Below are 81724 nucleotides of genomic sequence, written 5' to 3' on the forward strand. Positions count from 1 at the left end.
TGTTAAAGAGCAGTGCCGCTTCGCTTTTCGCAGCGGCGCGGGGTGTGCATATTACGCTTTCCCGCTTCAGAGTCAAGCGTTTATTTTCGCTTTTCTCTGCTGACCCGGCGGCGTGTGTGCCGTTGTTCCGTGTCAGTGGAGGCGCATTATAGGGAGTTATTCCGACGTGACAAGCATAAAATACAAAAAACTTTTCGTTCGCTCACTTTTCAAACTTAACGCTTATTTATGTCGCGAATCGCCCGTTAAATGTGCGATTTCCCGCGCAAAACTGGCCACCTGCGACCAGTCGGTATAAACCACTTCTTTACGCGTATCGGTTTCACCCCCGGTCATCTTCATAATCAGGCGGATCATAAAGCGGTCATACCAGCGGTAGCGAGGGTAGCGCAGCGCGCCGGCAAAGACGGCGCACAGGTCTGGCTGCCACGGCGAGCTGAGTAAAAACTTGCGCGTGTAGCTGTTGGTCTGCGGCGTACGCTTCTCGGCTTTACGTGCGACAAGATTGACCGAGTAAAAGGCACCGGGCAATTTGTTGAGCACCGCCGTGTGCTTCTTCACAAAGCGATCCAGCGCCGGATGGAAATGCCCGTAACGAATTGACGCGCCAATTACCACGCGCTCGTACTCCTGCCAGGCTATCTGCTCCGCACGGTTCAGGTTCACCACATCAGAGTAAATACCCAGCTCTTTTAATTCCGACGCCAGATAAGCGGCAATCTCACGCGTTTGTCCGTCTCGCGTAGAGAAAAGAATCAATGTTTTCATCAATGGCTCCTTACTCGCGCCAGAATGTAGGGGTGAACAGCACCAGCAGCGTAAAGACCTCAAGACGACCAAACAGCATATTGGCGATGAGGATCCATTTCGCGACCGGGTTCATGCTGGCAAAGTTATCCGCCACAACGCCCAGACCGGGCCCGAGGTTATTCAATGTTGCTACGACGGACGCAAAGGCGGAGAAATCATCCACCCCCGTCGCAATAATCGCCAGCATACTGACGATAAAGACCAGCGCATACGCCGAGAAGAACCCCCACACCGCTTCGAGGATACGTTCCGGCAGCGCGCGGTTCCCCAGCTTAATGCTGTAAACCGCGTTCGGGTGGACCAGGCGCTTCAGCTCACGGTTGCCCTGCTTAAACAGCAGCAGAATACGAATTACCTTCAGGCCGCCGCCCGTAGAACCCGCACAGCCCCCGATAAATGCCGAGCATAACAGCAGCACCGGCAGGAACAGCGGCCAGCGCGCGATACTGTCCGTGGTAAACCCGGCGGTCGTCGCCATTGATACCACCTGGAAGAACGCCTGATTTAGCGTGGTCAGCGCGGAGTTGTAGACATCATGGAACCACAGCACCAGGGTACAGATGATTACCAGCGTAAGCTGGACGCCAATAAACATACGGAACTCCGGGTCACGCCAGTACACCTTCAGGCTGCGCCCGCTCAGTAAAGAGAAGTGCAGACCGTAGTTACAGCCTGAAATCAGCAGGAAAATGGCAATAATGGTGTTAATCGTTGGACTGTCGAAGTAGCCGACGCTGGCATCGTGGGTGGAGAACCCGCCGATAGCGATCGTCGCAAAGCTGTGTCCGATGGCGTCGAAAGCGGGCATCCCGGCAAACCATAGCGCCAGCGCACAGGCCACCGTCAGTAATACATAGATAAGCCAGAGGGTTTTCGCCGTCTCGGCAATACGCGGGCGCATTTTGTTATCTTTCAGCGGCCCAGGCATTTCGGCGCGATAAAGCTGCATGCCGCCAACGCCCAGAATAGGAAGAATAGCCACTGCCAGGACGATGATCCCCATCCCCCCGAACCACTGCAGCATCTGACGATAAAAGAGAATGGCGTGCGGGAGTGAATCCAGCCCCACCAGCGTCGTCGCCCCGGTGGTTGTTAAACCGGAGAACGATTCAAAAAAGGCATCCGTAATGCTCAGGTTAGGCTGTTCAGAGAAGATAAAGGGCAGCGAACCGACGCTCCCCAGCACCGTCCAGAACAGGACCACAATAAGAAATCCTTCGCGAGATTTCAGTTCACCTTTCTGACGACGGTTTGGCCACCACAGCAGCGAGCCGATCGCCAGCGCGACAAAGAAGGTCTGGGTAAATGCCCGCCCCGCGCCGTCCCGGTAGATAAGCGCCACCAGTCCTGGGAGAATCATCGTCCCGGAAAAAAGTATGACCAGCAGTCCAACGATTCGGGTTATGGCACGAAAATGCATCTCTGCCGCTTCCTTTGGTATTCAAAAAAGTGAGGTGGGGATTATTCTTCAATCGGCAGCAATTGCAACGAACCACGACTAAAATCAGCCAGTTTTGCTGAAAAAGCAGCCAGCTCCCCCTGAGGAAGCGCCACGCGTAATTGCACCATTGCCTGATATTCACTGTGCGCGATGACGCCGTTAAACTGTTTGAGCAGCGTTTCAATGCCCGATAGCTGAGCGTAATCGCACAACAAAGTATATTCGGTGAGCGGCGTTTTGCGGATAGTTGTGAGCATATTCAGTGCCTGCTGAACTCCGCCGCCATAGGCTTTTACCAGCCCACCCGTGCCTAACAGGATGCCGCCGTAGTAGCGCACCACCACGGCGGTAATTTCACCCACGCCGCTGCCCATCAGCTGCGAAAGCATGGGTTTACCGGCCGTGCCCGCCGGTTCACCGTCGTCGGAAAACCCCAGCTGTTGTGAATCATCCGGCGGCCCAGCCACCCACGCCACACAGTGGTGACGCGCGTCAGGATGTTCAGCCCGAACGGATTCGACAAACGCCTTTGCCGCCTCTACGCCGTCGGTATGCGCCAGCAGCGTAATAAAGCGGCTTTTCTTGATTTCCTCAACAAAGGTGACCGGTTCAACCGGTATCAGCCAGCTTTCCATCAGGCCAGCTTCAGGTCTCGCGTCATATTCTCGATACCGTTTTCGTGAATCACCACGTTATCCTCAATACGAATACCGCCAAACGGCTTCAGCGCCTCAATTTTTTCCCAGTTGAAGTGCTTGCTAAACCGGCCTTCACGCCACGGCGCCAGCAGGGATTCGATAAAGTAGATCCCCGGTTCAATCGTCAACACCATACGCGGCTCCAGAATACGGGTGCAGCGCAGGTAAGGATATTTAGACGGTGCCGCCAGGTGCGTGCCGGTGTCATCCTGCATAAAGCCCGCAACGTCGTGAACCTGCAGGCCCAGCGGATGGCCGATACCGTGCGGCATGAATGGCCCGGTCAGATCGTTCTCGACCATCGCTTCTTCGCTCATGTCTTTCACAATCTGATGTTTACGCAGCAGTTTTGCGATGCGCTGATGGAACTGGATGTGGTAATCCACATAGCTGGTGCCCGCCTTCATGGTGGCAATCAGCGCCAGCTGTTCATCGTTTACGTCTTTAATCAGCTGCGCGAAATCGGTATCCGCATTCGCCGCCCAGGTACGGGTCAGGTCGGCCGCGTAACCGTTGTACTCGGCGCCTGCGTCAAGCAGGAAGCTGCGCATCTCCGACGGAACATGGTGATCCAGTTTGGTGTAATGAAGCACAGACGCGTGCTCGTTCAGCGCGACGATATTGCTGTACGGCACGTCGGTATCACGGTGGCCCGTCGCGGTCAGATAGGCCTGATTGATGTCGAACTCGCTCATCCCCGACTGGAACGCTTCGTGCGCGGCACGGTGGCCATTCACCGCCGTTTTTTGCGCTTCACGCATGCAGTAAAGTTCGTAGTCGGTTTTATAGGCGCGGTAATAGTGCAGGTAATCCAGCACGCCTTTCGGATTGAGTTTGTCTGCCGGAATATCCAGACCCAGCGCGCGCTCCGGAACAGGGCCAATGTAGCCGATGTTGCCTCGTGCGGCAGGCAGCTGGCTACCAATACCGTCCGCTTTCGGCAGTGCAATCACATCAATCTCTTCCGTCCAGAAAGAGGTCGGCAGCGGTTCTACGTTGTGCCAGTAATCGACCGGCAGGTAGAACCACAGTTTCGGCTTGTTCACGCCGTCTACCAGCAGCCAGCAATTTGGAACCTGAGTCACCGGCACCCAGGCTTTGAACTGCGGGTTCACCTTAAACGGATAAGCGTGGTCATCCAGAAAGGTATTCATCAGCTCGCCGGAGTGGATCAGCAGCGCATCCAGCTTGAAGCGGGCCAGTACATCGCGGGTACGTTCCTGTAGGGTAACGATATGATTTTTATAAAGCGAAGCCAGTGAGTCCATCATTCTTCCTTTCGTTTTTTTGACCTCAAGTCATCGCATCTTAGCACACCTCACTCCGGCTGCGTGATTTCCACCGACCGTGATCAATGCAGCATTTTCTTAATGAGTAATTTGCATTTTATTAACATAAATCCCACACTCCGATTCATCTGGTATGACCAGATCCAATTGCTGGATTCAGGAGACTGACATGCTCTACAAAGGCGACACCCTGTACCTCAACTGGCTGGAAGATGGCATTGCCGAACTGGTGTTCGATGCCCCCGGCTCAGTGAACAAGCTTGATACCGCGACGGTGGCCAGTCTTGGCCAGGCGCTGGATGTTCTTGAAAAACAACCTGAATTAAAAGGGCTGCTGCTGCGTTCGAACAAAGCGGCCTTTATTGTCGGTGCCGATATCACCGAGTTTCTTTCGCTGTTCCTGGTCCCGGAAGAACAGCTGAGCCAGTGGCTGCACTTTGCCAACAGCGTCTTTAATCGTCTGGAAGATCTGCCTGTCCCGACCATTTCCGCCGTTAACGGCTACGCGCTGGGCGGCGGCTGCGAATGCGTACTCGCGACCGACTACCGTCTGGCGACGCCGGACCTGCGCATCGGCCTGCCGGAAACCAAGCTGGGCATCATGCCGGGCTTTGGCGGCTCCGTGCGTATGCCGCGCATGCTGGGTGCCGACAGCGCCCTTGAGATCATTGCCGCAGGTAAAGATGTCGGCGCAGAACAGGCTCAGAAAATCGGCCTGGTCGACGGCGTCGTGAAGCCAGAGAAACTGGTTGAAGGTGCACTCGCCATTCTGCGTCAGGCCATTAACGGCGATCTCGACTGGAAAGCCAAACGCCAGCCGAAGCTGGAACCGTTAAAACTCAGCAAGATTGAAGCCACCATGAGCTTCACCATCGCCAAAGGCATGGTGATGCAGACGGCGGGTAAACACTACCCGGCACCGATCACGGCGGTGAAAACCATTGAAGCAGCTGCTCGTCTCGGACGCGATGAAGCGCTGAAGCTCGAAAATCAGAGCTTTGTCCCTCTGGCGCACACCAATGAAGCTCGCGCGCTGGTCGGTATCTTCCTCAACGATCAGTTCGTGAAGGGTAAAGCCAGGCAGCTGACCAAAAACGTTGAGACGCCAAAACATGCGGCGGTACTCGGCGCGGGCATTATGGGTGGCGGCATCGCTTACCAGTCGGCCTGGAAAGGCGTGCCGGTGGTGATGAAAGACATCAGCGAGAAATCCCTGACGCTGGGCATGACCGAAGCGGCCAAGCTCCTGAATAAACAGCTGGAGCGCGGAAAAATTGACGGGCTGAAGCTTGCAGGTGTGATCTCCACCATTCAGCCCGTGCTGGAATACAGCGGTTTCGACCGCGTGGACGTCGTCGTTGAAGCGGTTGTTGAGAACCCGAAAGTCAAAAAAGCGGTGCTGGCAGAAACGGAAGACAAAGTTCGTCCTGAGACCGTGCTGGCTTCAAACACCTCCACCATTCCAATCAGCGAACTGGCGAGCGTGCTGAAGCGTCCGGAAAACTTCTGTGGGATGCACTTCTTCAACCCGGTACACCGTATGCCGCTGGTCGAAGTGATCCGCGGGGAAAAAACCTCTGACGAAACCATCGCTAAAGTGGTGGCATGGGCCAGCAAGATGGGCAAAACGCCGATCGTTGTTAACGACTGCCCGGGCTTCTTCGTCAACCGCGTGCTGTTCCCTTACTTCGCCGGCTTCAGCCAGCTGCTGCGCGACGGTGCGGACTTCCGCAAAATCGACAAAGTGATGGAAAAACAGTTCGGCTGGCCGATGGGCCCGGCGTATCTGCTGGACGTGGTCGGCATTGATACCGCTCACCACGCTCAGGCGGTGATGGCGGCAGGCTTCCCGCAGCGCATGCAGAAAGATTATCGCGACGCCATTGACGCTCTGTTCGACGCTAACCGCTTCGGTCAGAAAAACGGCCTGGGCTTCTGGCGCTATAAAGAAGACAGCAAAGGCAAACCGAAGAAAGAAGAAGATGCCGTGGTGGATGGTCTGCTGGCCGACGTTAGCCAGCCAAAACGCGACTTCACCGACGATGAGATCATCGCCCGCATGATGATTCCGATGATCAACGAAGTGGTGCGTTGCCTCGAAGAAGGTATCATCGCCAGCCCGGCAGAAGCCGACATGGCGCTGGTATACGGCCTGGGCTTCCCTCCGTTCCACGGCGGCGCGTTCCGCTGGCTGGACACGCTCGGCAGCGCCCGCTATCTCGATATGGCTCAGCAGTATCAGCACCTCGGCCCGCTTTATGAGGTGCCGGAAGGGCTGCGTAACAAAGCGCGCCATAACGAACCCTACTATCCAGCAGTTGAGCCAGCCCGTCCGGTTGGCGAGCTGAAAACGGCTTAAGGAGTCACAATGGAAAAGGTTGTCATTGTTGATGCGATTCGCACCCCGATGGGCCGTTCAAAAGGCGGTGCATTCCGTAACGTGCGTGCGGAGGACCTCTCCGCACATCTGATGCGTAGCCTGCTGGCGCGTAACCCGGGGCTGGATCCTGCTGCGCTGGACGATATCTACTGGGGCTGCGTGCAGCAGACCCTGGAGCAAGGTTTCAACATCGCCCGTAACGCGTCGCTGCTGGCGGAGATCCCGCATTCGGTTCCGGCCGTCACCGTGAACCGCCTGTGCGGTTCGTCAATGCAGGCGCTGCACGACGCGGCACGCATGATCATGACCGGTGATGCGCAGGCCTGCCTGGTGGGCGGGGTCGAGCACATGGGCCACGTGCCGATGAGCCACGGGGTCGATTTTCATCCTGGCATGAGCCGTAACGTGGCGAAAGCCGCGGGGATGATGGGCCTGACCGCCGAGATGCTCTCTCGTCTGCACGGCATTAGCCGTGAAATGCAGGATGCCTTTGCCGCGCGCTCTCACGCTCGCGCATGGGCGGCAACGCAGTCCGGTGCCTTTAAGAATGAGATCATCCCGACCGGCGGCCACGACGCAGACGGCGTACTGAAGCAGTTCAGCTACGACGAAGTCATCCGCCCGGAAACCACCGTAGAAGCGCTTTCTACCCTGCGCCCTGCGTTTGATCCGGTCACCGGTACGGTTACGGCAGGGACCTCGTCGGCGTTGTCCGACGGTGCCGCGGCGATGCTGGTAATGAGCGAAAGTCGCGCCCGCGAGCTGGGCTTAACCCCTCGCGCTCGGGTACGTTCGATGGCGGTCGTGGGCTGCGATCCTTCCATCATGGGTTACGGCCCGGTTCCGGCCTCGAAGCTGGCGCTGAAAAAAGCGGGATTAACCGCCAGCGACATCGACCTGTTTGAAATGAACGAAGCGTTCGCCGCGCAGATCCTGCCGTGCATTAAAGATCTGGGGCTGATGGAGCAGATCGACGAGAAGATTAACCTCAACGGCGGCGCGATCGCCCTCGGACACCCGCTGGGCTGCTCCGGGGCGCGTATCAGCACGACGCTGATTAACCTGATGGAACGCAAAGATGCCCAGTTTGGTCTGGCAACGATGTGTATCGGGCTGGGTCAAGGTATCGCGACGGTGTTTGAGAGAGTGTAAATCAGGAAAAGTATCTCAAAGCCAATGGCGTCAGAACAAGGCGGCAAGCGATCGAATCCCGATGAGCTTACTCAAGTAAGTGATTCGGGTGAACGAGCGCAGCCAACGCAGTTATGGCGTCATTGGCGAAGAGAAAGAGTTTAGTTGCCGTTCTTCCCGCCTGTCAGGGGCGGGTTTTTTATTTAAATGAAGGCAAACGCATCGCCAAACAGGCGGTCTTCACGCGCGTCACGTTCGTTGCAGAACAGGTCGCGGGCAATTTTCGCCATCTCAAAACGGCCAGCAATGTAGATATCGTGCCCTGCCAGCGTGCCGTGATCCTGCAGCACCGCTGTCAGCACCGTCCCGCTACGACCACGCCAGCCCTCTTCCGGCTGCTCAACCACCGGCTCAATGCGCAGGTTAGGATGGGTTACGCTCAGCGCTTCCAGCTCAGACAGGTCGTACAGATGTTTCTCTTCGCGGCCACCCCAGTAAATGGTGATGTCACGGTCCGGGTTACGCGCCAGTGCGGTCAACAGAATAGAGCGCACATAAGAGAAGCCCGTACCGCCAGCAATCAGGATCAGCGGACGGTCTTCGTCATCGCGCAGCCACGCATCGCCGTGCGGAATATCCACCACGATTTCACGTTCCTTCAGGATCCGATCCATCACCGCCATCGCATACAGGTTAAGCTCTGACGCACCAATATGAAGCTCAATAAATTCCTGCTCCGCTGGCGTTGAGGCCATAGAGAAAGGACGCTTATCACGCTCATCCATCACGACCATCAGGTACTGACCCGCGCGGAAAGAGAATGGCGCTTCAGGCACTAAACGGACGCGATATACGGTGTCGGTGATGGCATCTACCGAGGTCACTTTACAGCTTAAGGTTGTCATTCGCTCTCTCTGTCGGGAAGTCTATAGGGCTTAACGGTTAGCTCAGGGTTTACCGTTATTCATTATGGCCAGCTCGTCCCAGATCGCGTCAATTCGCGCGGTCACTGCAGGATCTTTTTTGATCGGGCGACCCCATTCACGGTCGGTTTCGCCAGGCCATTTATTTGTGGCATCCAGTCCCATCTTTGAGCCAAGACCGGAAACCGGCGAGGCAAAATCCAGGTAATCTATCGGCGTGTTTTCGACTAACACCGTATCGCGCGCCGGGTCCATTCGCGTGGTAATGGCCCAGATTACGTCATTCCAGTCGCGGGCGTTAACGTCATCATCGCAGACAATAACAAATTTGGTATACATAAACTGGCGCAGGAAAGACCATACGCCCATCATCACGCGTTTAGCGTGACCAGGATACTGCTTCTTCATCGTGACCACCGCCATGCGATACGAGCATCCTTCAGGCGGCAGATAAAAATCAACAATTTCCGGGAACTGCTTTTGCAGGATCGGCACAAACACTTCATTCAGCGCCACGCCCAGCACCGCCGGTTCATCCGGTGGACGTCCGGTATACGTGGAGTGATAAATCGCATCTTCACGCTGCGTAATGTGCGTCACGGTAAACACCGGGAAGTTATCCACTTCGTTGTAATAGCCGGTGTGGTCGCCGTAAGGGCCTTCTGGCGCCATTTCACCCTGCTCAAGGTAACCTTCCAGCACAATTTCCGCACTGGCCGGAACTTCAAGATCGTTAGAGATACACTTCACGACTTCGGTTTTCGTTCCGCGCAGCAGGCCTGCAAACGCATATTCAGAGAGCGTATCCGGCACGGGCGTGACGGCTCCCAGAATGGTGGCCGGATCGGCGCCTAAGGCGACAGACACCGGGAAACGCTCCCCCGGATGCGCAGCGCACCACTCCTGGAAATCCAGCGCGCCGCCGCGATGCGACAGCCAGCGCATGATGAGTTTATTCTTGCCAATCAACTGCTGGCGGTAAATACCGAGATTTTGCCGCTCTTTGTGCGGGCCGCGCGTAACGGTCAGCCCCCAGGTGATCAGCGGAGCGGCATCTTCAGGCCAGCACTGCATGATAGGGATTTTGGTCAGATCAACCGCATCGCCTTCCAGCACTTTCTGCTGGCACGGCGCGCCGCGCAGGCGTTTGGTAGGCATGTTCAGCACCTGCTTAAACTGCGGCAGCTTGTCGAACAGATCGCGAAAGCCCTTCGGGGGCTCCGGCTCTTTCAGAAACGCCAGCAGTTTACCGACTTCACGCAGCGCAGAGACGTCTTCCTGCCCCATTCCCAGTGCAACACGACGCGGTGTACCAAACAGGTTGCACAGCACCGGCATGGAGTAACCTTTCGGATTTTCAAACAGTAATGCAGGGCCACCGGCACGCAGGGTGCGGTCAGCAATTTCTGTCATTTCCAGATAAGGATCGACAGGAAGTGTAATACGTTTGAGTTCACCCTGCTTTTCCAGCAGCGTCAGGAAGTCGCGGAGATCGTGGTATTTCATGCAGTTAATCATGGCCTCTCTGTAAGCGCTTCATTATACGGCGTAAGCCTGCTTGATGCTGTAATTTTGTTAAATAAGCGTGAACTTATGCGTTCTGTTCCATTTTCCCCCATTATAATCAACTTAGCGATCCCGCCAGGGTTTTGATATGCTTGCGCCCCGAACTAAGGGAAAGAGTGATTATGCAGGCCTGGTATTTACTGTATTGCAAACGCGGGCAACTTCAGCGCGCGCAGGAACATCTTGAACGTCAGTCTGTCAATTGCCTGACACCCGTGATCACGCTTGAAAAAATGCAGCGCGGGAAGCGCACAACCGTCAGTGAGCCGTTGTTCCCGAACTACCTGTTCGTGGAGTTCGACCCGGAAGTCATCCACACCACCACCATCAGCGCAACGCGCGGCGTCAGCCACTTCGTTCGTTTTGGTGCCCACCCGGCAACGGTTCCGTCGACGGTCATTCATCAGCTGTCGGTTTATCAGCAGCCTGAAGGGATCACCGACCCCGAAACTCCTTACTCGGGCGATAGCGTCGTGATTACCGAAGGCGCTTTCGAAGGCCTGCAGGCGATTTTTGCCGAGCCGGACGGGGAAGCGCGCTCTATGCTGTTGCTCAATCTTCTGAACAAGCAGGTGCTGCAGAGCGTTAAAAACACCGACTTCCGCAAGCTTTAAACGTTTATCCCGAACAGATTACGCACGTTGTCATCCGTCTGCGCCGAAAGCCAGTGCGGATCCTCTCCGCGCCACTTCGCGACGCTCTCAACAATGTGCCCCAGATACGCGGGCTCATTTCGCCGCGATGCCGGTTTGGGTTTCATATCGCGCGGTAGCAGATAAGGTGCATCGGTTTCGAGGAGCAGCCGGTCAGCCGAGATTACCGGCAATAGCTCACGAAGTTCAAGCCCGCGACGCTCATCGCACACCCAGCCGGTAATACCCAGATAAAGCCCTCGCTCCAGGCAATCCAGCGCTTCCTGCCGTGAACCGGTAAAGCAGTGGAGTACCGCACCGGGCAGTTTCTCCAGCCACGGATCCAGAAGTGCCAGGAAACGCTCATGCGCGTCGCGGCAGTGCATAAACACGGGCATTCCCAGCTCTGCCGCCAGCGCAAGCTGGGCAGTGAATGCTTTTTCCTGCTCTTCAGGCGTGGAAAAGTTACGGTTGAAATCGAGGCCGCATTCGCCAATCGCTACCACTTCTGGTGTCTTCGCCAGCCTGCGTAGGGTTTCCCCGCTTTCCGGGGTCCACTGGCTGCTGTCGTGAGGATGCACGCCAGCGGTAGACCAACAGCGTTCGTAGCGTTGCGCCAGCTGCTGCGCCTGCTCGCTCTCATGCAGGTTGGTACCTGTCAGCAGCAGCCCTTTCACCCCGGCGGCAAACGCACGCGCAATCACCTCATCACGATCTTTCGCAAACTGCGAGCTGGTCAGATTGAGTCCGATATCAAACATGCAAATCCCCATATAACAACCGCCCTGACGGGCGGCTGGTTTTACTCTTCAGTGGTCTTGTCGGACGTATCGTCTTCGTCATCCGCTCGACGTCCTTTACCCACGTAGAAACGCGAGAAGAAAACGCCGACCTCAAACAGACAGTACATCGGTATGGCCAGCAGCGTCTGCGAGAACACATCCGGCGGTGTCAGAAGCATGCCGACAACAAATGCGCCCACAAGGATATACGGACGCTTCTTACGCAGGTCATCCGGGGTCGTTACTCCTAACCAGCAGAGCAGCACAATCGCCACCGGTACTTCGAATGCCACGCCAAACGCCATAAACAGTGCCATCACAAAGCTGAGGTAGCTGGCGATATCCGTCGACACCTGGACCCCTTCCGGCGCGGTATGCGTCAGGAAGCCGAAGGCCAGTGGGAAGACAACGAAATAGGCAAACGCCATGCCGATATAGAACAGCAGCGAGCTGGACACCAGCAGCGGGATCACCAGCTTGCGTTCATGCTTATACAGCGCTGGCGCCACAAACGCCCACACCTGGTAAAGAATGACCGGTGCAGAGGCAATCAACGACACCCAGAAGGTCAGCTTGATGGGGGTAAAGAATGGAGAAGCAACGTCTGTTGCAATCATCGTTGCGCCCAGCGGCATCTGCTTGATCAGCGGTGCAGAGACCACCTGATAGATATCGTTGGCAAAATAGACCAGGCACAGGAATATGAGTAAAACCGCAATAATGCAGTTTAACAGGCGCTTACGCAGCTCAATGAGGTGCGTAATCAGCGGTTGAGTATCATCTACTGCCATGTTTACGCTTTATCACTCGACGAGGGGGATGATTCGGAAACGGACGCAGCGGGCTTCACTTCCGCCGCTTTTGCCACCGGCTCTTCCGGCTGCGCCTGTTTTTTCAATTCGGTTTCCTGCGGCGTCTGTTCTGGTGCGGCAGCCTGATGTTCAGCACTGGCAGGCGTTACGCCCTCGCGCTGCTCCTCGCTGCCCTTAACCACCGGGTTATGAATGGTGTTCGCTTCATCGCTCGCTTTTTCAGGATCGTTAACGCTATAGGAGCGCTTCATCGATTCCGCCGCTTCGCGCAGCTCATCCATTGACGCTTTCAGTTCCGGCGTCAGGTTATCCATGCTCGCCTTCTCGACCTTTTTCAGGCTTTCCTGAAATTCCTGCAGCTTAAGCTCCTGCGCCAGCTCATTCTGAACGGTCGATGCCAGCGATCTCAGCGCACGAACCCAGCCCGCAACGGTTTTCACTGCCACCGGCAGACGCTGCGGCCCCAGCACAATCAGGCCAATCACAAAGACCAGCAGGAGCTCACTAAAACCAATGTCGAACACGACTTACACCTGCTCTTTATCGTGGCGTTTAGCGTCTTCCTTTTTGGCTTCTTCTTGCTTGTCGGCGATGGATTTAGCAGTAAAGTCAGCGTCCTGGCTGGTTTTATCCTGCTTGCTCTCATCATCGCTCATCGCTTTCTTGAAGCCTTTGATAGACGCGCCCAGATCGGAACCAATAGAACCGAGCTTTTTGGTGCCAAACAGCAGCACGACGATGACGGCAATAATGACTAATTGCCAGATACTGATACCACCCATACATGTTCCTCAGGGATAGATGATTAATGAGTCAGGTCGCATTATACGTATGCGACCCGTCGATAGCGACGCACGCTCAGCGCGTTTTTCGCCAGCCTGCTAGCCAGACTACCACTCCGCCAGCCATCAGCCAGGCTGGCATCATCTGCCAGTCCGGACGATTGATCAGCAGCAGCGTACCGCTCAGCAGCAGCGTTGCGCCAATCCCAAAGAGATAGCGTGACTGCCCCTGGCGAACGCGGCTGGACTGAAGTTCGCGGGCGATTTTATCCATGCTGTGCTGAAGGTTCTTGCTCTGACGCAAACTGTCATAAACCAGTTCAGGAATTTCAGGCATTTTTTCTATCCAGAACGGACCTTTCTCTTTCAGCGAGCGCACCAGCGCCGGAATGCCAACCTGATCCTTAATCCAGGATTCAAGGAAAGGTTTCGCGGTCTTCCACAAGTCTAACTGAGGATAGAGCTGTCGGCCTACACCCTCAACGTAAAGTAATGTTTTCTGAAGTAAAACTAGCTGTGGCTGAACTTCCATATTAAAACGGCGAGCCGTGTTGAACAGGTTTAACAGCACGTGCCCAAAGGAAATTTCCGCCAGCGGTTTTTCAAAAATAGGTTCACAAACGGTCCGGATCGCGAACTCGAACTCTTCTACGTTGGTATCCGGCGGCACCCAGCCGGAATCGACGTGCAGCTCGGCCACCTTACGGTAGTCGCGGTTGAAGAACGCGATGAAGTTCTCAGCCAGATACCGTTTATCTTCCTTGTTCAGCGAACCCACAATTCCGCAGTCGATACCGATATATTTCGGATCCTCAGGATGCTCGTAGCTCACGAAGATATTGCCCGGGTGCATGTCCGCATGGAAAAAGCTGTCGCGGAACACCTGGGTAAAGAAGACCTGTACGCCACGTTCAGCCAGGAGCTTCATGTTCGTTCCCTGTTTCTCCAGGGCGACCACATCAGAAACCGGAATACCGTAGATACGCTCCATCACCATCATGTTCTGGCTGCAGTAGTCAGAATAGACTTCAGGTACATAGAGCATCGGGCTGTTTTCAAAGTTGCGACGCAGCTGAATGGCGTTTGCCGATTCGCGCAGCAGGTTAAGCTCATCAATCAGCGTTTTTTCATATTCCCGCACCACTTCCAGTGGACGAAGACGACGCCCGTCCGGCAGCAGGCGTGGCACCCAGCGCGCCAGACGATAAATCAGCTTCATGTCCGCTTTGATGACTGGCAGGATATCCGGACGAATGACCTTAATAACGACTTCTTTGCCGTTTTCTTTCAGACGCGCGGTGTGCACCTGCGCAATAGAGGCCGATGCAAGTGGGTTAATGTCGAAATCGTCAAACCAGGTCTCGACGGGTATATTTCCCATAGCCTCTTCAATTTGCTTTTTCGCGCGCGCGCCGTCAAACGGTGCGACGCGATCCTGCAGCATCGCGAGCTCATCGGCAATCAGAGGCGGGAAGAGATCGCGGCGGGTCGACAGCATCTGCCCGAATTTAATCCAAACCGGACCGAGCTCCTGCAGCGCCAGGCGCAGACGCTCACCCAGCGGTTGACCTTTATGGCGATTAGGCATCCAGAAGAGCATCCGCCGCCAGATACGAAGCGGCAGCGTGATACGCATTTTGGGGATAAGCTCGTCGAGCCCGTAGCTCAAAAAGGTGCGAATAATAAAATAGAGGCGCCGAATTTCACCAGGCGTCATTTGCCCTCCAGTTTTTCCAGCCGTTTGGTTAACGCATCAACCGCACGTTCAACAGCAGCGGTCTCTTCCGCAAACCATGCAACTTCCAGTGGCCCGGGCGCCATTCGCCACTCCTCAGTCAGCACTTCCGCCGCATAGCGTTGCTGGCGCTGGAGGCTTTTACGCGCAAAGGAGGCGCCGCCATGAAGAACTTTCCCGATGCCTTCGGCGGCAATGTCGCCGATAAAAGGCGCGAGCAGCTCCGCCGGATCGAACTCCGCCAGATCGGTGAGCGCAACGAAGTTCTGCACGACCTGAATGTCGCCCTCCACTTCCAGCTCACCGCTGCGGATAAGCGCCGTTAATTGCTGGCGATCGCGCAGTTTTGGCAGCACGCTCATGTGCGTGATGACCGAGCAGTCAGCTTCACCTTCCCACTCCCCCAGTACGTCAAGCTGGCGTTCGCTGAATACCAGCACAAGCGGCGTCGATAACTCTTTTAAAACAATGCGCAATACCTTCCCGTTTAGCCGCTGACGCGCAGCTTTCAGCGCCGGAGCGCGATACAGAAAAGCGTTCAGTACATTCTCGACGCCTGCGGAGACTAAGGGTTTAAAGGGCACGGGACACCTCCACTCAGAATTTGTAACCGCGATGCAGCGCGACGACACCCGCCGTCAGGTTGAAATATTCAACGTTCTCAAATTCCGCGTCCTGCATCATGGCTTTTAATGTGTCCTGATCCGGGTGCATACGGATAGACTCCGCCAGATAGCGGTAGCTTTCAGCATCGTTAGCCACCAGCTCGCCAATACGCGGCAGCACGTGGAAGGAATAGGCGTCGTAGGCTTTGCTCAGCGGCTCAATGATCGGTTTAGAGAACTCGAGCACCAGCAGACGTCCACCCGGCTTCAGCACGCGGTACATAGAGCGCAGCGCTTTTTCTTTATCAGTCACGTTACGCAGACCGAAAGAGATCGTGATGCAATCAAAGGTATTGTCCGGGAACGGCAGCGCTTCGGCATTTGCCTGCACATACTCCACATTCCCCACCACGCCGATGTTACGCAGCTTTTCGCGTCCCATTTTCAGCATGGAGTCATTAATATCGGCGAGAACAACGCGACCGGTTTCGCCCACCAGACGGGAGAATTTCGCGGTTAAATCGCCCGTACCACCGGCTAAATCCAGCACCGTTTGTCCACGGCGTACGCCGCTACAGTCAATGGTGAAGCGCTTCCACAAGCGATGAATGCCGAACGACATCAGGTCATTCATCACATCGTACTTCGCCGCCACGGAATGAAATACGTGGGCCACCATGTCAGCTTTCTGCGCTTTGGCGACAGTCTGAAAACCAAAGTGCGTTGTGTCTTGTGAATCGTCAGCCATCTCAGAGCCTGCTTATCAGTAAAATGTTCGTGAAGTGTAACAGATTGGGCGCGTTTGCCCTACGTTTCAACCACCGCGAAAGAAACGCGCTGGAGTCTCGTCTGGTGATAAATCCGCCGCTAACGTATTGTCTTCACTGTTTGTATTTTGTCCGTCTGCATCTTCTCGCAGGCGAAACTCGTCGTCCTGGGCGGTGGCCTGTTCGACCAATTCCGGATTAATCTCGCGTTTAACCTCAACCCCCAGGCTGCGGAATGATTCGGCCTGTGCCAGCAGATTGCCGCGTCCGGAGGCGAGTTTTTTCATCGCCTGGCGGTAGTTATCCTGCGCACGATCCAGGCTCTGCCCGACTGAAGACATGTCGTCCACGAAGAGGCGCATTTTGTCGTAAAGCTTGCTGGCACGATCGGCAATCTGCTGAGCGTTGCGGCTCTGGTGCTCATAGCGCCACAGGTTCGCAATAGTGCGTAACGCTACCAGCAGCGTGGTGGGGCTGACCAGCATAATGTTATTTTTGAGCGCTTCGGTGATAAGTTCAGGCTGTCTGTCGAGTGCCAGCAGAAATGCGGGTTCTACAGGGATGAACATCAGGACATAGTCCAGCGAGCGCAGCCCCGGCAGCTGCTGGTAGTCTTTTCTGCCAAGCAGACGAATGTGGTTACGCACGGAGGCAATGTGTTCCTGCAGCGCAGACTCGCGCGTGTAGTCATCGTCCGCATTAAAGTAACGCTCATACGCCACCAGCGTCATTTTGGCGTCAATGACCACATCTTTACCCTGCGGCAGCCGCACAATCACATCCGGCTGCATGCGCGAGCGGGCATCGTTTTCAATACTCACCTGCGTTTCGTATTCATACCCCTCCCGCAGACCAGAGGCCTCCAGCACGCGGGTCAGCACCACTTCTCCCCAGTTGCCCTGGGTTTTGTTATCCCCTTTCAGCGCGCGGGTCAGGTTGACCGCTTCCTGCGCCATTTGCGCATTCAGCTGCTGGAGATTGCGAATCTCATGCGCCAGCGTGTGCCGCTCGCGGGCCTCCTGACCAAAGCTGTCCTGCACCTGACGGCGAAAACCGTCCAGCTGTTCGCGCAGCGGCGTCAGCAGGCTGTTGAGGCTCTGGCGGTTCTGTTCGTCAACGCGGCGGTTGCTGTGCTCAAAAATTCGGTTGGCGAGATTCTCAAACTGTTCGCTGAGGCGCTGCTCGCTGTTGATCATCTGGCGGATTTTGTCTTCCGCATGCAGCTGGGTGGATTCAAGGCGGGTAGTGACTTCGCGGAGATCGGCCTCCAGCGAGGTGTTGATATCTCGCAGGTTGCGCAGCTCGTTGTTGAGCAACTCGCACTCCTCTCGCCAGTGGTCACTCAGCGCAAGCTGCTGCTTTGCCGCGCTTAATTCAGCGACTATCTCTTCGCGCTCGGCCAGCTGGTCGGCCTTCTGCTGTGCATGCTGATAGCTGGAAATGAGCCAGCCTATCGCCACGCCCGCCACCGCAATCACCGCATAAATCAGGACTGAGATATCCACAATGCCCCCTGCATCAACGTATTACCCGCACAAAATAGAATTGTGCTGTATAAACGTCCAGTTTGAAAGGGTTTTCCTGCGAGGCGCTACGCAAAAAATAAAGGCCGAACGCGTCGGCCTTTGATTTCAGAAGAGAGGATTAGATCAGGCGACGCGCTGCTTCCACCACGATTTTCACTGCATGACTTTCGGTCTGCTTCATGGTTTCTGCGTTCGGGATCTCCTGCTGGGTGCGGTTGACGATAACGCCCGCCACCATACCGGCACGCAGACCCTGGCTTGCGCACATGGTCAGCAGCGTTGCGGATTCCATTTCGTAGTTCATTACGCCCATGGACTGCCACTCTTCCATTGAGCCTTTGAAACGGCTTACCACGCGGCCTGAGAAAGTATCGTAACGCTCCTGGCCCGGGTAGAAGGTGTCGGAAGAGGCTGTGACGCCCACGTGGGTAGTTGCGCCCACGGATTTCGCGGCTTCAACCAGCGCGGTGGTGCATTCGAAATCAGCCACTGCCGGGAATTCCATCGGTGCAAAATGCAGGCTTGCGCCGTCCAGACGAACGGACGCGGTCGTGACCAGCACGTCACCGACGTTGATGTGCGGCTGGATAGCGCCGGTGGTGCCGATACGCAGGAAAGTACGAATGCCCAGCTGTGCCAGCTCTTCAACAGCAATAGACGTAGACGGACCACCGATACCGGTAGAGCACACGATCACCGCTTTGCCATCCAGCTCTGCGCGCCAGGTGGTGAACTCACGATGGGCAGCCAGCTTGACCGGCTTATCCATCAGCGCGGCGATCTTTTCCACACGCTCAGGATCGCCAGGGACGATAGCGAGCGTAGCCCCTTGTAAATCGTTTTTGGTGAGGCCGAGATGAAAAACATCAGACTTAGACATAGGTGACTCCTCTGTGGGTCGGTTAGTCAGAAGAAGTAAAACGGTACTTTACAGAAGCAGTAAGCATATTTTCGTGACACACCTCACCATGAATGAAAATGATTACATTGAATTTCCATAAAAAGGTGATTCAAATCACATTAACAAGTTATATCGCCAGGTGCTGCACAAAAGATAGACCGTTTAAGGCACTGTGAGTTGTTAACCTGGTGTCTATATTTACCTTTGCGCTAACTCATTGGTACGGAGAATGCCATGACTGAAAAAACCGGTTTTGCACCTGCTGCGGCCCCACATGCTTCAACCATCGTGTCGACGCCAGAAGCGGCAATTACCGCGGGTGAGACCTCCATTCCCTCGCAGGGGGAGAATATGCCTGCTTATCACGCACGGCCAAAATCGGCAGAGGGCCCGCTGCCCATCGTGATTGTGATTCAGGAGATATTTGGTGTTCACGAACACATTCGCGACCTCTGCCGCCGGCTGGCGCTGGAAGGGTATCTGGCCGTTGCCCCAGAGCTCTACTTCCGTCAGGGCGATCCGAACGACTACAGCGATATTCCCACACTGCTCAGCAACCTGGTCAGCAAAGTCCCGGACGCGCAGGTGCTGGCCGATCTCGACCACGTCGCCAGCTGGGCGGCGCGCAACGGCGGCGATCCGCATCGTCTTCTGGTCACCGGTTTCTGCTGGGGCGGACGCATTAGCTGGCTGTATGCCGCACATAACCCGCAGCTCAAAGCCGCTGTCGCCTGGTACGGCAAACTGGTGGGTGAAAAAACGCTGAACTCACCGAAACATCCCGTCGATATCGCCACCGATTTAAATGCCCCCGTGTTAGGGCTTTACGGCGGTCAGGACACCGGTATTTCGCTGGATTCGGTAGAGACCATGCGCCATGCGCTCCGCGCGGCAAATGCGAAGGCGGAGATTGTGGTGTACCCGGATGCCGGGCACGCGTTTAATGCGGATTATCGTCCGAGCTATCACGCAGAATCAGCCAAAGATGGCTGGCAGAGAATGCTGGCGTGGTTTAGCCAGTACGGCGGTAAGAAAGCGTAATAAAAAAGCCCGGTGGCGGCTATGCCTTACCGGGCCTACGCATCATCAAGCCTGACGCAGGTTCTGCGCCGCCTTCACCATGTTCGCCAGCGCCGCGCGCGTCTCCGGCCAGCCGCGGGTTTTCAGTCCGCAGTCCGGGTTCACCCACAGGCGCTCTGCCGGAATGCGCTGGGCCGCTTTTTTCAGCAGGGCTTCAATCCACTCCACGCTCGGCACGTTCGGGGAGTGAATGTCGTACACGCCCGGCCCGATTTCATTCGGGTAGTCGAACTCTTCAAACGACTCCAGCAGCTCCATGTCTGAACGCGAGGTCTCGATGGTGATCACGTCGGCGTCCAGCGCGGCAATCGAATCCATGATGTCGTTAAATTCGCAGTAACACATGTGGGTGTGGATCTGGGTGTCATCCTTCGCCACCGCAGCGTTGATGCGGAACGCCTCCACGCCCCACTGCAGATAGGCATCCCAGTCGCTGCGGCGCAGCGGCAGGCCTTCGCGCAGAGCGGGCTCGTCAATCTGGATAATGCCAATGCCTGCCGCTTCCAGATCCGCCACCTCATCACGCAGCGCCAGGGCAATCTGTTTGGCGATGGTTTCACGAGTCACGTCTTCACGCGGGAACGACCAGCAGAGAATGGTCACCGGACCGGTCAGCATCCCTTTCACCGGCTTGTCGGTCAGGGACTGCGCGTATTTCGCCCACTCCACGGTGATCGCTTCCGGACGGCTGACGTCACCAATAACCACCGGCGGCTTCACGCAGCGGGAGCCGTAGCTCTGCACCCAGCCGTTCTGGGTAAAGACGAAGCCGTCCAGGTGCTCACCGAAGTATTCCACCATGTCGTTACGCTCGGCTTCACCGTGCACCAGCACGTCCAGCCCCAGGCGTTCCTGCTCGATAATCGCCTGCTTGATGTGTTCCGCGATGCCGGTGCGGTAGTGATTCGCATCCAGATTGCCCTTTTTGAAGTCCAGACGCAGGCCACGTATTTCGGTGGTTTGCGGGAATGAACCGATGGTCGTGGTCGGCCACGCGGGCAGGTTGAAGCGGGCGCGCTGCGCCTCAGCGCGCACCTCGTAAGGGCTCTGGCGCTGGCTGTCCCGAGCGGTGATAGCTGCCAGACGTTTTTCCACCGCCGGGTTGTGCACGCGCGCCGAGTGACGACGCGCCTGGATCGGTGCGCTCCATTCGCTAATCGCCGCCGTGTCGCCGCTGTTCAGCGCATCGCGCAGCAGCGTCAGCTCTTCACATTTTTGCAGGGCGAAGGCAAACCAGCTTTTCACCTCGGCATCCAGGCGAGTCTCCACTCTAAGATCGATCGGGCTGTGCAGCAGGGAACAGGAAGAGGCCACCCACAGCTCACGTTTGCCGACAATGTCCTTAATCTGAGCATATTTCTCCGTCAGATCGGCGCGCCAGACGTTACGACCGTTAATCAGACCGGCGGAGAGCAGCCAGTCTGCGGGCAGGCGCTTGTGCAGCTCCGCCACATCATCTTTACCGTGTACACAGTCAACGTGCAGACCCTGCACCGGCAGCGCGGAAATGGTGCTCAGGTTAGGCGTCACGCCTTCAAAATAGGTCGTCAGCAGGAGTTTTACCTGACCAGTGAGCGTGTCATACGCCGGTTTGAAGGCATCAAGCCAGGCCTGGGGCAGTTCGAGCACCAGCGCTGGCTCGTCGATTTGCACCCACTGAATGCCGCGCTTGCCCAGCTCAATCAGCACCTGTTTATAGACCGGCAGAATATCCTTCAGCAGGCTGAGTCGGTCAAACGGCTCGCCCTTTACTTTGCCCAGCCACAGGTACGTTACCGGCCCAAGCAGCACCGGCTTCACCTGGTGGCCCAGCGCCAGCGCTTCATCCACTTCGTCCAGAAGCTGCGTCCAGGTCAGCCTGAACTGCTGGCCTTTGACAAACTCCGGCACCATATAGTGATAGTTGGTGTTAAACCACTTGGTCATTTCCGCCGCTGCCGCTGGCTCCCCCGTTGGCGCGCGGCCACGGCCGATGCGGAACAGAGTATCGATATCTACCGATCCATCTTTGTTCTGATGACGAGCCGGCACGTTGCCAAGCAGCAGGCTTGTCGTCAGAACATGGTCGTACCAGGCGAAATCGCCCACCGGCAGCAGGTCAATGCCCGCCTGTTTTTGCTGATCCCAGTGGCGGGCGCGCAGCTCGCGCCCCACCGCCAGCAGTTCTTCACGGGTGGCGTTACCCGCCCAGTAGCTTTCTTGCGCTTTTTTCAGCTCGCGACGCAGGCCAACGCGAGGGAAACCGAGAGTGTGATTGCGGATTGTCATGGTATACCCCTTGTAGAAATTCGTTATTTAGACGTCCAGATGTTTACACTTCTATAATTGGCAGGTACTGTATATTACTCAAGCGCAATATGTTCATGGCGAAGTGAAGGACTTTCATGATCGAGATTAAACACCTGAAAACGCTACAAGCGTTGCGGAACTGCGGTTCGCTCGCGGCGGCTGCGGCCACGCTGCACCAGACCCAGTCCGCCCTTTCTCACCAGTTCAGCGATCTGGAACAACGCCTCGGCTTCCGTCTTTTTGTGCGCAAGAGCCAGCCGCTACGCTTTACGCCGCAGGGTGAAATTCTTCTTCAGCTGGCGAATCAGGTGCTGCCGCAGATCGCCAGCGCGCTGCAGGCGTGTAACGAGCCGCAGCAGACCAGGCTGCGTATCGCCATCGAGTGCCACAGCTGTATTCAGTGGCTGACCCCCGCGCTTGAGAACTTCCGCCAGAAGTGGCCGCAGGTAGAGATGGACTTCAAATCCGGCGTGACGTTCGACCCGCAGCCGTCGCTGCAGCAGGGCGAGCTGGATCTGGTCATGACCTCTGACATCCTGCCGCGCAGCGGCCTGCACTATTCGCCGATGTTTGATTATGAAGTACGCCTGGTGCTGGCGCCGGACCACCCGCTAGCCGCCAAAACGCGCATCACGCCGGAAGACCTGGCGACAGAAACGCTGCTGATTTATCCGGTCCAGCGCAGCCGCCTGGATATCTGGCGCCACTTCCTGCAGCCTGCGGGCATTAGCCCGCAGCTGAAAAGCGTGGATAACACGCTGCTGCTGATTCAGATGGTGGCGGCCAGAATGGGTATCGCGGCGCTGCCGCACTGGGTGGTGGAGAGTTTTGAACGCCAGGGTCTGGTGGTGACCAAAACCCTGGGTGAAGGACTGTGGAGCCGACTGTACGCCGCCGTGCGCGATGGCGAGCAGCGTCAGCCGATTACGGAGGCGTTTATTCGCTCAGCGCGGAACCACGCGTGCGACCATCTTCCGTTTGTGCGGAGCGCGGAGCGACCCATCGGCGATGGACCCACAGCGAAGCCAGGATCACCGCTCCCCCAATAAGGAAGCTCGGCCAGTGCGGCTGTTGCTGCCAGATAGCGAGGTTGACCAGCAGCCCTGCCGGGACATGCACGTTGTTCATGATCCCCAGCGTACCGGCGTCTACCTGCGTAGCGCCGTAGTTCCACATGAAGTATCCCAACCCTGACGCCACTACGCCCAGCCAGACCAGAACACCCCACTGCACGGTGGTGGTCGGCAGTTTTTGCGGGTTACCGAGCATAAACCACGCCGCCACCGCGACAATCGCGGCGCCCATATAGAACCACGCAAACGCGTTATGCTGCGGCATCGGACGGGTTTCCATCAGGCGTTTGTAGCCCACCATACCGATGGCAAAACTGATGTTGGCGAGCTGGACGAACATCAGCCCGGTCCAGAAGTGATCGCTGACTTTGTCATAGCGAATAATCGCCGCGCCGATCACCGCCAGCGCCGCGCTCAGCAGGTATCCCCAGCGCAGACGGCGTCTGCTGAGCAGGTCGTAAATCAGCGTAATATAGAGCGGCGTCAGAACGGTAAAGAGCAGGAATTCGGAGACGGACAGGTAGATGTAGGCCCGGAAGCTGAACAGATACATGATGCCGAGCTGCATCGCCCCTACCAGCATATAAAGCACAATCGTTTTCAGCGATTGCCCGCGCGTGCGTAGAAACGGCAGGAAAACCAGCGCCGCCAGCCCCACGCGCATCAGCACCGAGAAGTAGCTGTCGACCGAACCGGCAAGGTATTCGCCAATCAGGCTAAAGGAGAAGGCCCACAGGATAGTGGTGATAATGAGTAGCGCCACAATGCTTGTCTCTCAGAAAGAAGGACAGGCATTGTAGCGAACTCTTCAGTTGACAACTGAGCAATAAACAACCAAATGAAGATTATTCAAGGAACAGTTTGCGCAGATACTTCGGTACCGCGTTGTCAGCGTTAGAACCAATCACTTCCAGCTCAGGGTGCAGATCTTTCAGACGCTGGTGCGCGTTTTCCATGATGCAACCCTTGCCTGCCATAGAAAGCATCTCGGCGTCGTTCATGCCGTCACCGAAGGCGATACAGTCTTTCAGCCCGAAGCCCAGACGTTTCGCTACCGCTTCCAGCGCGTGACCTTTGGAGACGCCACCCGCCATCACTTCAAGACAGGTCAGGGTCGAGAAGCTCACGTTGACGCGATCGCCCCAGCGAGCGTTGATCGCCTGTTCCAGCGGGAGCAGCTCTTCGTGGCTGTCGCAGGTGAAGAACACCTTGCTGATCCCTTCCGGCTCCAGCAGGCCCGGCTCGTAAAGGGAGTAGTTAAACACCGCTTCCTTGAAGAAACGCATTTCATCCGGGCGGTGGCGGTTCATAAACCAGTCGTCGTCGCGGTAAACGTTCGTGACGATAGCCGGGTTGTTATGCACCACGCCAAACAGATCGGCGGCGATATCGCGATCCAGATTGTGGGTAAAGATCAGGTTGCCGTCGGTATCATGCACGCGCGCACCGTTGGAGGTGATCATGTACGATTTGATCTCAAGATTATCGCGGATCTGCCCCACGTCCACGTGGTGGCGGCCGGTGGCGAACACAAAGTTCACGCCACGGGCAGTCAGGAGTTTTAAGGTCTCTTTCGCGTAAGGCGACAGGGTGTGGTCGGGGGAAAGCAGCGTGCCATCTAAATCAGATGCAACAACCTGATACATAGGGATTTCAACCTCTGGTGGAAAACAAGAATCAATTATGCCTGTTGAAAAATTCAACAATGGCGTTGAGCGCGACTGAGCGCATAGCGTCCTTTTCAAAAAGGATCTCATGGAACGCGCCGTTAATGACCAGCGGTTTACCCCCTTCACAAGGGTGACCGGCAGCAGCGCGCAGTTCACAATAGCGGTCATGCATGCGGTTATCCACCACACGCTCTTCTTCCGCCTGAATCAGAAGCGTCGGCGTGTCATCATTGCCTACGCCCGCCAGCACCTGCTCACCGGCCATAATACCCTCCCGCACCCAGTGCCAGGTCGGGCCGCCGACGCGCAAGCGCGGTTCATCGGCATAAAAGCGCAGGTTGCGGCGATAACGCTGCCGGCTGTGGGTTAAGACGTTGATGGCGAACGGCAGCGCGCGCCAGCGTCCTGTGCCTATGGCGTAACCTTCACGAATGCGCTGATGGCCCTCAGCCCAGTCGAGAAGATGACGCACCATCCAGTCAGGAAAACGGATGACGATACCGTACATCGGCGCGGTGAGCGCAATAGCGTCGCACTGGTGCGCGTAACGCTGCAAAAACAGCGTCGAAATGGCGCCGCCCATCGAGTGCGCAAGGATATACCGTTTGCGCCAGGGACCGGGCTGTACGTCCTGCTGCCAGAACGCGGCAAAATCGTCGACGTAATCGCTGAAGCGATCGACGTGCCCACGGTGCGTGTCCGGTAGCATACGTCCGGACAGCCCCTGCCCACGATGGTCGATGATCAGGACATCGAACCCCATATGGACCAGGTCATAGGCCAGCTCGGCGTATTTAACGTAGCTTTCAATACGCCCAGGGCAGACCACAATCACCCGGTCATTTTTTTCATTTCGGAAACGAACGAAACGCACCGGGATGCCCCCGACGCCCGTAAACTCATCTTCCTCACGCTGCCGCCAGAAATCGGTCAGCGGCCCCATAGAGAAAGCAGCAAAAGCGTTTTCTCGTGTTTCCCAGTCCTTTTTCTGCTGAAACATTGGGTTTCCACTCACGTAATCCAGGGAATATCGTTTTTTTCGTCACCGGTCACAAAATGACTCAATAATAGCGTATTGTGGCATAAAAATAGACGGTTCGGGAGTTTCAAATGACCTTCGAATGGTGGTTCGCCTACCTGCTGACATCCATTATCCTCAGCCTTTCTCCGGGTTCGGGTGCTATTAACACCATGACTACCTCCATCAACCACGGCTACCGCGGTGCGGCGGCGTCGATTGCCGGTTTGCAGACCGGGCTGGGCATTCATATTGTGCTGGTCGGGATCGGTCTGGGAACCCTGTTCTCCCGCTCCGTGCTGGCCTTTGAGGTGCTGAAATGGGCCGGGGCAGCGTATCTCATTTGGCTCGGCATCCAGCAGTGGCGCGCGGCAGGCTCCATCAACCTCAATACGCTCGCTCAGACGCAAAACCGCGGCCATCTGTTTAAGCGCGCGGTGTTCGTCAACCTGACCAACCCGAAGAGCATCGTTTTCCTTGCCGCGCTGTTCCCACAGTTTATCGTGCCGCACCAGCCGCAGGTGATGCAGTACGTGGTGCTGGGCGCGACCACCATTATCGTCGATATCATCGTGATGATTGGTTACGCGACGCTGGCGCAGCGAATTGCGGCGTGGATTAAAGGGCCTAAGCAGATGAAGGCCCTGAATAAAGTCTTTGGCTCACTGTTTATGCTGGTTGGCGCGCTGCTTGCGTCAGCGCGTCATGCTTAGCGAGAAATGATGAGATGAATGCCGAAGCCGGCGAACAGTGCGCCGGCGAAGCCGTCAATCCACTTCGCGATACGCTGGTAGCCGCGGCGCATCGCCGGTAAGGCGAACAGGCTGGCTACGATGGTAAACCAGGCAAAGGTTTCAACGACGATCAGCAGGAAGATGCCCCAGCGTGCGCCCGCACCGACGCTATCGCCAACAAACAGCGAGAACACCGATCCGAAATAGATAATCGCTTTTGGGTTCGCCAGATTAGTCAGCAGCCCTTTTACAAAGCTGCGGCCGCCCGTTGCCAGCTCCACTTTTGGCTCTTCCGGTTTTTTCTCTTCTTTCTTCAGCGCCCCGCGCAGCATCTGGTAGCCCATCCAGCACAGGTAAAGCCCGCCGCCGACCATAATGATGTTATGCAGCCAGGCCATCTTCGCCAGGATAAGGTTCAGACCGAGCAGCGCAACGGCCGCCCAGACCATAACGCCCATGGTGATACCGAGCACGCCCATCATCGCCTCCTTGCGGGAGCGGCTGACGGCCGTTTGTGATACGAAGAAAAAGTCCGGGCCGGGGCTCATCAGCGCAACGATGTGCACTAACGCCACGGTGAGAAATAGCATTAACATAATTCGCTCGCGGGGAAATAATTCAGTGAGTCATCATCCTGGCACTTTTTTGCCCGGCTGACTACTCTTCATCATCACCATCGGCGTGAGAGCGGATGAGCGCCATAAACTCTTTACCGAAGCGCTCCAGCTTGCGTGTTCCCACGCCGTTGACGCTGAGCATCTCGCTGGCGCTGAGCGGCATCTGCTCGGCCATCTCAATCAGCGTCGCGTCGTTGAACACCACGTAAGGCGGGATGTTTTCTTCGTCGGCGATGGCTTTACGCAGCTTGCGCAGTTTGGCGAACAGCTTGCGGTCGTAGTTGCCGCCGTAGGATTTCTGCATCACGCGTGGCTTCAGGGCGATGACGCGCGGCACGGCGAGCTTGAGTTCAACGTCACCGCGCAGGACCGGACGCGCCGCCTCGGTCAGCTGCAGGGCGGAATGCTGGGCAATGTTCTGCGTGGCAAAGCCGAGGTGAATGAGCTGGCGAATGATACTCACCCAGTGCTCGTGGCTCTGCTCCTTGCCAATACCGTAGACCGGCAGCTTGTCATGCCCCATATCGCGGATACGCTGGTTATTCGCGCCGCGCAGCACTTCCACCACGTAGCCCATCCCGAAGCGTTGATTCACACGGTAAATGGTCGAGAGCGCCTTACGCGCGTCCATCAGGCCATCGTACTGCTTTGGCGGATCGAGGCAGATATCGCAGTTGCCGCACGGCTCCTGTCGCCCTTCACCAAAGTAGTTGAGCAGAACCAGACGACGGCAGGTTTGCGCTTCGGCAAACGCCCCCATCGCGTTGAGCTTGTGGCGCTCGATATCCTGCAGCTGCCCCTGTGGCTTCTCTTCCAGACAGCGGCGCAGCCACGCCATATCGGCCGGATCGTAAAACAGCATCGCTTCCGCAGGCAGGCCGTCACGCCCGGCACGGCCGGTTTCCTGATAGTAGGATTCGATATTGCGCGGGATGTCGAAATGCACCACAAAGCGCACGTTTGGCTTGTTGATCCCCATCCCGAACGCCACCGTCGCCACCACAATTTGCAGGTCATCACGCTGGAATTTCTCCTGCACGTCGGCGCGGATGTGGTTCTCTAATCCGGCGTGATACGCGGCGGCGCTAAAGCCGCGGTTTTGCAGACGCGCGGCGGTGTCTTCCACCTTCGCACGACTGTTGCAGTAGATGATACCAGACTTGCCGCGCTGCTCCTGCACGTAGCGCAGAAGCTGATCCAGCGGCTTGAACTTTTCCATCAGCATATAGCGGATGTTGGGGCGGTCGAAGCTGCTGACCTGAATATAGGGGTCGTTCAGCCCGAGCAGGCGAACGATATCCAGCCGCGTGGTGTCATCCGCCGTGGCGGTAAGCGCCATAAACGGCAGCTCGGGGAAGCGCTGGCGCAGCTGGCCGAGGGCAGCGTATTCCGGGCGGAAATCGTGTCCCCACTGGGAGATACAGTGCGCTTCATCCACCGCCAGCAGGACCGGGTTCCAGTGCGCAAGATGATCGAGGAAGTTATCCAGCATCAGGCGTTCCGGGGCGATATACAGCAGGCGGATCTGCCCGGTACGACACCCGGCCATCACCTCTTGCTGCTGCTCCCGGGTTTGCGTGGAGTTAAGACAGGCTGCCGCCACGCCGTTGGCGAGCAGCTGGTCAACCTGGTCTTTCATCAGAGAAATAAGGGGGGATACCACGACCGTCAGGCCGTTAAGCACCAGCGCGGGCACCTGATAACAGAGGGACTTGCCGCCACCGGTCGGCATCACCACCAGGCAATCACGACCTTCCAGCACCGTTTCAATGATGGTTTCCTGGCCAGGGCGGAACTGCTGGTAGCCAAAGGTTTCATGCAAAACCTGTTTAGCCAGCGACTCCTGATTCAATACTTCCGCCTGCGCCACGTTAACCCCATATGCCAGAAATGAAACAGGCGCTATTTTCAGCGCCTGAGAGAGAAACTTCAACGTTTAACGCAAAAACATTCGAACAGCCTAGAGAATATCGTTCAGCATCACGCCCACGCCGACGCGGGTCTGGTTGAAGTTGTAATCGATAAGCGACTCGCCGTAACCGCTGTACACCTGAGTATAGATGCGGACATGCTTCGTCATTGGATAGCTTAAGCCCACTTCCGCACCGCCGTAGCCGGTGTTCCAGTTGTACTGGCCTTTGGCGCTGAGCACGGCATCACCCAACTGATAGCCGACTTTGAGCTGGTAGTAGCCCATATATTTGGTGATATCCGGGTTGTCATCGGTTTCGCCCACCACATACCACGGCTTCACTTCCACCATCCAGTTACCGTTCTGCGCCATCAGACGCGTATAGGCGCGGTTCCAGCTGCGGGATGTCGGGTCAGAGCGACCGTTGGAATCGTGGTTAAAGCCCACTTCGACGTCACGCAGCGTCCAGCCCGCAAACTCATAATCCGTTGCAAAACCGAGGAACAGCTGCGGCTCATAGTTGGTTTCACGGAACGGTGAGGACTCTCCGCTGTTAGAGAGCTGCCACCAGGATTTCTGCGTGTAAGACGCCCCGAGCACCGAGTTCGGCCCCAGAATACCGCGCCAGAACGGGAACGCGAGGCTGAGCTGGAACTTCACCTCATCTTTACGCGCATTATCAGACCAGTTATAGGAGCTTATCGCCTCTTTGTTGAGATCGCTGGTCTGGGTATAAATCACGTAGTTGGTGTCATACGGATAGAGCGTGAACGGATTGTCATGCTCCTGAAGAAGGTTCGCGATAATGCTACCGTGAACGGCAGGTTTATCATGCACCTCTTTGATCGTCGCTTCCTGCGCATATGCTGTGAGGGGCAGCGCAACCGCCGCCAGTAACCAGGCCAGATACGTCCGCATCGGTGGTGTTCTCCTGCAAAAGAGTAAAATTAGCTGAATAGTTATGTGGCGAACATTCTACAGACTTCTGCGACAACTGCTGCATCCTCGTTTCTGAAAGTGGAATTCCTTGTTGCCGAGGCATAAAATCAACATTTCGTTAACAATAAGGATGTGATGCCTCATGTCAGCCATGCTTACCGCCGAAGAAGTGTTAAAACTCGTGGGCGAGATTTTTGTTTACCATATGCCGTTTAACCGCGCGCTGGGACTGGAGCTGGAGCGTTACGAGAAAGACTTTGCCCAGCTGAGCTTCAACAACCAGCCGATGATGGTAGGTAACTGGGCGCAAAGCATTTTGCACGGCGGCGTGATTGCCTCCGCGCTGGACGTGGCGGCAGGTCTGGTCTGCGTGGGCAGCACGCTGACCCGCCATGACACCATCAACGAAGACGAACTCCGCCAGCGTCTGGCGCGCATGGGCACCATTGATTTGCGCGTCGACTATCTTCGCCCGGGGCGCGGAAATCGCTTTACCTGTACCAGCAGCCTGCTGCGCGCGGGAAATAAAGTTGCCGTGGCGCGCGTTGAATTACACAACGAAGAACAGGTGTATATCGCCAGCGCAACCGCCACTTATATGGTGGGTTGAGGCGGCAAAATCGGGTAAAATTAATTCACTTTTTTGTAACGGATTTTCCCGATGGATGCTAAACAGACGCGGCAGGGCGTTTTACTCGCCCTTGCCGCTTATTTTATTTGGGGTATCGCCCCGGCGTATTTCAAACTTATCGCCTACGTTCCGGCCGATGAGATCCTGACTCACCGCGTTATCTGGTCATTCTTCTTTATGATTGCGCTGATGAGCCTCAGCCGTCAGTGGTCGGGCGTCAAAACGCTGTTTAAAACCCCTAAAAAGATCTTCCTGCTGGCGCTCTCAGCGGTGCTGATTGGCGGCAACTGGCTGCTGTTTATCTGGGCGGTGAATAACCATCACATGCTCGAAGCGAGCCTGGGGTACTTCATTAACCCGCTGGTGAATATCGTGCTGGGGATGATTTTCCTAGGTGAGCGCTTCCGCCGGATGCAGTGGGTGGCGGTGATTCTGGCCTTCTGCGGCGTACTGGTGCAGCTCTGGACCTTCGGCTCGCTGCCGATTATTGCCCTCGGCCTGGCGTTCAGCTTTGCGTTCTACGGCCTGGTGCGTAAGAAAATTGCGGTGGAAGCACAGACGGGGATGCTGTTTGAAACTCTGTGGCTGCTGCCCGTGGCGGCGATTTATCTCTTCGGCATCGCCGACAGCGCCACCAGCCATATGGGCAGCAACCCGTGGTCGCTGAATCTGATGCTGATGGCGGCGGGCGTGGTGACCACTATTCCTCTGCTGTGCTTCACCGGTGCAGCGACGCGTCTGCGTCTCTCCACGCTGGGCTTCTTCCAGTACATTGGTCCGACGCTGATGTTCCTGCTGGCGGTGGTGTTTTACGGTGAGGTGCCGGGGGCGGATAAAATGGTGACGTTCGCCTTTATCTGGGTGGCGCTGGCGATTTTCGTCGCCGACGCAATTTATACCCAACGCAGGGTGCGCAAAGGTTTGTGATGTTGCCCTCATCCTAACCCTCTCCCACAGGGAGAGGGAATTCGCCTTGCTCTTACAGCCAGTTACGACGCTTAAAGTACAAGTACGGCGCCAGCCCGGCGAGGATCATAAAGATAATCGCCCCCGGGTAGCCAAAGCTCCACTTCAGCTCCGGCATAAACTCAAAGTTCATCCCGTAGCTGGATGCCACCAGCGTCGGCGGCAGGAACACTACGGACACCACCGAGAAGATCTTGATGATGCGGTTCTGCTCGATGTTGATAAAGCCCATCGCCGCCTGCATCAGGAAGTTGACCTTCTGGAACAGGGATTCGTTGTGCGGCAGCAGGGATTCGATATCTCGTAAGATCTCACGCGCCTGCTCCAGCTGACCGCCCGGCAGACGCGCCTTGCGCACCAGGAAGTTCAGCGCGCGCTGGGTATCCATCAGACACAAGCGCACCTTCCAGCCGATATCTTCCAGCTCCGCCAGCGTGGAGAGCGCTTCGTCGTATTCATCGCCCTGATGGCCTTCCATGATCACGCGGCTAAGCTTTTCCAGATCGCTATAGATGTTTTCAATTTCGTCCGCCAGCTGTTCAATTTTGGTCTCGAACAGATCGAGCAGCAGCTCGTAAGCGTTACCGTCCACCATTGCCTGGCTGCGGGCGCGCATACGGTAAAGGCGGAATGCCGGCAGCTCACGCTCGCGCAGGGTAAACAGACGGCCGTCGCGAATGGTAAACGCCACGGTGGAGTTACCCGCGTGGTCTTCCGCATCTTCAAAGAAGAAGAAGGAGTGAATGTGCAGGCCGTCTTCGTCTTCAAAAAAACGCGCGGATGCTTCGATGTCTTCCAGTTCCGGGCGGGTTGCCAGGCTTTGCCCCAGCTCAGATTGTACGCGAAGGCGCTCATCGTCGTCCGGCTCGACCAGATCCACCCATACAGCATCAATGAGGGGCTGTGACTCTTCGGCTTCAAGCCGAGTCAGTCGGTTATTTTCGAGTTGAAATGCGCTCAACATGACCGGGACTCCCAATGCAAAAAATATCGGACAGTTCGGTGGGCACACAGAAACAAATTGGGTTTCAGACCATTAAACAGCCTGACTCAGCGCGACGGGAATAATGCAGGTCGCTGACAACCACTAAGGCCATCAGCAAGAGGAGATAGCCTTAGGAGTTGTTCCTGGATGACAGGGAATTGAGCCAGTATCTACTGGGTGTGTCCAAGGCGAATGTCCTCTTAGCGTAATCGTGCGCGCATGTTACGCCAGCTATAACTGTGGCGTCAACACGCAACGGAACGCTGAAGGGCATTAATTGACCTTCAATGTATGAGGCTAGCAGATTATTACAAAATAATGATATTTTTCTGAATGTTAGACTGTTTCCAGCTTCGCATAGGCCGCCACCAGCCATTTGATCCCCTGCCCCTGGAACGCCACCTGCAGACGGCTGTGTTCGCCGCTGCCTTCCAGATTCACAATGGTGCCTTCGCCAAACTTCGAATGGCGCACGCGCTGGCCCAGCTTGTAGCCGGTATCGGTTTCCGCAATCGGCGAGCCCATGCGCTGATGGCTGACCGGACGGCTGATGCTCGCCCGCAGACGCACCTCTTCCACGCACTCCTCCGGCAGTTCGCCGATAAAGCGCGACGGACGGTGATAGACCTCTTTACCGTACAGACGTCGGGTTTCGGCGTAGGTTAGCGTCAGCTTTTGCATCGCGCGCGTCACGCCCACGTAGGCCAGACGACGTTCCTCTTCCAGACGTCCGCCTTCATCCAGCGACATCTGGCTCGGGAACATCCCCTCCTCCATCCCGACGATAAACACCTGCGGGAACTCCAGGCCTTTGGCGGAGTGCAGGGTCATCAGCTGAACCGCATCCTGCCAGGTGTCCGCCTGCCCTTCTCCCGCTTCCAGCGCAGCGTGGGACAGGAACGCCTGCAGCGGCATCAGGTCTTCGTCTTCTTCGTTGTAGCTGAACTGGCGCGTTGCCGTGACCAGTTCCTCTAAGTTCTCAATACGGGTCTGGCCCTTCTCGCCTTTCTCCTGCTCGTACATGGTTCTCAGGCCGGAGTCTTTAATCACCCGGTCGGTCTGCACGTGCAGCGGCATGTCGGCAGTTTCCTGCGCCAGGGCGTCAATCAGCTCGAGGAAGCGCTGTAATGCGCTGGCGGCACGCCCGGCGAGGGCTTTTTCCTGCAGCAGCTCGCGGCACGCCTGCCACAGCGTCAGCTGGCGATCGCGCGAGGCCTGACGCACCACGTCCAGCGTGCGGTCGCCAATCCCGCGGGTCGGCGTGTTGACCACGCGTTCAAACGCCGCGTCGTCGTTACGGTTCGCAATGAGGCGCAGATACGACAGCGCATCTTTGATTTCCTGACGTTCGAAGAATCGCATGCCGCCATAAATGCGGTACGGCATGCTCACCTGCAGCAGCGCCTCTTCCAGCACGCGCGACTGGGCGTTGCTGCGGTAGAGAATGGCGCACTGCTCCAGCGCGCCGCCGTTGTCTTGCCAGGTTTTGATGCGGTTCACCACGAAGCGGGCTTCGTCGAGCTCGTTGAAGGCGCAGTAAATCGAAATCGGTTCGCCGTCGACGCCGTCGGTCCACAGCTTTTTACCCAGACGCCCGTTGTTGTTTTCAATCAGGGCGTTGGCCGCGCTCAGGATGTTGCTGGTTGAACGGTAGTTCTGCTCCAGACGGATGGTTTCCGCGCCGGGGAAATCGTTGAGGAAGCGCTGGATATTTTCTACCTGCGCCCCGCGCCAGCCGTAGATCGACTGGTCATCATCGCCCACGATCATCACCTTGCCGGTATCACCGGCCAGCAGGCGGATCCACGCGTACTGAATGTTGTTGGTATCCTGGAACTCGTCCACCAGGATATTGGTGAAGCGTTCACGGTAGTGCTGCAGGATGTGCGGCTTGTTGAGCCACAGCTCGTGGGCGCGCAGCAGCAGCTCGGCAAAATCCACCAGACCGGCGCGATCGCACGCTTCCTGATAGGCCTTGTAGACGTTCTGCCAGGTCTGCTCGACCGGGTTGCCGAAGCTCTGAATGTGGTGCGGGCGCAGCCCCTCGTCCTTCTGGCCGTTGATGTACCACATCGCCTGACGCGGCGGCCACTGCTTCTCGTCGAGGTTCATCGCCTTGATCAGGCGCTTCAGCAAGCGGAGCTGGTCTTCGCTGTCGAGGATCTGGAAATCCTGCGGCAGGTTGGCGTCCATATGGTGCGCGCGCAGCAGGCGGTGCGCCAGGCCGTGGAAGGTGCCAACCCACATGCCGCCCTGGCTGGTGCCCATCAGTTGGGCGATACGGTGGCGCATCTCTGCCGCCGCCTTGTTGGTGAACGTCACCGCCATGATGGAGTACGGGGAGCAGTTCTCCACGCTCTGCAGCCAGGCGATACGGTGAACCAGCACGCGCGTCTTACCACTGCCCGCCCCAGCCAGCACCAGCATGTTGGTGCGCGAGGCGGCAACCGCGTCACGCTGTTTGTCATTAAGGCTGTCGAGCAGGTAAGAAACGTCCATTGGCACCGTCACATAGTATTCAGGAACACAGCGAAGCGCCCGGGGGCGCTTCGCTTACCGGGCCTACAACTGCAAACCCCTGGTAATTTATACAATATTACTGGTGATTATATCAGCGTCGTGAGGGATGCCAACCGTGAAATTTCCACGTGCGGCAGAAGACGGCTGTCGGTTGCGGTCATCAGCTCCGCATTTTCAGGCTTGATCCAGCAGGCCTGCATCCCGCAGCGAATAGCACCGGCCACGTCCGTGGTCAGGTCATCCCCCACGTGCAGAATGCTACCCAGCGGCAGGTTAAGCTTATCCGCCGCCAGATGGTACATATCATTAAACGGCTTCGCGCGCCCGTGCGGGCCCGCGCGCAGCACAAATTCAAAGTAATCGCTGAGGCCAAACAGCTCGGGCTGGGCATTGCCGTTGGTGATGGCCACCAGCGGCCACTTCTCGGCAAGCTTCGCCAGCGTGTCGTGGGTCTCCTGCGGCACGTCGATACGGCTGCGCCATTTGGCAAAGTTTTCCATGGCCGCTTCGGCACCGATGGCCGCATCCTGCGCGCTCAGGCCGGCATTGAGCATCGCCTGCTCGACCGCACGACGACGCCATTCGGTCACGTCGTGGTAAATGTCCGGCTCTGTTTCCCGCAGGGACTGACGGAGCTTCTGAAAGTCCTTGTTCTGTATCGCTTTCAGCGCGGGATGGTAGTTCTGCACAAACGCCAGCGACTCCTGCTCGGTACGCAGGATCACCTCGCGGTTGTCATAAAGGGTGTCATCAAGGTCAAACGTCAGGGCTGAGATCTGACCGAGTGGGCGGTAAAAACGCATTATTTCCCCCGTTTGGCGCGTGGATGCGCCGCGTCATACACCGAGGCAAGGTGTTGGAAGTCTAAGTGGGTATAGATTTGAGTGGTCGACAGATTCGCGTGGCCAAGCAGTTCCTGCACGCCGCGCAGATCGCCGCTCGACTCAAGCATGTGTGTCGCAAAGGAGTGGCGCAGCTTGTGCGGATGAACGTGGCTGTTCAGCCCCTGCTTAATGCCCCACTCCGCAAAGCGCTTCTGGACGTTACGCGCCGAGATCCGTTTGCCAAGCTTCGACAGGAACAGCGCATCCTCTTCGCTGCCAAACAGCCCGCGCAGGTCAAGCCAGTGCTCAATCCAGGAAACCGCATTGCGGCCAATCGGCAGGCGGCGCTCTTTGCTGCCCTTGCCCATCACCCACACTTCACCGGACTCAAGATCGAGGTGTTTGATATCAAGATTAACCAGCTCGGACAGACGTAGCCCGGCACCGTACATCACCTCCAGCATCGCGCGGTCGCGCACGGCGAGCGGATCGTTAAGGTCGATATCCAGCAGGCGGTTTACGTCGTCAACGTCGATATTTTTAGGCAGATGGCGCGGCGCTTTCGGCGTGGCGATCCCCTTTGCCGGGTTGGCTTTTAAGCCCCCCTGGCTGACCAGCCAGTCGAAGAAACTGCGCAGCGCTGAGAGCCTGAGCGCCAGGCTTGCCGGGCTGAGATTTTTTTTACGGCTACGCACGACGAACCCGCGTACCGTCGCAGCGTCACATTGTTGCCAGCTTTTCAGGCCGATTTCGTCGGCGATCTGCATGATGGCATCAAGCTGACGCTGGTAGTTGAGCAGGGTAATGGGGCTAAGCTGACGCTCCACGCCCAGATAGCGCAGAAAGCGCGAGACGTCAGTGGCGAGCAGTCCGTCCGTCATACGCGCTCAATCCAGCGCTCCAGCAGCTCGGGCAGCATCAGGGCGATCTCCTGCAGCAGGTGCGTCGCTTGCCCCTGCTCATAGTGATGCGCATCGCGGCTGGTAAATAACATGACACCCAGATCGCCATCGCGCCCCATCAGCGACATCGCCACCGAGCCAATCGCTTTGGCTTCCGGTAACACCACCAGCAGCTCAGGCCCGTTCAGCGGCCCCAGATAGTGGTGCTCATGGCCCAGACGCTGAATGCGCAGCGGTTCAAACGCCTGACGGCTGAGAGCCAGATGGGTGAACCCCGACGGTGCACCAATGCGCCAGCGGTCAGGGAAAAGCCGAATCGTTGCGCCCGCCAGCCCCAGCTCGCGAGCCCAGCGGTGGAAGCGGCTGAGGAACTCGTCAAGACTGTGCGCCGACGCCAGACGCGCCTGCAGATGCAGCAGACGATAGAACAGGCTTTCGTTGTTGCTGGCCTGCTCCATCAGCAGCGTCATATTCTCTTCAAGCTGATTGATGTGGTTGCGCGAGCGCGCCATGTGCCATTCGACCAGCGACACGGTCCCGCGAACCGGATGCGGCACGCGCATCTCTTCGACGACGCGTGCATTGCGAATAAAAAACTCAGGATTGCGCAGCAGATAATCAACAACAGCTCTGTCGTCCAGCTCCGTCACTGTTTCCTGCAGTTCTTCCCCTGGTTGTTTCATAGATGGATAAACCCGTCATAGACATGTGCCGCCGGGCCAGTCATATACAGTGGATGACCCGGTCCTTTCCAGGCGATATCAAGCCGACCGCCCGGTAATTCCACGCGAACCTCTTCTGCCAGTAACCCCTGGGAGATGCCCACGGCCACTGCCGCACAGGCTCCGCTTCCGCAGGCCTGAGTCTCGCCCGCGCCGCGCTCATAAACCCGCAGACGAATGTGCTCGCGCTTCACCACCTGCATAAAACCGATGTTCGCGCGCTCCGGGAAACGTTCGTGGCTTTCCAGCACCGGGCCGAGCGTTTCGACCGCCGCGGTTTCCACATCATCAACCTGAATCACGCAGTGTGGGTTACCCATTGAGACGACGCCGCACAATACTGTCTGCTCGGCCGCCCGCATAATATAGGTCTTTTCCGCTTTGTTTGCGCGAAACGGCACGACGGAGGGCTCGAAGTTAGGCTCGCCCATGTTCACACGCACCAGCTCATCATCGGTGACGCTGAGCACCATGCGACCATTGGCCGTGCTGACGCGAATATCACGCTTGTTGGTCAGCCCTTTCAGACGGACAAAGCGGGCAAAACAGCGCGCGCCGTTGCCGCACTGGTTAACTTCGCTGCCGTCCGCGTTAAAAATACGGTAGTGGAAATCGAGGTCGGGATCGTACGGTGGCTCGACCACCAGCAGCTGATCGAACCCCACGCCCAGATGCCGATCCGCCAGGCGACGGATCAGTTCCGGGGAGAAAAACACATTCTGCGTTACCGCGTCGACGACCATAAAATCGTTGCCAAGGCCATGCATTTTAGAGAACTGCATCATTTGCTCCATTGCGCGGGTACAGAACGTTGTCGTCAGAGATTAACCTGAGTCGGGCCACCGTTGTCGCCACGATCGTTAGTATTTGGCGTGGTAGACTCAATGCCGCTTTGCGCGGGTTTCGTCGGCGGCGGCGCGGTTTTATCCGCCGGTGGGAAGTACAGTGGTCCCTTCAGTCCGCAGCCAGTCAGGCTAAACAGCGTGATGAGAACGGCAAGCGTTCGGAAAGCGTTTTTCATTATAAAGTTGCCCGTAAGTTCAAATCTGTTTCTATCATCGCAGGAGAAGACACAAAAGCAAGAGTTTGCCGCTTTCCTGCAACGGGAATTATTTAGGGTTATACTGCCGGCATCACGAAAAACAGGAACAAAACCATGAACGACAGTGAATTCCATCGCCTTGCCGACAACCTGTGGATGACCATCGAAGAGCGTCTTGACGACTGGGATGGCGACAGCGATATCGATTGTGAAATCAACGGCGGCATTCTGACCCTGAGCTTCGAAAATGGCAGCAAAATTATTATTAACCGCCAGGAGCCGCTTCACCAGGTGTGGCTGGCCGCGAAACAGGGCGGCTATCATTTCGATCTGAAGGACGGGGAATGGGTTTGCGACCGCAGCGGCGTACCGTTCTGGGATCTGCTGGAACAGGCGGCGACCGCGCAGGCGGGTGAGGCTGTGAGTTTCAGATAGTTTTGGTGCCGGGTGGCGCTGCGCTTACCCGGCCTACGGGTTCGAGCTGTTGTAGGCCCGGTAAGGCGTAGCCGCCACCGGGCGAGCGAAAAGGCTCAGGAGAAATACTGTTGCAGCAGCGGCGCGGTGTCCTGATTGGCAGGTGCGGCAGGCGTTACGGCCTGGGTGCGGAACGGGATCACCTGCGTACGACCGTCGACGTTCACAATCTGGTAGAACTGCGGCAGGTTAAAGTTGATAAAGCTTGAGCCGTAGGTGAAACGGTCATGCGAAGAGGAGTAGAAGCGGCTGACGTCGCGCACCAGCTCCTCTTTACTGCCTTCACAGTGGTGATACACCTCGGCGCGGTTGGTTTCATCCAGAATGTAGATGTTGAACCCGGCATCATCGCCCGACTCTTCAAAGAAGAACTGAATAATCCCTTCGCTGGCAAAGCCGTCCACCACCTGCGGGAGCTTAACGTGGTTGGTTTCCACCTGCACCGACAGACCGTGCAGCTTGTTGTGTGAAATCGCGCCGTAGAACTCGATGGCGTTTTCCAGCTTCTGTACCGACACGTTCAGGCGTTCGAAGAACAGGCCCCAGGTCTGGCCGGAGACGCGCAGCGCTTTAAAGCGTCCGGTTTCCTGACGGGTGCTGGAGAGACGCAGTTCGATACACTCAGAAACCAGCTGCTGCACGCGGGTACGAATTAAACCGCGCAGGTGCTGGCTGTAGCAGAACACCTCAACGCTGTCCGGCGGTGCGGCATCCTGGTGCATCTTGCCGAGAATGGTTTTCAGCGCCTCGATCATCGCCTGCTCGCCGTTGAAGTGCAGGGTACGCACTTCGTTCCACGAGTTGCGGTACAGCAGATCCACGCTGCCTACCAGGCAGTTTTGCTGCTCACCAAAGCTGAAGACGTCCAGCTTGCGGAAGTCAAAGTGAACTACCTGATTGCGGAAGGCCGCCGTCGGGTCGTATTCCAGGTTGACGATAATCGCCAGATGGCGAATCTCGCACGGGCTGTAGAGCGCTTTCGGCGTTGGGGCAGGCAGACGCAGCGGGAAGTGGTGCGACACATCCGCGACCATCTCCTGCAGCTTAGCGAGATCAACCACCTCGTTGCCTTTGATAAACAGGCGCGTGCGCGAGGTCAGCAGGCCGTTAAACCAGGCCCAGGCCACCAGCTTGTTCAGGTAGCGGTTATACTCCAGCGGCTGATGGCTGATGATTGAGTCCATGCTTGGCGCACGGTTATACAGATACCACCCGGTGCGGTTTGCGCGGCCCGGCGGCACGTAGATAAAGGTCAGATTCGGTTCTGACAGGTCTGGCGAAATCTGCGGGTTAACCAGGGTGACTTTACCCGGCAGCGCTTCAAACGCGGCATACAGCTTACGGGTTAATACCCCGATGTCCTGCGGGCTGGCGGAAACGCTGAGGTTGTTACGGCGCGCAAAGCGGATCAGGTTACGATAGCTTTGCATCATCGCATCGAGCAGTTCGTTGTGCGCTTCACGCACCTGATCGATTTTCCAGTTGGCCCGGTTGTCGAGCATGGACAGACGCGCTTCGTCCCATCCCCACTCTTTCACTAACTGACTGACCACTTCACGACGCCAGCCCACGCAGGCGCGCTCGCGGCTCAATTTCTCACAGACTTTGAGATAGAAACATCGACGCACCAGATCCAGACGCGTGGTGTCATCAATGGCTTTCAGGTATTCGGTCACGCGCTCCAGCATCATGCAGTAGGCGTCCAGCCCGAAGGAGACGATCTCCCCGTCGTGCAGACGTTGCTTGATATCTTTCGCCAGCAGGCGAGGCGTGGGGTATTCCCAAGAATAGGCTTCAAGCAGCAGCGTTTTCAGCACCGCTTTGTACGGTGAGTCGATACTCTTATAGAGCTGCCAGAGGCTTGCGCCAAAATACTCTTCGGCTGACAGAGAACTCAGACCGCCGAGGTCCAGCCATTCGTTTGGCGTCAGTACGCCCTGCGCGTAAAGCGACATGACGTAGTCATCGTAATGCTCTTCTTCTTCGCAAGGGACCATATTCCACAGAATACGCTTCCCGGCCAGACGCACAGCAGTACGGTAAAATTCATCCAGCAGTAAGATGTGCTGAGTCGAGCCGCAGTCCTCACCACCCAGACTGCCGCTTTCGTTATGGCGGAAACGGTTTTCATCAATCAGGAAGAAGCTTACTTCCACGCCGAGCGAGGCCGCCCAGCTCTCCAGCAGGCTGCACTTGCGTTGCAGCAGCTGACGCTCGTCATTATCGAGCCAGGACTGATGGCAGACCCAGATGTCCAGGTCCGAAGAACAGCTTTGTCCTACCGATGAGGTGCTCCCCATAGAGTAAACGCCGGTAATCGGCAGTTCACCTTTTGGAGACTCCTGTGGCGGCATGCCGCGGTAGAGTTCCAGTTCGTTGAGGTAATGCTGTTGGGTTTCATCAGGCGTGAAAAGGCAAATGCCCTGGGGAACGTTACCGTCAAGGTAGCCAGGCATCAGCGGATGGTGATAGTGCAATAATGTCGGCAGCAGACTGTATACCTGCTGGAAAGCAGGGCCCATGGCAGCAAGCGCGCGATCCACACGCAGTTGATTAATGGCATCCAGTCTCTGTTTCAGAGTCTCAATATAGAGGTACAAGACGTATCGCCTGATGTTTCCGGGTGTCGCAAGATATTCAAAACACGAATAACAGCGGACCCGCAGTATTTCAAAAAGATAACCGTTACCCTTTTTCGCCCTTGTCATTTTTGGTGGTACCGACGAAAAAATGGTCTAAAACGTGATCAATTTAACACCTTGCCGGTTGACCGTAAAGAAAGATGCGCTACATACAAGTGTAGCACCGTTCTGTACGTGTAAATTCCTGAATACGGCTATGGCTGACGAATACGCCGCCTTGTCCCTCTCACGCTTCATCAACCGTAAAACTGCCATCCCAGAGTCAACAATGTTAGGATGGTTAGCGATTGATAATGACGGTAACAAGCATGTTAGACAATGTTTTGAGAATTGCCACACGCCAAAGCCCCCTCGCGCTCTGGCAGGCACATTATGTGAAGCAGCGCCTTGAAGCCTGCCACAGTGGATTGCGCGTCGAGCTGGTGCCGATGGTCACGCGCGGTGACGTGATCCTCGATACGCCCCTGGCGAAAGTGGGCGGCAAAGGCCTGTTTGTCAAAGAACTGGAACTGGCATTGCTTGAGAACCGCGCCGATATCGCCGTACATTCAATGAAAGACGTGCCCGTCGAGTTCCCGGAAGGGCTGGGGCTGGTGACCATCTGCGAACGCGAAGATCCGCGTGATGCGTTTGTCTCTAACCACTATGACTCGCTCGACGCGCTGCCGGAGGGTAGCGTAGTTGGCACGTCCAGTTTACGTCGTCAGTGTCAGCTGGCAGAGCGCCGTCCTGACCTGATCATTCGCTCGCTGCGCGGTAACGTCGGCACGCGTCTGGGCAAGCTGGATAACGGCGATTACGATGCCATTATCCTCGCCGTTGCCGGCCTCAAGCGTCTGGGGCTGGAGTCCCGCATTCGCGTGGCGTTGCCCCCAGAGCTGTCGCTTCCGGCCGTGGGCCAGGGCGCCGTCGGCATCGAGTGCCGTCTGGACGATGCGCGTACCCGCGAACTGCTCGCACCGCTGAACCATGACGAGACCGCTATTCGCGTAAAAGCCGAGCGTGCGATGAATACCCGCCTCGAAGGAGGATGTCAGGTACCGATTGGCAGCTATGCTGAATTAACAGAAGGCGAACTGTGGCTGCGAGCGCTGGTGGGCGCCCCGGACGGTTCGCAGATGGTACGCGGCGAACGTCGCGGTAAAGCGCAAGATGCCGAGCAGCTTGGCGTGTCGCTGGCGGAAGAGCTGCTGGATAACGGCGCCCGCGAGATTCTGGCTGACGTTTATAATGGAGAGCCCCCTGCATGAGTATTCTTGTCACCCGCCCTTCTCCCGCAGGAGAGCAGTTAGTGAGCCGTCTGCGCACACTGGGGCAGGTGGCCTGGAGTTTTCCGCTCATTGAATTCTCCCCCGGTCGGGAGCTCTCCGCGCTCGCCGACCAGATGAATACCCTTCAGGAAGGCGACCTGCTGTTTGCGCTGTCGCAACATGCCGTGGAATTTGCCCACGCGCAGCTGCAACAGCAGGGTTTGACCTGGCCAGCCGCCCCCCGCTATTTCGCGATTGGCCGCACAACGGCACTGGCGCTGCATACCGTAAGCAGCGCGGACGTTCGTTACCCGTTAGATCGGGAAATCAGTGAAGTCTTGCTACAATTACCTGAATTACAAAACATTGCCGGAAAGCGTGCGCTCATTTTACGCGGTAATGGTGGCCGCGAACTGTTGGGCGAAACGCTGCGTGAACGTGATGCAGACGTGACGTTCATTGAGTGCTATCAGCGTTGTGCAAAACACTACGATGGCGCGGAAGAGGCGATGCGCTGGCACGCGCGCGGCATTAATACGCTGGTGGTCACCAGCGGTGAAATGTTACAACAGCTTTGGTCGCTGATACCGCTCTGGTATCGCGAAAACTGGTTACTCCGCTGTCGGCTTCTGGTCGTCAGTGAGCGTCTGGCGAACCAGGCCCGGGAACTGGGCTGGCAGGATATTCGGATCGCTGATAACGCCGACAACGATGCGCTGCTGCGCGCATTACAATAACTCTCAAATGGGAAGCCATAATGACGGAACACGACAAATCCTCCGCCGTGGTTGAAGAGACCAGGGAGACTGTGGAAACGACGCCACGGCCAGAGACGACAGAGAAAACCGCTGAGAAGAAAAACGGCAGCAACAAAACGAGCCTCGCGCTGAGCGCGATTGCCATCGCCATTGCGCTGGCAGCAGGGGTTGGCCTGTACGGTCTGGTGAAGCAACAGGGCGCTAACCAGACGTCCACCAGCGATGCGCTGGTGAATCAGCTCACCGCCCTGCAAAAAGCGCAGGAGACGCAGAAAACCGAGCTGGAAACGGTGATTAAGCAGCAGGCCGCCGCGCTTGCCGAGGCAAACAGCAAACAGGAAGAGCTGGCTAAACAGCTGGGCGACGTGCAGCAGAAAGTCGCCACGATTTCCGGTACCGATGCCAAAACCTGGCTGCTCTCGCAGGCTGACTTCCTGGTGAAGCTCGCCGGACGTAAGCTCTGGAGCGATCAGGACGTCACCACTGCCGCCGCGCTGCTGAAAAGCGCCGATGCGAGCCTGGCAGACATGAACGACCCGAGCCTTATCACCGCGCGTCGCGCGATCACCGAGGACATCGCCAGCCTCTCCGCCGTCTCGCAGGTGGATTACGACGGCATTATCCTCAAGGTGAACCAGCTGTCGAATCAGATTGATAACCTGCAGCTGGCGGATAATAACGACGACGACTCCCCGATGGATTCCGACGGTACCGAGCTTTCCAGCTCCCTGAGCGAATGGCGCATAAACCTGCAGAAAAGCTGGCAGAACTTTATGGACAGCTTCATCACTATCCGCCGTCGCGACGAAACCGCCGTGCCGCTGCTGGCGCCGAACCAGGATATCTATCTGCGCGAAAACATTCGTTCCCGCCTGCTGGTGGCGGCTCAGGCCGTGCCGCGTCATCAGGAAGAGACGTACAAACAGGCGCTGGATAACGTCTCAACGTGGGTCCGCGCCTACTACAACACCGATGATGCGACGACCACCGCCTTCCTCGAAGACATTGATAAGCTGAGCCAGCAGAATATCACCATGAACGTGCCGGATAAGCTGGCCAGCCAGCCGATTCTGGAGAAACTGATGCAGACGCGCGTACGTAACCTGCTGGCGCAGCCGGGCGTACCGGCAGAGCCGTCGGGCGGAGCGGCACCTGCTCCGGTTCAGGCACCTGAAAGCGCACCACAAGGAGAGTAATGATGCTAAAAGTCCTCTTACTCTTCATCCTGCTGATCGCCGGGATCGTGCTGGGACCTATGCTTGCGGGTCATCAGGGTTACGTCCTGATCCAGACGGATAACTACAACATTGAAACCAGCGTAACCGGCCTGACGATCATTCTGATCCTCGGCGTGGTGGTGCTGTTTGCGATCGAGTGGATCCTGCGCCGTATTTTCCGCACCGGTGCCCACACGCGCGGCTGGTTCGTTGGTCGTAAACGCCGCCGCGCCCGCAAGCAGACCGAACAGGCGCTGCTTAAGCTTGCCGAGGGTGACTATCAGCAGGTTGAAAAGCTGATGTCGAAAAACGCCGACCATGCCGAACAGCCGGTAGTGAATTATCTGCTCGCTGCCGAAGCGGCGCAGCAGCGCGGTGACGAAGCCCGCGCCAATCAGCATCTGGAGCGGGCGGCAGAGCTGGCTCACGGCGACCCGATTCCGGTAGAAATCACGCGCGTTCGCCTGCAGCTGGCGCGCAATGAAAATCACGCGGCGCGTCACGGTATCGATCGCCTGCTGGAAGTTGCGCCACGTCATCCGGAAGTGCTGCGTCTTGCCGAGCAGGCGTATATTCGTACCGGCGCCTGGGGCTCGCTGCTGGACATCATTCCGTCGATGGCGAAGGCCGAGGTGGGCGACGATGAACATCGTGATGAGCTTCAGCGTCTGGCATGGATTGGCCTGATGGATCAGGCGCGCGCCGACCTGGGCAGCGACGGTCTGAAAACGTGGTGGAAGAATCAGAGCCGTAAAACGCGTCAGCAGGTTCCCCTGCAGGTCGCCATGGCGGAACATCTGATTGAATGTGACGATCATGACACGGCTCAGGAGATCCTCCTCGACGGCCTGAAGCGCCAGTATGACGATCGTCTGGTGACGGTGATCCCGCGCCTGAAAACCAATAATCCTGAGCAAATCGAAAAAGTGCTGCGACAGCAGATTAAAACCGTCGGTGACCGCCCGCTGCTGTGGAGCACGCTCGGTCAGTCGCTGATGAAGCACGGAGAATGGCAGGAGGCGAGCCTCGCCTTCCGCGCGGCGCTGAAACAGCGTCCGGACGCGTTTGACTACGCGTGGCTTGCCGATACGCTGGACAAGCAGCACAAGCCGGAAGAGGCAGCCGCCATGCGTCGTGATGGGTTGCTGTTAACGCTGCAAAATAACGGTACGCAGCAGTAAATAAAAAGGAGGCCAGAGGGTCTCCTTTTTTTATTGCCTTTCTCCTGCTACATTCTTTGCACCCACATCCGCAAACGAATCCGCCAATGTAACGATGTCTTTTCATTAACCTTTTTTCACACACGCGCACATTTTGCAGCGTGGACTAAATCGTTTTTGAAAGGAAATCTCAATGAACTCGCTTTTGTATGCGCTTATCCAGGCGCTGCGCTGCCACCGCTGGCTGCGCCTGCTTGCCTGTGCTTTTATCTTTTCGTCACTGGGGAATGGTCTAACCCAGGTTGTGGTATTCGGTTTGCTGCTAGCGTGGTCAGCCCCGCCCGCTCTGCTCACTCTCGCTTTTCTTTTCGCTACGGTACCAGGTTTCATCGGCAGTATCTTCGGTGAGAAGCTGTGCTCACGCTTTTCGCCGATATCCCTGCTGATACTGACCGAGGTGCTGGGCCTGCTCGCCCTGCTCTTTCCCCTGCTTGGCGTGGGTTACCACAGCGTTGCCGCATTGCTCGCCGTGCAATCCACCGAAGCCCTGCTCAGCGGGATGAGCTGGCCCGCGTTGACATTGCTCTTTAAGCGCGGACTTAGCGAAGCAGAGCTGCCCGCTGCAACCTGTCTGGAAAATGTGATTTTTGCTTCTCAGGTATTGTTAGGGACCGGACTCGGCGTGGTGCTGTTTCAGAAGACATCCGTGTTTACCCTGCTGGCCATTGATGCCGCGAGCTTTCTGGGCTCATTAATACTGCTATGGCTGGCTGGACGCCGGTTTTCTCCGATACCAGGCCCCACCGCTATGGAAAAGGGGGATTCTGCAACATTACGCTGGCAGGCGTTGACCGTTCGGCAAAAACGCAGCCTGCTCATCCTGCCGGCGCTGGCCGCCGTCGGCTCACCGGCGATGGCGCTTCTTCCGGCACTGGCCCAGCAGCTCCGTCCTCAGGATGCGGCGGGCCTTGCTTTGCCTTTGCTTTTCGCGAGGAGTCTGGGGCAGCTTTGTGGCCCCCTGCTGCTAAAAAAAGAGAGCCTGACGCGCGTTGCGGCCCACACGCCGCGAATAATCGTTTGCCTTAGCATCTTTCTGACCGCTTACGGCATTCTGCCGCTTTTGTCCAGGTGGACGGTATGTGCGCTGGGGATGATCTTTATCGCGCATCTGGCCTCGAATGTTCTCTTCGCTGCGGGCACGTTTGGGGTACTCAGTAGTTTTCCTCTCACGCAAACCGCTTCGGCCAGCGGTAAAGCCTGGCGCTGGCAAACGCTCAGCGCCTCTCTTTTCACCGGCATTGCAGCGGCGGTGGCTTCAGGGTTTGGCTCAGTACAGGCGCTCTATGCTGTCTCTGCATCGGCCCTGCTGATGGTTGCCCTGATCATGCGCTTGTATCGGGAATAAGGCAAAAAAAAACGCCTGCTATAAAAGCAGGCGTTAAAACAGGTCTGTAAGACAACATATTTGGTGCTTCACTCAACGTTGTGTCCATGGTGTCTGATGAGGCCGAAGCGACATCTGTCAGTGGACGATAAGCACCGTAAATGGCTCTGCGTCATTCCTGAGTTTATGAGGCACTGAGGCGAACATAAGAGATGGAATGAGCATCTACACGCATATTATTGCACGTAACGTGCCAACATAACACCCATAACTTTTACATGACGCAACATTTTAAGGTAAAAGGAAATTATGCTGCTAAGCGCCGTCTTAAGCGCTACAACGTATCGGGAAAAGGCAGGAATATGTCGCCAGGAGGAGACAGCAAAATCCATAAATATTTTTTTATCTAACTTTCAATGAGTTGTATGTCGCTGGATTGCGACAATGAAAAAGGACACTGTTGGGGAATAATGACAGGGATGAAGAATCATAGAAAACAAAAAACCCCGCCGAAGCGGGGTTCAAAATTGGTCGGCGAGAGAGGATTCGAACCTCCGACCCACTGGTCCCAAACCAGTTGCGCTACCAAGCTGCGCTACTCGCCGATGTACTGCTTTTTGAATTTTTAGTTCAATTAATTTAAAAAGTCGTGGTGCGAGGGGGGGGACTCGAACCCCCACATCCAAAGGACACTAACACCTGAAGCTAGCGCGTCTACCAATTCCGCCACCTTCGCAATTCACAACTCTTTCAAATAATGGGGTGGCTAATGGGATTCGAACCCACGACAACTGGAATCACAATCCAGGGCTCTACCAACTGAGCTATAGCCACCACTGTATTCTTTCACGCGGTACTGACTACTTCTCAGACCACCGCAGCTCTAGCGCCGGGACTAAAATGGCGCGCCCGACAGGATTCGAACCTGAGACCTCTGCCTCCGGAGGGCAGCGCTCTATCCAGCTGAGCTACGGGCGCTTAGCGCCGTTGCGGGGCTGGATATTACGTACCTCCGTCCCCGCTGTCTAGTGCTTTTTTGAAAAAAATGCGCGTTTGGTTATGGTTTGCACATTTTGCCGCTTATTCCTCCACTTTCTGCGTGGTGCCGCGGCGACCCAGGCCAAAAAGCTTATATGCGGCCGTCACAGCCGCCAGGAAGATCATCCCGACAAACAGCGACATGCGGGTATCTTCATTAAAGTACATGCCGATTAATACGCACATCAGGAACGCCATCGTCAAATAGTTCGCATAGGGGAACAGAATTGAGCGGAACGGATGGCTTTCGATCGCTTTTTTATGCGCATGGCGGAAACGCAGCTGGCTGATGAGGATAACAAACCACGGCACCATGCCCGGCAGTACGCTGGCGCTGTAGACGTAAACGAACACGCGCTGCGGGTTAGGAATGATGTAATTCAGGCAAGAGCCAATCAGCAGGATCGCAATGGAGACCGCTACACCCGCCACCGGTACGCCGGCACGTGAGACTTTACTCATCGCCGCAGGCAGCTGGTTATTCTTCGAAAGCGCATAGAGCATACGCCCGCAGCTGTACATCCCGCTGTTACAGCCTGACAGCGCTGCCGTCAGGACCACAAAGTTGATGATACCCGCCGCCGCCGTGATACCAATTTTGGCGAAGGTTAAAACAAACGGGCTACCCGTCGTGCCAATTTCGTTCCACGGGAAGATGGTCACGATGACGAAGATCGCGCCCACATAGAAAATCAGGATGCGCCACAGCACTTTGCCCACCGCGCTACGCAGCGTGACCTGCGGGTTTTTCGCTTCACCGGCGGTAATACCGATCAGCTCCACGCCCTGATACGAGGCCACAACGATACACAGCGCCGTCAGGAAGCCCTTCCAGCCGCCGGCAAAGAAGCCGCCGTTTTCGGTCAGGTTGCCAAAGCCGATAGCGTGTCCACCGTTGCCAAAGCCGAAGAAAATCACGCCCAGGCCGACGACAATCATCACGATAATCGTGGTGACTTTGATCATTGCGAACCAGAACTCAATTTCACCGTAAAGGCGCACGGCTGCCAGGTTTGCCAGCGCCACCAGCCCCACGGCAATGAGCGCGGGTATCCACTGGACCATGTCCGGGAACCAGAACTGGACGTAGACCCCTATCGCGGTAATCTCTGAGATGCCCACCGCCATCCACATAAACCAGTAAGACCAGGCCGTCAGGTATCCGAAGAAGGGGCTCATATAGCGATGCGCGTAAACGGCGAAAGAGCCGGTTACCGGCTCCAGGAAGAGCATTTCGCCCATGGAACGCATAATGAAGAAAACAAACAGCCCGGCGATAATATACGCCAGTAATACGGAAGGGCCTGCCCATTTGAGCGTGCTTGCGGAGCCCATAAACAGGCCCACGCCGATAGTGCCGCCCAGCGCTATCAGTTCAATATGACGAGCTTCCAGCCCACGCTGTAGCTCCGGTTGTTTCTCTGCCATAGATCCTCGATTGTGTTTGCTGTTTCCCGGCTTAATACCGGGTATTGTTTTTTAGGGGTACTAAAATACGGAGCGAATGGTTTCCTAAAATCTGCCAAATGGCAAACGATGCATTAAAAAAATGAATGCATTGCACAGATTATCAGCAGTTTTGCAGGCGAGTTGCAGCGCGAATAGCATATCGCGCTACATTTTGATTACATTTTCCCGGTGTAATGCCAGGCGAGGTAGCGAAGCAGACGGATCTGTCGTTTTATGCGCGTCGGTTGCGATAGCAGCCGGTAAAGCCACTCCAGCCCCAGATTTTGCCAGACCTTTGGCGCACGCTTAACGTGGCCGGTAAAGACGTCGTACGTGCCGCCGACGCCCATGTAGAGGGCATCAGGACAGACCAGACGGCAGTCACGCATCAGGATCTCCTGACGCGGGGAGCCCATCGCCACGGTGACAATTTTCGCCCCGCTGTCACGAACGCGCTCAAACAAAGCCTGTCGATCTTCCGGTTTGAAGTAACCATCCTGGCTGCCGACGATATTAACATTCCATTGACGACGCAGTTTCTCCTCCGTCTGGGCCAGTATCTCCGGCTTCCCGCCAATCAGGAACACGGGCGTACCCTGCGCACCTGCGCGGGCCATAAGCTGCTCCCAGAGATCGGCACCCGCCACGCGGGATACATTAGCGTCAGGATACTTTTTACGGATAGAGCGGACTACGCTGATCCCGTCCGCGTATTTAAATTCAGCCGCTTCAATCAGGCTTTTGACTTCCGCATTATCCTCAACCGCCAGCATTTTTTCCGCGTTGATGGCCACCAGCGTACCGGATTTCATCTGGCCGTCGGCGAACAGAAAGTCCAGCGCGTGCTGCATGTCGCGCCAGCCAATAAGCTGCAGGCCACGTAGCGCATAGCGCGGTGCAGAAATTTTATCAGTCATTACTATCCTTACTCAGACTTGCGACAGCGTTGTGCTGCCCTGCCGCTCGCGCTTGTGCACAAGCCCTGCGCTGTCAAACAGCCAGTACAACAGTTTGGCCAGCAAGAGGCAGAGGCCGAAAACGACCATGAAGAACACCACGCGCGAAACGAACGAGTCCAGCCCTTCGCGCGCCAGAACGATCATATTGAAAATGGCACCAAAGCAGAAACTGTGCAAAATGGCGGCTTTATAGCGGTTGGTCTCTTCGTTGCCGCGCAGGTAAAGCCAGTCGAACCACTTGATAATCAGCCCCACTGCAACCGCCCCGGGCAGAATGAACCACGCCCCCCCCATCACCACCAGGGAACCAATCAGCGTTGGCGAGATTGCCAGACCGGAATGGTTGTTCAGCACTTCCCAGGTAAAGTAATTTGCCGTGTTAAGCACCACGCCAGGCCGGTCCGGCCATAGCCAGGAAGGGATAAAAACGTAGAAGTCGCGAACAATCGGCGCCAGCCCCTGGAAATCAATCTTGTCGTAGTTTTGCAGCAGCAATGCCAGATTTTCCCACGGCGAGAAGGTATCGCGAGTCAGGTAGAGGAACGTGTAAAACGCCTCATCGCCCGCCACGTTCATCCCGTAGCGCTTCAGCGCCAGCCAGAACATCCCGACAATGCCAAACACGCCTGCCGCAACCAGCATCCACAGCGAGATCCAGCCGCGGATGATGCCGATAAACAGGAAGATGGCGAAGGCGATGATAATGTTCGCGCGCGTGCCGCCCACAATCATGTAGGTCAGAATGCCAAACGCGACGGTGCTGACCAGAAAGAACAGCCACGCTTTGCTGTCCTGGCGCAGGAAAAAGACCACCAGCATCGCCGGAATGAAGAAGTAGAAGAAACGTTTAAGCGCCACGCCCGAGACTTCGGCCGAAAAAATCTGGCTGTAGGAGTGGAGCTTAAACAGCAGAAAGCCGTTATGCATGAAGAAGATACCGACGCTGACCAGGGCGATGGTCATCAGCATCACCCACGTCAGGTGGGTTTCCACCCGATTCATGGTAAAAAGCGGCCGACGCGGGACTGCAGCCTGCGCTGAACGCAGACGCGTTTTATAGGTGACGTAGTAGACGGCATAGAAGCAGGTTGCCGCCAGAAGCGCCTGGAGCAGAATTTCCGGCGGCGCGACGCTCACGTCAAAACGGAAGACCAGAATGCTGGTCAGCGGGAAGCCGAAAAAGAAGGTCAGCAAAAACAGTAACGAGAAGAAAACGTTAAAGTTGAAACGTACCCTGCGGAATTCAAACCAGGTAAGCGTGGCAATAAACAGGGTGCTCAGAAGCCAGACAACCAGTAAGCCGCTGAATTGCAACTGACTCATGCTTTGTCTCCTGAAGCGATACGCAGCGCGCGGTGCCACGGCGTGAGGTAATTCGGGCTGAAGAAATCGATGCTATTTTTATCCACCAGCGTGAGCTGGCGTTGGGCTTCCCGAACCACCTCGACATTCAGCGTGTCTGAGGTAAACAGCACCGGAATATGCTGCTCGGCCATGTCCTGCCAGAACGGGTTGTCGCGGTTGAGCACGCACGGTACACCCGCCTGAATCAGCAGACACATCGTGCCGATTCCCTGCTGTCGGGCGAAGATGAAATAGCCAAGATCGCATTTTCTCAGCAGCGCAAGATATTCATCAAATTCCAGCTTATCGCTAAGGATGTGCAGGTTTTCTGCACTAAACAGCGCAAGCCCCTGTTGGCGAACGTCAGCAATATAGGCGTCGTTGTTGGCGGGATAGCCCATCGGCACCACCACGTTCACCGTGTCGCCAAACTGCTGATGTACAGCCCTGAGCGCCGCGACGTGTTCGTTACTGCGATCGCCGGAATTCCCCACCAGGATCGTCAGCTTGCCTTCACGCACCGCGTCATTTGCCATGGCGTTCAGCGCCGGATCCATACGGGTTGGGAAATAGAGTAGTTCTCCGTGCACGTTCGGGTGCTGCTTAGCAAAATAGTTGAGATCGCCACGGGTGGCAAACACACAGCCTACGCGCCCCTGCGCCATGCGGCGCAGCGGATAGAAAAGCCGGAATTTCCAGCCGCGGGAGACTTCGTAGAGATCGGCTCCCCAGATATGCCAGCTGCACTGGGAGGATTTAATCCCCCCGCTGAGCAGCGCCAGCCACAGGCCGGTATTGAACTGCCCGTGGAAAAAGAAACGTTGCTTACGATCCGCTTTGGCTCTGGCAATGACCGCCTTCGCCAGCGCGGCCTTATCAGGCCAGAAGCGAATCGTCAGCGCCGGAAACGCCTCGCTCAGGCCCTTATCCTGACCTGCAACCATAAACTCACGCGCATCAGGATTACCCGATGCCAGCTCGTCGTTGAAGAACCGCAAAACGGTCTGGTTATGGTGTGGGATATCCGATCCCAGGATGTGAATCAGTGCAGTCATGCGCGTTTACGCCACAATAAAAATACGCCGCAACAGGCGGCGAAATAAACGATATAGGTTGCCATGTAGGCCTGAGCCGCCCCCAGCGCACCGTGCGAGGGTATTAGCCAGTGTGAAAATGCTGTCAGTAACGCAAACTGGCTAATTTCCGCCAGGATATACAGCCGCAGGGACGCTTTTGCAATCACCAGATAACCGAAAACGTAAGCCCCCACTTTCAGCACATCACCCACCAGCTGCCAGGCAAAGAGATCGCGCATGGCGGTGAACTTCGCCGAGAACAGCAGCCAGATGGCGACATCGCGCAGTAACCAGACGGTAAAGCTGGCCGCCGCGACGGCCGGCAGCACAAAGCGCAGAGATCGGAAAATCTCGCGCGTAATTTCTTGTCTGGACGTCAGGCGCGATAAGGTTGGCAGCAGATAGACACTAAAGGAAGCCGTTATAAATTGGAGGTATGCATCGGAAATGCTGCTCACGCCCTGCCAAATCCCGACTTCATCCCAGCTATAATGCGCCGCCAGCAGGTTTCGCATCATCACGTAGGCTACCGGCAGCGTGACGGAGGTGATGAGCGCCATCAGGGTAAATTTACACAGCTGGCTGGCAAGTATCGTGTCCCATTGCGGTTTCAGGTAGCTCAAAGGGATGACGCCCCGACGCATCAGCATAAATGCCGCAGGCACAACAACCAGGGCCGGGACCAGCGCAAGCCCCAGCAGCGCGCCTTCATAGCCGCCAAGGCGATAGCAGAAGTAATAGGCAATCACGCCGATGACGCTGCCCAGGATTAAGGCAAGCGCGTTCCCGGCGGCATCACGAAAACCTTTCATCAGCGCCAGCAGCAGGTTTGCCCAGGCAATGCCCATCTGAACCAACGCGACCAGACGCACCAGCCCCTGATAATGAGTGTGCCCGAACAATCCCTGGCTGATGGGTGCCGCCGCCAGCAGAAAGACAATCGCCATCAGGGTCGAAAAACCCGTGACCATCGCCGAAGAGGTACCCACCACCCTGCGCAGCTGAGCCGCATCATCATGATACTGCGCAACGTATTTGGTGACGCCGTTGAAAATACCGGCGCCGGCCAGCACCCCAAGGACGGTAACGAGCTGGCGGAAATTACCCGCCAGCCCCACGCCAGAGGGGCCAAATGAGACGGCCAGCAGCTTGACGACCAGCAGCCCGGCGCCAATTTTTACAAGCGTGGACGCGGCGGTCCACACCGATGCTTTTGCCAGAGACATATCAGCCGAAATAACTCAGAAGGGTATTAATCACCGTCCGCTGGTTAACAGGCGCGAGGTTGTAGAACAGTGGCAGGCGAAGCAAACGCTCACTTTCTTTCGTGGTGTAACGATCTTCACCCGCGAACGTGCCAAACGCTTCGCCGGCCGGGCTGGAGTGCAGCGGGATGTAGTGGAACACCGCCATAATTTCGGCCTCTTTCAGCCAGGCGATGAGCTCGCTGCGGTCATCGTTATCGCGCAGCTTGATGTAGAACATATGCGCGTTGTGGACGCAATCCGCCGGGATGGTCGGCAGCTCAATACGCCCGGCTTTGGCGAGCGGCTCAAGCGCATCGTAATACGTTTGCCACAGGGAAAGACGCTGAAGGTTGATACGTTCCGCCGCTTCCAGCTGCGCCCACAGATATGCCGCCTGCAGATCCGCCATCAGATAGCTGGACCCGATGTCGCGCCAGGTGTATTTATCCACCTGTCCCCGGAAGAACTGGCTGCGGTTGGTGCCTTTTTCGCGGATCACTTCCGCACGCTCCACGAGAGCCCGGTCGTTAATCAGCGTCGCGCCACCTTCTCCACCCGCCGTGTAGTTTTTGGTTTCGTGGAAGCTGAAGCAGCCAATGTGGCCGATAGTGCCCAGCGCGCGTCCCTTGTAGGTGGACATCACGCCCTGCGCGGCATCTTCCACCACGAACAGATTATGTTTTTTGGCGATGGCCATGATGGTGTCCATTTCACAGGCCACACCCGCGTAGTGAACCGGCACGATCGCGCGCGTTTTGTCGGTGATCGCCGCTTCAATCAGCGTCTCATCAATGTTCATGGTATCCGGGCGGATATCCACAAAGACGATTTTCGCTCCGCGCAGGACAAAGGCGTTTGCGGTGGAAACGAAGGTATAGCTCGGCATAATCACTTCATCACCGGGCTGGATATCCAGCAACAGTGCCGCCATTTCCAGCGATGCCGTACAGGACGGGGTCAGCAGCACTTTGGCGCTGCGAAAACGCTGTTCCATCCACTGCTGACAGCGACGGGTAAAACCGCCGTCACCACAGAGTTTGCCGCTGCCCATGGCAGACTGCATATAGTCGAGTTCAGTTCCGACAACGGGTGGTGCGTTAAATGGAATCATCTTGTCACCTGTATAACCAGTAGGCGGTGGCGTCGATGTTGGCACCACTCGCAATATAACGTTTAAGCGCGGCGGTGTTGCCCAGTTGGGTCGCGACCCGCAGCGTCACAAGCTGTTGCTGCTGCGCCCAGTGCAGCGCCGCCTGCATGAGTTTCTCACCCATGCCGCGCCCGGCTAATAAGCCAATGCGCGCCTCGCGCTCGTTGAGCTTACGCAGCGAGACGAACCCCTGGATTTGACCATCCCCTGCACGGAAAACCAGGCAGACGTGGTCAAAGGTGCCTTTGACCGCATTCTCTATCCACTGGGCATAGAAACGTCCGCTATCGTCAGGTGCATACCAGGGAGCACGAAAGCGACTCTGTGAAAATGCCTGGGCCGCCATCTGACGCAGCACGGGGATGTCCTGTTCGTTTGCAATTTCCGCGTCGGACGCATCGTGCCGGGTAAGGGTAATGGAAAGGTCTACCTCACCTTCAACCAGCTGAAAGCCGTGCTGCTGGAGCGCATCAAGCAGATCGGCGCGCTCCGCCGGGATCTTAGCCTGCACCCGTTGCCAGGCGATAAAATCTGATTCAGCCAGCACCGGCGCGTCATCGCGCACACGTACGATGGCCGACGGCAGGCCGAAAAAGGCACTCTCCCACTGCAGGGACTCGAGCACCCCATTCAGGCTATTCAACGCCAGACACCTTTGGTATCCACAATATACTGCTGACGAACGGCATTGCCGGACGTGGCTTTAAACTCTTTATGATCTACCAGCAGCACCAGCACGTCCGCCGTCACCAGCGCGTCGTCCAGCGCCGTCAGCGTGCAGTGCCCCGCCAGTTTTGCCGGTAATTCATGGATATTCGGCTCAACCACCAGCGTTTCACCCTTGTGCCATTCGGCAATCATCTCGGCAATTTCCATCGCCGGGCTTTCACGCAGATCGTCAATATTGGGTTTAAATGCCAGACCAAAGCAGGCAATTTTCAGCTCGCTGGCGCGCTTGCCGCTCTCTGCCAGACAATCCGCTACCGTCGCTTTAACCTGATTGAGCACCCAGTGAGGCTTGCTGTCGTTCACTTCACGCGCGGTGCGAATCAGACGCGCCTGCGCCGGATTTTGCGCCACGATAAACCACGGATCGACGGCGATACAGTGTCCACCCACGCCCGGGCCTGGCTGGAGAATGTTTACACGCGGATGGCGATTCGCCAGGCTAATCAGCTCCCAGACGTTAATCCCCTGATCGGCGCAAATTAGCGACAGTTCGTTCGCAAAGGCGATATTGACGTCGCGGAAGCTGTTCTCTGTCAGCTTGCACATCTCGGCGGTGCGGGAGTTGGTCACCACGCACTCACCTTCCAGGAAAATCTTGTACAGCGCGCTGGCACGTTCGGAACAGACGGGCGTCATACCGCCTATGACGCGGTCGTTTTTAATCAGTTCGACCATCACCTGGCCCGGCAGCACGCGCTCCGGACAGTAGGCGATGTTGATATCCGCCTGCTCACCCACCTGCTGCGGGAAGCTTAAATCAGGACGCGCCTCGGCCAGCCACTGTGCCATCTGCTCGGTAGCGCCGACCGGAGAGGTCGATTCCAGGATCACCAGCGCCCCTTTCTTCAGCACAGGCGCGATGGATTTTGCCGCCGCCTCAACGAATGCCATGTCGGGCTCGTGGTCACCTTTAAACGGGGTGGGGACGGCAATCAGGTAGGCATCCGCTTCAACTGGCGTCGTGCTGGCACGCAGGAAGCCCCCCTCCACCGCCTCTTTCACCACGCGGTCAAGATCGGGCTCCACAATATGAATCTCGCCACGGTTAATAGTTTCTACCGCCCGTGCGTTGATATCCACACCAACAACCTGTTGCTGACGAGAGGCAAACGCGGCCGCAGTAGGCAAGCCAATGTAGCCAAGACCAATGACAGAGATGGTAGTAAAACTCATAGCGATACCCGATTGTGTTTAAGTGCATGCAAAATACGGCCACAAGCCTGCCCGTCTCCATACGGATTATGGGCCCGGCTCATCGCCTGATACGCTTCATCGTCATGCAGCAGGCGCGTGACCTCTTCGACGATGAGCTGCACGTTGGTGCCGACCAGACGCACCGTACCGGCTTTGACGGCTTCCGGACGTTCGGTCGTTTCACGCATCACCAGTACCGGTTTGCCGAGGGATGGCGCTTCTTCCTGAATTCCGCCGGAATCGGTGAGGATCAGCCAGGCGTGGTTCATCAGCCAGACAAACGGCATGTAGTCCTGAGGTTCAATCAGAAGGACATTTTCGACATGGCCCAGGATCCGGTTAACCGGCTCGCTGACGTTAGGGTTAAGGTGTACTGGATAGACAATTTGCACATCGTCATTCTGCGCGGCGATTTCAGCCAGCGCGTGACAGATTTGCTCAAAACCCCGACCAAAGCTCTCGCGACGGTGGCCAGTGACCAGAATCGTTTTTTTGCCGTTGTGAAGGAACGGATAGCGGGCAGCGAGCTCTTTCTGAAGATCGCTGTTTGCCAGGACGCGGTCACGTACCCAAATTAACGCGTCAATGACCGTATTGCCGGTCACAAAGATTTTGTTATCGGCGATATTTTCACGCAGCAGGTTCTGACGAGAGTTTTCCGTTGGCGCAAAGTGGTACATCGCAAGATGACCCGTTAACGTGCGGTTGGCCTCCTCCGGCCACGGCGAATAAAGATTGCCGGTACGCAGACCCGCCTCAACATGCCCTACGGGAATTCGCTGGTAAAACGCGGCCAGGCTTGTCGCCACGGTTGTGGTGGTGTCACCGTGTACCAGCACGACGTCAGGCTTGAATGACTCCAGGATCGGCTTAAGCTCTTGCAGAATGCGACAGGTTATCTCCGTTAGCCCTTGCCCCGGTTTCATAATATTAAGGTCGTAATCCGGGACGATGGAGAAGAGCGTTAAAACCTGATCGAGCATCTCACGGTGTTGAGCCGTGACGCAGACTTTCGCTTCAATATCAGGATCGCAGGCCAGCGCATGAACCAGAGGTGCCATCTTAATGGCCTCCGGCCTGGTGCCAAATACGGTTAGTACTTTCACATCGATTCTCTTCGATTAGGCGATGAAGGCCGCAGCCTTCATCGTAGACGGCGTTCTTAGTTTTTGCGACGACGCGTTAACGCCACGCCAGCGCCCGTCAATGCGCCTACAATCCCCCACATGATCATCAGGAATGCACGACGCGGACTGTCGCGTTTTACAGGTTCTTCAGGCGTTCGCAAATAACGATAGGTCTGAAAACGCGGGTCCAGGGATGGGCCGACATTAAGCGTATTGAGCATCGCGCGATTTTGATCGTAATCGAGGTCAAAATCAGGACCGACGGCCTTCAGGTTTTCCAGCCGCGCCTGCAGCATAGGGCGACCAAGAAGGAACATTTCAGAGTCAGGCAGCTCATCGGCCGGCACGTCCGTCTCAGTACGGGAAATATTGTGCTGTTCCGCAATTTTCAGCGCCTGCTCAATGTTATGCACGCGGCGACCGAAAATAGTATTCGCCACCTCTTCCTGACGTTTCACCTGGGCTTTCATCTGGATGGTACGAGCCGCCCAGGCACCTTTAAGCTCTTCGTTAAGATGGCTTGCGGCACGCTGGCTGGCAAACGCGACATACTGACGCAACAGGTTGTTGGCATCCGGCGCGGTTTCTGCAATCAGCTTGACGCTGTCATTCACGCTACGCAGCGCGTCGCCCGGCATAAACTGAATATTGTTAATCAGATCGTCCAGCAGGGCGGCATCGGCTTTTGTATTATCAACCCGGCGCTGCTTGTAGTAATCCGTCTGGGACCAGAAATCGCGGCGGGTATCCCACGATGCCAGCTGCATCACAAACTCTTTATAGGCTTCATCCATAACGGAAGCCTGGTCAGGCGTAGCAAGACTGGCTTTGATGTCCAGGTTACGCAGGAATTGCTGCTGGGAATAGTATCCCCCGAGCATGTTAACCGTTGGCTTGTCTGTGATTGCCGTGGCGCTCCACTCTTGCTTTGCAAAGAACGTATAGGCCAGCGCTAACAGGGCAAACCCCAGCGCAATCCCCGCAATCCAAAGTTTGCCTGCCCATAACACGCGAAACAAACCCCGAATATCCAGTTCATTCTCAGTTACCACTGATTTCGCTCCCGCCAACGGTTGAGTCATCATAGTCCCGGTTTTACTTAGTTAATGTTGTATTTTTGCCACTGTTACGACGCATCCTGCGTTTAAGACGTTTAATAAAACGCGCCACTTTCCATGCGCGCTTAATGCAGTAGCCGTACAGGAAAAATGCCAGCAAGAATAATGCCAACATAACCCACTCAGGAATGATATGAGAATATTCTGCAGCCACACCAATTGCGGCCAAAATAGCGGCTGCCAGAGTAATCAGCACAAACGCCTGACGAGAAGTAAAACCCGCACGCATGATGAGGTGATGAATGTGTTGGCGGTCAGGAGAGAAAGGACTCATCCCTTTGCGCAGGCGGCGATACATAATCGCCACCATATCCATTAATGGAATGGCAATAATCCACAGCGCGGTTACGGGACTTATCGGATGGGTTTGACCCTGTGTGGTTTCAAGCAGGATCCAGATAACCGTAAAACCAATCAGCGTACTGCCCGCGTCTCCCATAAAGACTTTATAGCGACGACCTAGCACACCGAGGTTTAAGAGGATATAAGGCAGAATGGCGGCAATCATGGCAAAACACCACATTGCCAGACTGTACTGACCATCAAACCATAAAATAATGCCGATAGCGGCGAACGAGACGGATGACAACCCACCGAGCAGGCCGTCAATGCCATCCACCATGTTGAAAGCATTGATTGCCGCCCAGACGGCAAAAAGTGTCAGGAAGAAGCCAAATGGACCCAGGACTAACTCCCAGGGGCCAAACACATAGCCGAGGCTTCGCAGATACAGTCCACCCACAACCATCATCACCACGCCAATGGCCGCCTGAACGGTGGCGCGTATTTTCACCGCGATATCGAATCGGTCATCAAGAGCCCCAACTAACACCAGGACACCGGCGCAGGCAATGTACAGGGCGGCATGCGGAATATAATAGTCGGCGATTCCAAACGTGAAGCAAATCCCTGCGTAAACAGAAATTCCGCCGACTAAAGGAATAAGACCCTGATGGCGTTTACGAAAATTAGGTTTATCCACCAACCCTATTCGTTTTGCCACCTTGCGTGCAATGAACAAAAAACAGGTTGTGAATAAAAAAATACTGATCAGTTCAGTAACGGCAGTGAATAGATTCACAATGGATTGCTCTCAACAATTGTTAGGCCCGGAAGTATAACCATGAAGCCACAACCTCAGAAGTAATAAAGATGGCTTCTAACAACTCCCTTTGTATATTTTTCAATCAATTATTTCTCAGGATGCAGAAACGGCTCTATTGTCGCACCGACCGGTCAAAATTGGGAGTAGGTAGTACTAGCGTATAGTCCATAAAAGGAAAACGCCACGTAAAAACGTGGCGTTCGCTGGCTTTATTTACGTTACGAGCGTTTCATCATGTCGAAGAAATCGTCGTTGGTTTTGGTCATCGCCAGTTTATTAATGAGGAACTCCATCGCGTCAATTTCACCCATTGGATGGATGATTTTGCGCAGGATCCACATTTTCTGCAGCTCTTCCTGCGTGGTGAGCAGCTCTTCTTTACGGGTACCGGAACGGTTGTAGTCGATAGCCGGGAAGACACGTTTTTCAGCGATTTTACGAGAAAGGTGCAGTTCCATGTTACCTGTACCTTTAAATTCTTCGTAAATCACTTCGTCCATTTTAGAACCGGTATCGATCAGCGCCGTCGCGATGATGGTCAGGCTGCCGCCCTCTTCCACGTTACGTGCGGCACCGAAGAAGCGTTTCGGACGATGCAGGGCATTAGCATCCACACCACCGGTCAGCACTTTACCAGACGCCGGAACCACGGTGTTGTAGGCACGCGCCAGACGGGTGATGGAGTCAAGCAGGATGATCACGTCTTTCTTGTGCTCAACCAGGCGTTTCGCCTTCTCGATAACCATTTCCGCAACCTGAACGTGGCGAGATGCTGGCTCGTCGAAGGTAGAAGCAACCACTTCACCTTTAACCAGACGCTGCATCTCGGTCACTTCTTCCGGACGTTCGTCAATCAGCAGCACCATCAGCACGCAGTCTGGGTGATTATAGGCAATGCTCTGCGCGATGTTCTGCAGCAGCATGGTTTTACCCGCTTTTGGCGGTGCCACAATCAAACCACGCTGGCCGCGACCAATTGGTGAGGCCAGATCCAGAACACGCGCGGTTAAGTCTTCAGTAGAACCGTTACCACGCTCCATGCGCAGGCGAGAGTTCGCGTGCAGCGGCGTTAAGTTCTCGAAGAGGATCTTATTACGCGAGTTTTCCGGTTTGTCGAAGTTAACTTCATTGACTTTCAACAGCGCAAAGTAGCGTTCACCCTCTTTAGGAGGACGAATCTTACCTGAAATGGTGTCACCAGTGCGGAGGTTGAAACGGCGGATTTGGCTGGGGGATACGTAGATGTCGTCAGGGCCGGCGAGGTAGGAGCTGTCTGCAGAGCGGAGGAAACCAAATCCGTCTTGCAATATCTCCAGCACACCGTCGCCAAAGATATCTTCGCCACTCTTAGCGTGCTGCTTCAGGATGGCGAAAATGATGTCCTGCTTGCGCATACGAGCCTGGTTTTCCAGCCCCATATTTTCGCCGAGAGTGATCAGCTCAGAAACCGGCGTATTCTTTAATTCGGTAAGATTCATAATGGTGTGGGTTCTTAAACTCGGGGTGATTCTCGAACTTAATGTTGTGAATGGTATGGCAGGGTCATCCATGCCTGTTTAGCGGCCATCGACTCATGTCTGTTCGCTGTCTGGTCACAGGGAAAGAACGCAGAACTGAAACGACAAGACGGATTGAGTGACAAGCCCGGAATTTAGCCACTTCACGCACTGTTCATGTTAACAACGGGAAGTATCGGGTAAAACAAGATTCAAACAACAAGATATGTTTAAAACGAAGTCATAGCTAACTTAGCACGACTTCAGCCGGGCGTCCAGAGTTCCACATCATTTAGCCGGGAGCTCTGAACGCACAGCGGAGAAACCTTACGCCAGGTTAGCGTCCAGGAACTCTTTCAGTTGACCTTTGGACAGCGCGCCCACTTTGGTCGCTGCCACTTCGCCGTTTTTGAACAGCAGAAGGGTTGGGATGCCACGGATACCATATTTTGGTGCGGTGCCCGGGTTCTGGTCGATGTTCAGCTTGGCAACGGTCAGTTTGCCCTGATATTCGTCGGCGATCTCATCCAGAATCGGGGCGATCATTTTGCAAGGACCACACCATTCAGCCCAGAAATCGACGAGGATCAGCCCGTCAGCCTTAAGTACGTCCGTGTCAAAACTGTCGTCAGTCAGGTGAATAATTTTATCGCTCATATATAACTCCACAGGAATAAGCCTGGTACGTTGGTTTTGTCTCCACCAACGACGTGTTGATGTCGCATTAACCAACTAAAGGTTGACTTTATTTCACCGGATACGCTTTCGTAAAGCAATAGTAAGCTGATATTCTACCACACTATGAGCAAAACACATTTAACAGAACAGAAGTTTTCCGACTTCGCGCTGCACCCGAAGGTGATTGAAGCCCTTGAAAATAAAGGGTTTCACAACTGCACGCCCATTCAGGCCCTCGCGCTGCCGCTGACGCTGGCCGGTCGCGATGTTGCCGGGCAGGCGCAAACCGGTACCGGCAAAACGATGGCGTTTTTAACGTCAACGTTTCATTATTTACTTTCTCACCCAGCGATTGCAGACCGCAAAGTTAACCAGCCGCGCGCGCTAATTATGGCCCCGACGCGAGAACTTGCGGTACAGATCCACGCAGACGCTGAACCCCTGGCGCAGTCTACCGGACTGAAGCTTGGCCTGGCCTATGGCGGCGACGGCTACGATAAACAGCTGAAAGTGCTGGAAAGCGGTGTGGATATCCTGATCGGTACCACCGGCCGTCTTATCGATTACGCCAAACAGAACCACATTAACCTCGGCGCAATCCAGGTTGTGGTGCTCGATGAAGCTGACCGCATGTACGATCTGGGCTTCATTAAAGACATTCGTTGGCTGTTCCGCCGCATGCCGCCAGCCAATCAGCGTCTGAATATGCTGTTCTCCGCTACCCTTTCTTATCGCGTACGCGAGCTGGCGTTCGAACAGATGAACAACGCCGAATATGTAGAAGTGGAACCGGAGCAGAAAACGGGTCACCGCATTAAAGAAGAGCTCTTCTATCCTTCCAATGAAGAGAAAATGCGTCTGCTGCAAACGCTGATTGAAGAAGAGTGGCCAGATCGCGCCATTATCTTCGCGAACACCAAGCACCGTTGTGAAGACATCTGGGGCCATCTGGCTGCAGATGGTCACCGTGTTGGCCTGTTGACCGGCGACGTGGCGCAGAAAAAACGCCTGCGTATTCTGGAAGAGTTTACCCGTGGCGATCTCGATATTCTGGTCGCAACCGACGTAGCGGCTCGTGGTCTGCACATTCCGGCCGTGACGCACGTCTTTAACTACGATCTGCCAGACGACTGCGAAGACTACGTACACCGTATCGGTCGAACCGGTCGTGCGGGCGCAAGCGGTCACTCGATTAGCCTTGCGTGTGAAGAGTATGCGCTGAATCTCCCGGCTATTGAGACGTATATCGGTCACTCTATTCCGCAGAGCAAATACAATCCGGAAGCGCTGTTAAGCGAACTGCCGCCGCCTAAGCGTCTAACCCGCCCACGCTCCGGCAATGGTCCGCGTCGTTCAGGTGGCGCGCCGCGTAATCGTCGTCGTTCAGGTTAAGAAAATATGCTCAGCTCCACCTCGCTTTATGCGGCAATTGATCTCGGTTCGAATAGTTTTCATATGCTGGTTGTGCGCGAGGTGGCGGGAAGCATACAAACGCTGACGCGCATCAAGCGCAAGGTCCGCCTCGCGGCGGGCCTGAGCAGCGATAATCACCTCTCCCCTGAAGCCATGGAACGTGGCTGGCAGTGTCTGCGGCTCTTTGCCGAACGTCTTCAGGATATCCCGCACGCCCAAATCACCGTGGTCGCCACTGCGACACTCCGCCTGGCGGTCAACGCCGTGGATTTCATTGCCAGAGCGCAGGAAATTCTGGGTTGTCCGGTACAGGTTATCAGCGGTGAAGAAGAAGCTCGCCTGATTTACCAGGGCGTTGCGCACACCACGGGAGGTGACGATCGCCGTCTGGTGGTGGATATCGGCGGTGCCAGTACCGAGCTTGTGACCGGCACCGGCGCGCAGGCAACGTCGCTGTTCAGCCTGTCAATGGGCTGCGTGACCTGGCTTGAGCGCTACTTTACCGATCGGAACCTGGCGAAAGAGAACTTCGACGAGGCAGAAAACGCCGCACGCGAGGTGTTACGCCCGGTGATGGACGAGCTGCGCTATCACGGCTGGAAAGTCTGCGTGGGTGCCTCGGGTACCGTGCAGGCTCTGCAGGAAATCATGATGGCGCAGGGAATGGACGAGCGGATTACGCTTGCCAAACTTCAGCAGCTGAAACAGCGCGCCATTCAGTGCGGACGCCTGGAAGAGCTGGAAATTGAAGGCCTGACGCTGGAACGCGCGCTGGTCTTCCCAAGCGGGCTGGCTATTCTTATCGCCATTTTCACCGAGCTGAACATCCAGTGTATGACCCTGGCTGGCGGCGCGCTGCGCGAAGGTCTGGTCTACGGGATGTTACATCTGTCGGTCGATCAGGATATCCGCAGCCGTACTCTGCGCAATGTGCAGCGTCGTTTTCTGGTTGATATCGATCAGGCCGGACGCGTATCGCAGCTGGCGTCACGCTTCGCCGATCAGGTCGCTAACGTCTGGGATCTTGATCATCTGAGCCGGGATTTACTGCTGAGCGCCTGCGCGCTACATGAAGTGGGGCTGAGCATTGATTTTAAGCAGGCACCGGCTCATGCAGCGTATCTGGTACGAAACCTTGATTTACCGGGCTATACGCCCGCACAGAAAAAATTGCTGGCAACGCTGCTGCTGAACCAGACCAACGCCGTCGATCTCTCCTCTTTGCATCAGCAAAATGCCGTCCCGCCGCGCGTGGCCGAGCATCTGTGCCGCCTGCTGCGTCTGGCGATCCTGTTTGCCAGCCGCCGCCGCGATGATTTGCTGCCAGCCATTAATCTGGTGGCCGATGACGAGAAGCTTTCGCTGACGCTGCCGGAGAACTGGATTGATCGTCACCCGTTAGGGGCCGAGATGATTGAACAGGAGTGCCAGTGGCAGAGCTACGTGCACTGGGTGCTGGAAGTAAAGTAATACGCTGAACATTGCCGGGTGCGGCTTCGCCTTACCCGGCCTACAGATCCCGACGGAATTATCCTTTCTCTTTGGCTTTTGCCAGCATGGCGCGGATGTTTGCCACGTTAGCCTGACCCTTGTGCATCCGCTCTTCTGCGGTAATCACTTTGCGCTCCTGTTCCCAGATCAGGTCATCCTGCGGCAGTTCCAGCAGGAAACGACTCGGCTCCGGGCGTACCAGTTCACCATACTGGCGGCGCTCTTTACACAGCGTAAACGTCAACTCTTTCTGCGCGCGGGTGATCCCCACGTAGGCCAGACGGCGCTCCTCGTCGACGTTGTCTTCATCAATGCTGCTCTGGTGTGGCAACAATCCCTCTTCCATGCCGACCAGATACACATACGGGAACTCCAGCCCTTTTGACGCATGCAGCGTCATCAGCTGAACCTGATCGGCCTCTTCTTCGCTCTCGCCGCGCTCCATCATGTCCCGCAGGGTAAAGCGAGTGACCACCTGCGTCAGGGTCATTGGCTCGTCGATCTCAGAGCCCTCCAGCATTTCGGTCATCCAGCTGAAGAGCTGGTTAACGTTTTTCATGCGCATCTCAGCCGCTTTCGGGCTGGCTGAGGTTTCATACAGCCAGGACTCATAGTCGATGCCGTGAATGAGATCGCGCACTGCCGCCACCGGCTCCCGCTCCGCGAGACGCTGTACTTCGCCGAGCCAGTGGGTGAAGCGGGTTAACGAGTCATACCCGCGTCCGGTTAACGTCTGGCTCAGCCCCATGTCGAAGCTGGCGGTAAACATACTTTTGTTGCGGGTCATCGCCCACTCGCCGAGCTTTTGCAGCGTCGCCGGGCCAATCTCGCGTTTAGGCGTATTCACGATGCGCAGAAACGCGCTGTCGTCATCCGGGTTAGTAAGCACGCGAAGATAGGCCAGCAGATCTTTGATTTCTGGTCGTGAGAAGAACGACGTGCCGCCCGATATTTTGTACGGAATGCGGTTCTGCATCAGCATCTTTTCAAAGACGCGCGACTGGTGATTGCCGCGATAGAGGATCGCGTAATCCTTATATTCGGTTTTGTTGACGAAGTGGTGAGCGATGAGTTCGCCCGTCACGCGCTCCGCTTCATGATCTTCATTGTTGGCGCTGAGCACTTTCAGCTCCGTGCCGTAGCCCAGTTCGGAGAAGAGACGCTTCTCAAATACGTGCGGATTATTGGCAATCAGGATGTTTGCAGCCTTCAGGATACGCCCGGAGGAGCGGTAGTTCTGCTCCAGCTTAATCACCTGTAGGGCCGGGAAATCTTTGCTCAGCAGCACCAGGTTTTGTGGGCGCGCACCGCGCCAGGAGTAAATTGACTGGTCGTCGTCGCCTACCACGGTGAAACGCGCGCGCTGCCCCACCAGCAGCTTCACCAGCTCGTACTGGCTGGTATTGGTGTCCTGGTATTCATCCACCAGCAGGTAGCGGATTTTGTTCTGCCAGCGCTCGCGCACCTCTTCATTGCGCTGCAGCAGCAGCGTGGGCAGCAGGATCAGGTCGTCAAAGTCCAGCACGTTGCACGCTTTCATATGCGCATCGTACAGACCGTAACAGTGTGCGAAGATCCGATCCCGTTCACCTTTGGCGATCGCCGCGGCCTGGGCCGGCGTCATCAGATCGTTTTTCCAGTTAGAGATCGTCGAGATCAGCTGCTGCAATAGCACTTTGTCATCTTCGATCAGCCCCTCGGTGAGCTCTTTGAGCAGCGCCACCTGATCGGTATCGTCAAAAAGAGAGAAGTTGGACTTCATTCCCAGCGCCGCATACTCGCGTTTAATGATATCCAGCCCCAGCGTGTGGAAGGTGGAGATCATCAGGCCGCGCGCCTCTTTACGACCCAGCGTTTGACCGACGCGCTCTTTCATCTCGCACGCCGCTTTATTGGTAAAGGTGACCGCCGCAATGTGACGCGCCTGATACCCGCAGTTGTGGATCAGATGGGCGATTTTGTTGGTGATCACGCGGGTTTTACCCGAACCGGCCCCTGCCAGCACCAGGCATGGTCCAGTAACGAATTCGACCGCTTGTTGTTGTCCAGGGTTTAAACGCATGGGAGTGTTGCTCAATCTTCGAACGGGGTGTGGATTGTAGCAGAAAGCCGGGCGCAGATTTACCGGCTAATGATAAAGTGGAGAAATCGCGTTTAACCCGTAGAGCAGAACCATGAAAAAGACCGCAGCAGCCCTGCATATTCTGGTAAAAGAAGAGAAACTGGCTCAGGAGATCCTGGCCAAGCTGGAGCGCGGCATCAGCTTTGATCATCTGGCGAAGCGTTACTCTAAATGCCCGTCCGGACGCAATGGCGGGGATCTCGGCGAGTTTCAACAAGGTGCGATGGTCGGCCCGTTCGATCAGGCGGTCTTTAGCTGCCCGCTTCTGAAGCCCTACGGCCCGGTAAAAACCAAATTTGGCTACCATATCATTAAGGTGCTTTATCGCCGCTGACGCGTGGTATATTGCGCCCCGATTTATTTCAACCTATTCAAGGCACGATCATGGCAAAAACAGCAGCAGCAGTGCACATCCTCGTTAAAGAAGAGAAACTGGCTTTAGATGTTCTGGAGCAGATTAAAAACGGCGCCGACTTCGGCAAGCTGGCGAAGAAGCATTCCATCTGCCCTTCAGGCAAGCGCGGCGGCGATCTGGGTGAGTTCCGCCAGGGCCAGATGGTTCCGGCGTTCGATAAAGTGGTGTTCTCCTGCCCGGTGCTGGAGCCAACCGGCCCGCTGCACACGCAGTTCGGGTATCACATTATTAAAGTACTGTATCGGAAATAAACAACAAGGCCTTCTCTTAGAGAAGGCCTTTAATGTTTGCACCCTCTCCCCGTGGGAGAGGGGCGGGGTGAGGGCATCAGCCCGCACCAGTTGTTAACCCGCTACCGCGATACGCTTCATATCGGTCATGTAGCCACGCAGTTTGTGACCCACTTTCTCGATCTGGTGGCTGCGAATCGCTTCGTTCACATCACGCAGCTGCGCGTTATCCACGGCACCTTCCGCAATCGCTTTACCCAGATCGCCCGTCTGCAGAGTGGTCATAAACTCTTTCAGCAGCGGTACGCAGGCGTAAGAGAACAGGTAGTTACCGTATTCTGCGGTATCAGAGATCACCACGTTCATTTCGTACAGACGCTTACGGGCGATGGTGTTCGCGATCAGCGGCAGCTCGTGCAGAGATTCGTAGTACGCAGACTCTTCGATGATGCCGGAATCCACCATGGTTTCGAACGCCAGCTCAACGCCTGCTTTCACCATCGCGATCATCAGAACGCCTTTATCGAAGTACTCCTGCTCGCCGATTTTACCTTCATACTGTGGCGCGGTTTCGAACGCGGTTTTACCGGTCTCTTCACGCCAGGTCAGCAGGTTTTTATCGTCGTTTGCCCAGTCCGCCATCATGCCGGAAGAGAATTCGCCGGATATGATGTCGTCCATGTGTTTCTGGAACAGCGGTGCCATGATGGTTTTCAGCTGTTCAGACAGCGCGTAAGCACGCAGTTTTGCCGGGTTGGACAGACGGTCCATCATCAGCGTAATACCGCCCTGCTTCAGCGCTTCGGTGATGGTTTCCCAGCCGAACTGAATCAGTTTTTCCGCGTAGGCCGGGTCGGTGCCTTCTTCCACCAGCTTGTCGAAGCACAGCAGAGAACCGGCCTGCAGCATACCGCACAGAATGGTCTGCTCACCCATCAGGTCAGATTTCACTTCGGCAACGAAGGAAGATTCCAGCACGCCCGCACGGTGGCCGCCGGTCGCCGCTGCCCATGCTTTGGCAATCGCCATGCCTTCGCCTTTCGGATCGTTTTCCGGGTGAACCGCGATCAGGGTCGGCACGCCGAAGCCACGCTTGTACTCTTCACGTACTTCGGTACCCGGGCACTTCGGCGCCACCATCACCACGGTGATGTCTTTACGGATCTGCTCGCCCACTTCAACGATGTTGAAGCCGTGGGAGTAACCCAGCGCGGCGCCGTCTTTCATCAGCGGCTGTACGGAACGCACAACGTCAGAGTGCTGTTTGTCCGGGGTCAGGTTAACCACCAGATCCGCCTGCGGGATCAGCTCTTCGTAGGTGCCCACTTTGAAGCCGTTTTCGGTCGCTTTGCGCCAGGAAGCTCGCTTCTCGGCAATTGCTTCTTTGCGCAGGGCGTAGGAGATATCCAGACCGGAGTCACGCATGTTCAGGCCCTGGTTCAGACCCTGTGCGCCACAGCCGACGATGACCACTTTTTTACCCTGAAGGTAGCTCGCGCCATCGGCAAATTCGTCGCGCGCCATGAAGCGGCATTTGCCCAGCTGCGCCAGCTGCTGGCGCAAGTTCAGTGTATTAAAGTAGTTAGCCATGGGTGATACCTCGTGATGTTGTGTGTCTTATTGTTCGGTTCGCGTTTCAGCGAGAATGTACCCACATTACAACAGGAAATTTATTGCGGAAATTGATATATTCACAACGTCATGTTGCAATTTTTGCAATGTAAAAAGAGGGAGTGGAATCGGTGGATTTACGCGATCTGAAAATGTTCCTGCACCTGGCGGAAAGCCGCCATTTTGGCCGCAGCGCCCGGGCGATGCACGTTAGCCCCTCCACGCTTTCACGCCAGATCCAGCGGCTTGAGGAAGACCTCGGCCAGCCGCTGTTCGTGCGCGATAACCGCACCGTCACCCTCACGGAAGCGGGTGAAGAGCTGCGCATTTTTGCCCAGCAGACGCTGTTGCAGTACCAGCAGCTGCGGCACTCGATTGACCAGCAGGGGCCGTCACTTTCCGGCGAACTGCATATTTTCTGCTCCGTCACCGCCGCCTACAGCCACCTGCCGCCCATCCTTGACCGCTTCCGCGCGGCCCATCCGTCGGTTGAAATTAAGCTCACCACCGGCGACGCCTCCGACGCAATGGAAAAAGTGGTGACGGGCGAAGCGGATCTCGCCATCGCCGGAAAACCCGAAACCCTGCCGGGCGCGGTGGCATTCTCGATGCTGGAGAATCTGGCGGTGGTACTGATTGCCCCGGCGCTGCCCTGCCCGGTGCGTAATCAGGTGTCGGTGGAAAAACCGGACTGGTCGACGGTACCGTTTATCATGGCCGATCAGGGGCCGGTGCGCCGCCGCATCGAGCTGTGGTTCCGCCGTCAGAAAATCAGCAATCCGTCGATTTACGCCACGGTCAGCGGCCACGAGGCGATGGTGTCGATGGTGGCGCTCGGCTGCGGCGTGGCGCTGCTGCCGGAAGTGGTGCTGGAAAACAGCCCGGAGCCCGTTCGTAATCGCGTGATGATTCTGGAGCGCAGCGACGAGAAGACGCCGTTTGAGCTTGGCGTGTGCGCACAAAAAAAGCGGCTACATGAGCCGCTTATTGATGCGTTCTGGACGATATTGCCGAACCACTAAAGCCGGGTGGTGCTGCGCTTCCCCGGCCTACACGCAGCTCAACCCTTAGCCCGCGAGGAAGAAGCGGAAGGCCGGGTTATGGGTTTCGTCGTGACATTCATAGCCCAGCTCGTTCAGCCGCGTCTCGAAATCCGGCTCGTGCTCGCCCAGTTCAAACGCCGCCAGCACGCGGCCGTAGTCGGTGCCGTGGCTGCGGTAGTGGAACAGGGAAATGTTCCAGTGCGTGCCAAGCGTGTGAAGGAACTTGAGCAGCGCGCCCGGCGATTCCGGAAACTCGAAGCTGAACAGACGTTCCTTGAGCGGCTTTGATGGACGCCCGCCGACCATGTAGCGCACGTGCAGCTTCGCCATCTCATCGTCAGAAAGATCGACCACGCTGTAGCCGCCCTCATGCAGCAGGTTGAGGATCTCTTTGCGCTCCTCCACGCCGCGGCTCAGACGCACGCCGACAAAAATGCAGGCGTCTTTGGCATCGGCAAAACGGTAGTTGAACTCCGTCACCGAACGGCCGCCCAGCAGCTGGCAGAACTTCAGGAAGCTGCCCTTCTCTTCAGGAATCGTCACCGCCAGCAGCGCTTCCCGCTGTTCACCCAGCTCGCAGCGCTCGGAAACGTAGCGCAGACCGTGGAAGTTCACGTTGGCGCCGGAAAGCACGTGCGCCAGACGCTCGCCGCGAATGTTGTGCTGGGCGATGTATTTTTTCATCCCCGCCAGCGCCAGCGCGCCGGAAGGTTCCGCCACCGCGCGCACATCCTCGAACAGATCTTTCATCGCCGCGCAGATAGCATCGCTATCAACCGTGACGATATCGTCGAGATACTCCTGGCACAGGCGGAAAGTTTCGTCGCCAATGCGCTTCACCGCCACGCCCTCGGCAAAAAGCCCGACGCGCGGCAGGTCCACCGGATGACCCGCATCCAGTGCCGCCTTCAGGCAGGCAGAGTCTTCCGCTTCAACGGCGATGACTTTGATCTGCGGCATTAGCTGTTTGATCAGCACCGCGACGCCTGCGGCCAGGCCACCGCCGCCGACCGGCACAAACACGCGATCGAGATGGGCATCCTGCTGCAGCAGTTCCAGCGCCAGCGTACCTTGCCCGGCAATCACCATCGGGTGGTCGAACGGCGGCACCCAGGTGAAACCCTGCTGCTGCGCCAGCTCAATCGCTTTGGCTTTGGCTTCGTCAAAGTTGGCCCCGTGGAGCAGCACTTCGCCGCCGAAACCGCGCACCGCGTCGACTTTGATATCTGCGGTCGCAACCGGCATCACGATCAGCGCTTTCAGCCCCAGACGGGCAGACGAGAACGCCACGCCCTGGGCGTGGTTGCCCGCAGACGCGGTAATCACGCCGCGCGCTTTCTGCTCATCGGTCAGCCCGGCCATCATCGCGTAGGCGCCGCGCAGCTTAAAGCTGTGCACCGGCTGGCGGTCTTCGCGCTTCACCAGAATGACGTTGTCGAGGCGCGAAGAGAGTTTTTCCATTTTCTGCAGGGGCGTGACCTGCACGGCTTCATAGACCGGCGCGCGCAGTACCGCTCTCAGGTATTCCGCCCCCTCAGGGGCGGCGGATAAGGGTTGTGACTCGGCCATCATTAGCCCCCAAGTTTAGATTTATCGCGCACCGCGCCTTTATCTGCACTGGTGGCAAGGCTCGCGTAGGCGCGCAGGGCGAAGGAGACTTCACGCTGGCGGTCTTTCGGCGTCCAGGCTTTGTCGCCTCGGGCTTCCTGCGCTTCACGACGGGCCGCAATTTCCTGGTCGCTCACCTTCAGCTGAATGCCGCGATTCGGAATGTCGATTTCGATCAGGTCGCCGTCTTCGATGATGGCGATGTTGCCGCCGCTTGCCGCTTCAGGGGAAACGTGGCCGATAGAGAGGCCGGAGGTACCGCCGGAGAAACGCCCGTCGGTGATCAGCGCACACGCCTTACCGAGTCCCATAGATTTCAGGAAGGTGGTTGGGTAGAGCATCTCCTGCATGCCGGGACCGCCTTTCGGCCCTTCGTAGCGAATAACAACCACGTCGCCTTCCACCACTTTGCCGCCAAGAATCGCGTCTACCGCTTCATCCTGGCTTTCGTACACTTTCGCCGGACCGGTGAATTTCAGGATGCTGTCGTCCACGCCTGCAGTTTTCACGATGCAGCCGTTTTCCGCGAAGTTACCGTACAGCACGGCCAGACCGCCGTCTTTGCTGTAGGCATGTTCCAGCGAGCGGATGCAGCCTTCGGCGCGGTCATCGTCCAGCGTATCCCAGCGACAATCCTGCGAGAACGCCTGGGTGGTACGGATACCGGCAGGACCGGCGCGGAACATCTTTTTCACCGCGTCGTCTTTGGTCAGCATGACGTCGTACTGGTCCAGCGACTCAGGCAGCGTCAGGCCAAGCACGTTTTTCACGTCACGGTTCAGCAGCCCGGCGCGATCCAGCTCACCGAGAATACCGATTACGCCACCGGCACGGTGTACGTCTTCCATATGGTACTTCTGGGTGCTCGGCGCGACTTTACACAACTGCGGGACTTTGCGGGACAACTTGTCGATGTCGCTCATGGTGAAGTCGATTTCGGCTTCCTGTGCGGCGGCCAGCAGGTGCAGAACGGTGTTGGTGGAGCCGCCCATGGCGATATCCAGCGTCATCGCGTTCTCAAACGCGGCCTTGCTGGCGATGTTGCGCGGCAGCGCGCTGGCGTCGTCCTGCTCGTAGTAGCGTTTGGTCAGCTCAACGATGCGCTTACCGGCGTTGAGGAACAGCTGCTTACGGTCGGCGTGGGTCGCCAGCAGCGAGCCGTTACCCGGCTGAGAAAGACCCAGCGCTTCGGTCAGGCAGTTCATGGAGTTAGCGGTAAACATACCGGAACAGGAGCCGCAGGTCGGGCACGCGGAGCGTTCCACCTGGTCGCTCTGCTCGTCAGAGACTTTCGGGTCCGCGCCCTGGATCATCGCATCAACCAGGTCGAGCTTGATGATTTTGTCGGAGAGCTTGGTTTTCCCCGCTTCCATCGGGCCGCCGGAGACGAAGATCACCGGAATGTTCAGGCGCAGGGAGGCCATCAGCATCCCCGGGGTGATTTTGTCGCAGTTGGAGATGCAGACCATCGCATCGGCGCAGTGGGCGTTCACCATGTACTCTACGGAGTCGGCGATCAGCTCGCGCGACGGCAGTGAATAGAGCATGCCCCCGTGCCCCATCGCGATACCGTCATCCACCGCAATGGTGTTGAACTCTTTCGCCACGCCGCCGGAGGCTTCGATTTGCTCGGCAACCAGCTTACCGAGATCGCGCAGGTGCACGTGGCCCGGTACGAACTGGGTGAAGGAGTTCACCACGGCGATAATCGGCTTGCCGAAATCGGCGTCGGTCATTCCGGTGGCGCGCCACAGCGCGCGGGCTCCCGCCATATTACGGCCGTGGGTGGTGGTGGCTGAACGATACTTAGGCATGCTTTATTGACTCCCGTCTGACTATTTAATGGGACGGTGCGTGCCGTCCCAAATTTATGCTTAGTGATTAACCTGATCCAACCAGCCGTATTTATCTTCTGTCTCGCCGGTGAAGAGGCCGAAGAACGCTTGCTGAATACGTTTGGTGACCGGACCGCAGCGGCCTTCGCCCACCTGGATACCGTCCACGCTGCGTACCGGCGTGATTTCAGCCGCCGTACCGGACATAAACACTTCATCAGCCAGATACAGGGATTCGCGGGACAGCACCTGCTCGCGCACTTCAATACCCAGATCTTTCGCCAGCTTGATGATGGCGTCACGGGTGATGCCCGGCAGCGCGGACGAGGTGAACGGCGGCGTGAACAAAATGCCGTCTTTCACTTCAAACAGGTTTTCACCCGCACCTTCAGAGATGTAGCCATTTACGTCGAGGGCGATACCTTCCTGATAGCCGTGGCGGCGCGCTTCGCTACCGACCAGCAGGGAAGAAAGGTAGTTACCGCCTGCTTTCGCGGCGGTCGGGATAGTGTTTGGCGCAACGCGGTTCCAGGAAGAGACCATTGCGTCGATCCCCTGCTCCAGGGCTTCTGCACCCAGATAAGCACCCCACGGGAACGCGGCAATGATCACATCTGTGGTATAGCCCGCTGGCGGGTTCACGCCCATACCGACGTCACCCACGAAGACCAGCGGACGGATATAGGCGCTGGTCAGGTTGTTTTTACGGATCACCTCGCGGCAGGCTTCCATCAGCTCATCAACGCTTTGTGAAACCGGGAAACGATAAATTTTGGCTGAGTCATGCAGACGCTGCATGTGTTCGCGATGGCGGAACACCACTGGCCCTTTGTGAGAATCGTAGCAGCGGATGCCTTCAAATACGGAGGTACCGTAGTGCAGCGCGTGGGACATCACGTGGACCTTCGCGTCCTCCCAGCGAACCATCTCACCGTTGAACCAAATGTAATCAGCTTTTTTTGTCGTCATTTTTTCGTCCTGTCACGCTTAAGCGCGGATTTGTTGTGATGTGGTTGTGCTCTGGCAGATGGCAACATGGGCAACGTCTACCAGCTTTGATAACTGACTAAACAGTAAGTCGACCGACCGCGGGCTGGCAACGGTTAATTCGATACTGATATTCCGGGCGTCAGTGGCCGTCTCCATATTCATAGAGCAAATCTGAAAACCACGATGACGCACCACGCGCAAAACGCGCTCTAAGGTTTCCGGGTTGAAGCGAGCCTGTACGGCGACCTGATGCTGCATCATGATAATTTCTCCATCATTTGTGAGTTACTGGCACCAGGCGGTACCAACGGCCAGACGTTCTCGAGTTCGTCGATTGAGACATGAAGCAGGTAAGGCCCATCGCTGTTCAGCATGGTGTCGAGCGCCGCTTCAACCTGATCTTTACGGGTGATGTGCTGACCAGGGATGCCGAAGGCGCTGGCCAGGGTGAGGAAATCGGGGTTATCGGTGAGAGTCGTTTCGCTGTAGCGTTCCTGGAAGAACAGCTGTTGCCACTGGCGAACCATCCCTAAACGCTGGTTGTCGAGCAACACGATCTTCAGCGGCAACTGCTTGCGCTTAACGGTACCGAGCTCCTGAACGTTCATCATGAAGGAGCCGTCACCGGAGATACAGATAACGGTATCGTTCGGGCGGGCTACCTGAGCGCCAACGGCTGCCGGCAGACCGAAGCCCATGGTACCCAAGCCGCTGGAGGTGATGAAGTTTTCCGGACGGGTGTAGGTCATGTGCTGCGCGGACCACATCTGGTGCTGGCCTACGTCGGTGGTGACGACGCTGTCAGCCGGTTTACGATCGGACAACTGCTTCAACAGCAGCGGCGCGTAGATGGCCTCGCCGGGGTGGTCGTAACGCCAGGCGTGCTCGGCGCGCATATCAGCGGTGTGCTGACGCCATGCGTTGATATCCAGCGGCTGCTGCAATGCCGGTAACAGCGCGTTGAGATCGCCCTGCAAGGCGACATGCGCCTGACGCAGCTTGTTCATCTCCGCCGGGTCGATATCCATATGGATGACTTTGGCGTTCGGCGCAAAGGTATTCAGCTTGCCGGTGACGCGGTCGTCAAAACGGGCACCTACGGCGATGAGCAGATCGCACTCCTGCACCGCCAGGTTTGCCGCTTTGGTGCCGTGCATCCCCAGCATGCCCAGATAGTAGGGGTAATCCGCGTCGACTGCACCGAGACCTTTCAGCGTGCAGGTCGCTGGCATCTGCGTTGTTGCGATAAATTCGCGCAGGGCAGGAACGGCCTGCGCCATGCCGACGCCACCGCCGACGTACAGCATTGGCTGTTTCGCCTGGGCCAGCATCTGACGGGCCTCTTCAACTTCAGCTTCCGGAAAGGCATCGTCGCTTTCAACGGTAGAGAAGTGCGGTTCCAGCTCGCCGAGTGCCACCTGGATATCTTTCGGGATATCGACCAGAACCGGACCGGGACGACCTGAGTTTGCCACGTCGAACGCTTCTGCCATTACGCGCGGCAGCTCTTCCAGAGACTGGACGAGGAAGCTGTGTTTGGTGCAGGCCAGCGATAAACCGAGGACGTCGACTTCCTGAAAAGCATCGGTACCGATGAACGGAGACGCCACCTGCCCGGTGATGGCGACAACGGGAACGGAATCCAGCAGCGCGTCAGCCAGGCCGGTGATCAGGTTCGTTGCGCCCGGGCCTGAAGTCGCCATACACACGCCGGTTTTACCGGTCGCGCGGGCATAACCGATGGCTGCCATCGCTGCGCCCTGCTCGTGTCGGCACAAGAGATGTTCCACGCCGCCGTCATACAGTGCATCGTAAATCGGCATAATTGCGCCACCCGGATAACCGAATACGGTTTCGACTCCCTGCGCGCGCAACGCATGTACTACCCACTGTGCCCCATTCATAGTTAGTTCCCCGTCATAAATCGGGAGAAACAGAATTTTGTGCTAGTCGTCATTCTCTGCTCCTCATTTACGTTTTTTAGTCATAAAAAAACCCCCGGACCTTTCGGTGCGGGGGTCTTAGTTCGTTAAGGCTTGATTTCTAAGCCTTTCCTCGTCCAAGTGCAGCCCCGCACGGTGGGATAATAATCACCACCACGCTAATCACGACCAGGCTAATCACTCGTAGAAGGGCTGTCATTTTCAGTTCTTTTTGCATCTTGTTCGAAGGAATACCTAAAGAGTTATCACAGTTTTTAAGTCAAACACAAGATTTATTTATGACGGATTTGATTAGGTAGCGAATCATATTTCTTAAAACCGTTGTTTTATATACGGAAATTAGAAAATGAATATTTTTCATTTTTTCACTGCGGTTCTTACCGTCAAAACGGGGGTTTTTACATTCTGCGAGGAGGTTTCCACGGTTATGCAAGGGTTTCAGTGTGCGCTTAAAATCTCTGAACGGGCGGCGTACATTCGCAAAATGACGCTAAACAGACAAAACCGGCGCTGGCATAGTCACACCAGGAGGTAGTGCAAATGTCACTGTCAGTTGTTTATACGCGTGCGGCTCTCGGGGTAAAGGCACCGCTTATTTCCGTCGAGGTTCATTTGAGCAATGGGCTACCCGGACTCACTCTTGTCGGGTTACCTGAAACGACGGTTAAAGAGGCCAGGGATCGCGTTCGCAGCGCAATAATAAATAGCGGTTATACCTTCCCCGCGAAGAAGATCACCATCAACCTTGCCCCCGCCGATCTGCCTAAAGAGGGGGGACGATACGATTTACCTATCGCAATTGCCCTTCTCGCGGCTTCTGAGCAGCTTAATACGACACGGCTAGGCTCGTATGAGTTCGTTGGCGAACTCGCGCTTACAGGCGCGTTAAGAGGCGTTCCCGGTGCGATATCGGGAGCGCTGGAAGCCATACGAGCAGGACGGCAAATCATTGTCGCCAATGAAAACGCATCAGAAGTGAGTCTTATCGCCGAGAAGGGGTGTCTCATCGCAGGGCATTTACAGGAAGTTTGTGCCTGGCTGGAAGGGCGCCATGAACTGTCCGAGCCGGAGGAGTGTAATGATGCTATAGCGGATTCACCAGAGGATCTCAGCGAGATTATGGGACAGGAGCAAGGGAAACGGGCGCTGGAGATTACGGCTGCAGGTGGACACAATCTTCTGTTAATTGGCCCGCCGGGTACGGGTAAAACCATGCTGGCAAGCAGGTTGAGTGGGTTACTTCCACCGCTCAATAATCATGAAGCGCTGGAAAGCGCCGCCATATATAGCCTTATCAGTTCGACGTCGTTGCAAAAACAGTGGCGCCGTCGTCCTTTTCGTTCCCCGCATCATAGCGCTTCACTGACGGCAATGGTCGGCGGCGGGGCGATTCCGGGGCCGGGAGAGATCTCGCTAGCACACAATGGCATTCTGTTTCTTGATGAGCTGCCTGAATTTGAGCGCCGCGTGCTGGATGCACTGCGGGAGCCCATTGAATCCGGTGCGATACATATCTCACGCACGAGAGCCAAAATAAGCTATCCCGCACAGTTTCAGCTGGTCGCGGCGATGAATCCCAGCCCGACGGGTCACTACCAGGGCAACCATAACCGCTGTACGCCAGAGCAGACGTTGCGTTATCTGGGTAAGTTATCCGGCCCGTTCCTCGATCGTTTCGATTTATCCCTCGAAATCCCCCTTCCCCCGCCGGGTCTGCTCAGGCAAACGGGCATAACGGGTGAAAGCTCAGCGGAGGTACGCGAACGGGTAATTGCTGCTCAGACTCGGCAGTACGCTCGTCAGAACAGGCTGAATGCGCGGCTGGATAATGCCGGGATCCGGCAGTTTTGTTCTCTTAACGTCGAAGATGCGGGATGGCTGGAGGAGACGTTGACGCGGTTCGGGCTGTCCATACGTGCGTGGCAGCGTTTGCTGAAGGTGGCCAGAACTATTGCTGACGTAGAGGGGTGCACTGACATTGAGAGGAAACATTTGCAGGAGGCGCTGAGCTACCGCGCTATCGATCGTTTGCTGCTGCATTTGCAGAAATTGCTGGCATAAAAAAAGGGGCCGTAGCCCCTTCTTTTCATTTTAGTCATCAGACTCGGTGTAGTCTTCTGCACCTTCCATCTGCGGCTTGCCGCCAGACAGCGTATGGAAGCGTTTTGGACGCTTAATGCGCGCCATGTATTTGATCCATACACGTTCCGCTTCAGACTCCGGCTCACGCTCACCACGGCAAACAGAAACAAACTGTTTTTCGTCTTCGGTTGCAGGTTCACGCTTACCCAGATCCAGCTCGTTAAAGGCATAACCATGGCGCTCAAGCAGTTGAGCTTCTTTGATGGTGAAATCGCCGTGACGAGAGAACCCGCGCGGATAATGTTTATTGTCGAAAAAACGATTAGTCGTCGTAAAGCTTTCCGCCATCCTACACGCTCCTAATTCTTTGGCCGAGCTATTTATGGCGCGGAGTATTAGTTACGCTTGACAGAGTGTAAAACAAAACATTTAAATCATAACGACAAATAATTTTGCGGAGAAAGATGTGGATACGGAATTGCTTAAAACTTTCCTTGAAGTGAGCAGAACACGCCACTTTGGGCGAGCAGCTGAAGCCCTTTACCTGACGCAGTCAGCAGTCAGTTTTCGTATTCGACAGCTGGAAAATCAACTGGGTGTGAATCTTTTTACCCGCCATCGCAACAATATTCGCTTAACGCCTGCCGGTGAGAAACTGCTGCCGTACGCAGAAACGCTCATGAATACCTGGCAGGCGGCACGTAAAGAGGTGGCACATACTTCGAGGCACAATGAGTTCTCGATAGGGGCCAGCGCTTCTCTGTGGGAATGCATGCTAAGTCAGTGGCTTACCCGGCTGTATCATTCACACGGCCACCTGCAATTTGAAGCCAGAATTGCACAGCGGCAGTCGCTGGTTAAGCAACTTCATGAGCGCCAGCTTGATCTTCTGATCACAACCGAAGCCCCCAAGATGGACGAATTTAGCAGCCAGATTGTGGGCCAGTTTGGCCTGGCGCTTTATGCGTCTGAACCTTCGATGATGAAGGCAGACCTGACCTATTTACGCCTGGAATGGGGGCCGGATTTTCAGCAGCACGAGACGGGACTGATTGCACCTGATGATGTTCCGCAGTTAACGACCAGCTCGGCAGAGATCGCCTGCCAGCAGCTGCCCCTGCTGAAAGGTTGTACCTGGTTACCTGTTCGCTGGGCAGATACTAAAGCAGGGCTGCACACCGTGATGGATTCAACCACGCTTACCAGGCCGCTGTATGCAATTTGGCTGCAAAACAGTGATAAGCAATCACAGATAAAAGATCTGTTAAAAATCAATGTAATGGATTGATGCATCAGCCAGCAGGGATGCTGGCTGAAAATTAAGAAGAGAATTTTCAGCAGTGTTTCAGGCAAAAAAAATCCTTTGCCGAAGCAAAGGATTATATATGGCAGGGGCGGAGAGACTCGAACTCGCGACACCCGGTTTTGGAGACCGGTGCTCTACCAACTGAGCTACGCCCCTAAAGTTTTTTTGCCATTAAGCCTGCCAACAAGGCAGGCTTAATGTCTTAATAAGTGGCGGAACGGACGGGACTCGAACCCGCGACCCCCTGCGTGACAGGCAGGTATTCTAACCGACTGAACTACCGCTCCACCGAAGACTGCTGTAACCACCGGATTTATGCACCGGCTTACTACTTAA

General features: G+C 56.3%; 75 protein-coding genes and 6 tRNA genes. 21 read left to right on the forward strand and 60 right to left on the reverse strand.

All coding sequences use genetic code 11. The features are described from left to right. Positions 1–222: 222 nt before the first annotated feature. From hemG to pepQ, 4 genes are read right to left on the reverse strand one after another with little or no spacing between them, the layout of a single operon-like run. Positions 223–768 carry a menaquinone-dependent protoporphyrinogen IX dehydrogenase gene (gene hemG, locus UTM25_RS11240; protein WP_194401829.1) on the reverse strand — a complete coding sequence of 182 codons (546 nt, stop codon included), beginning with the start codon at positions 766–768 and terminating at the stop codon, positions 223–225. A 10-nt stretch (positions 769–778) separates the two neighbouring features. Continuing rightward, a complete protein-coding gene (trkH, locus tag UTM25_RS11245; RefSeq protein ID WP_023309600.1) occupies positions 779–2230 on the reverse strand; it encodes a Trk system potassium transporter TrkH in 1452 nt (483 codons plus the stop codon). 41 nt (positions 2231–2271) lie between these two features. Beyond that, on the reverse strand, positions 2272–2886 hold the full coding sequence (locus UTM25_RS11250; RefSeq protein WP_194401830.1) for an IMPACT family protein: 615 nt from the start codon (positions 2884–2886) through the stop codon (positions 2272–2274). Beyond that, positions 2886–4217, reverse strand: a complete 1332-nt coding sequence (gene pepQ, locus UTM25_RS11255; RefSeq protein ID WP_194401860.1) for a Xaa-Pro dipeptidase — start codon at positions 4215–4217, stop codon at positions 2886–2888. The genes UTM25_RS11250 and pepQ overlap by 1 nt, the downstream gene beginning before the upstream one ends. Positions 4218–4407: 190 nt before the next feature. On the opposite strand from pepQ, the gene fadB reads away from it, so the two are divergent. Both fadB and fadA read left to right on the forward strand, forming a co-directional pair. After that, complete coding sequence (gene fadB / locus UTM25_RS11260; RefSeq protein WP_047652237.1) at positions 4408–6597, forward strand: fatty acid oxidation complex subunit alpha FadB; 2190 nt, start codon at positions 4408–4410, stop codon at positions 6595–6597. A gap of 9 nt (positions 6598–6606) precedes the next feature. Then, the gene (gene fadA, locus UTM25_RS11265; protein WP_194401831.1) at positions 6607–7770 is read left to right on the forward strand and encodes an acetyl-CoA C-acyltransferase FadA; all 1164 of its coding nucleotides are present in this window, start codon (positions 6607–6609) and stop codon (positions 7768–7770) included. Between the two features lie 182 nt (positions 7771–7952). On the opposite strand, the gene fre is transcribed toward fadA, so the two are convergent. Together fre and ubiD are read right to left on the reverse strand one after the other, a co-directional pair. After that, positions 7953–8654 (reverse strand): NAD(P)H-flavin reductase, encoded by a 702-nt coding sequence (gene fre, locus UTM25_RS11270; RefSeq protein WP_008501516.1) that lies wholly within the window; start codon positions 8652–8654, stop codon positions 7953–7955. Between the two features lie 42 nt (positions 8655–8696). Beyond that, positions 8697–10187: a 4-hydroxy-3-polyprenylbenzoate decarboxylase gene (ubiD, locus tag UTM25_RS11275; RefSeq protein WP_161496003.1), complete on the reverse strand. Its 1491-nt coding sequence runs from the start codon at positions 10185–10187 to the stop codon at positions 8697–8699. A 173-nt stretch (positions 10188–10360) separates the two neighbouring features. Here ubiD and rfaH point away from each other — a divergent pair, with 173 nt between their 5' ends. Beyond that, complete coding sequence (gene rfaH / locus UTM25_RS11280) at positions 10361–10852, forward strand: transcription/translation regulatory transformer protein RfaH (RefSeq protein ID WP_194401832.1); 492 nt, start codon at positions 10361–10363, stop codon at positions 10850–10852. On the opposite strand, the gene tatD is transcribed toward rfaH, so the two are convergent. From tatD to udp, 9 genes are all read right to left on the reverse strand, one after another. Then, positions 10849–11631, reverse strand: coding sequence for a 3'-5' ssDNA/RNA exonuclease TatD (gene tatD, locus UTM25_RS11285; RefSeq protein WP_194401833.1), 783 nt, complete (start codon positions 11629–11631; stop codon positions 10849–10851). The two genes, rfaH and tatD, sit on opposite strands and share 4 nt — an antisense overlap. A 41-nt stretch (positions 11632–11672) precedes the next feature. Then, positions 11673–12443 carry a Sec-independent protein translocase subunit TatC gene (gene tatC / locus UTM25_RS11290; protein ID WP_194401834.1) on the reverse strand — a complete coding sequence of 257 codons (771 nt, stop codon included), beginning with the start codon at positions 12441–12443 and terminating at the stop codon, positions 11673–11675. Between the two features lie 2 nt (positions 12444–12445). Next, positions 12446–12988 carry a Sec-independent protein translocase protein TatB gene (gene tatB / locus UTM25_RS11295; RefSeq protein ID WP_032662846.1) on the reverse strand — a complete coding sequence of 181 codons (543 nt, stop codon included), beginning with the start codon at positions 12986–12988 and terminating at the stop codon, positions 12446–12448. 3 nt (positions 12989–12991) lie between these two features. Next, positions 12992–13246, reverse strand: coding sequence for a Sec-independent protein translocase subunit TatA (gene tatA / locus UTM25_RS11300; RefSeq protein ID WP_023309609.1), 255 nt, complete (start codon positions 13244–13246; stop codon positions 12992–12994). A gap of 76 nt (positions 13247–13322) precedes the next feature. Then, positions 13323–14963, reverse strand: a complete 1641-nt coding sequence (gene ubiB / locus UTM25_RS11305; protein WP_194401835.1) for a ubiquinone biosynthesis regulatory protein kinase UbiB — start codon at positions 14961–14963, stop codon at positions 13323–13325. Beyond that, complete coding sequence (gene ubiJ, locus UTM25_RS11310; protein ID WP_194401836.1) at positions 14960–15565, reverse strand: ubiquinone biosynthesis protein UbiJ; 606 nt, start codon at positions 15563–15565, stop codon at positions 14960–14962. Before ubiJ ends, ubiB begins: the two co-directional genes overlap by 4 nt. Positions 15566–15578: 13 nt before the next feature. Next, positions 15579–16334: a bifunctional demethylmenaquinone methyltransferase/2-methoxy-6-polyprenyl-1,4-benzoquinol methylase UbiE gene (ubiE, locus tag UTM25_RS11315; protein ID WP_023309612.1), complete on the reverse strand. Its 756-nt coding sequence runs from the start codon at positions 16332–16334 to the stop codon at positions 15579–15581. Positions 16335–16400: 66 nt separating this feature from the next. Further along, on the reverse strand, positions 16401–17858 hold the full coding sequence (rmuC, locus tag UTM25_RS11320; RefSeq protein WP_194401837.1) for a DNA recombination protein RmuC: 1458 nt from the start codon (positions 17856–17858) through the stop codon (positions 16401–16403). 139 nt (positions 17859–17997) lie between these two features. After that, complete coding sequence (gene udp / locus UTM25_RS11325) at positions 17998–18759, reverse strand: uridine phosphorylase (RefSeq protein WP_003860792.1); 762 nt, start codon at positions 18757–18759, stop codon at positions 17998–18000. A gap of 255 nt (positions 18760–19014) precedes the next feature. On the opposite strand from udp, the gene UTM25_RS11330 reads away from it, so the two are divergent. Beyond that, positions 19015–19821: a dienelactone hydrolase family protein gene (locus UTM25_RS11330; protein ID WP_194401838.1), complete on the forward strand. Its 807-nt coding sequence runs from the start codon at positions 19015–19017 to the stop codon at positions 19819–19821. Between the two features lie 45 nt (positions 19822–19866). Here UTM25_RS11330 and metE read toward each other — a convergent pair whose 3' ends face one another. Further along, positions 19867–22128 (reverse strand): 5-methyltetrahydropteroyltriglutamate--homocysteine S-methyltransferase, encoded by a 2262-nt coding sequence (gene metE / locus UTM25_RS11335; protein ID WP_194401839.1) that lies wholly within the window; start codon positions 22126–22128, stop codon positions 19867–19869. 116 nt (positions 22129–22244) lie between these two features. Between metE and metR the strand changes: the two genes are divergently transcribed. Next, a complete protein-coding gene (gene metR, locus UTM25_RS11340; protein WP_194401840.1) occupies positions 22245–23198 on the forward strand; it encodes an HTH-type transcriptional regulator MetR in 954 nt (317 codons plus the stop codon). Here metR and UTM25_RS11345 read toward each other — a convergent pair. The 3 genes from UTM25_RS11345 to pldB all read right to left on the reverse strand — a co-directional run bounded on the left by UTM25_RS11345 (position 23086) and on the right by pldB (position 25892). Further along, entirely contained in the window at positions 23086–23985 is a 900-nt protein-coding gene (locus UTM25_RS11345) for a carboxylate/amino acid/amine transporter (protein WP_194401841.1), read from the reverse strand. The two genes, metR and UTM25_RS11345, sit on opposite strands and share 113 nt — an antisense overlap. An 82-nt stretch (positions 23986–24067) precedes the next feature. Next, positions 24068–24868 (reverse strand): sugar/pyridoxal phosphate phosphatase YigL, encoded by an 801-nt coding sequence (gene yigL / locus UTM25_RS11350; RefSeq protein WP_194401842.1) that lies wholly within the window; start codon positions 24866–24868, stop codon positions 24068–24070. 31 nt (positions 24869–24899) lie between these two features. Further along, positions 24900–25892: a lysophospholipase L2 gene (pldB, locus tag UTM25_RS11355; protein ID WP_194401843.1), complete on the reverse strand. Its 993-nt coding sequence runs from the start codon at positions 25890–25892 to the stop codon at positions 24900–24902. Positions 25893–26002: 110 nt separating this feature from the next. Here pldB and rhtB point away from each other — a divergent pair, with 110 nt between their 5' ends. Then, positions 26003–26623 (forward strand): homoserine/homoserine lactone efflux protein, encoded by a 621-nt coding sequence (rhtB, locus tag UTM25_RS11360; protein WP_008501533.1) that lies wholly within the window; start codon positions 26003–26005, stop codon positions 26621–26623. Here the strand turns inward: rhtB and rhtC are convergent. The 3 genes from rhtC to pldA form a co-directional block, all read right to left on the reverse strand. Beyond that, the gene (gene rhtC / locus UTM25_RS11365; RefSeq protein WP_010426287.1) at positions 26620–27240 is read right to left on the reverse strand and encodes a threonine export protein RhtC; all 621 of its coding nucleotides are present in this window, start codon (positions 27238–27240) and stop codon (positions 26620–26622) included. The two genes, rhtB and rhtC, sit on opposite strands and share 4 nt — an antisense overlap. A gap of 61 nt (positions 27241–27301) precedes the next feature. Next, a complete protein-coding gene (recQ, locus tag UTM25_RS11370) occupies positions 27302–29131 on the reverse strand; it encodes an ATP-dependent DNA helicase RecQ (protein WP_029741834.1) in 1830 nt (609 codons plus the stop codon). A gap of 90 nt (positions 29132–29221) precedes the next feature. Continuing rightward, entirely contained in the window at positions 29222–30091 is an 870-nt protein-coding gene (pldA, locus tag UTM25_RS11375; protein WP_023333803.1) for a phospholipase A, read from the reverse strand. A 163-nt stretch (positions 30092–30254) separates the two neighbouring features. Here pldA and yigI point away from each other — a divergent pair, with 163 nt between their 5' ends. Together yigI and rarD are read left to right on the forward strand one after the other, a co-directional pair. Beyond that, positions 30255–30722 carry an acyl-CoA thioesterase YigI gene (gene yigI / locus UTM25_RS11380; RefSeq protein WP_008501538.1) on the forward strand — a complete coding sequence of 156 codons (468 nt, stop codon included), beginning with the start codon at positions 30255–30257 and terminating at the stop codon, positions 30720–30722. Between the two features lie 51 nt (positions 30723–30773). After that, positions 30774–31670 (forward strand): EamA family transporter RarD, encoded by an 897-nt coding sequence (rarD, locus tag UTM25_RS11385; protein ID WP_194401844.1) that lies wholly within the window; start codon positions 30774–30776, stop codon positions 31668–31670. Positions 31671–31722: 52 nt separating this feature from the next. Here rarD and corA read toward each other — a convergent pair whose 3' ends face one another. The 8 genes from corA to lptM all read right to left on the reverse strand — a co-directional run bounded on the left by corA (position 31723) and on the right by lptM (position 38683). After that, positions 31723–32673 (reverse strand): magnesium/cobalt transporter CorA, encoded by a 951-nt coding sequence (gene corA / locus UTM25_RS11390; RefSeq protein WP_008501540.1) that lies wholly within the window; start codon positions 32671–32673, stop codon positions 31723–31725. A gap of 151 nt (positions 32674–32824) precedes the next feature. After that, complete coding sequence (gene ysgD / locus UTM25_RS11395; RefSeq protein WP_212743980.1) at positions 32825–32881, reverse strand: YsgD/CorL family protein; 57 nt, start codon at positions 32879–32881, stop codon at positions 32825–32827. Positions 32882–33030: 149 nt separating this feature from the next. Then, positions 33031–35193 carry a DNA helicase II gene (gene uvrD, locus UTM25_RS11400; protein ID WP_033146899.1) on the reverse strand — a complete coding sequence of 721 codons (2163 nt, stop codon included), beginning with the start codon at positions 35191–35193 and terminating at the stop codon, positions 33031–33033. 107 nt (positions 35194–35300) lie between these two features. Beyond that, on the reverse strand, positions 35301–36017 hold the full coding sequence (gene yigB, locus UTM25_RS11405; RefSeq protein WP_194401845.1) for a 5-amino-6-(5-phospho-D-ribitylamino)uracil phosphatase YigB: 717 nt from the start codon (positions 36015–36017) through the stop codon (positions 35301–35303). Further along, positions 36017–36919 (reverse strand): tyrosine recombinase XerC, encoded by a 903-nt coding sequence (gene xerC / locus UTM25_RS11410; protein ID WP_023309625.1) that lies wholly within the window; start codon positions 36917–36919, stop codon positions 36017–36019. Before xerC ends, yigB begins: the two co-directional genes overlap by 1 nt. After that, the gene (locus UTM25_RS11415; protein ID WP_109846483.1) at positions 36916–37623 is read right to left on the reverse strand and encodes a DUF484 domain-containing protein; all 708 of its coding nucleotides are present in this window, start codon (positions 37621–37623) and stop codon (positions 36916–36918) included. Before UTM25_RS11415 ends, xerC begins: the two co-directional genes overlap by 4 nt. Beyond that, on the reverse strand, positions 37620–38444 hold the full coding sequence (gene dapF / locus UTM25_RS11420) for a diaminopimelate epimerase (RefSeq protein WP_008501545.1): 825 nt from the start codon (positions 38442–38444) through the stop codon (positions 37620–37622). Before dapF ends, UTM25_RS11415 begins: the two co-directional genes overlap by 4 nt. Before the next feature lie 35 nt (positions 38445–38479). Further along, a complete protein-coding gene (gene lptM, locus UTM25_RS11425) occupies positions 38480–38683 on the reverse strand; it encodes an LPS translocon maturation chaperone LptM (RefSeq protein WP_045403858.1) in 204 nt (67 codons plus the stop codon). A 135-nt stretch (positions 38684–38818) separates the two neighbouring features. On the opposite strand from lptM, the gene cyaY reads away from it, so the two are divergent. Beyond that, positions 38819–39139, forward strand: a complete 321-nt coding sequence (cyaY, locus tag UTM25_RS11430) for an iron donor protein CyaY (protein WP_023333807.1) — start codon at positions 38819–38821, stop codon at positions 39137–39139. A 95-nt stretch (positions 39140–39234) separates the two neighbouring features. On the opposite strand, the gene cyaA is transcribed toward cyaY, so the two are convergent. Next, positions 39235–41778, reverse strand: coding sequence for a class I adenylate cyclase (gene cyaA / locus UTM25_RS11435; protein ID WP_023309629.1), 2544 nt, complete (start codon positions 41776–41778; stop codon positions 39235–39237). Positions 41779–42128: 350 nt separating this feature from the next. Between cyaA and hemC the strand changes: the two genes are divergently transcribed. The 5 genes from hemC to UTM25_RS11460 all read left to right on the forward strand — a co-directional run bounded on the left by hemC (position 42129) and on the right by UTM25_RS11460 (position 47610). After that, positions 42129–43070, forward strand: a complete 942-nt coding sequence (hemC, locus tag UTM25_RS11440) for a hydroxymethylbilane synthase (RefSeq protein WP_033146903.1) — start codon at positions 42129–42131, stop codon at positions 43068–43070. Further along, positions 43067–43807, forward strand: coding sequence for a uroporphyrinogen-III synthase (gene hemD, locus UTM25_RS11445; protein WP_194401846.1), 741 nt, complete (start codon positions 43067–43069; stop codon positions 43805–43807). The genes hemC and hemD overlap by 4 nt, the downstream gene beginning before the upstream one ends. Positions 43808–43827: 20 nt before the next feature. Next, positions 43828–45024, forward strand: a complete 1197-nt coding sequence (gene hemX / locus UTM25_RS11450) for a uroporphyrinogen-III C-methyltransferase (protein WP_194401847.1) — start codon at positions 43828–43830, stop codon at positions 45022–45024. A 2-nt stretch (positions 45025–45026) separates the two neighbouring features. Then, positions 45027–46226 carry a protoheme IX biogenesis protein HemY gene (hemY, locus tag UTM25_RS11455; protein ID WP_194401861.1) on the forward strand — a complete coding sequence of 400 codons (1200 nt, stop codon included), beginning with the start codon at positions 45027–45029 and terminating at the stop codon, positions 46224–46226. Positions 46227–46398: 172 nt separating this feature from the next. Continuing rightward, a complete protein-coding gene (locus tag UTM25_RS11460; RefSeq protein WP_194401848.1) occupies positions 46399–47610 on the forward strand; it encodes an MFS transporter in 1212 nt (403 codons plus the stop codon). A gap of 507 nt (positions 47611–48117) precedes the next feature. On the opposite strand, the gene UTM25_RS11465 is transcribed toward UTM25_RS11460, so the two are convergent. The 17 genes from UTM25_RS11465 to trxA form a co-directional block, all read right to left on the reverse strand. Next, positions 48118–48194 (reverse strand) — tRNA-Pro (locus UTM25_RS11465). 45 nt (positions 48195–48239) lie between these two features. Next, positions 48240–48325: transfer RNA gene (locus UTM25_RS11470), tRNA-Leu, on the reverse strand. 22 nt (positions 48326–48347) lie between these two features. Continuing rightward, positions 48348–48423 (reverse strand) — tRNA-His (locus tag UTM25_RS11475). Between the two features lie 67 nt (positions 48424–48490). Continuing rightward, a tRNA-Arg gene (locus UTM25_RS11480) sits at positions 48491–48567 on the reverse strand. 102 nt (positions 48568–48669) lie between these two features. Then, positions 48670–50055, reverse strand: a complete 1386-nt coding sequence (thrP, locus tag UTM25_RS11485) for a bifunctional threonine/serine APC transporter ThrP (RefSeq protein WP_194401849.1) — start codon at positions 50053–50055, stop codon at positions 48670–48672. A 197-nt stretch (positions 50056–50252) separates the two neighbouring features. Further along, complete coding sequence (wecG, locus tag UTM25_RS11490) at positions 50253–50993, reverse strand: lipopolysaccharide N-acetylmannosaminouronosyltransferase (RefSeq protein WP_029739560.1); 741 nt, start codon at positions 50991–50993, stop codon at positions 50253–50255. Positions 50994–51005: 12 nt separating this feature from the next. Beyond that, positions 51006–52358: an ECA oligosaccharide polymerase gene (gene wzyE, locus UTM25_RS11495; protein ID WP_194401850.1), complete on the reverse strand. Its 1353-nt coding sequence runs from the start codon at positions 52356–52358 to the stop codon at positions 51006–51008. Next, positions 52355–53434 carry a TDP-N-acetylfucosamine:lipid II N-acetylfucosaminyltransferase gene (locus tag UTM25_RS11500; protein WP_194401851.1) on the reverse strand — a complete coding sequence of 360 codons (1080 nt, stop codon included), beginning with the start codon at positions 53432–53434 and terminating at the stop codon, positions 52355–52357. The genes wzyE and UTM25_RS11500 overlap by 4 nt, the downstream gene beginning before the upstream one ends. Further along, the gene (wzxE, locus tag UTM25_RS11505) at positions 53431–54681 is read right to left on the reverse strand and encodes a lipid III flippase WzxE (RefSeq protein ID WP_194401852.1); all 1251 of its coding nucleotides are present in this window, start codon (positions 54679–54681) and stop codon (positions 53431–53433) included. Before wzxE ends, UTM25_RS11500 begins: the two co-directional genes overlap by 4 nt. 1 nt (position 54682) lies before the next feature. After that, positions 54683–55813 carry a dTDP-4-amino-4,6-dideoxygalactose transaminase gene (gene rffA / locus UTM25_RS11510; RefSeq protein WP_023309640.1) on the reverse strand — a complete coding sequence of 377 codons (1131 nt, stop codon included), beginning with the start codon at positions 55811–55813 and terminating at the stop codon, positions 54683–54685. A gap of 4 nt (positions 55814–55817) precedes the next feature. Next, positions 55818–56495 (reverse strand): dTDP-4-amino-4,6-dideoxy-D-galactose acyltransferase, encoded by a 678-nt coding sequence (rffC, locus tag UTM25_RS11515; RefSeq protein WP_194401853.1) that lies wholly within the window; start codon positions 56493–56495, stop codon positions 55818–55820. Then, positions 56492–57754 (reverse strand): UDP-N-acetyl-D-mannosamine dehydrogenase, encoded by a 1263-nt coding sequence (gene wecC, locus UTM25_RS11520; RefSeq protein WP_194401854.1) that lies wholly within the window; start codon positions 57752–57754, stop codon positions 56492–56494. The genes rffC and wecC overlap by 4 nt, the downstream gene beginning before the upstream one ends. Continuing rightward, the gene (wecB, locus tag UTM25_RS11525) at positions 57751–58881 is read right to left on the reverse strand and encodes a non-hydrolyzing UDP-N-acetylglucosamine 2-epimerase (RefSeq protein WP_194401855.1); all 1131 of its coding nucleotides are present in this window, start codon (positions 58879–58881) and stop codon (positions 57751–57753) included. The genes wecC and wecB overlap by 4 nt, the downstream gene beginning before the upstream one ends. A gap of 56 nt (positions 58882–58937) precedes the next feature. Beyond that, a complete protein-coding gene (gene wzzE / locus UTM25_RS11530) occupies positions 58938–59984 on the reverse strand; it encodes an ECA polysaccharide chain length modulation protein (RefSeq protein ID WP_023309644.1) in 1047 nt (348 codons plus the stop codon). A 13-nt stretch (positions 59985–59997) separates the two neighbouring features. Then, on the reverse strand, positions 59998–61101 hold the full coding sequence (gene wecA / locus UTM25_RS11535) for a UDP-N-acetylglucosamine--undecaprenyl-phosphate N-acetylglucosaminephosphotransferase (RefSeq protein WP_023309645.1): 1104 nt from the start codon (positions 61099–61101) through the stop codon (positions 59998–60000). A 242-nt stretch (positions 61102–61343) separates the two neighbouring features. Further along, entirely contained in the window at positions 61344–62603 is a 1260-nt protein-coding gene (gene rho, locus UTM25_RS11540) for a transcription termination factor Rho (RefSeq protein ID WP_008501566.1), read from the reverse strand. A gap of 345 nt (positions 62604–62948) precedes the next feature. After that, positions 62949–63278: a thioredoxin TrxA gene (gene trxA / locus UTM25_RS11545; protein ID WP_006179218.1), complete on the reverse strand. Its 330-nt coding sequence runs from the start codon at positions 63276–63278 to the stop codon at positions 62949–62951. A 144-nt stretch (positions 63279–63422) separates the two neighbouring features. Between trxA and rhlB the strand changes: the two genes are divergently transcribed. Beyond that, positions 63423–64691 (forward strand): ATP-dependent RNA helicase RhlB, encoded by a 1269-nt coding sequence (gene rhlB, locus UTM25_RS11550; protein ID WP_023309646.1) that lies wholly within the window; start codon positions 63423–63425, stop codon positions 64689–64691. A 6-nt stretch (positions 64692–64697) separates the two neighbouring features. Continuing rightward, complete coding sequence (gppA, locus tag UTM25_RS11555; RefSeq protein ID WP_048975637.1) at positions 64698–66182, forward strand: guanosine-5'-triphosphate,3'-diphosphate diphosphatase; 1485 nt, start codon at positions 64698–64700, stop codon at positions 66180–66182. Positions 66183–66240: 58 nt separating this feature from the next. Here the strand turns inward: gppA and rep are convergent, their stop codons facing one another. After that, positions 66241–68265: a DNA helicase Rep gene (gene rep / locus UTM25_RS11560; protein WP_194401856.1), complete on the reverse strand. Its 2025-nt coding sequence runs from the start codon at positions 68263–68265 to the stop codon at positions 66241–66243. Positions 68266–68377: 112 nt separating this feature from the next. Here rep and ppiC (UTM25_RS11565) point away from each other — a divergent pair, with 112 nt between their 5' ends. Continuing rightward, the gene (ppiC, locus tag UTM25_RS11565) at positions 68378–68659 is read left to right on the forward strand and encodes a peptidylprolyl isomerase PpiC (protein WP_004886860.1); all 282 of its coding nucleotides are present in this window, start codon (positions 68378–68380) and stop codon (positions 68657–68659) included. 50 nt (positions 68660–68709) lie between these two features. Next, positions 68710–68991 (forward strand): peptidylprolyl isomerase PpiC, encoded by a 282-nt coding sequence (gene ppiC / locus UTM25_RS11570; protein ID WP_194401857.1) that lies wholly within the window; start codon positions 68710–68712, stop codon positions 68989–68991. A gap of 93 nt (positions 68992–69084) precedes the next feature. Here the strand turns inward: ppiC (UTM25_RS11570) and ilvC are convergent, their stop codons facing one another. Continuing rightward, positions 69085–70560 (reverse strand): ketol-acid reductoisomerase, encoded by a 1476-nt coding sequence (ilvC, locus tag UTM25_RS11575; protein WP_023333828.1) that lies wholly within the window; start codon positions 70558–70560, stop codon positions 69085–69087. A 152-nt stretch (positions 70561–70712) separates the two neighbouring features. Here ilvC and ilvY point away from each other — a divergent pair, with 152 nt between their 5' ends. After that, positions 70713–71603, forward strand: a complete 891-nt coding sequence (gene ilvY / locus UTM25_RS11580) for an HTH-type transcriptional activator IlvY (protein WP_023333829.1) — start codon at positions 70713–70715, stop codon at positions 71601–71603. A 45-nt stretch (positions 71604–71648) separates the two neighbouring features. Here the strand turns inward: ilvY and ilvA are convergent, their stop codons facing one another. The 7 genes from ilvA to ilvL all read right to left on the reverse strand — a co-directional run bounded on the left by ilvA (position 71649) and on the right by ilvL (position 78199). Then, entirely contained in the window at positions 71649–73193 is a 1545-nt protein-coding gene (ilvA, locus tag UTM25_RS11585) for a threonine ammonia-lyase, biosynthetic (protein ID WP_096150382.1), read from the reverse strand. 2 nt (positions 73194–73195) lie between these two features. Continuing rightward, positions 73196–75046 carry a dihydroxy-acid dehydratase gene (gene ilvD, locus UTM25_RS11590; RefSeq protein WP_194401858.1) on the reverse strand — a complete coding sequence of 617 codons (1851 nt, stop codon included), beginning with the start codon at positions 75044–75046 and terminating at the stop codon, positions 73196–73198. A 60-nt stretch (positions 75047–75106) separates the two neighbouring features. Beyond that, positions 75107–76036: a branched-chain-amino-acid transaminase gene (gene ilvE, locus UTM25_RS11595; protein WP_021242827.1), complete on the reverse strand. Its 930-nt coding sequence runs from the start codon at positions 76034–76036 to the stop codon at positions 75107–75109. 18 nt (positions 76037–76054) lie between these two features. Continuing rightward, positions 76055–76318, reverse strand: a complete 264-nt coding sequence (ilvM, locus tag UTM25_RS11600) for an acetolactate synthase 2 small subunit (RefSeq protein ID WP_024907956.1) — start codon at positions 76316–76318, stop codon at positions 76055–76057. Further along, complete coding sequence (gene ilvG / locus UTM25_RS11605; RefSeq protein ID WP_048703488.1) at positions 76315–77961, reverse strand: acetolactate synthase 2 catalytic subunit; 1647 nt, start codon at positions 77959–77961, stop codon at positions 76315–76317. Before ilvG ends, ilvM begins: the two co-directional genes overlap by 4 nt. Before the next feature lie 2 nt (positions 77962–77963). After that, positions 77964–78014, reverse strand: coding sequence for a peptide IlvX (gene ilvX / locus UTM25_RS11610; RefSeq protein ID WP_166792073.1), 51 nt, complete (start codon positions 78012–78014; stop codon positions 77964–77966). A gap of 86 nt (positions 78015–78100) precedes the next feature. Continuing rightward, the gene (ilvL, locus tag UTM25_RS11615; protein WP_001311244.1) at positions 78101–78199 is read right to left on the reverse strand and encodes an ilv operon leader peptide; all 99 of its coding nucleotides are present in this window, start codon (positions 78197–78199) and stop codon (positions 78101–78103) included. A 341-nt stretch (positions 78200–78540) separates the two neighbouring features. On the opposite strand from ilvL, the gene UTM25_RS11620 reads away from it, so the two are divergent. After that, the gene (locus tag UTM25_RS11620; protein ID WP_194401859.1) at positions 78541–80061 is read left to right on the forward strand and encodes a YifB family Mg chelatase-like AAA ATPase; all 1521 of its coding nucleotides are present in this window, start codon (positions 78541–78543) and stop codon (positions 80059–80061) included. A gap of 30 nt (positions 80062–80091) precedes the next feature. Here UTM25_RS11620 and UTM25_RS11625 read toward each other — a convergent pair whose 3' ends face one another. Next, positions 80092–80430 (reverse strand): DUF413 domain-containing protein, encoded by a 339-nt coding sequence (locus tag UTM25_RS11625; protein WP_023309658.1) that lies wholly within the window; start codon positions 80428–80430, stop codon positions 80092–80094. 118 nt (positions 80431–80548) lie between these two features. Here UTM25_RS11625 and hdfR point away from each other — a divergent pair, with 118 nt between their 5' ends. Further along, the gene (gene hdfR / locus UTM25_RS11630; protein ID WP_023309659.1) at positions 80549–81370 is read left to right on the forward strand and encodes an HTH-type transcriptional regulator HdfR; all 822 of its coding nucleotides are present in this window, start codon (positions 80549–80551) and stop codon (positions 81368–81370) included. Positions 81371–81468: 98 nt separating this feature from the next. Here the strand turns inward: hdfR and UTM25_RS11635 are convergent. Next, positions 81469–81544, reverse strand: a tRNA-Trp gene (locus UTM25_RS11635). 54 nt (positions 81545–81598) lie between these two features. Continuing rightward, positions 81599–81675 (reverse strand) — tRNA-Asp (locus tag UTM25_RS11640). Positions 81676–81724 lie beyond the last annotated feature (49 nt).

It is taken from the genome of Enterobacter sp. 61D5, assembly GCF_034107965.1.
Lineage (GTDB): Bacteria > Pseudomonadota > Gammaproteobacteria > Enterobacterales > Enterobacteriaceae > Enterobacter > Enterobacter cloacae_M.

Bases quoted from the DNA above. Each gene is read 5' to 3' on its own strand.
- hemG (WP_194401829.1), bottom strand. From the start codon at position 768: ATGAAAACATTGATTCTTTTCTCTACGCGAGACGGACAAACGCGTGAG.
- trkH (WP_023309600.1), bottom strand. From the start codon at position 2,230: ATGCATTTTCGTGCCATAACCCGAATCGTTGGACTGCTGGTCATACTT.
- UTM25_RS11250 (WP_194401830.1), bottom strand. From the start codon at position 2,886: ATGGAAAGCTGGCTGATACCGGTTGAACCGGTCACCTTTGTTGAGGAA.
- pepQ (WP_194401860.1), bottom strand. From the start codon at position 4,217: ATGGACTCACTGGCTTCGCTTTATAAAAATCATATCGTTACCCTACAG.
- fadB (WP_047652237.1), top strand. From the start codon at position 4,408: ATGCTCTACAAAGGCGACACCCTGTACCTCAACTGGCTGGAAGATGGC.
- fadA (WP_194401831.1), top strand. From the start codon at position 6,607: ATGGAAAAGGTTGTCATTGTTGATGCGATTCGCACCCCGATGGGCCGT.
- fre (WP_008501516.1), bottom strand. From the start codon at position 8,654: ATGACAACCTTAAGCTGTAAAGTGACCTCGGTAGATGCCATCACCGAC.
- rfaH (WP_194401832.1), top strand. From the start codon at position 10,361: ATGCAGGCCTGGTATTTACTGTATTGCAAACGCGGGCAACTTCAGCGC.
- tatD (WP_194401833.1), bottom strand. From the start codon at position 11,631: ATGTTTGATATCGGACTCAATCTGACCAGCTCGCAGTTTGCGAAAGAT.
- tatC (WP_194401834.1), bottom strand. From the start codon at position 12,443: ATGGCAGTAGATGATACTCAACCGCTGATTACGCACCTCATTGAGCTG.
- tatA (WP_023309609.1), bottom strand. From the start codon at position 13,246: ATGGGTGGTATCAGTATCTGGCAATTAGTCATTATTGCCGTCATCGTC.
- ubiB (WP_194401835.1), bottom strand. From the start codon at position 14,963: ATGACGCCTGGTGAAATTCGGCGCCTCTATTTTATTATTCGCACCTTT.
- ubiE (WP_023309612.1), bottom strand. From the start codon at position 16,334: ATGGCTGACGATTCACAAGACACAACGCACTTTGGTTTTCAGACTGTC.
- udp (WP_003860792.1), bottom strand. From the start codon at position 18,759: ATGTCTAAGTCTGATGTTTTTCATCTCGGCCTCACCAAAAACGATTTA.
- UTM25_RS11330 (WP_194401838.1), top strand. From the start codon at position 19,015: ATGACTGAAAAAACCGGTTTTGCACCTGCTGCGGCCCCACATGCTTCA.
- metE (WP_194401839.1), bottom strand. From the start codon at position 22,128: ATGACAATCCGCAATCACACTCTCGGTTTCCCTCGCGTTGGCCTGCGT.
- metR (WP_194401840.1), top strand. From the start codon at position 22,245: ATGATCGAGATTAAACACCTGAAAACGCTACAAGCGTTGCGGAACTGC.
- yigL (WP_194401842.1), bottom strand. From the start codon at position 24,868: ATGTATCAGGTTGTTGCATCTGATTTAGATGGCACGCTGCTTTCCCCC.
- pldB (WP_194401843.1), bottom strand. From the start codon at position 25,892: ATGTTTCAGCAGAAAAAGGACTGGGAAACACGAGAAAACGCTTTTGCT.
- rhtB (WP_008501533.1), top strand. From the start codon at position 26,003: ATGACCTTCGAATGGTGGTTCGCCTACCTGCTGACATCCATTATCCTC.
- rhtC (WP_010426287.1), bottom strand. From the start codon at position 27,240: ATGTTAATGCTATTTCTCACCGTGGCGTTAGTGCACATCGTTGCGCTG.
- pldA (WP_023333803.1), bottom strand. From the start codon at position 30,091: ATGCGGACGTATCTGGCCTGGTTACTGGCGGCGGTTGCGCTGCCCCTC.
- yigI (WP_008501538.1), top strand. From the start codon at position 30,255: ATGTCAGCCATGCTTACCGCCGAAGAAGTGTTAAAACTCGTGGGCGAG.
- rarD (WP_194401844.1), top strand. From the start codon at position 30,774: ATGGATGCTAAACAGACGCGGCAGGGCGTTTTACTCGCCCTTGCCGCT.
- corA (WP_008501540.1), bottom strand. From the start codon at position 32,673: ATGTTGAGCGCATTTCAACTCGAAAATAACCGACTGACTCGGCTTGAA.
- uvrD (WP_033146899.1), bottom strand. From the start codon at position 35,193: ATGGACGTTTCTTACCTGCTCGACAGCCTTAATGACAAACAGCGTGAC.
- yigB (WP_194401845.1), bottom strand. From the start codon at position 36,017: ATGCGTTTTTACCGCCCACTCGGTCAGATCTCAGCCCTGACGTTTGAC.
- xerC (WP_023309625.1), bottom strand. From the start codon at position 36,919: ATGACGGACGGACTGCTCGCCACTGACGTCTCGCGCTTTCTGCGCTAT.
- UTM25_RS11415 (WP_109846483.1), bottom strand. From the start codon at position 37,623: ATGAAACAACCAGGGGAAGAACTGCAGGAAACAGTGACGGAGCTGGAC.
- dapF (WP_008501545.1), bottom strand. From the start codon at position 38,444: ATGCAGTTCTCTAAAATGCATGGCCTTGGCAACGATTTTATGGTCGTC.
- lptM (WP_045403858.1), bottom strand. From the start codon at position 38,683: ATGAAAAACGCTTTCCGAACGCTTGCCGTTCTCATCACGCTGTTTAGC.
- cyaY (WP_023333807.1), top strand. From the start codon at position 38,819: ATGAACGACAGTGAATTCCATCGCCTTGCCGACAACCTGTGGATGACC.
- hemC (WP_033146903.1), top strand. From the start codon at position 42,129: ATGTTAGACAATGTTTTGAGAATTGCCACACGCCAAAGCCCCCTCGCG.
- hemD (WP_194401846.1), top strand. From the start codon at position 43,067: ATGAGTATTCTTGTCACCCGCCCTTCTCCCGCAGGAGAGCAGTTAGTG.
- hemX (WP_194401847.1), top strand. From the start codon at position 43,828: ATGACGGAACACGACAAATCCTCCGCCGTGGTTGAAGAGACCAGGGAG.
- hemY (WP_194401861.1), top strand. From the start codon at position 45,027: ATGCTAAAAGTCCTCTTACTCTTCATCCTGCTGATCGCCGGGATCGTG.
- UTM25_RS11460 (WP_194401848.1), top strand. From the start codon at position 46,399: ATGAACTCGCTTTTGTATGCGCTTATCCAGGCGCTGCGCTGCCACCGC.
- thrP (WP_194401849.1), bottom strand. From the start codon at position 50,055: ATGGCAGAGAAACAACCGGAGCTACAGCGTGGGCTGGAAGCTCGTCAT.
- wecG (WP_029739560.1), bottom strand. From the start codon at position 50,993: ATGACTGATAAAATTTCTGCACCGCGCTATGCGCTACGTGGCCTGCAG.
- wzyE (WP_194401850.1), bottom strand. From the start codon at position 52,358: ATGAGTCAGTTGCAATTCAGCGGCTTACTGGTTGTCTGGCTTCTGAGC.
- UTM25_RS11500 (WP_194401851.1), bottom strand. From the start codon at position 53,434: ATGACTGCACTGATTCACATCCTGGGATCGGATATCCCACACCATAAC.
- wzxE (WP_194401852.1), bottom strand. From the start codon at position 54,681: ATGTCTCTGGCAAAAGCATCGGTGTGGACCGCCGCGTCCACGCTTGTA.
- rffA (WP_023309640.1), bottom strand. From the start codon at position 55,813: ATGATTCCATTTAACGCACCACCCGTTGTCGGAACTGAACTCGACTAT.
- wecC (WP_194401854.1), bottom strand. From the start codon at position 57,754: ATGAGTTTTACTACCATCTCTGTCATTGGTCTTGGCTACATTGGCTTG.
- wzzE (WP_023309644.1), bottom strand. From the start codon at position 59,984: ATGACTCAACCGTTGGCGGGAGCGAAATCAGTGGTAACTGAGAATGAA.
- rho (WP_008501566.1), bottom strand. From the start codon at position 62,603: ATGAATCTTACCGAATTAAAGAATACGCCGGTTTCTGAGCTGATCACT.
- trxA (WP_006179218.1), bottom strand. From the start codon at position 63,278: ATGAGCGATAAAATTATTCACCTGACTGACGACAGTTTTGACACGGAC.
- rhlB (WP_023309646.1), top strand. From the start codon at position 63,423: ATGAGCAAAACACATTTAACAGAACAGAAGTTTTCCGACTTCGCGCTG.
- gppA (WP_048975637.1), top strand. From the start codon at position 64,698: ATGCTCAGCTCCACCTCGCTTTATGCGGCAATTGATCTCGGTTCGAAT.
- rep (WP_194401856.1), bottom strand. From the start codon at position 68,265: ATGCGTTTAAACCCTGGACAACAACAAGCGGTCGAATTCGTTACTGGA.
- ppiC (WP_004886860.1), top strand. From the start codon at position 68,378: ATGAAAAAGACCGCAGCAGCCCTGCATATTCTGGTAAAAGAAGAGAAA.
- ppiC (WP_194401857.1), top strand. From the start codon at position 68,710: ATGGCAAAAACAGCAGCAGCAGTGCACATCCTCGTTAAAGAAGAGAAA.
- ilvC (WP_023333828.1), bottom strand. From the start codon at position 70,560: ATGGCTAACTACTTTAATACACTGAACTTGCGCCAGCAGCTGGCGCAG.
- ilvA (WP_096150382.1), bottom strand. From the start codon at position 73,193: ATGGCCGAGTCACAACCCTTATCCGCCGCCCCTGAGGGGGCGGAATAC.
- ilvD (WP_194401858.1), bottom strand. From the start codon at position 75,046: ATGCCTAAGTATCGTTCAGCCACCACCACCCACGGCCGTAATATGGCG.
- ilvE (WP_021242827.1), bottom strand. From the start codon at position 76,036: ATGACGACAAAAAAAGCTGATTACATTTGGTTCAACGGTGAGATGGTT.
- ilvM (WP_024907956.1), bottom strand. From the start codon at position 76,318: ATGATGCAGCATCAGGTCGCCGTACAGGCTCGCTTCAACCCGGAAACC.
- ilvG (WP_048703488.1), bottom strand. From the start codon at position 77,961: ATGAATGGGGCACAGTGGGTAGTACATGCGTTGCGCGCGCAGGGAGTC.
- ilvL (WP_001311244.1), bottom strand. From the start codon at position 78,199: ATGACAGCCCTTCTACGAGTGATTAGCCTGGTCGTGATTAGCGTGGTG.
- UTM25_RS11620 (WP_194401859.1), top strand. From the start codon at position 78,541: ATGTCACTGTCAGTTGTTTATACGCGTGCGGCTCTCGGGGTAAAGGCA.
- UTM25_RS11625 (WP_023309658.1), bottom strand. From the start codon at position 80,430: ATGGCGGAAAGCTTTACGACGACTAATCGTTTTTTCGACAATAAACAT.